The sequence below is a fragment of the Ruegeria sp. AN11 genome (assembly GCF_056536005.1).
The window spans coordinates 2,651,970-2,767,312 of record NZ_JBQFJD010000001.1; the positions used below are offsets into that span (position 1 = coordinate 2,651,970).

Sequence of the window (115,343 nt, forward strand, 5' to 3'; positions counted from 1 at the left end):
CGATCCGGTGATCTGGAAGCCGTCCGAGAAGACGCCGCTGACCGCCATGGCCTGCCAGAGGATTTTTGAGCGCGCGCTCGCCCGGTTCGGCGATGCGCCTGACGGCCTGCTGCAAACCCTGATCGGGGGCGCCGCCCTGGGTGAAGCGCTGGTGGCCAGCGAGGATGTTCCGGTGATCTCGGCAACAGGTTCGACCCGCATGGGCCGCGCGGTGGCCCCCATCGTGGCGCAACGTTTCGGCAAGTGCATTCTGGAGCTGGGCGGAAACAACGCTATGATCGTTGGCCCTTCGGCCGATCTGGAAATGGCGGTTCGTGCCATCGTGTTCTCTGCTGTTGGCACCGCCGGTCAGCGCTGCACCACCCTGCGTCGCCTGATCGCGCACAACTCGATCCACGAGGAACTAGTGAGCCGTCTGAAGAAGGCCTATGCCGGTCTGCCCATCGGCAATCCGCTGGCCGAAGGCACCTTGGTCGGCCCGCTGGTGGATGAAGCCTCGGGCGCGGCCATGACCGCAGCGTTGGAGGCCGCAAAAGCCGAGGGCGGAACTGTCTTTGGCGGTAATCGGGTGACCGAAAACGTGCCGGCCGGCGTCTACATGGAACCTGCTATCGTCGAAATGCCCGGTCAAAGCGCGGTGGTGAAGACCGAAACCTTTGCGCCGATCCTTTATGTCATGGGATATGACGACTTTGCCGAAGCGCTGGACATTCAGAATGATGTGCCGCAGGGCCTGTCATCCTGCGTGTTCACCCTGAACATGCGCGAGGCCGAGCAGTTCCTGACCGCGGCCGGATCGGATTGTGGCATTGCCAACGTCAACATCGGACCTTCCGGCGCCGAGATCGGTGGCGCGTTTGGCGGTGAAAAAGAAACCGGCGGCGGGCGCGAAAGTGGCTCGGATGCCTGGAAGGCATACATGCGCCGCCAGACCAACACCGTGAACTACTCGGCCGAACTGCCGCTGGCGCAGGGCGTCAAGTTCGACATTTAGGCTTTCGTCAATTGAGATTGGCCGATCAGCCGTTCTGACAGGTCAAAGATACAGAACTGAAATTCCCCCGGGTGCAGATGCTTGGGGGAATTTTGTTTCGAATGGGTTTTGCGAGCTTCTGCTCCAATATGCCTGTAATGCGCTTCCGCTACATTCCGGAAAGCCCCGCATTGGTGTTCAACAGAAACTGGCGAAAGATCGGACTGCTCGCCGCGCCTATGCCGCGCGCGTTTTCCCCGACCGCTGCACTTTCAACGACCGGCGGGATCAACCCCCGCTTGTCCTGGTTGGCCAGATAGCGACGCACCCTTGAAACCAGTTCTTCCCTGACCTCCGGCGGGAATGCCCCATCTATGAAGATTGCCTCGAAATCAATGACAGCACAGATCGAAAGCGCGGCTTTGGCCAATTCCTGAGCTGTTGTGCCAATCCACGGCTCAACATACCGGGAAATGCTGCTCCAATCCTGCGGCTTCTTCCAGAGAATGCCCGGATCGACGCCCGCTTCGACCAGCCTGTCCTCAAGCAAAAACAGCGAGGCTGTGTCGATCAGCTGCTGGCTTTCGCCCAGGGGGCCGGTGGTGCGCATCGCGCCCAGGGCCCCGGCGTTGCCCTGGTTGCCCTCGAACACCGTGCCATTCAAAGCGACCCCGCCGCCGATCATCGAGCCGATGAAAAAGTAGAAATAGTCGCGGTATTCCGCGCCGCGACCGTAGAGATGTTCGGCGTGACACGCTGCTGTCGCATCGTTGACGACAAAAACAGGCAAACTGCTGAACCTGGCCACCTCGCTAAAGAAGTTTACGTTCTTCCAGGACCGGAACTGTTTGGCCGCCAGCCCCGTCAGGTCGTGCCACTTCCAAAGCTCGAATGGGGTGCCAATTCCAATCCCGCAAACGCGATCCCGAAGTTTCCGGGGCTCATGCGCCAAAAGCGTTTCCAGGCCAGCCTCCAGAAATCCGAATACGGCTTCTGGCAGCGGGTAGTCATAAGTGGTGGAAAGCTGGCGGCGCGGCTTGCCTGTAAAGTCGATCAAAAGCAGGTCTGCACTGCGCCGCCCAATCTTCATGCCGACCGAAAGGATGCCTTCCGGGTTCAACTCCATCGGGACCGAAGGCTTGCCAACTTTCCCACGTAAAGGGGTTCCACGTTTGAGAATCTCATCCTTTTCAAGTTTGCGCAGGATGATTGAAACGGTCTGAGGAGAAAGGCCGGTCAACCGGGCAACATCCGCACCCGCTGCCGGTCCATGGCGTTGTAAAACCGTCAAAATCAGCCGCTCGTTATGATCGCGAACACCGCTTTGACTTACCCCGCCGGTCAGCATTTTAAGTGCTTCTTTCTCCATAATCCCGAACATAACCACCTTGTTTTCTTATGAAAAGATATCTGATCGAATTAATAAATAAACTTTATTTACTTATTGACATCGAGGCTCGAATCGCGGTTTGTTGGATACGACCTGCATTGGAGGATGGAGGTAGGTCTCGCTGGCGCGCCATGCGGGACGACGATGATTTTATGGGAGGACAACATGAGAAATTTACTCAAGCTTGCCGCATCGGCGACTGCACTCACACTGGCTGCCGCATCTGCGCAAGCGGCCGGTGAGACCGTCTGCCTGATCACCAAGACTGACACCAATCCATTTTTTGTAAAAATGAAGGAGGGTGCGACCGCGAAGGCGGAAGAGCTTGGCATGACCCTGAAGGCTTTTGCTGGCAAAATCGATGGCGACCACGAAACTCAGGTCCAGGCGATTGAAACCTGCATCCTCGATGGCGCCAAGGGAATTCTGCTGACAGCGTCTGACACAAGTTCGATTGTCCCCGCGGTTCAGCAGGCTCGGGACGCTGGTGTTCTTGTGATCGCATTGGATACGCCGCTCAGCCCGATTGACTCGGCGGACGCGACATTTGCGACAGATAACTACAAGGCAGGTCTGCTGATCGGGCAATGGGCGAAGGCCAAAATGGGTGATGCAGCAGCGGACGCCAAAATCGCGACGCTTGATCTGAATGTCAGCCAGCCGACCGTGGACGTTCTGCGCAATCAGGGCTTCCTCGACGGGTTCGGAGTGGAATTGGCGGATCCAAATGTTATCGGCGATGAAACAGATGCACGGCTGGTCGGCAGCGACGTGACCGACGGAAACGAAGAAGGTGGACGCCGGGCCATGGAAAACCTTCTGGCCAAGGATTCAACGATCAACGTGGTTCACACGATCAATGAACCGGCGGCCGCGGGTGCCTATGAGGCTCTGAAATCCATCGGGCGTGAAAACGACGTGTTGATCGTTTCGGTCGATGGCGGCTGCCCCGGCGTACAAAACGTTGAGGCCGGAGTAATCGGTGCCACAAGCCAGCAATACCCCCTGCTGATGGCGTCGCTTGGTGTTGAGGCCGTGAAGAAATGGGCCGACGAGGGCGTGAAGCCAGAAAACACACCCGGTAAAGACTTCTACGATACCGGCGTTGCGCTGATTACCGATCAGCCCGTAGATGGTGTGGAATCGATTTCGGTCGCTGAAGGCTTGGAGCTCTGCTGGGGCTAAGCGCAGGCCTGTTGGATGAGGCGCGCCGAAGCGCCTCATCATTCCTTTCACCAGCAAACCGAAACTTCCTGTACACTAATCTCGTGGGCGGCATAACGCCCACGAAAAGGGGGAGATATGTCCGAAGCAAACCAAAGCGCCCAGGGATTTGAATCCGCAGCCAGCAAAACAGAAACTGTTGCGACTTTTGAGGATCATCGCCACGGCGTTCTGGGGAAGTTGCAGCATCTTCTGCATGTTAACCCGTCCTTTGTGCCGCTAATCGTCCTGGTCGGTGCGATTTTGATTTTCGGACTGCTTTTGGGCTCAAAGTTCTTCTCGCCCTTCGCGATGACCCTGATCCTTCAGCAGGTGCAGATCGTCGGCATCGTGGCCGCAGCGCAAAGCCTGGTCATTCTGACCGCTGGCATCGATCTCAGCGTTGGCGCGATCATGGTGTTTTCTTCTGTCATCATGGGGCAGTTTTCCTTCCGATACGGCATTCCGGTGCCAATTGCCGTTATGTGCGGACTGGCCGCCGGAACCATGATCGGAGCGCTCAATGGCTGGCTTGTCAGTCGCGTCAAGCTTCCCCCCTTCATCGTCACACTTGGAATGTGGCAGATCGTTCTGGCCACGAACTTCCTCTATTCCGCGAACGAAACCATTCGCAGCCAGGACATCGAGGCAAACGCCCCCTTCCTTCAGTTCTTCGGCACCAAGTTCAGCATCGGTGGAGCAACATTCACCGTTGGCGTCATATTCATGCTCGTGCTGATCTTTGTGTTGGCCTACGCGCTCAAACACACGGCCTGGGGCCGACATGTCTACGCAGTGGGGGACGATCCAGAAGCCGCAGAACTGTCAGGGGTCAATGTCCACAGAACATTGATGTCGGTCTACATGTTGTCCGGTCTGATCTGTGCTTTCGCTGGCTGGGCTCTGATCGGGCGTATCGGATCGGTCTCGCCGACATCCGGGCAATTGGCCAACATCGAAAGCATCACCGCGGTTGTGATCGGGGGTATCTCGCTTTTCGGGGGGCGCGGTTCAATTCTGGGATCCCTGTTTGGTGCCCTGATCGTCGGCGTCTTCACGCTTGGCCTCAGGCTACTGGGAGCGGACGCACAGTGGACCTTCCTGCTTATCGGACTTCTCATCATCGCGGCGGTCGCGGTTGACCAGTGGATCAGAAAGGTATCGGGCTGATGTCAGACACAACTCCAGTCGTGCAGGGCCGCGGGATCGTAAAACGTTATGGCCATGTAACCGCCATCGACCATTCCGATTTTGAACTGCGTCAGGGCGAAATCCTAGCGGTCATCGGGGATAACGGCGCGGGCAAATCATCCATCGTCAAAGCAATCTGCGGCGCCACGATCCCGGATGAGGGCGAGATCCTGATTGAGGGGAAGAAGGTCAACTTCACCTCTCCGATTGACGCAAGGAACATGGGGATCGAGATCGTCTATCAGCAGCTTGCGATGTCCCCTGCCCTTTCGATTGCGGATAACATGTTCATGGGCCGCGAGATCCGCAAACAGGGCTTCATGGGAAAATACTTGCGTCAGCTCGACCGGCCAGCCATGGAGAAGTTCGCGCGTGACAAGCTGACCGAGCTTGGTTTGATGACCGTTCAATCGATCAATCAGGCAATCGAAACCCTGTCCGGAGGCCAGCGCCAGGGCGTGGCCGTTGCCCGTGCCGCTGCGTTTGCGACCAAGTTCATCATCATGGACGAACCAACAGCCGCACTGGGCGTGAAAGAAAGCCGCAAGGTGCTTGAACTCATCCAGGATGTTCGGGCGCGAGGCATTCCGATCATCCTGATCAGCCACAACATGCCCCATGTCTTCGAAGTCGCCGATCGTATTCACGTACACAGGTTGGGCAAACGGCTCTGCACAATCGATCCCAAGGACTACACGATGTCCGACGCTGTGGCTTTCATGACCGGCGCCAAGGAACCCCCGAAAGAGGACGCCGCGTGATCGAGCAGGACGTAAAACACGTTTGCGACCTGATCGCCGCCCGACGGCAGGCCGGTGTCCGGATGATTGTCGCAATCGCCGGCCCCCCTGCATCCGGAAAATCGACCCTGGCGGAGGCCGTCGTTCAATCGCTCAACACTGATCAGGGCTTGGAGGTTCCACAGGCAACGCTGGTGCCCATGGACGGCTATCATCTGGACAATCGCGTCTTGGAAGCACGGGACCTACTGGCCAAGAAAGGTGCCCCGGAAACCTTCGATGCGGTTGGGTTCTGTAAGGCGATCAAGGGCCTGCAGTCTGCGCAGCATGAAGTCTTTCACCCAAAGTTCGACAGACAGATGGATCTGGCGATTGCAAACGCGATTTCCGTTCATCCAGAAACTCCGATTGTCGTCGTTGAGGGGAACTACCTTCTGATGGACAGTGATCCCTGGAATGCATTGGCGGAGGTCTTTGCCCTGACGGTGTTTGTCAGCCCGACATTGGAAGAACTCGAAAGCAGGCTGCAACAACGGTGGATCAAACACGGCCTCGACCCCGTAACGGCACTGCAACGCGCAACAGGGAACGACCTGCCCAACGCCGAACTGGTTCTTGGAAAAAGTCGAAAGGCCGATCTGGTCCTAAATCAGAACTACACCGAATTCGGCGTGCGCTACGCATTCTGAACCGGTGCGATGAGTAGTTGTGCCATCCGGTGATATCACTCGCAAGAAAGCGCGCGGCTTCTCAGGAGGCATCGATTTAGTGCGTTTCCTTTTGCGTCAATCGCCTCCATCGACCAACTGTCTCCAACCTCTCTGGTCAACATCAGGAAGCCGAAATCACTGTTGTTGACCACGAGACTTGCCAGGCTTCCGGCGACTTCAACATTGGTCAAAGCACCTGTTGGCATTGGATCCAGCTGTGTCCCGCCGTTGCCGCTTATCCCCTGCACCGGCCCATCTGCCAAATCGATTGCCTGAAACGCATGAATATGGCCAGACAGGACAAGGTTCAATGGTTCTGGCATGGCCTCGCCAAACGCCGCGCGCTGTGTGTCGTCGCCATCAATCAGCTCACCGAAGGCACGCATGTTTACCCAAAGTGGGCGATGAGTGAGAAACCAGGTTTCGCCACTGATGTTTGCAAACATATCCCCGGCCATTCGACCATATTCGGGCAACAGATCGGGGCTGCTTTTTGGGGCAGGACCGGCGGACGAGTCGAATGCGATCAGATCAAACCCGTCGACAGAGGCTACCCAGGGTTCAGTCACAGCCGGACAATCATCCGGAACGAGACCAGGTGCAAAATACCGGAACCACCCTTTGTCGCCGCGCCCGCAACTTTCATGATTGCCTCTGACAAATATGAAGGGGGCAAGAGCGAACAGGGTTTCGGCCGGGTCCAACCAATCTGCAGACCAGGCCCGGAAATTGTCACCAAAAGGGGAACCACCGCACTTTTCCGGGTCTGGGCACTCACTTGACCGGTACAGGTAATCGCCAACGTGGATGATCAGATCCGGTGATCTGGATGCAATTTCTGCCGCGATCGATTCCAATGGCCAGGCAACCGGGTCATTGCAGGCCTGAGCCCTGCCGCCCCGAATGCGGCAGCCGGTATCTCCAATCACGACAATCCGCTGGACGCTTGGATTTAGAATTGGCAGCGCGTTTCCCTCAAGCATTATCTGTTGCGCCCTTTTTGGCGCGCGATGCTCGCAGACGATTTCCGGAAACTGGCTGTCTGGTATCGCCCTTTTGTTCATGGCGACCAAATGGCCATCGACTTGCAAGTTGGGGCAGTCAGGCGATGTAGAGGTTGCGCGTACAACAACTTCGTCATCGGGCCCAAGCTGGACCCAACGGTGCACTACATCAGCGACAGAAGACGCAGCGCCGAAACAAAACAAACACCATACCCAGAAAACGAGTGAACCGATCCTGACCAACACGCGGGCACCTCTTTCGAAGAATGTCACAAATCTACGATCGACCTTTCGAAAGTCCAGTGAATTGAAATCCGGTTGATGCTGGCCGGAAGGAGCAGCTGCAAAGCGGTATTAGGGTTGGTGACCAAGTCCAATAGCTGTCAACGAAGAGTTTTATTCTAATCAGGACAACTGATCTAAAGAATTGGATGACTGCCGTGTCCGCGAAGCGGGCTCTCACAATGCTTCGGTTGATGGTCGCAATGACCCCGGAATGGACTATTGGCAATGCGCCCTTTCCCGAAACTTGGAAATAACTCACTGTGCGCGTCAGGATTCAATTGGCGCATAGCTTCCGTCCTCGCGATGAACCTCCCTCCCGGTGAGGGGCGGGTTGAAGACGCAGACGAGACGGAGGTCACCGTCCAGAGCTTGTACCAGGTGTCTGTCGTTTTGATCCAAAGCGTATAGCGTGAAAGGTTCCAGCGGGTACCATGTCGTTTGGTCAAATCGCCTGATCTGACCTCTGCCTTCGATGCAGTAGCAGGCTTCCAGGTGATGGGTGTATTCAAGCTCGAGAAACGCATCCTTTTCGATGATTGTATCGGTCATCGAAAATCCCATGCCGTCGGACGCGAGCAACAGCCGTCTGCTGTTCCATCCCGGGGCGGTAACATCCCGCTCTGTCCCAACAATACCTTCGAGCGATCTTACGATCATGCCTTTACCTTCCCAAAGTCATCGAACCGCACGGTTCATCCCTCCATCCGACAGGATGTTCTGCCCGTTAATATAACGCGCTCCTTCCGAGGCAAGGAAGACACAGGCTTGGCCGATCTCGGCGAATGTTGCCGGGCGTTGCGCGGGGATGGACCGTCTTGCCAGATCGGACAGATTCACGTTCTCGCAAAAACCAGGCATCAGGTTGTTCATGTTGATGTTGTGGCGGGCAAACCGATCTCCGAACAGCTTGGCGAAACTATGCAGCGCACCGCGCAGCATGCTCATCGGGTAGGGCGCGCGCGGTTCAACCGTGTTCATGGACGAGATGTTCACGAATGAACCGCCGCCTTGTTCAATCATGATCGGGGTCACGATGCGTGCCAGTTTGACCACGTTCAGAACATACATGTCGAGACTTTCGTGCCACAACTCATCCGGCAATTCCAGCAACGGCCCGTCGAAGTCCGGATCAAAGCCAACCGTCTTGATCGCTTCCGGTACGCCGCCACCATGGCCCATGTTACTGACGACGGCATCGATCGTTCCGTACTTGTCGAGTGTGGCGTCCACCATTGCTTGCAGATCATCGGTGTCGAGGACCGAACCCTGGCGTCCAATCCCGCCCAATTCCTCTGCCAAGGCTTTGGATCGCGTCGATGGGGACATCAGCGAGACCTTGTAGCCCGCTTTCGCCATCTCGACGGCGCACCCTTTTCCAATGCCCTGGCCAGTTCCGGTCATCAGGGCCACTCTGACACCAGTCATCTCACTTTCTCCGCTATGATTATTCCGCCTTATCCTGACTAAGATATGCGGAATCTAGCCTATAATAAAAAGACTTTACGACACATAGATGTGAGATAAAATCACAGTCATGACGATCATCAGACATCTTCGAGCATTACAAGCCTTCGACGCAGCCGCATCACGCTTGAACATCAGCAAAGCAGCCGATGACCTTGGCGTGACGCATGGCGCGGTAAGCCGCCAGATCAAGCAACTTGAGCAATACCTGGATGTTAGGTTGCTGCGAAGACTGCCGGGTGGTGTCGAACTCACTGATGCAGGGTCACGTCTGCATCTGGCGACACAGGACTCATTCGCAACGTTGCAACAAGGGATTGGAGCGATTAAGCGCGCGAAAACACGGCGCTCGCTCACGGTATCGCTTTCGTCTTCCCTGGCGATCAAATGGCTTGTGCCGAGGCTTCCGGAGTTCCGCAAGCGCCACCCCGGCATCTCCATTCGTCTGGATACCGATGATCAAATCATCGATTTCTTTGACAGCGAGGTCGATGTGGCCCTGCGGTACGGCGGCTATCCGTCGAGTGGGCTTTACTGCGAGCGCCTTTGGAAGGAACGCCTCGTCGTTGTTGCCGCGCCTTCCTTGGTGGCGGAAGGTCCGGTTGCCGCTGACACCATAATTCAGCTTCCACTTTTGCATGATCAGTTTCATCCACACTGGGAAAAATGGGCGACACAGGCCGGAATACGCCACCCGGATGTTCAAGCGAAAAGTTCGGCTTTCCCAAATTCGGCCGTTTTGATTGCAGCTGCCATCGATGGGCAAGGTGCCATCCTTGTGCGCCAGATTCTGGTCGCTGACGATCTGGCGGCAGGACGGCTGGTCTACCTCAGTGATGTCAGCGTTGAAGACGAGAACGCCCTGTGCTTCGTTTGCCGGGACGGCGACCAACGGTCTCCGCCCGTCAGTACGCTACGCTCGTGGCTCACTGAGATCGGCTCGCCGCCGTGGCCAAAAAACTAAGTGGACCGGGTATTCTGAGTGGCAGCCGAAATTTCATCACCAAGACTTCTCGCACCAAGCTTTCGCGCCGCAGCCGCAAGGCGTTTTCTAAAGGATGCTGGCTTTGTTGATAACAACCAAACGCGGCTAATACTTTCGCGGGACGAGCGACAGAAACTCTGCAACGCGAATGATCACTTAAAAAGCAAATATCGGATCGGTCGATCCGCTCCGGATCGCCGGACCTCGTCCCGGGTCTGGTCGAACGTATCTTGGTCCGGCAAGTGAGGGACGGCGTGCAGATCAAGTGGGGGCGGATCGACAGTGACAATAATCTGGCTGGAAATGAACAAATCCGTCCTGAAGTGGCTCGTTTGGCGCAGAGTTCCCTACGAGAGGCTGCGAACACGCATTCGGTTTTGCCGATATGTCAGAATTTGACAGAACTCTCCCTCGATGCTTACCTGTCAGCGACATAGCGGAATGAGTTTAAATCTATTGTCTTTTCAATGTGCTGAGACGTCACAAGCAGTGCCGGCTCGAGCAGTGTAGAAGCCCAGGGGTTTGATGATGGAATTGATCACTGAACAACTACGCGCCTTTCCGATAATGGCGCTTTTTTTGTGTCTGGGTCTGGGCTACGGAGTCGGGAAATTCCGGGTCGGCAAGTTTGAGCTGGGCGGTATCGCGGGCACTTTGCTTGTGGCCGTATTTGTCGGTCAGATTGGCGGCATAAACCTGAGCGCGGATGTCCAGAACGTCTTTTTTTCATTGTTTATCTTCATGGTGGGCTACAACGGAGGCCCTCAGTTTTTCGCAGCATTGAACCGGACGGCGCTGACCAAACTATTGGCCGCCTTTATGATGACCTTGTGGGGATTGTTCTTTGTTGTCGTCGTGGCCAGACTGGCGGGGTTGGATAAAGGACTGGCTGCGGGTCTGGCGGCTGGCGGTCTGACACAATCGGCCATTATCGGAACCGCAGGAAACGCTATCGATCTGCTGGGTCTTGCCTCGGATGAAGCCGAAAAGCTAAAGACGAACATCGCTGTGGGTTACTCGGTTACCTATATCTTCGGCTCAATCGGCCCAATTCTGGCCGTCAGTGTCATCCCGATCATTATGCGCGTTGATCTGCGACAAGAAGCTATCAAGCTGGCTCAGAAACTCAGCGGTGGTGGTCACAAGCTGGAAGAAGGCGAGTTCCTTCCGATGAACCGCTTTGAAGCTCGGGCATACCAGGTGAACGCCGATGCGGCCATAGTTGGAAAACCGGTTAAGGACATTGAGAGCGGTTACCAGGGCGACCTCGTGGTCGAACGGTTGCTGCAAAACGGTGCTCCCGTCGATCCAACGCCGCAGACGTCGGTCAATGCCGGGGACGTCATCGTCGTCTCAGGCCTTGTCGCAACTCTCACTCAATTCGAAGGCACTGTCAGTGGTGAAATCGGTGAGTATCCGCCGGAACTGACAGTTGTGGAAGAGCGTCGCAACGTTGTGGTCACCAACCGCAAACTGACCGGTAGAACCCTTGCCGAACTGCGCGCGGCGCTTACAGCGGATCAGCGGCGCGGTGTCCATATCTCGAAAATCACCCGAATGGGCCATGACATACCGGTTCTGCAAAATACCGAAATCCATGCGGGCGACGAGATCAGTATCGTCGGCCACAAGGACGATCTGAATCGGGTTTCGAAGCTTGCGGGCTATGTGCCTCCGTCGGCCTCGGTCACGAATTTCGTGGCGTTGGGGATCGGTGTGGCGATCGGTTATCTGATCGGCGAGATCAGCTTTAACATCGCAGGTACCAAAGTGGCACTGGGCTCGGGGCTAGGATGCCTCGTAACGGGGCTGATCATCGGCTATTTGCGCATCAGACGACCCAAGATTGGCGGCATTAATCGGGGTGCGGCGAATTTCCTTCAAAGTTTCGGATTGGCCGTTTTTGTGGGTGTCGTCGGCCTGAATGCCGGGCAACCTGCGCTGCAAGCGATTCAGGAATACGGCATCACCCTCCTGCTTCTGGGAATCCTGGTGACGCTGATGCCGATGATCGTACAGTTCCCGATCAACTATTTTGTCCTGCGCATCAAGAACCCGGTCGAGGCCTGCGCCGTTGTAACCGGTTCACGTTCGGGAAATCCGGGTTTTGCAACGCTGCTGGAAAAGACGGGCAATGCGACCCCAACGCCCGCCTTTACAATGACCTACGCCGTGGCAAACATCTTCCTGACCCTCTGGGGACCGCTGGTCGTGGCATTTGTTCCTTAGGCTGTCCCATAGGAACACTGCCCCAAGCCCAGCGGCCCATAGGTGATGGCTAGGCTGCAAAGTATCGTCAGGCAGGGAGATGGCCAAAGCTTTGCCCGCTCAGCTTCTTGCGCCCGCACCTAGCCGTGCAACGGCAACCCTTTCGACGCGCGGTAAGCTTGCACATAGCCAACGGCCACAGCCCGGACCGCGCGACCAATCTGCCGATACGCGCTGTCGTCCAGGTTGGCAAAGGACACCCGCGCCGACCAGTTGGGGGCATCAAAACCCGATCCGTTCAGCAGAACAATCCCGTGATCCTGTGCCAGCTTGAAGGAAATATCTAGGGGGTGGACGTTGTCTTTGATCCAGGCAACCACCTCTTCGCCCACGTATTTCCGAAGCCAGAATTCGAAATCGATGATGCCGTAGTATTTGTCGAACAACGGGTTGTCGGGCACTTCAATGCCCAAGCCTTCGACCAACTCATCAAAGCGGTGTTTCAGGATACCCCAGCAGAATTTCTGATAGCCTTTCTGTTCATCCATCAGTTCGACCAGCGAGAACAGTGTCATCATCACCTGCTGTGGCAATGACAGCCCCGCTGTGTGGTTCAGCGCCACATCGCGGCTGTCGGCCACAATGCGGTCGATAAACTTGAAGGACGAAGGATCCGGGGTCAGCGTCTCATACCGCGCGTTGACCACGGCCTTTGTCTCGGCCGGCGCCTCGGCAATCATCCTGTCGAAGATGTTGTTTTCGGCCACCAGGATTGCGCCAAGACGCCAACCGGTGCAGCCGAAGTACTTTGAAAAGGAATAGACCCCGATCGTGTTCTCGGGCAGATGCCCCATCACCGACTGGAAGTTCGGAACGAAAGTACCATAAACGTCGTCCGTTAGGATGATCAGATCCGGACGACGGGTTTTGACGAATTCGACCAACCGGGCCATGACCTCGGAACTGATCGCGACCGAAGACGGGTTGCCCGGATTGACCAGAAACAGAGCCTTGACCTTCGGATCGGCCAGTTGCTCGAGGTCGTCATCGGTCAGTTGAAAGTGATCTTTCTCGGCCGAGGATACATCCACGACATTCAGCCCATAGTCCTCGAGCACTGGCATTTCCAGATAAGGCGTGAATATCGGCGTGCCCAATGCGATGGTGTCACCAGCATTCAGCAGACGCTGGTTCTTGAGCGCCTTGAAGATGTAGCACATCGCAGCCGTGCCGCCCTCGACCGCGTATATGTCGAATTTCACATCGGGCCGGTGACCGGCGCACATCGCCCACATCACGTATTCATGGACGATCGCCTCGTTATGCTGCATACACCGATCAGGCATCGGGTAGTGGTCACCGACAATGCCGTCGGTCAATTCCAATACAAAATCGTCAGGGGCAAAGCCGAACTTTTCAATCGCGAAGTCCACCACATCAACCAGAGTGTCAGCACCAGGAGGGCCATTCTTATCTATCGAATCCGCACAATACGTCTTAAGCCGGTCATAGCATCCATCCCCCTGCGGCATTCCGGCCAAACCGACCTGCTGTTCATTGCGATGGCGCTGCGCTTCGGTCATCGCGAATTGACCCAGAAGAAAAAACGCCTCGCGTGCCTGTGTTGCGATCCAGTTGGGGTTGCCACGTCCCGCATTCAGATAGGGAAGAGCCATCTGGCGCGACTCTTTCTGTGCCAGCTTGATGAGTTCGTCTTTGATTTGGAAAGGACTTAGATTTTCGTACTTATGCAGGTCCAGCGTTTCTGGCATGGCATCAAACCCTTTGTTTATAAAGTCGGAAATATTCGACCGGATCGTACGCAATGAACTGTGCCTGTGTAAACAATACTGTGAGGAGCACTACTGAAGAACACGTTGACGGCGATGATTGGTCTGGCTCGGAACGATCAATGCTGCCCTTTGGCGGCTTGTTCTTTAGAAGTGGCTGCGGGAGTAGGATTTGAGCCTCTGACCTTCAGGTTATGGCCCTGACGAGGTGACGACGTTAAGCGATTGATCCAGTGGATCAATTGTAGTCTGAACGGGCTGATCTGGGATTTTCCGACGCTGGTTGCGGGAGCAGGATTTGAACCTGCGACCTTCAGGTTATGAGCCTGACGAGCTACCGGGCTGCTCCATCCCGCGACACTTTTGATGACCTAGCGCTTACGCTACTTGAGGTCTTGTGTTGGCCTACCGCCTATTCGGCTACTTGAGACCGGGTAGTGTTTTTTCATCGTCAGAGAGAAGGGGGATTTTGCTAGGTTTGGCGGTGACCTACTCTCCCGGGGCTTAAGCCCAAGTACCATTGGCGCGGCAGTGCTTAACTTCCGGGTTCGGGATGGGACCGGGTGTTTCACTTGCGCTATGACCACCAAACCGAGGAAAATCCCCGTCGCTCTTTTTGCCAAGCAAAAAGGCGACGCGCAGGAGGCAGCGTATTCGCGAAGCGGATGCGCGTTCCTGCACAGTTGTTATGTCAATCAACACCGTGCAATCCGCTTTGCGGATTGTCACGTCATTGTCCAACTCAAGGTCGGTGTATGCTTCTGGTTTGATTTTGTCTTTCCATTACTGGATCAAATCAAGCCTATCGGGCGATTAGTACCGGTCAACTGAACGCATTACTGCGCTTACATCTCCGGCCTATTGACGTGGTGGTCTTCCACGGCCCTCAGGGAGACCTTGTTTTGAGGGGGGCTTCCCGCTTAGATGCCTTCAGCGGTTATCCTGTCCGATCATAGCTACCCAGCACTGCCGTTGGCACGACAACTGGTCCACCAGTGGATCGTTCACCCCGGTCCTCTCGTACTAGGGGCAACTCCTCTCAAGTCTCCTACACCCACGGCAGATAGGGACCGAACTGTCTCACGACGTTCTAAACCCAGCTCACGTACCTCTTTAAACGGCGAACAGCCGTACCCTTGGGACCTGCTCCAGCCCCAGGATGAGATGAGCCGACATCGAGGTGCCAAACACTGCCGTCGATATGGACTCTTGGGCAGTATCAGCCTGTTATCCCCGGCGTACCTTTTATCCGTTGAGCGATGGCCCTTCCACTCGGGACCACCGGATCACTATGGCCGTCTTTCGACTCTGCTCGACTTGTCAGTCTTGCAGTCAGGCTGGCTTCTGCCATTGCACTCAACGAGCGATTTCCGACCGCTCTGAGCCAACCTTCGCGCGCCTCCGTTACGCTTTAGGAGGCGACCGCCCCAGTCAAACTACCCGCCACGCAGGGTCCCGGATCCGGATAACGGACCGCGGTTAGACATCAAGAGTGCGAAGGGTGGTATCTCAAGGGAGGCTCCACAGGTACTTGCGTTCCTGCTTCAAAGCCTACCACCTATCCTGCACATCACAATCCTGATGCCAGTGCGAAGCTGTAGTAAAGGTGCACGGGGTCTTTCCGTCTAACCGCGGGAAGCCTGCATCTTGACAGGCAATTCAATTTCGCTGAGTCGATGTTGGAGACAGCGGGGAAGTCGTTACGCCATTCGTGCAGGTCGGAACTTACCCGACAAGGAATTTCGCTACCTTAGGACCGTTATAGTTACGGCCGCCGTTTACCTGGCTTCAATTCAAGGCTCTCACCTCTCCTTTTAACCTTCAGGCACCGGGCAGGCGTCAGACCCTATACGTCGTCTTGCGACTTCGCAGAGCCCTGTGTTTTTAATAAACAGTCGCCACCCCCTGGTTTGTGCCCCCAGCCCCTAGTTGCCTAGGAACCGGGCCTCCTTCTCGCGAACTTACGGAGGTATTTTGCCGAGTTCCTTCAACATCGTTCTCTCAAGCGCCTTGGTATGCTCTACCAGTCCACCTGTGTCGGTTTAGGGTACGGTCTGATGGAGGGCTATTTCCAGGAACCACTCAGCAGCCCAATCAATCCGATAAGATTGAACTACACCTGTGATCCGTCACATCCTCCTGGCCTAGGAATATTAACCTAGTTCCCATCGCCTACGCCTTTCGGCCTCGGCTTAGGGGCCGGCTTACCCTGCTCAGATTAGCTTTAAGCAGGAACCCTTGGACTTTCGGCGAGAGTGTCTCTCACACTCTTTGTCGCTACTCATGTCATCATTCTCACTAGTGATCTCTCCACCGGATCCCTCACAGGCCGGCTTCATCGAAAGAACTCGATCCGTCATTACACCCGCTGATATTTCACAGGTGGATGCAAATACGGATGAGTTCTATGTCACACTACGCTCTGCTACCATGCCTTACGGCATCCTAAGCTTCGGCTCATGGCTTGAGCCCCGTTACATCTTCGCCGCAGGACAACTTATTTAGACCAGTGAGCTGTTACGCTATCTTTAAAGGATGGCTGCTTCTAAGCCAACCTCCTGGTTGTTTTGGTCGTCCCACCTGCTTTCCCACTTAGCCATGAATTGGGGGCCTTAGCTGTAGGTCAGGGTTGTTTCCCTCTCCACTACGGACGTTAGCATCCGCAGTGTGTCTGCCATCTAGTACTCCCGGGTATTCGGAGTTTGGTTAGGATCAGTAAGCCTGTGGGGCCCCATTACCCATCCAGTGCTCTACCCCCCGGGGTATTCGGATGACGCTCTACCTAAATAGATTTCGCAGAGAACCAGCTATCTCCGAGTTTGATTGGCCTTTCACCCCTAGGCACAGCTCATCCCGATCCTTTTCAACGGATGTGGGTTCGGTCCTCCAGTAAGTGTTACCTTACCTTCAACCTGGCCATGCCTAGATCACTCGGTTTCGGGTCTGATCCCACGAACTCATGCGCCCTATTAAGACTCGCTTTCGCTACGCCTACACCTAACGGCTTAAGCTTGCTCGTGAGACCAAGTCGATGACCCATTATACAAAAGGTACGCCGTCAGCTCGCAAGGAGCCTCCGACTGATTGTAGGCGTTCGGTTTCAGGTACTGTTTCACTCCCCTCGTCGGGGTGCTTTTCACCTTTCCCTCACGGTACTGGTTCGCTATCGGTCAGCAAGGAGTACTTAGCCTTCGAAGGTGGTCCTCCGATCTTCAGACAGAATTTCACGTGTTCCGCCCTACTTAATACGTCCGTCAAAGCTTCGAATACGGGGCTGTCACCCGCTATGGCCATGCTTCCCAACATGTTCTTCTCACTTATCCGGCTCGGCTGGTCCCCGTTCGCTCGCCGCTACTAGGGGAGTATCAATTGATTTCCTTTCCTCCGGGTACTTAGATGTTTCAGTTCCCCGGGTTTGCTCTTAAAACCCTATGTATTCAGGTCTTAAGTACTTGGTTAAGCGACATATTGATTAGCAAAACTAACAATATGAAGCTTTCAAGTGGGTTGCCCCATTCAGAGATCCATGGATCAAAGCTTATTCTCAGCTCCCCATGGCTTATCGCAGAGTATCACGTCTTTCATCGCCTCTTGCTGCCAAGGCATTCACCAAACGCCCTTCTCGCGCTTGATTTGATCCAGAAAAAGAAAGACACGACCCTGGTCGTCCTACCGCCTATTCGGCTACTTGAGGACATGAACCCTTCCGGCCTTCGGCCTTCACAGTTCGGGGGTCGGATCAATCGAGACCGCCCAGCTGGTAACTAAAGGCAGTCATTCTTCTGAACCAAAAACATACATTTCCCGCCCCCGCCACTTGGACGAGGACAATTGAGCAACCCCATATGGTCTCCCAGCCGTGCAGCTGATCAACGCAGGTCGCTCGGGTTAGTATATTTGACTTGGACAACTCTGTTCTTTTCGATCGCGATACGCATGCCAGGCCGGCTAGACCCAGACTGCGCCGCTCATCCGAAGATGAGAACGACCGAGATCAGCGCCACACTCGGCGCGATCAAACAGTGTTGATTGATTTCTCTCTATACGATGTCAAAGCTTCCGAAGAAGCGACGTCCGATTGGACGGCAAAGAACCAAAATGGTGCTTAACGGTCAAATCGGGTGAATGGTGGAGCCTAGGAGGATCGAACTCCTGACCTCCTGAATGCAAATCAGGCGCTCTCCCAGCTGAGCTAAGGCCCCAAAAGGTCGCTCTCATTGCTTTTGTGACCAAAAGCAACTGCCGCGACAACGACTTTTTTGCTTCGCAAAAATGTCCTGGTGGGTCGAGGAGGACTTGAACCTCCGACCTCACGCTTATCAGGCGTGCGCTCTAACCACCTGAGCTACCGACCCAGCTGATTTTGCTCTGCAAAATCGGCGTCGCCCGACAGGCGCTTTCCAAAGAAAAGCTGCCGAGAGGGCCTGCTCAGGGCAAAACCACATGCGAACCGGTGGCTCGCGTATTCCTGAAGAGATATGAGGACGGCTCGGTCCATGAGTTTGATCAACTTTGTTTGTTGATCTTCTGCTAAGTGTTCCACGATCAAGAGCGAACTCAAGATGCTAGAAACATCCTTAGAAAGGAGGTGATCCAGCCGCAGGTTCCCCTACGGCTACCTTGTTACGACTTCACCCCAGTCGCTGATCCTACCGTGGTCCGCTGCCCCCAAAAGGTTAGCGCACGGCCGTCGGGTAGAACCAACTCCCATGGTGTGACGGGCGGTGTGTACAAGGCCCGGGAACGTATTCACCGCGTCATGCTGTTACGCGATTACTAGCGATTCCGACTTCATGGGGTCGAGTTGCAGACCCCAATCCGAACTGAGATAGCTTTTTGGGATTAACCCATTGTCACTACCATTGTAGCACGTGTGTAGCCCAACCCGTAAGGGCCATGAGGACTTGACGTCATCCACACCTTCCTCCCGCTTATCACGGGCAGTTTCCATAGAGTGCCCAGCCGAACTGCTGGCAACTAGGGATGTGGGTTGCGCTCGTTGCCGGACTTAACCGAACATCTCACGACACGAGCTGACGACAGCCATGCAGCACCTGTCACTAGGTCACCGAAGTGAAAGATCCATCTCTGGACCGGTCCTAGGATGTCAAGGGTTGGTAAGGTTCTGCGCGTTGCTTCGAATTAAACCACATGCTCCACCGCTTGTGCGGGCCCCCCGTCAATTCCTTTGAGTTTTAATCTTGCGACCGTACTCCCCCAGGCGGAATGCTTAATCCGTTAGGTGTGTCACCGAATAGCATGCTATCCGACGACTGGCATTCATCGTTTACGGTGTGGACTACCAGGGTATCTAATCCTGTTTGCTCCCCACACTTTCGCACCTCAGCGTCAGTATCGAGCCAGTGAGCCGCCTTCGCCACTGGTGTTCCTCCGAATATCTACGAATTTCACCTCTACACTCGGAATTCCACTCACCTCTCTCGAACTCTAGACCGATAGTTTTGGAGGCAGTTCCGGGGTTGAGCCCCGGGATTTCACCCCCAACTTTCCGATCCGCCTACGTGCGCTTTACGCCCAGTAATTCCGAACAACGCTAACCCCCTCCGTATTACCGCGGCTGCTGGCACGGAGTTAGCCGGGGTTTCTTTACCTGCTACCGTCATTATCTTCACAGGCGAAAGAGCTTTACGACCCTAAGGCCTTCATCACTCACGCGGCATGGCTGGATCAGGGTTGCCCCCATTGTCCAAGATTCCCCTGCTGCCTCCCGTAGGAGTCTGGGCCGTGTCTCAGTCCCAGTGTTGCTGATCATCCTCTAAAACCAGCTATAGATCGTAGGCTTGGTAGGCCATTACCCCACCAACTACCTAATCTAACGCGGGCTAATCCTTTGGCGATAAATCTTTCCCCCGAAGGGCTCATACGGTATTACTCTCCGTTTCCAGAGGCTATTCCGTACCAAAGGGTATATTCCCACGCGTTACTAACCCGTCCGCCGCTCACCCCGAAAGGCGCGCTCGACTTGCATGTGTTAGGCCTGCCGCCAGCGTTCGTTCTGAGCCAGGATCAAACTCTCAAGTTGAAAACCGATTACTCGGTTATCCTTGACGTTCGAACCTCTGCACATCTTTGATTGTGCTACCGCCTATCCGGCTACTTGAGCACGTGTAAGCGATCACCCCAACCGGCTAGTCAGGGTACAATCAAAGTCATCTGTTTGTCTGTGCTTCAGGTCTCCTAAGAAACCGAAAGCCGTACAAACAGTGAAGCTGACACTCTATCATCGGCGCTACCGCTTACGCTACTTGAGCGCAGGCATCGAACCTAAGAGCGCGATATACAGACATTCAATCCGTCGAAACGAACCAAACCGCCCACATATCTCTTCAGTTATCCATCAATGTCAAAGAACAAAACACCAAGAGCCAAAAACCAGACCGTTGCGCCAAAACCTCAGCGCGCCCGCCTAAATCCTTACCCCAGATGCCCCCGGTCTCTCCCGAGCGTCTCAACCGTCTTTCCAGTCCGTCAGGCCGTCTCCCCGACCCGTCAGCACCGCCTCAGCAGCGCCGGTGAAGGGGTATTTACGGATTAGGTCTGGGACCTGCAACCCCCATTTTCAAAAAACTTCACATTTCCCTGCAGAAACTGACGCGGGTTAATGAAAACAACAGGTTATCTAAATAATTCGCGCGTTTGAGCGGCTTGTGCGCTGCAGAAACCGGGAAAGAAGTCGACCTTTCGGCGGAATCGTACCCAGTGTTTGGTATGCACCTAGGTCCTAACCAAAGAAAACGCCACCCGAGTCTCCTCAGGCGGCGCAATCACAGTAATGGTCGCTGGTTTACTGCAGATCGAAACGATCCGCGTTCATCACCTTGTTCCAGGCCGAGACAAAGTCACAGACGAATTTGCCCTCGGCGTCGGCCTGACCATAGACCTCGGCCAGTGCCCGCAGCTGCGAGTTCGAACCAAAGACCAGATCAACTCGGGTGCCGGTCCATTTGACCTCTCCGCTGGACCGGTCGCGCCCTTCGTAGACGCCCTTGCCTGCGGGCTTCCATTCGGTGCTCATGTCCAGAATGTTGGTGAAGAAGTCGTTGGTCAGTGCTCCGACACGATCAGTGAAGACGCCATGCTTGCTATCGCCGAAGTTGGCGCCCAGAACGCGCAGGCCACCGACAAGTGCTGTCATCTCGGGTGCCGACAGGTTCAACAACTGCGCCCGGTCAACCAGCAACTCCTCGGGTGAGACGGTGTAGTCGGCCTTCTGGTAGTTGCGGAAACCGTCAGCGATGGGTTCCATCACCGAGAAGCTCTCGACATCGGTCTGTTCCTGCGTCGCATCGGTGCGGCCCGGGGTGAAAGGCACTTCGACGTCTTGACCACCGGCTTTGGCCGCCTGCTCGATTCCAACCGCACCCGCAAGAACGATCACATCCGCCAGCGATACTTTCTTGCCACCCGACTGTGCGCCGTTAAAAGCCTTCTGAACTCCCGACAGAGCATCCAGCGCCTTGGACAGTTTCAAAGGCTCGTTGACGTCCCAGTCTTTCTGCGGCGCAAGCCGGATACGTGCACCATTGGCACCTCCGCGTTTGTCAGATCCGCGGAAGGTCGAAGCAGAGGCCCAGGCGGTCGAAACCAGCTGAGACACCGACAATCCTGCCGCTGCAATCTTGGCCTTAAGGTCTGCCACATCCGCATCATCGACCAGATCGTGATCCACGGCCGGAACGTTGTCCTGCCAGATCAACTCTTCGGTCGGGGCTTCCGGACCAATATAGGCCGAACGCGGACCCATGTCGCGGTGGGTCAGTTTGAACCAGGCCCGTGCGAAGGCATCTGCGAACTCTTCCGGGTTCTCATGGAAACGCTTCGAGATCGGGCCGTAGATCGGGTCCATGCGCATCGCCATGTCGGCGGTTGTCATCATGGTCTTCACCTTCTTGGACGGATCATGCGCCGCCGGGGCCATGTCTTCCTCTTTCACGCCGACCGGCTCCCAGATATACGCGCCCGAGGGGCTTTTGGTCAGGTTCCAGTCATAGCCGAACAGCAGGTCAAAATAGCCGTTGTCCCATTTGATCGGGTTCGCGGTCCATGCGCCTTCGATCCCCGAGGTCGTGGTGTCATCCCCCTTGCCAGAACCAAAATTGTTGATCCAGCCAAAGCCCATTTCCTCGATCGGGGCGGCTTCTGGTTCCGGGCCTACCAGATCGGGGTCGCCCGCACCGTGCGCTTTGCCGAAAGTATGACCACCCGCAACCAGCGCAACGGTTTCCTCGTCGTTCATCGCCATCCGGCCAAAGGTATCGCGAATATCGCGGCCCGAGGCCAGAACGTTGGGTTCACCATCCGGGCCTTCCGGGTTCACGTAGATCAGGCCCATCTGCACGGCGGCCAGCGGGTTTTCCAGATCGCGCTCGCCCGAATAGCGGCTATGCGGGTTGTCTGTCGGAGCCAGCCAGTCCGTCTCGGCGCCCCAATAGATGTCTTCCTCGGGCGCCCATATATCTTCGCGGCCTCCGGCGAAACCAAAGGTCTTGCCGCCCATTGACTCGATGGCGCAGTTACCGGCCAGAATCATCAGATCGGCCCATGAGATCTGGTTGCCGTATTTCTGTTTGATCGGCCACAGAAGACGGCGGGCCTTGTCGAGGTTGCCGTTGTCCGGCCAGCTGTTCAACGGTGCGAACCGCTGGTTTCCCGTCGAGGCCCCGCCGCGGCCATCCGCCGTCCGGTACGTCCCGGCGCTGTGCCAGGCCATCCGGATAAACAGGCCACCGTAGTGACCATAGTCGGCCGGCCACCAGTCCTGCGAATCCGTCATCAGCGCATAAAGGTCTTCCTTCAGCGCTTTCATGTCCAGCTTCTTGAATTCTTCGGCATAATCAAAATCCGCACCCAGCGGATTTGATGCTGGGGTTTTCTGGTGCAGAATCGACAGGTTCAACTGGTTCGGCCACCAGTCCCGGTTCGACCGGGTACCCGCACCATGCATGACAGGGCATCCGCCTGTTTTGGGGTTATCACTTCCGTCCATATCGATCTCCAATCCTGGCTAAGTCCGGCAGGTTCGCGTGTGCAAATCTCAGATAAGTATTGTGGTTCGAACAGCACTCATCGTGCCGAGTCGTCCGCATCACTCACCGGCAGAATTAGCAAATTCAAACCATGCAAAAAAGTTTTGTTTTCCGATCAATTTCATAGCTTTTTTCTATTACTTGGAATTCACCTCAGACAGCGAAACCTGATCGGGCCGGACCAACACCCGACATGCACACCACACTCATCCCCGCAGGTCGCCTGACCCGGGGATTCAACAGTAAAAGATCCAGTCAGAAATGGCGTTTCTTAACCGCTACCGCTTCATCAGGGATTCCAGCCCGACACGATAGTCGGGATAAAGAAGCCGCACGTCCAGCTCTTCCTTGATACGGTCGTTTCTGACGCGCTTGTTCTCATTGTAGAAACTGCGCGCCATCGGAGTCATGTCAGCGTCCTCAAATGCCACGGCTGGCGGCAGCGGAAGCCCTTGAAGCTCGGCCGCGTAACCGATGACCTCCTGAGGCGGAACAGGCTCGTCATCACAAACATTGTACACAGAACCGGGATTGGGCCGTGCCATGGACGCCCGCAGTACCTGCGCAACATCGGCAACGTGAATGCGCGAGAAAACCTGCCCCGGCTTGATGATCCGCCGCAGCCCGCCGCGTTTGAGTTTGGAAAATGGTCCCCGCCCGGGACCATAGATGCCCGCCAGTCGGAAGATATGCGTCGGCAGGCCCGGAATTCCCGCCCATTCCTGTTCCGCGTGCAAGCGCCACTGGCCCCGGTCAGCCGTTGGTGCAGGCGGCGTCGATTCGTCGACCCAGTCGCCCTGATGATCGCCGTAAACCGCGGTTGTCGACAGATATCCCACCCAGGAAAACTGATTGGCCCGCGCCTCGATCTCGGCCCGCAGGGCGGCCAGAACCGGATCGCCCTTTGCCGTCGGCGCGATCGAGATCAACAAATGCGTCACCCCATCCAGTGAAGGTGCCTGACCCGGCCAGATCAGAGGGTCGGCACCTGAGGCCCGGATTGCATCGGCCCCGTCCGCATCCCGGGTTGTCCCGACAATCTGCCATCCATCATGCATCAGCAGCCGCGACAGTGCCTGCGCCGAATACCCGTGTCCAAACGAAAAAAGAGATCCAGTCATGGCCCCTTAGATGATCCGCTAAAGCGCCAGATGCAAGCACCTGCCCGAGGATACTTGATTCGAATCCCCTGATGCGCCTTTGATTGTGTCATGAGCGACAAGAACCCCGATCTGAAAGCCGCCTATGCGCTGAAAACGCCAGAGGACAACAAACGCCTCTATGCCGAATGGGCCGGAGATTACGACGAAGGCTTTGCGGCCCTCGAAGACTATCAGCTTCATGTTCACACCGCCCGCGCCTTTGTCGGTGCAGGCGGCCAAGGGCCGGTTCTGGATGTGGGTGCTGGCACCGGACTATGCGGCGCGGTGCTGGCAGGGCTCGGAGTCGGACCCATAGATGCCACCGACATCAGTAGTGAAATGCTGAGTCAGGCAATGCGAAAGGACATATACCGGGATGCGATCGAGGCCGATCTGAACCACGGAATCCCGGTTCCTCAAGACAGTTATGCCGGCATCGTTTCGTCAGGCACATTCACGCATGGCCATCTGGGGCCGGATGTTCTGCCCGCTTTGTTGCGCATTGCGCGTGCCGGGGCGCAGTTCGCGCTGTCCATCAACGCCAGACACTTTGAAAAGCTCGGCTTTGCCGAGGCGCTAAGGGAGTTGGAACAGGATCAGATCCGCAATCGGACCCTGACCGAAGTTCGCATCTACGGAGATCTTGCAGCAGGAGACAACAAGGATGACACCGCGTTGATCGCGCTGTTCGAACGCATTTGAATAGCCGCGCCGTTCAGCGCCCCTTCCAGACCGGGTCGCGTTTTTCGGCGAAAGCCCGCGCGCCTTCCAGATTATCATCAGAGCCGTACAAGGTATCGATCGTCGACAATTGGCGCCGCGTGATCCGGTTCATGATGTCCTGAAACTTCGAATCCTCGGCCTCACGCACAACTTCCTTGATTGCCGCATAGACCAGAGGCGGGCCGCTTGCCAGAAGCCGCGCAAGCTCCCATGCGCGGTCCATCAGTTGATCGGCGGGAACGATTTCATTGACCAGACCCCAGCGGTGCGCCTCGTCCGCATCAAACCAACGTCCCGTCAGCAACAGTTCCATGGCAACATGATAGGGAATACGTTTGGGCAGTTTGACGCTGGCGGCATCGGCAATCGTGCCCGAACGAATTTCGGGCAGGGCAAAGCTGGCATGATCGGCGGCAATAATGATGTCAGCGCTCAGCGCCAGTTCCAGACCACCCCCACAGGCGATTCCGTTCACGGCAGCGATCACAGGCTTGTTCATGTCGCGCAGTTCCTGAAGCCCGCCAAAACCACCAACACCATAATCGCCGTCAACCGCGTCGCCGTCAGCCGCGGCTTTCAGATCCCAGCCGGGGCAAAAAAACTTGTCCCCTCCGCCGGTCAGAATGGCCACACGCAGATCGGGGTCATCGCGGAAATCGCGAAATACGTCCCCCATGACACGGCTTGTCGCCAGATCGATGGCATTGGCCTTGGGTCGGTCCAGTGTAACTTGCAGAATTGCACCATCGCGTTTGGTTTTGACCGGATTCATGAGCTTGCCTTTCGGATCAGGGCATCCACCGCAACCGCACCTTCCTTGGTGCAGATGAGAGGATTGATTTCAACTTCGCTGACAGTTGCCGCATTGGCAATGACATACGCCTGTACGGCTTCGACCGCGTCCAGAATTGCATCGATATCCGCTGCCGGTTTGCCCCGGTATCCTGCCAGCAGCGGCGCACAGGCCAACCGGCCCAGCGCGTTCTGCACGGCCTGCCGGGACGAAGGCACGAGCATTGAGACGGTATCACGCAGAATTTCAGTCAGTACCCCGCCCGCCCCCAAAGTCAGGACAAATCCATGCGCCGGATCACGCGTGACGCCTATCAGCAACTCGGCAACACCGCCATCCGCCATTTCCTCGATCAGTATGTCGTCGGTGCCGATCTTCTCTGCCACGGCGGTCAGAGCATCGGAACTTACGCCCAGTTGAACCGCGCCATGTTCGGACTTGTGTGCCAGGCCAATGCCTTTGACCGCAAAGGGGCCACACAAATCGACTGCGGCCTCGGCCACGCTGCTTTTGCAAGCTACAACACGCCGCGGCACCTTCACGCCGTGACCTGCCAAAGCCTCTTTTGCTTGCGCTTCGGTCAGAACCTGATCCGGGTCAGAGTTTGAGGGCAACAAAACCGGTTCGGCCGGTTCAGGTACGACGCGCGCCGCCGCCTCGATTGCGGCCAGCGCCTCGTGCAGGCCGGCAAAAGGGACAACACCACCGTCGACCAGTTGTCGCGCCACGTCCTGCGGCATCAGTTCGGGCAGGGTCGCTGTTACCGCAAAGGGGCGACCCGTGTGCGCGACGCAGTTCAGCGCCGCCTGCGTGGCGCAGGCCCAGTCGGTCGCATCGGTATGGGGATAGTCGACAATCGACATCGTCAGCGCCTTGTCCGGCCCGGTCAATCCGGTCCAGGCGCGGGTCATCGCGTCGGTGTCGCGCCAGATATAGGTGTGATAGTCCAGCGGGTTTGCCAAAGCCACCATCGGCCCCAACGCGGCGCGCAAATCGGTCTTTTGCCGGTCTGTCAGCGGCGGGAAATGCAGATCGCGCCCCTCGGCCATATCCGCGCCCAGGCTCGCCTCGCCACCAGAGCAGCTGATCATGCCCAGACCGTTGCCATCCAGACTTCCGGTGACATGCAGCAGTTTCAGGCATTCCAGAAAGCTCGGAATGTCACCCAGCCGGGCAATCCCAAGGCGGTCCAGAAAAGCCTGTGCTCCGGCGTCGCCTCCTGCCAGGGACGCGGTATGCGAGATCGTCGCCGCCTGTGCATGCGCGGAACGCCCCATCTTTAGAGCGACGATCGGCACCCCGCGCACGTGCGCCTTGGTGGCCAGCGCCTCCCATTTGCGCAGATCGCCAAAGCCTTCGATATGCACGCCGATGGCGGTGATCCGGTCATCGTCCAAAAGGGCCGACGCGATATCGGCCTGATGCGTCTGAGCCTGATTCCCGCAGGTCAGGATAAAGGCCAACGGAAGGGCACGGCGCTGCATCGTCATGTTGATGGCCATATTCGAGCTTTGCGTCAGGATCGCCACACCACGATCAACAGGCTGCATTCCATGCTGATCCGGCCAGACCGCAGTTCGGTTCAGGCCATTCACAAAGCCATAGCAATTGGGCCCGAGTATCGGCATATCTCCGGCGGCAGAGACCAGTTGCGATTGCAGATCGGCAGCCTGATCGTCTTCGGCCCGCGCTTCGGTGAAGCCCGAGGCGAAGCAGACCGCTCCGCCCGCGCCGCTTGCAGAAAGGGCTGCAACCGCGGATACGGTTGCATGACGGTTGATCCCCACGAAAGCCAGATCGGGGGGGCGGGGCAGATCCTCAATCGACGCATAAGCCTGTAAACCCGCGACTTGCGCAGCCTTGGGATGAACCGGCCAGATTTCTCCCTCAAATCCGAACTTGCGGGCCTGCGAAATCACTTCGGCGCACCACGCACCGCCACCGATGACCGCCAGTGTCGAAGGGTTCAGAACGCGCGCCAAAGCACCCATCACACGAGCTCCGGCGTCATGCGCCCAGCGCCCGCAACAGATCGCGGCTGATGATGTGGCGCTGAATTTCGCTGGTGCCGTCCCAGATGCGTTCAACGCGGGCATCGCGCCAGAACCGTTCAAGCGGGTAGTCGTCCATCAGCCCCATACCACCATGAACCTGAATCGCGGCGTCGGTCACCCGCGCCAGCATCTCCGACGCATAAAGCTTGGCCGAGGCGATCTCGCGGTTGCTTGGCAAACCCTGGTCCAGCCGGTCGGCGGCGGCCAGCGTCAACAAATCGGCTGCGTCAATCTCGGTGATCATGTCGGCGATCTGGAACGAAACGCCCTGAAACTTGCCGATCTTCTGCCCGAACTGTTCGCGCGTCGCGGCATAATCCAGCGCATAATCAAAGGCACGGCGGGCGCGCCCCACGGACATGGCCGCAACGGTGATACGGGTGGCATAGAGCCATGTGTTCATGACCTCGAACCCGCCATCGACCTCACCCAGAACCTGAGCATCGGGCAGTCGACAATCGTCAAAGTCCAGAACCATGTTCTTGTAACCGCGGTGACTGACCGACTTGTAGCCGTCCCGAATCGTGAAACCCGGAGTCCCACGATCCACCAAAAACGCCGTAATCCGCTTTTTAGGGCCTTTTGGCGTCTGATCTTCGCCTGTAGCGATGAAGACGATGATAAAGTCGGCATGCTCGGCGCCCGAGATGAAATGCTTGGTCCCGTTGACAACCCAGTCACCGCCGTCACGCACAGCTGCACATTTCATGCCACGCACATCCGAACCCGCGCCGGGTTCGGTCATTGCCAGCGCATCCATCCGCTCACCGCGCACGGCAGGCATCAGGTAGCGTTCGATCTGTTCCCCTTCACAGGCCATCAGAATATTCTGCGGCCGCCCGAAGAAATGGTTCAGCGCCATCGAACCCCGCCCCAGTTCGCGCTCGACCAGGGCAAATTCCAGATGGTTCAGCCCGGCGCAACCGACACTTTCGGGAAAGTTGCAGGCATAAAAGCCCAGTTCCAGAGTCTTGCGTTTGATGTCCTCGGCGATCTCGTGCGGAACTTCACCGGTCCGTTCGACCAGTTCTTCGTGCGGGTAGATCTCGTTCTCGACAAAGCTGCGAACGGTTGAGACGATCATCTCCTGTTCGTCGGACAGGCCATATTGCATCGGTTCACTCCACATTTGGACTTTGCGCTATCCTGACGTGGCTTGAAATCACGATCATACAGAATTAGACGATTATCATGCCGAAGTGGAAAAAATCTCCTCCTGCAACGCAGCGACTGGGCGTTCTGCTGTTCGACGGGTTTTCCAACCATTGCCTTGCCAATTCGGTCGAACCGCTGCGCGCGGCGAACACCCTGTCGGGGCGAACCCTTTATGACTGGACATTCCTGTCGCTGGATCCTGGGCCCGTTACATCCTCGTCCGGCCTGCAGGTCGCACCGCATGAAACGCTGCAAAAATCTCATGGCGACATGTTGTGGGTTATGCCGTCATACGGATTTCAGGCCCATGGCGGCTGGCGTACGCTGGCCGGACTAAGATCGGCTGCAGAAAGGTTCCAAACACTGGCAGGCCTGGACACCGGTAGCTGGCTGCTGGCGCGGGCCGGCTTGCTGGACGGACATCGCGCCACCATCCACTGGGAGGAACTGACAGGTTTTACCGAACGCTTCCCCGAAGTCACGGCCCTGCGTGAGCGATATGTCATCGACCGCAACCGCATTACCTGTTCAGGCGCCATGGCAGCTTTCGATTTGGTCCTGTTTCTGATCGGGCGGGATCACGGGCAGGCCCTGGCCCTGGAAGTGTCCCAATTGTTCATGACCCGCGACTCCGCACGCTCTCATACCGGCGGGGCCGGTGCAACCAGCGGCTATGTGAACAAGGCTTTGGGCCTGATGCAGGAAAACCTGGAATCACCTTTGTTAGTGTCTGATATAGCCCGGCGCGTGGGGCGTTCCCAAAAGGCGCTTTCAATCCGAATGAACTCTGAACTCGGCGCGGGGCCGGCACAGGTTTATCGGCGGCTGCGACTTAATCTGGCGCGCAAACTGGTTTCCGAAACCGATCTGAGCATCGCCGAGATCGCCTTGCGCACGGGCTACGATGATCCCAGCGCCCTGACGCGCGCGTTCAGGGCCGAGTTCGGTGAGACACCGCGCGCCCTGCGGACGCGCGGAACCTGAAACCGCCGCCAGTCAGCCGAACATCTTTTTCTTGCGCGCCCGGGTAACTTCGGTCGCCTCGGGCGAGCCGTCATGAAAAGTTCCGAACCAGCGGTCCCAAGGCATTTCCTGATTGCCGTAGTTGCATTCGTAATACCGATGGTGGAGCTGGTGGTAGAACGTGCCCAGAGCCAGCCGTTTTCTATCCTTCACCAGCAACTCCTCGTACCCGGTATGGGTCATCGCAGCGCCCGGGCCCTGAAACACGATGTGGAAATACAGGTGGATCGGATGGGACGGAACAATCCAGTGAATGCACAGGGTCGAGAGATAAAAGAAATGCTCGACCGGATGCATCGAGAAACCTGACCAAGGGCCGATATTGACGTTTCGGTGATGCAGGCTGTGGACCTTTTTATAGAGGAACGGCTGATGCAGCAGACGGTGCACCCAGTAAAAATGAAAGGCCGACCACATTGGCAGCAGGATCAGCCAAAGGATGAACCAGACCGGATTTTCAGCAAAGGTGATGGTTGGCGTATATCCGTTGGCCATCAACCACATGGTCACGGCCTGAAACCCGGTCAGCTGCAGAACGCCCGACCCCAGAGACCAGAACATGTTGTCCAGCACCTGATCGCTGAAATTCCACAGCTTGTTGTTCTTGCCCTGCTCGCGCCGTTCGAACTTCAGCTTTTTACCCTGCGCCTTGCGCGTATAGAAGTACCAGTGCAACCCTCCGGCGACGATGAAGATCATGGCAAAATTCACCAGCCAGATCTGAAAAATCCAGCCAAACGCAAAAGTCCTGACGGTTTCGAGCGATGGGTAGAAAAACGCCCACAGCGCAACGGCCAATCCCAGCATCAGAACCCGTTCGCTAAGGGTCAGCCAGTTCCGGGCGAGCCAGCCCGCCAAATACGCCGGATCAGGTGGCCAGCGAAACACCGAAGGATTCTGCAAGGGCAGATCAGGGTGGTAATTCCACTCGCGGCTCATGTCCTGCATCTGAGAATTGTCTGTCACGTCGAAGTATCCTGTGGTTGGGATCGGCAATATTCAGGGCTCCGGCGCCGTGCAGACACGTCCGGTTGCTCTGCCCGTCAGGAGGGTCTGGTTCAGGTGGCGTAGTCCGAGCCTTCGGCGTCCAGCACGGCCTTGATTTCGCGCATATGCGCTTCGGCCTGCCCGGGATAGTCATCAAGCTCTTGCGCCGTTTTCTCGGCGATCTCGTCCGGAAGAACCCGCAACTTCTGTCCCGTTTGCAGCGCGCGTATGTAGGTTTCCGCAGCTCTTTCGAAGTAATAGAGCCTGTTGAACGCGTCCGCAGGATCGCTGCCGATCACCAGAACACCATGATTGCCCATGATCATGACTTTCTTTTTCGGGTCCGCCAGCATCGAGGCACAGCGTTCGCCTTCACTCTCAAAGGCCAGACCGCCAAATTCCTCGTCAACAACGTAACGGTTGTAAAACGTGGCGGTGTTCTGGTCGATCGCAGGCATCGTACTGTCCGCCAGCGAGGCCAGTACGGTGGCGAAGATCGAATGCACATGCATCACGCAACGCGCATGTGGGCAATGTCGATGAATCGATCCGTGCAGGCCCCACGCGGTCGGGTCCGGTGCACCGGGCTGGTCCATCACGTTCGGGTCATTTGCGTCCAGAAACAACAGATCCGAGGCCCGTATACGGGAAAAGTGCATCTGATTGGGATTCATCAGAAACTGCGTGCCGTCTTCGTTCACCGCCAGGCTGAAGTGGTTCGCGACCGCTTCGTGCATCTTCAGCCGTTCGGTCCAGCGGAATGCGGCGGCCATGTCCACACGTTCGGGCCAGTGGTCAATATTGGGGCGCAGGCTGGTAACGGTCATGTCAGAAACTCCTGTATTTCGGGTCTGCGTGGAACCGTGCCTTTTGCAAACGGGTTTGACCAACGAAAAATTCGCGGTTAATCCATTAGCTCAGCTAATGCCAGAGTTATGCAATGCAAAAACTGCTTCCACCTTTGGGCTGGCTGCGCACTTTTGAAGCGGCGGCCCGCCATCTTTCCTTTACCGGGGCCGCACGCGACCTGAACATGACGCAAAGTGCTGTCAGTCAACAAATCAAGGCGCTGGAAGGTCACCTGGGGCAGCCCCTGTTTCTGCGTCGTCACAGGGCGCTGGAGCTGACCGAGGCCGGAATAACCTATTTGCCTGTCGTTCGTGACGCTTTTCGCACCCTTGTCCGGGGCACCCAGGCCGTTACGGGTGCACAGCAGAACGCGGTGCAGGTGCAATGCAATATCACCTTTGCGGTAAACTGGCTGGCCCCCCGTCTGCCGCGGTTCCGCGCTTTGCACCCTGATGTCCAACTGAATATCTTCACCGAACTTTGGGAACCCCGGGAAATGGCCGAGGGCGCGGCGGTCGAGATCCGTTATTCCTTGCGTCCGGCAGATACCGTGAGGACCGAGTTTCTATGTTCCGACGCCTATTATCCGGTATGTGCTCCGAATTATCCGGTCACTTTGGAGACCCTGCAACAGCAGCCCCTGTTCGACTGTTCGAACCTCATGTCAAACTGGGCAAGCTGGGCGGAAGATCAGAGCCTAAATTGGGAAAACCCGCCCATTACTTATGCCACCACCTATCTGTTTGGCCTGTCCGTCGCGATGGCTGGCGGCGGGTTGTGCCTGGCCCATGACGCCATTGCCAAACATCTGATTGAGAAAGGAAGCCTGAACGCCCCCTTCGCACATCGTGCCGCGATGCCCGAGGCGTACTACCTGTTGCTGTCACCTCAGGCCGAAGAGAATTCAGGGGCAGTTGCGTTTGCTGAATGGCTGCGAAAGGAAATTGCCGAACCCGTTCCGAGCTGATCCCGGCGAGTAGATCTCCCGCCCATCGTCTATGCCCGTTGGGCATCTCCTTTGGTTGGGCCAGGCAGCGCTGCGCACTGCTGGCAGCTCAGTCCTGATTTACGTCTTTCGGGCGGCTGGGAACCCAGGCATATCCGTTTTCACAGAGGATATAGGCCTCGCGCAATCCATGCGGTTTATCCGTTGGGGCCTGCAGAACGGTGCCCCCGGCCCCTTCTGCACGGGCGGATGCATCGTCCGGGTCTGTTTCGTACAAGCGAATTTCAACACCGGCCCCGCGCGGGGGATTCTCGGGCAGCAATCCAAGCAGGGGATTTGAGTGGTATGTCCCGTCAGAGTGCAACTGAAAGACGTGCGTTCCGTAGGTGACGATCGCAAAATCTGCGGTCACTTGGTGGCTGGTCATGTTAAAAACAGCCTCTAAGAAAACGCATTCCGCCGGTACATCGCGAACCAGCAAGTTCAGACCGATCCCACTGAGGCTGCGTCCAAAACTGTCTGCATCTATTGCGTCATAATCCATGGCACCATGCAAAACCCGAACCGCGGCGCATTGCAAGTGCTCAGCCCCATCCGGCAAATTGTGATGGTTTCATGATACCCGACCGCCGGGGGTTGCACCTGACCGCGCATTCGGGAAAGTTGAGCCATGGAATACACACCTTTCCCAAGCTGGCCCGATGTCGCCCCCCGTTTGATCTCAGTTGCCGCCGGGCGCGAAGCTGCGGACATGGTCATCCGCGATGGTATCTGGGTGAACGTACACAGCCGCGAACTGCTCGCCAATCATTCCGTCGCCATAGCCGACGGGCGCTTGGCTTATGTCGGGACAGACGCGTCACACTGCATCGGCCCCGAGACGCGAATCATCGAAGCAAACGGGCGATATATCGTTCCGGGCCTGTGCGACGCGCATATGCATATCGAATCGGGGATGCTGACCCCGGCCGAATTTGCCCGGGCCGTGATTCCGCACGGCACCACCTCGATGTTCACCGACCCGCATGAGATTGCCAATGTTCTGGGTTTGGACGGCGTGCGTATGATGCATGACGAGGCGATGATGCAGCCGGTGAACATCTTTACGCAGATGCCGTCCTGCGCACCGTCCGCACCAGGGCTGGAGACCACCGGCTATGAAATCACCCCCGATGATGTAGCCGAGGCGATGTCCTGGCCAGGCATTATCGGGTTGGGTGAAATGATGAACTTTCCCGGCGTGATCCATGGCGACCCCAAGATGCTGGCTGAAATCGCCGCCACGCAGCGGGCGGGCAAAACCGTCGGCGGGCACTACGCTTCGCCCGATTTAGGGTCTGATTTTGCGGCCTATGTCGCAGGCGGCCCGGCAGATGATCATGAGGGCACATGCGAAGCGGATGCCATTGCCCGCGTGCGCCAGGGGATGCGATCCATGATGCGGCTGGGTTCAGCCTGGTATGATGTCGAAAGTCAGATCACTGCCCTGACGCAGAAAGGTCTGGACCCCCGCAATTTCATTCTGTGCACGGATGATTGCCATTCGGGCACGCTGGTCAACGACGGGCATATGAACCGCGTTGTCCGTCACGCCATTGCCTGCGGATGCGATCCGCTGATCGCGCTGCAAATGGCAACAATCAACACCGCAACCCATTTCGGGCTTGAGCGGGAAATAGGGTCCGTAACCCCCGGACGGCGGGCCGACATTATTCTGAGTTCGGATCTGACCGAATTGCCTGTCGAGATGGTCATCGCGCGCGGGCAAGTCGTGGCCGAAGCCGGTAAAGCCACAGTGGAATGCCCGCACCTTAACTGGCCGGACAAGGCCCTTAACACCGTTCACCTGGGACACACTCTGACGGATGCCGATTTTGAGATCGCAGCCCCGGCAGGCGCAAACAGGGTACGTGCCAATGTGATCGGAGTGGTCGAAAACCAGGCTCCGACCAAAGCGCTGAAGGCCGAGTTGCCAATCATCGGCGGGCTGGTCGAAGGCGAAGATGATGTCTGTCAGATCGCGCTGATCGAAAGGCACAAGGCCACTGGCGGGGTAACTAATGCCTTTGTGTCCGGGTTTGGATACCAGGGCAACATGGCAATGGCGTCGACCGTGGCCCATGACAGCCACCACATGATCGTCGTCGGCACCAGCCGCGAGCAGATGGCGCTGGCCGCCAACCGCCTGGCCGAGGTGGGCGGTGGTATCACCATTTTCCGCGAGGGCGAGGAGCTGGCACTGGTTGAGTTGCCCATCGCCGGCCTGATGTCGGACCGGCCGGCCTCGGAAGTGGCCGACAAGGCGCAAAAAATGGTCGCGGCGATGGAAGCCTGCGGCTGTAAGCTGAACAACGCGTACATGCAGCATTCACTGTTGGCCCTGGTGGTGATCCCGGAACTGCGGATTTCCGACCTTGGGCTGGTGGATGTGCGGACGTTTGAGAAAATCGACCTTTTGGAACCACTTGCATGACAATCATAAAAACACCGGATGCACCTGATCCGCAAAGCTTCACCGACCCCGAGGCCGCAGTTGCGCGGCTGGAGGAGTTGTACAATCAGGCTACAAGGTTTCTGTGCGACAGCTTTGCCAAAACCATGGGACACGGCGCTCCGACTGAGCGATTCAGAGCCTATTACCCCGAAATTCGCATCAAAACCTCCTCCTATGCACATGTCGACAGCCGCCTGAGTTTTGGTCATGTTTCGGAACCGGGTGTTCACGCCACCACGGTGACCCGTCCCGATCTGTTCCGGTCTTACCTGACACAACAGATCGCGCTGCTGATCCGAAACCATGACCAGCCTGTGACTATCGGGCCTTCGGATACGCCGATCCCGGTACACTTCGCCGTGGCCAACAACCCGGAACTGGTGGTGCCGCAGCAGGGTGCTGCCGGATTCACGCTCAGGGATGTGTTTGACGTTCCTGATCTGACCACCACCAATGACGATATCGTCAACGGGGTGCATGATCACGAAGATCTGGCAGGACCGTTGTCGCTTTTCACCGCGCAACGCGTGGACTACTCGCTGGCGCGGCTGTCCCACTATACAGCGACCGACCCCAGCCACTTTCAGAACCACGTCCTGTTTACAAACTACCAGTTCTACGTGTCCGAGTTCGAGAACTACGCGCGTGAACAACTGGCCGATCCGGAAAGCGGTTACACAAGCTTTGTCTCGACCGGCAATGTCGAGATCACCACACCGGATGCCGCCCTGGAGCAACCGCTGAAGCTGCCCCAGATGCCGACCTACCACCTGAAGCGCGCAGACGGTTCCGGCATCACTCTGGTCAATATCGGTGTCGGCCCTTCCAACGCCAAGACCGCCACCGACCACATCGCGGTTCTGCGGCCCCATGCATGGCTTATGGTCGGTCACTGCGCCGGATTGCGGAATACGCAGGCGTTGGGGGATTTCGTGCTGGCACATGCCTACCTGCGTGAGGACAAGGTGCTGGATGACGACCTCCCGGTCTGGGTGCCGATCCCGCCGCTGGCGGAAGTGCAGGTCGCGCTGGAGCGGGCTGTCGCCGAGGTCACCGAACTGGAAGGGTACGAGCTAAAGCGCATCATGCGCACCGGCACCGTTGCATCTGTCGACAACCGAAACTGGGAACTGCGCGACCAGTCCGGACCGGTTCAGCGGCTCAGCCAGTCTCGGGCCATCGCGCTGGATATGGAAAGCGCCACCATTGCCGCCAATGGCTATAGGTTCCGGGTCCCCTACGGCACTTTGCTGTGCGTGTCAGACAAACCCCTGCACGGTGAATTAAAGCTTCCCGGCATGGCTTCGGACTTCTATACAACGCAGGTAAGCCGCCATCTGGCCATTGGCATTCGTGCGATGGAGCACCTGCGCGGCATGCCATTGGAGCGTCTGCACAGCCGGAAATTGCGTTCTTTTGACGAAACGGCCTTCCTCTGACGCAAAAAAGCAACGTTTTCCCCATATTTTTAGGGTTTTCCGCGCTACTATTCGTTGTGTTCCAACACAATATCCCGTTACAGTTACGCGGTGAGGCCCAAGAGATCGGGCACGTTAAGGAGACCAAGAAATGGCAAAGCCTATGACAAAGACTCAGCTGGTTGCTGCTCTCGCTGAGGAAATGGGGACCGATAAGAAATCCGCGAACTCCGCGCTGGAGGCCATCACAGGCCTGATCACCCGCGAAGTTTCGGCCGGTGGCGCAGTAACCCTGCCCGGCGTCGGCAAAATCTACTGCCGTGAGCGCCCCGAGCGTCAGGTCCGCAACCCGGCCACTGGTGAAACATTCACCAAAGAGGCCGACAAGGTTGTGAAAATGACCATTGCGAAGGCGCTGAAGGACAGCGTGAACGGCTGATCGGATCACCGATGAAGATTCAAAGGGGTCGCGTTTTCGCGGCCCTTTTTTGTGCGTGGCACCTGTAAGCTCCCACCAGGTCCAAGACTTGTCCGGGTCTCGCATGCTCACCACCAAGCAGTCATCGGATTTGAACCGGCGCGGTATCATCGCGACCGGTGTTTTTGGCGTGGACCTCTTTGTGTGCGCAAGCACCCTCCCTATATCCCGTTTTATGAAACAAGAAATTTCTTTCACCCGGCTTACCCAGATCTCGACCCCGGAAATACTGGCTCATATGAAGAACCCGCGACTTGCGGAACACATGCCCCTGCTGACGCAGGACTGGGATGAAGAGACTGTCAATGAGTTCGTGAAGGCGAAAGAGGCCTATTGGGCGCGTGATGGGCTTGGCCATTGGGCCTTCCTGCACGGTGGCGACTATGTGGGATGGGGCGGCTTTCAAAAAGAGGGCGAAGAGTGGGATTTCGGCCTGGTCCTCATGCCCGGAGCATTTGGATTGGGGGCCAGAATAACAAGGCAAGCCATGGAGTTTGCAAAATCCGACGAACGGATAACGTCGGTGACATTCTTGCTGCCGCCCTCACGCAAGAAACTTGGCGCACTTAGAAAACTGGGCGCGTGTCCCGTAGGCGAAGTTGATTACGGTGGCGAGAAGTTCCTCAAATACCGTCTCAATATCGACGCAAGCTAGCGCTCGAAGGCGGAAAGACTTTGCCTTTACAAAAAAGGGCCCCGAAATCGGGGCCCTTATCCTGTTTGTTGTTTGAAAACCGATCAGTGAACTGTCTCAACCTTGTGGAAGTCCAGATCACGATCTTCGGGCATGGAATCGATGCTCAGCACCTCATTGCGCTTGGCGAGCAGGATATAGACCACACAGGCCAGATAGAGACCCACCACGACCGCGCCGATCCACTGGATCTGCAGCCACTGGCTCTGGAACAGCAGGGTCAGGACGAACAGCAACGCCACGTTGCCCGCCACGTAAGCCGCCTTGCCGAACCTTTCGACTGTCATGTTCAGATTGTCGGTATAGAGTCTAATCAACGAGTCCAGCGAGTTGATGACGAAGGTCACGCCCACGATCACCATCGCGATGTTGGTCACGCCTGCGGTGCTGATGCCGTTCAGGTGGTAGTAGTAGAGAACGGTGAACCAGATCGCCAGCGGGATCGACGGAAAGATCAGCAGCGCGGCCAACAGTTGCCACGTGGTCAGACCGCCGACAAAGCGCGAGGTAAACTGGCCAATCATGATCGACCATGCGAACCACCAGAACAGGTAGAAGGCGTGATAGTCGGTCAGCGGCAGGACGAACTTGTGCAGGTTAGCGAAATACGCACTGATGTTGCTGCCAGTATCAACGAACCCGGTCATACCCATACCGGCCGCCGCCCACATCCCAAGGATCAGAGCCAGGAACAGGAAGGTCGATCCCACCGACAGGATACGCACGTATTTCAAATCGGTCGACGAATAGGCCGCCGCCAGAATCACCACGAACACGATGATGTAGAAGGTGGTGACCACGGATTCGCCGTCTCCGACCTCGGGCAGGTAGCCGGGCAGGTAGATCAGGAACAGGCTGGCGGTGAAAGCACAGGTGCCGATGATGACCACGTTGTTGATCAGCTTGACCAGCGGGATCTCAAAGAACTTCACACGCGGTTCGATGACGCAGAAATAGAACGCGGTCAGGAAGTAGAACGCCCAGATCAGAAAGCCCCAGAACCCGAATTCGATCGCCAGCGGGTTGGCGAATGCATAGGCCGGGTCTTCGGCATAGCCCCCGAACTCGGTCAGAGGGAACATGATCAGGCCGACATCCAGCCCGGATGTGAACAGGATCGCGATAAACGTGAACAGGTGGACAGGCGTCACGCCGACGCAGCGCAGGTTCCACCATTTCACGACGAAGAAAGCGACCAGGCCCAAGGCCAGCAGGACGCCAAAAGACAAGATGTATTCCAGGAACACCGACAAACCTCCCTTGATTGGTCAGATTTGGCGCGAATAACTTTAATTGGCCGGTCAATCAATAAAAACGAAAGTCCAAGAATTCTTGCACGGCACATGTGGCTTTTTTGACGCTGAACCCCCGCAGCGCTTGCGGCCTGATCGGAATTCGGCAACAGTCCCGGCGTTCCGGGATGGAGGTTTCATGGATCTGCGCGCCATAGCCATGGGGCTGACATTTGCCCTGATCTGGTCGTCGGCCTTTTCCTCGGCGCGGATCATTGTTGCCGATGCTTCACCGCTGTTTTCACTGGCCCTGAGGTTCCTGCTATCCGGCATCATCGGGGTGGCGATTGCGCGATCCATGGGACAAAGCTGGCATCTGACAAGGGACCAATGGCGGGCGACCATTTTGTTCGGCGTTTGCCAAAATGCCCTTTATTTGGGTCTGAATTTCTACGCAATGCAAACGGTCGAAGCCTCGGTCGCCGCGATCATCGCCTCGACAATGCCGTTGCTGGTTGCCGTCGCGGGTTGGTTGTTCTTCCGGGAAAAACTGCGACCCATGGGATTTCTCGGGTTGCTGTCTGGTTTCTTCGGCGTCGCCCTGATCATGAGCAGCAGGATCAACGCAGGTGTCGATATGTTTGGCGTGCTGCTGTGCGGGATCGGCGCCCTTGCCCTGACCTTCGCGACACTGACGGTCCGCGGTGCGACATCGGGCGGGAACTTCATGATGGTCGTCGGGTTGCAGATGTTTGTCGGCTCAGCCGTACTGTTTGTGGCTGCGCCATTCTTTGAGACGATCTATGTCCATCCAACGCTGCCCCTGCTTCTTGCGTTCACCTACACCACCCTTGCCCCCGGGCTGCTGGCGACCTTGATCTGGTTTATGTTGCTGAACAGAATCGGTGCTGTCCGGGCCGCAACCTTTCACTTCCTGAACCCGGTGTTCGGTGTCGCAATTGCTGCACTGCTGCTTGGTGAAAAGCTCGGGCCCATGGATGCGGTCGGAGTAGGCATTACCACGCTGGGGATTTTAGCTGTTCAGCTATCCAGACAACCGGTTCAGCGCAGCAAAGCCTCGACCTGACTCAATAGTTTCCGCGAGTCAGGCCGCACATTCGACCCAAACGTGGCGACAACCTCTCCTGACGGGTCGATAAGGATCTTGTTGAAGTTCCAGCTGGGGACAAAGCCAGTTCGCGCGGCGACAGCCTTGTAGAATGGGTGCGCGTCCACTCCTTTGACTGGCGTTATGTCGGTCATGGGCAGAGTCAGGTCATAGTTCAACTCGCAGAACCGCTTTACCTCTTCCGCGGAGCCCAGTTCCTGTTTGAACGAATCCGACGGGACGGCCAGAACCACCAGCCCCCGGTCCGCGTAAGTGTCATGAATCTTTTGCAGGCCCGCATACTGCTCTGTGAACCCACATAGGGACGCGGTATTCACGATCAGAACCGGCTGGCCTCGCCAGTCTTCGATAGACAACGTGCCGCCGTCGATCGAATCAAACTCGCCGGTCAAAGGCGCAGCTTGCACGGCGCGGGCAATCAACAGCAGGGCGAATAGCAGAAGCAGTCTGAACATTGCGGCACCTCCTTTACTGAGAACTACGTGCCCGCCTGGCAACCGGATCACATGCACGAGCGCGCGAGATAGCTGAAATATGATTTTGCTTTTTGCCTCGTTATGCCCAAATAGAAGGCCAAGTCGCGTCAAAAACCGGAGGAGCCATGACCCGCTATACCAAAGATCCCGAGGCCATCGCCGCTCTGTCACCCGAAGAATACCACGTCACGCAGCGCAGCGGTACCGAACGCCCCGGCACCGGCAAGTATCTGGGCAACAAGGAGCCCGGGATTTACGTTGATATCGTCTCGGGAGAGCCATTGTTCGCTTCGACCCACAAATACGAATCCGGCTGCGGCTGGCCGAGTTTCACGAAGCCCATCATCCACGAACACGTGGAAGAGTTTCGGGACGCCACCCTTGGTATGATCCGTACCGAGGTGCGCTCGAAACACGGTGATAGCCATCTGGGGCATGTATTTCCTGACGGTCCGCGCGAACATGGCGGGCTGCGCTATTGCATAAACTCAGCCGCGCTGCGGTTCATTCATCGTGACGAGATGGAGACCGAAGGCTATGGCGAATATTTGATCCATGTGGAGGACATCTGATGACTGAAGAACGCGCCGTACTTGCCGGGGGATGTTTCTGGGGCATGCAGGATCTGATCCGCAAACTTCCCGGCGTTTCCCGCACCCGTGTCGGATATACGGGCGGTGACGTACCCAACGCCACCTACCGCAATCATGGCACCCATGCCGAAGGAATCGAAATCTGGTTCGATCCTGCACAAATATCTTACCGCACTTTGCTGGAGTTCTTTTTCAAGATCCACGATCCCACGACGGTGAACCGTCAGGGCAACGACCTCGGGATGAGCTATCGTTCGGCTATCTACTTTGCCGACGACAATCAGAAGCAGGTCGCGCAGGACACGATTGCCGATGTGAATGCCAGTGGCCTATGGCCCGGTAAAGTCGTGACCGAGGTTGAGCCCGTCGGAGATTTCTGGGAGGCCGAGCCAGAGCATCAGGACTATCTGGTCCGCATCCCGAACGGGTATACCTGCCACTTTCCGCGCCAGGACTGGGTGCTGCCCAAACGCGCGGATGCGGCCGAGTAAACGACGACCTGCCCCGACCCTCTATGAATTCGAAGGGGGGCTAGCCAGTGGCCACTCGTGGTCGGCCACTGGCTTCGACCGTCACAAGGGCTTCGACAAACACATCCTGCGCCTCGATGCGCGCGGTCTTGATGTCCCTGTCGACAATGACCCGGATATCTTCAGCCCCGGCTTCGCGGACCGCGGTTTCAGTTTCTTCCTTCAAAACAGCTTCCAACAGGGCCAAAGCCTGATCTGACGCCGCAAAATCCTGTGGCCCACTGTCCAGATGCACGCGATATCGCCCCTCGGCAGGCGAGGTTACGGTGCCCGAGCGCCGCAAAGTCAGCCGCCCGACAACCGCACCGATGGCATTTGCGACGCCGGTATGCTCGGGCAGGATCATCCGGCATCGCAACCGCTCCCCGACGGCCGGATAGTAGCTGGGCGCCGAAGCGCCAAGGCCCACGACATCGACATTCAAAGCCGTATCCAGAGACAACAGGCCACGATGCCCTGCCAGGCCGCGCCGGGTCAGTACATGACGGGCCAGCTCCTGAGGAGGAACCCCAAAATCATGCCCTTCTTCCGCAAAAGCAGTCTCTAACAAGGTCAAACTGGTCTGTTCGGTCAATTGATCCACGATCATGCCGGCCAGCTGTTCCGGAGACTTCGCCAGAACATCACCCGACCCCACCCTCTTGCGAGACACAAGTTCCAGCACCTTGCGGGCAGCACTTGAATCCCAGGCATCGACCCGGCCCAGAACATGGCTGGCATCCGAAGGCGTGACGCCCGAAACCTGAACAAGCCCGCGGTCCACCAACCGCGTCAGCGCGCCGTTGTCCATTCTGGTCCGCAACAGGCTGCTCAGCGGCAAAACCTGGTCACCAAGCCGCTCCAACACAGCATTCTCGCGCGGCCCGACATCATCAGAACGCATCCCTGAAACTCTTCGGGCAAACCGTGTATCAAACTCACCCACCGTTGTTGCCCGCAGTTGCTCGTCCAGCGCGGCATGCACGACTCCGGGCGCTTCCGACGCGATCAGAGAAACCGGCAGCACCCGCCGCGGCCCCAGGAATACGCCGCCGCCCAAGCCTTCAGTAACCACGTGAACCTGGCTGTCACCGCCCAATCCATGGGTCCGCATCGCCACCGCCTCGACCATGGTGCGGAAACCGCCCACCTGCGCCCCGGCCGGATCAATCGCAGGCTTGCCGTCCCGGATCAAAGCCACATCCGTCGTGGTCCCGCCAATATCAGAGACAAGCGCATTCTCGACCCCGGTCAGCCAGCGTGCCCCCACAATCGAAGCCGCCGGGCCGCTGAGGATCGTCTCAATCGGGCGTTCACGCGCCTGCTCCGCACTCATCAGCGCACCATCACCGCGCACCACCATCATCGGGGCCGTGATGCCCAGCTCGTGTAACCTGTCCTGTGCCCGGCCGATCAGGCGGTCGATCATGCCAATCAATCGCGCGTTCAGAACGGCGGTCACCGCCCGTTTCGGACCGTTCAGCCTAGCCGACAGGTGATGGGAACACGTGACCGGTGCCCCTGTCTTTTCCGCAATGATCCGCGCTGCTTCCAGCTCATGCGCCGGGTTGCGTGTGGCGAATTGCGAAGCAACGGCAAAGCCGGATATCCCTTTATGAGAGTCTAAAAATGCCTCAAGCGCCGCAATATCCAGCGGCGCAGCTTCGCCACCGGCATGGCTGTGGCCACCGGAAATCACAAGCGCCGGGTCGCCTTTAAGCGCATCCTTTAGCCCGTGCTTTTCCAGATCACTGTCCTTGAAGCCGATATACACAAGCGCAACACGCCCGCCCTGCCCTTCGACCAAGGCGTTCGTGGCCAGGGTGGTCGACAGCGACGCCATCGATATCTGGTCGGGTGAAACCCGCGCCTCGTCCAACACGGACGAAATCGCCCTGCCCACACCAATCGCCAGGTCCGCCCGTGTTGTCAGGGACTTGGCCGAGGCAATCACCTCTTTCTCATCCCGGATCAGCACCGCATCCGTGTAGGTTCCGCCTGTATCCACCCCCAAAGCCAACGCCATCGGGTCCTCCATCTGTTCGCTGACAAAGGGTCTAGCGGTTTGCGCCGTCACGTCCAGCCTGTTTGCGGCATTTACGACAGCCGTTTTACCGCCCAGCGCGCCGCGTCGGCCACTGCCGGATCAGGGTCGTCCGTTAGCGCCTGCGCGGCACTACACAGTTCTGCATTGCCCGAATTGCCGATGGCATACAGCACATTGCGCACAAACCGGTCGCGACCAATCCGCTTGATGGGCGAGCCGGAAAACCTCTCCCGAAACGCGGCATCATCCAGTGCCACAAGATCAGTTAACGCAGGCGCCTTAAGGTCATCCCGGGCCGCATACCGAATGTCACTGGCCGCCACCGCGAATTTGTTCCACGGACACGCCGCAAGACAATCATCGCATCCATAGATCCTGTTGCCCAATTTGCCGCGCAACTCTTCCTCGACCGGACCTTTGTGCTCGATTGTCAGATACGAGATACAGCGCCGCGAATCCAAAAGGTACGGGACAGGAAACGCGTCGGTCGGGCAACTATCCAGGCAGGCCCGGCACGACCCGCAGCGGTCAATCTCCGCTGGATCGGCCGGCAAGTCCAAAGTCGTGAAAACAGACCCTATGAAAGCCCAATTGCCCCAATCCCGACTAACCAGATTGGTGTGTTTTCCCTGCCAACCCAATCCCGCAGCCTGACCAAGTGCCTTTTCCGGCACAGGTGCTGTATCGACAAACACTTTCACTTCGCCACCGGCCTCGGCAATCAGCCAGCGCGCCAGTCGTTTCAGACGCTTCTTGACCAGATCATGATAGTCCTTGTTCTGAGCATAGACCGAGATCGCCGCTTTTTCGGGATAGTTCAGAATTTCGGTCGGATCATGCTCGGGCGCGTAGCTTTCGGCCAGCATTATCACCGACCGGGCCTCGGGCCACAAAATCGCCGGATCACCACGCCAATGGGTGCGCTCTGCCATCCATCCCATCTGCCCATGATATCCGGCCTGCAGAAACGCTTCCAACCGGCCCGGAACCTGCGGCACATCCCAGGGCCTGCAAATCCGACAGGACACAAAACCCTCGCTCAATGCCTGGGCGACCAGCTTTTCTTTCAAACCCGATCCGTTCTTCATCTGGCCAAAAATATCCTCGGGGGTGAATTGGCCCGACGGGCCAAGAGGGGGCGGAAGGCCCCCTGCGCCCCGACCCTATCAGAAATCCAGATCGGCGTAATGGGGCGGAGGCCGGAATCCCGGCACCTGATCAGCGAGGATGGACCGGAACGCCGGTCGCGATTTGATCTTGGCATACCAGTCCCTGACCGTCTGGCTGCGATTCCAGTCCACGTCCGAGATATAGTCCAGTGCCGACAGATGCGCGGCAGCGGCGAAATCCGCCAGCGTCATCTGATCCCCGGCCAGCCAGCGGCGTTGATCCAGCAACCATGTCATGTAGTCCAAATGGTACTTGATTGCGCGCGCACCTTCCTTGACGCGCTTGCTGTCCGGATAGCCTTCCCCGGTCACTTTCTTGTTGACCCGCTCGTACACCAGTTTCGATGTCACCTCGTGATGAAACTTGTCATCAAACCAGCCGACCAGACGCCTTACTTCATAGCGCGCTTCGGGCGTTTTGGGCATCAGCGCGGGTTCGGGGCGGGTTTCCTCGATATACTCGCAAATCGCCGCACTTTCCGACATCACCTGCCCGTCCAGGCGCAATACGGGAACCTTTCCTGCGGGGTTTCGACGCAGAAAATCCGGATCTTTCTCCCAGTACCGTTCCTCAACCAGTTCCACTTCGATTTTCTTCTCTGCCAGCGACAGACGAACCTTGCGGCAAAAGGGGGACAGGGGAACGTGAAACAGGCGCGCCATGAGCTTCCAATCAAAGCAGTGAATACAACCAAGCTTTAGCCTTGAGCAGCCTTGGGTTTCAATCCTCGAAACAATCCGCGCGACCATCTGCGCGGATGGTGGCCGCTCCGTCCCGTATCGCGGCGGCCCGACGGCGCGTGCGAACCGACGGATCCGCAACGGATCTGTTCCTGGGCGAGGGCAGAATTGCAGCGATCCGCGCGGCCTGAACCGGCGTCAAATTAGCGGCTGATACGTTGAAATGCATTTGCGCGGCAGCCTCGACCCCGAAAACCCCGTTCCCGGTCTCAGCTACGTTCAGATAAACCTCAAGAATGCGCTGCTTGCTCCAGAACAGTTCGACAACCGGCGTGATCGACGTTTCAAGCGCCTTGCGTACCCAACTGCGTCCTTGCCAAAGGAACACGTTCTTGACGACCTGCTGCGAAATGGTCGACGCGCCGCGTGCGCCACCATCTTCCAGCGCATCTCGGATGGCCTGGATGTCAAAGCCCCAGTGCAGGCAGAAATTCGCGTCTTCTGCAGCGACGACCGATCGCGCCATCACCGGGGAAATCTCTTCGATAGGAACCCAGTCGCGTTCAACTTTGCCCAACCGGCGCCACTCGGACCAGATTGTATGCGTGATCGGCGGGTTGACGACCGAATAGAGCAGCACAAGACCGACTACAAATGCGACACAGGCCAACAACCCACGTGTCAGCCAGCGGCGAATCCGCGATATCGACAGCTTCTTTGACTTTGTTGCCTTTGATTTCTTACCACGCGTTCCGCGCGCTGCTTTTTTTGCCATACCCTTGCTATACGACGCATGAGGCGCGTTTGGAACGGGCTAAATTTCAGCCCCTGTGCCATATGCATGCAAAGGAAAACCCTGCGCGTTTGTGGAAACACGCAGGGTTTTGACCTTGTTTAGGGTCTGTTTACTCCGCCGGAACTGCTGCGATCTCTTCGCTCAGCGGATGGCTGAGTTTATTCAGCATTTCCTTCGGGCACACCTGCAGGAAGTTGGCCTTTTCGACATCCCAGTGTTGCAGGATATCCGCGGCTTTGCGGCTTCCGGTCTCGGCTGCGTGACGTTTGATCAGCGTTTGCAACTGATCGACCCAGTGGCTCACCGTGACCGGACAGGTGACAAGTGTCTCCATGTTCATCAGAAGCTGCGCCTTACCGTCAGGATCGTACAGATAAGCCATCCCTCCGGTCATACCGGCACCAAAATTTGCACCGATGGAACCAAGGATCACGGCAACGCCGCCGGTCATGTATTCACAGCCGTTGGACCCGCACCCTTCGATGACCACCTTGGCACCCGAGTTCCGAACCGCAAACCGCTCACCCGCGCGGCCGGCCGCAAACAGGTGACCGTCGGTTGCGCCGTACAGGACAGTGTTGCCGATAATGGTGTTTTCATCCGCTTTCAGCGGGCTGATCTGCGGCGGACGCACCACGATCGTGCCGCCCGACAGACCTTTGCCTACATAGTCGTTGGCATCACCCGACACTTCCAGCTTCAGACCCGGAGCCGCAAAGGCCCCCAAGGACTGACCGGCCGATCCCTGCAATTTCACGTGAAGATGGTCCGGCTGGAAAGTGTTTCGCATCCCGAAATTCTGCACGATATGACTGGAGACACGGGTGCCCACGGTTCTGTGCGTGTTCTGGATGGCGTAGGACAGCTGCATCTTCTCGCCGTCTTTCAGGAACCGCGCCGCGTCGCGGACAATTTCGGCGTCCAGTGTATCCGGCACTGCGTTCCGATCCTTGTCGCGGTCATACACGATGTCATGCGCGCCATCGACCGTGATCAATAGCGGGTTGAGGTCCAGATCGTCCAGATGCGCCGAACCACGGCTGACCTGCGCCAGCAGATCAGCCCGGCCAATGATGTCATCCACGGACCGCGCGCCCAGGCTGGCGAGGATTTCGCGAACTTCCTGTGCGTAGAAGGTAATCAGATTCACAACCTTGTCCGCGTTGCCCGTGAATTTGGCGCGCAGGCTTTCGTCCTGTGTGCACACACCAACGGGGCAGGTATTCGACTGGCACTGACGCACCATGATACAGCCCATCGCGATCAGGGCGGCAGTGCCGATACCGTATTCCTCGGCCCCCATCATCGCGGCCATGACAATGTCGCGCCCGGTCCGAAGGCCGCCATCGGTCCGCAGGGTGACGCGGTCGCGCAGGTTGTTCATCGCCAGAACCTGATGCGCCTCGGTCAGACCCATCTCCCACGGCAGACCGGCATATTTGATGCTGGTCGCAGGTGAGGCACCCGTGCCGCCGTTGTGACCCGAAATAAGGATGATATCCGCTTTTGCCTTGGCCACACCGGCGGCAATCGTGCCAACGCCCGAGGACGCAACCAGCTTGACCGTCACCTTGCAGCGTGGGTTGATCTGTTTCAGGTCATAGATCAGCTGCGCCAGATCCTCGATCGAGTAGATGTCGTGATGCGGCGGAGGTGAGATCAGCGTCACGCCCTTGGTCGAGTGCCGCAGACGCGCGATCAGGTCAGTGACCTTCATGCCGGGTAGCTGACCACCCTCACCGGGTTTCGCACCCTGGGCGACTTTGATCTCCAATTCTTCACACTGGTTCAGATATTCGGCAGTCACGCCGAACCGCCCCGAGGCCACCTGTTTGATCTTGGCCGACGGGTTGTCGCCATTGGGCTCCGGCACGAAATGCGCCGGATCTTCGCCGCCTTCACCCGAGTCCGACTTGGCGCCAATCCGATTCATCGCCACGTTCAGCGTCTTGTGTGCCTCAGGGCTGAGTGCGCCCAGCGACATGCCCGGCGTGACAAAGCGTTTGCGGATCGAAGTGATCGATTCCACCTCTTCAATCGGGATCGGCTTGCCGAGTGGTTTGAAATCCATCAGGTCGCGCAGATGGATTGGCGGATTGGACTGCATCTTGGCCGAATACTGCTTCCACAGCTCATACGAGGCTCTGTTACAGGCCATTTGCATCATATGCATCGAGGTCGCTTCCCAAGCATGGGTCTCACCCGACTTGCGCGCCTTGTAGAAACCGCCGATTGGCAACACATCCAGACCGCTGTCCCAGCCTTTGGCGTGAATCTCCTCGGCCTTGACCCGGATACCATGCACGCCGATGCCCGAGATGCGGCTGGTCATACCGGGGAAGTATTCGGCCACCATGGCGCGGGACAGTCCCACCGCCTCGAAATTCAGACCGCCACGATACGACGACACCACGGAAATGCCCATCTTGGCCATGATCTTGAGCAGGCCCTGGTCAATTGCCTCGCGGAATCGCGCAACATTTTCGGTCAGCGTGCCATCCAGCAAGCCACGTTCGATCCGGTCGGCCAGCGAATCCTCGGCCAGATATGCATTGACCACGGTGGCGCCACATCCGATCAGCACGGCAAAATAGTGGGGGTCGATGCATTCCGCCGACCGCACATTCAGCGAGCAGAACGTCCGCAAGCCTTGACGGATCAGGTGAGAGTGCACGGCGCTGGTGGCCAGGATCATCGGCATCGCCACCTTGCCCGGACCGGAATACTGATCCGTCAGGACCAGATGCCCGGCGCCCGAGCGCACGGCTTCTTCTGCTTCGGCTCTGACACGGGCCAAAGCGTCGCCCAGCGCACCTTCGCCTGGTTCAAATGAACAGTCGATCTCGGCCAGGGTCGCATTGAAATTTTCTGCCAGCTTCTCCCATTGCGTGTTCCCGACAAAGGGGCTTTCCAGCACAATGATCTCGGTCTGGCTGCTGTCTTCGTCCAGCACGTTCTTGAGGTTGCCAAACCGCGTTTTCAGCGACATCACGCGATATTCGCGAAGCGAGTCGATGGGCGGGTTGGTCACCTGGCTGAAATTCTGGCGGAAGAAATGGCTGAGCGGGCGGTATTGCCTTGACAGCACTGCCGAGGGCGTGTCGTCCCCCATCGAGGCCAGCGCCTCTTTTCCGTCCTCGGCCATCGGTGCCAGAATCTGCTCCAGTTCCTCGACCGAATATCCGGCGGCGATCTGGCGCTTGCGCAACTCCTCGCCTTTGAACAGCGGACGCTCGGTCACACCAGCCAAGGTGGCATCCAGATCGTTGATCTTGCCGACCCACTCGCCAAACGGCAGCGCGCGGGCCAGTTTGTTCTTGATCTGAATGTCGCGGAACAGTTTGCCCTTTTTCATGTCAACGGCCAGCATCTGCCCGGGACCCAACGCACCTTTTTCGACCACGGTCGCCTCGTTGATCGGCACCATGCCGGCCTCGGACCCGGCGATGACCAGACCATCGCCCGTCACCACATAGCGCATCGGGCGCAACCCGTTCCGATCCAGACCGGCGCAGACCCAGCGGCCATCAGTCATGGCCAGTGCGGCAGGGCCGTCCCAAGGCTCCATCACCGAGTTGCAGTAGGAATACATGTCGCGCCACGCCTGCGGCAGTTCGACCGCCTGCTTGGACCAGCTTTCAGGCACCAGCATGGTTTTCGCCATCGGGGCCGAGCGGCCCGCGCGCACCAGGACCTCAAAAACAGAGTCTAATGCAGCAGAATCCGACGATCCGCCTGCAATGATCGGCTTGATGTCTTCGGCGTAGTCTCCAAAGGTGCCGCTGGCCATGCGGATCTCATGGCTTTTCATCCAGTTGATGTTGCCCTTCAGTGTGTTGATCTCGCCGTTATGGGCCAGCATGCGGAAGGGTTGGGCCAGCCACCATTGCGGGAAGGTGTTGGTGGAATAGCGCTGGTGGTAGATCGCGAACGCCGATTCAAAACGCTCGTCCATCAGATCGGGATAGAAGACTGCAACCTGTTCGGCCAGCATCATGCCCTTGTAGATGATCGAGCGGCAAGACAGCGAGGCCAGGTACAGGCCGGATATCCCTGCCGCCATTGCCGCCTTTTCGATGCGGCGACGGATCACGTACAGCTCACGCTCGAACGTCTCTTCGTCCACGCCCTTGGAATTCGAAATCAGGATCTGTTCGATCTCGGGCCGTGTCGCGTTGGCTTTGTCACCCAGACAGGTCACGTCAACCGGCACGTGACGCCAACCATAGATGTAATAGCCCATGTGCAGAACTTCGGTTTCCACGATGGTCCGGCAACGCTCCTGCGCGCCGAAATCAGTACGCGGCAGAAAGACCTGACCAACGGCGATAAGTTCGCTCAGGTTGGGCTCGTGACCGGTGCGCCGAATTTGGTCATAGAAGAATTGAACCGGGATCTGCACATGGATACCCGCGCCGTCACCCGTTTTGCCGTCGGCATCCACGGCGCCGCGGTGCCAGATCGCCTTGAGCGCATCGATTCCGGCATCCACAACCTTGCGGCTTTTCTTGCCGTCAACGGAAACAACAAGGCCGACACCGCAGGAAGAATGCTCTTCTTCCTCGGAATAGAGACCGTTTTCCGCCAGCCATTTGCGTTTGGCCTCTTCGGCCCGCACCCAATCGGCATCATATTTGGTCATTGATTGTCTCCTTCTTCCGGCTGGGCAAACATGGCTTCGACCTCGGCTGTGGTCATTTGCTTGCGCTCGCCTGCAAACGCGTACCCATCGGGCTTTTTGTCGATAAAAAGTTCCAGTTGCAGCTTGTGGCCCGTATCTTCGAACAGGCCAGCCGCCATTTGTGTATGTCCGTGCAAATCGCCCGGCAGGGTGATCCGGTACCAAAGTGCCGAACCGCAATCCGCGCAGAAGGCACGCTCGGCCCAGTCGGACGATGCATAAGTCTTTACAGGCCCCAATGCCGCGTAACCGGATTCAGCCTGAAAAGTCATCAGCATCGAACTGGTCCAACGGCGGCATTGATCGCAGTGGCATGCGCCCAGCGATTCCTTCGCCGGAGTAGCGGTCACTGTGACCGCCCCGCACATACATTGGCCTTGCAATTCGGGCATTCTGACCCTCCTGTCGCTGGGCTTTCGGGTTATTCGGCTGCGACGGCAGCCTTGCTGTTGAATCGCTCGATGATTGCGTCGGCACAGTCGCGGCCGTCACGGATCGCCCAGACCACAAGCGAGGCACCGCGTACGATGTCTCCGATGGCATAGACGCCGTCCATCTCGGTCTCACCGGTCTGGAACGCGGCCTTGACGGTGCCCCAGCGGGTTACGGGCAGGTCGGGCTGACCAAACAGTGTGGGCAGGTCTTCAGGTTCGAACCCCAGCGCCTTGATGACCAGATCGGCCTCTTCGACATAGTCTGCGCCTTCGATCACTTCGGGGGCCTGACGGCCCGAAGCATCGGGTTGACCCAGACGCATCTTCTGCACCATCACGCCAGAGACCTTGTCGTCACCAGTGAACCCTTTCGGCGCGCTCAGCCACTCGAACACCACGCCTTCTTCCTCGGCATTCTGGGTTTCACGCTGCGAGCCGGGCATGTTCGCGCGATCGCGGCGGTACAGACATTTGACCGAGGTCGCGCCCTGACGGATCGAGGTCCGAACGCAGTCCATTGCGGTATCCCCACCGCCAATGACCACGACTTTCTTGCCGTCGGCGTTCAGACGACCGTTGTCAAAATCCTCAACCGCGTCACCAAAGCTCTTGCGGTTCGAGGCAGTCAGGAAGTCGATGGCTTTCTCGATCCCGCCCAGACCACTGCCCGGCATGGAAAGATCGCGGGACTTGTAAACGCCGGTCGCGATGATCACGACGTCATGCCTGGCGCGGATTTCTTCGAATTTGTCCGCATCAACGTCACAGTTCAGCTCGAACGCGACCCCACCGTCGGCCAGCAGATCATTGCGGCGCTGAACGATGTCCTTTTCCAGCTTGAAACCCGGGATACCGTACATCAACAGGCCTCCGGCCCGGTCATAACGATCATAAACCGTCACTTGAACACCTGCACGGCGCAGCATGTCGGCTGCAGCCAAGCCACCGGGGCCACCACCAATGATTCCGACACTTTCGCTGCGCTCGGCGCCCGGCGCGACCGGCTTTACCCAGCCTTTCTCCCAGGCCGTGTCAGTGATGTATTTTTCGATCGTCCCGATGGTGACAGTTCCGTGGCCGGATTGTTCAATCACGCAATTACCTTCACACAGGCGGTCCTGCGGGCAGATTCGGCCGCAGATTTCAGGGAAGGTGTTGGTCGCCTGGCTGGTCTGATAGGCCTCTTCCAGGCGTCCGGTTGCGGTCAGGCGCAGCCAATCCGGAATATTGTTGTGCAGCGGACAATGCGACTGACAATAGGGAACACCGCACTGGCTGCAGCGACTGGCCTGCTCGACCGCCTTTTCGGCAGCAAACTCGGCATAAATCTCGGAAAAGTCTTCCTTGCGGTCATCAGCGGCACGCTTTTTGGGCATGACGCGGTCGATCTGCACAAATTTCAGCATCGGTTGCTTGGCCACGGGTCGGACTCCATGAATTGGCTAGGTCGGTTTTCTTTAAGAGATCGCAGGTCGGATGAAAAGTCAATTGTACTGACCCATTTTACGAAATTCGCACGCAGTGGTGAAAAAATTCTGGGCGTTTGTTAGATTTTAGAACCGATTCGGACCTATCTGCCTGCTTTTCTTTTCTTCATCACGCTTATACCCATTGTTCATAACGAAAACACGGCAGCGTCACGGCGGGCGGATGAGCATTTTTCAATTGATTCTTGCGGCGATTATTCAGGGAATAACCGAATTTCTGCCGGTTTCCTCTTCGGGGCACCTGATCCTGCTGCCCAGCCTTACCGGGCTGGATGATCAGGGCCTGGCCATCGATGTGGCCGTGCATGTCGGTACATTGGGCGCTGTTGTTCTGTATTTCTGGACAGATGTTATACAGGCCTTCGCCGGACTTCCCCGAGCACTAAGCGGCCGACTTGATACGCCGCAATCCAGGCTGGCCGCCGGGTTGATCATTGCGACGATCCCGACGGTCATGGTTGGCGCTGTCCTTTACCTGACCGGTCTCAGCCAAAGCCTTCGGTCCATCGCTGTGATCGGCTGGACCATGCTTGGATTTGGCCTACTGCTGTACTGGATGGACCAAAAAGGACCTCAGTCCAAACACGCCGGTGACTGGAGCCTGCGGGATGCGGCGATCATGGGCCTGTGGCAGGTGCTGGCCCTGATCCCGGGCACGTCAAGATCCGGGATCACGATCACGGGCGCACGCCACCTTGGCTACACGCGGGAGGATGGCGCGCGGATCGCCATGCTAATGTCGATCCCGACGATCCTTGCCTCGGGGACACTGCTGTCCGTAGACGTGATCCGAAACGCGGACGCGCAACTGGTCAAAGACGGCGCAATTGCGGCGGCCTTCGCGTTCTTTTCCGCGCTCCTTGCCCTCAGCCTCATGATGCGCCTTTTGCGCAGCGTCAGCTTCACGCCCTACGTCATCTATCGTGTCGTTTTGGGCGTGATACTGCTGGCAATCGCCTACAGTTGATCAGATCCGCAGGTTTCCGGCCGAATTCTGAATGTCGTCATATTGACCGGCCGGGCGGAATTTCCACAAATAATCCGGAAGAACCGACTCAAGTGTTGCAGGCTCAATCCCGAGGTCTGGGAAAGACTTCACACCATCCGAAACAACATTGTCGTGGCGCAGGTTCTTCAGCTGATCACGTGTCAGGATCGTATTTGGAAACAGCTGAAAGCTGACAAACTTCACAATATCCAGAACTCCGGCCATGATACGCGCCGCAAAGAATGGCAACCCGATAATGATGCGCTTCCGGTGGATAACCCCCAGCATCTGTTGCATCAGCTCACGGAACGATTTGACCTCGGGACCGCCAAGTTCGTAAATACCCGCGTCTGCCCGACCCAGAATGCCCAAAACAGCGGCTTTGGCCACGTCATCGACATAAACCGGCTGAAACCGTGTTTCTGCACCGGCCAGGGGTAGAAATGGCCCAAGGCGCGCCATGCCGGCAAAACGGTTGAAGAACTGATCTTCGGTCCCGAAAATAACGGATGGGCGCAATATCACGGCATCCGGCATATGGGCCAGAACGGCCGCCTCGCCTTTGGCCTTGGTTCTCGAATAGACGCTATCCGCTTCCGCATCCGCACCAATTGCCGAGATGTGAACCATCCGGGCCACACCCTGTTCCGCAGCCAGCCGCGCGATCCGTTCCGCGCCCTCAGCCTGCACTTCGTCGAACGTGTTTTTACCCAGCTCGTTCAGAACTCCAACACAGTTGACGACGGCATCGGCGCCCTTCATGGCCAGGGCCACCGAGGCATCATCGCGAATATTGCACAGGATCGGCTCGACCTGCCCCACTGCACCATACGGCTTGACGAACATCGCCTCGTTCGGGCGCCGCACCGCGACCCGAACACGCCACCCCTGAGCCGCCATACGGCGCGCAACGTAGCGACCTACGAATCCCGATCCACCATAAATCGTGACCAGTTTGGACATGAAACGGCTCCTGCTAAATGGGTCCTGATCCGATCTATCGCCCCAGAGCACTGCAAACAAGGCACAATAACGCCGCGCCCCGGCGATAAATCCATTTCAGTGCGGCACCTGTCCCGCGCCTCGGATGCGCGCATCAAAAAACTTTCAAAAAACTTCCCGAATCCTGTTGACGCCCTCCGCCAGTAGGCTTAAACGCCCCTCCACGACACCTGCCCAGGTGGCGGAATTGGTAGACGCGCTAGCTTCAGGTGCTAGTGTCCGTATGGACGTGGAGGTTCGAGTCCTCTCCTGGGCACCAAAACACAAGATAAAATGCTGTAATTTAATGTTTTTCAGAGCAGTAGCTTGTGTATCCCCTGTTTTTTTGTTGATGGATGTGAGCCCAAATTTTCTTGCCATCGTTTCCGTTGATACGCATTCTTCTAGTAAGATTGATGATAGTAAATGTTGGTATTTGTTGGAGTTAGGGCTGTGAAAATGTCCCAACTTTAACGGGCAACCCGACCTAAGTTTAATACCTAATAACGATGCTAGGCTCCGACGGCAGCTTTCATGAACAACGGACGTTTATCGAAATTGGGCGACTGACCGAGTTGCGGACTAAGCGGTCATAGGCAAATAATGCGTGAAGCGAGAAAGTAATTGACCAAAATGCAGCCCCTCCGTCGCGCTATTTTCGTCTGCACTCAGCCTAAAAACACAGAGTTCGCGGACATTACATTTGTCGCTGCCTCGGTTCACATTTTCGGTGCGGCATGTAACAGTTCAGATGTTTGTCGTCGATCATGAACCGGAGGCCGGTCCCTTGGCATTTCCCAAAAACGCCTGACGCGCTGAAAATTTCTAGGAACAGTTGGGGCAACAGGTGCTCTTCTTGGCAGTGTGAGCCTTTCGTCAAATTCTTCATTTGCCGGAACGCGGCAACTTGACGACCTGGTCGAATACGATGCAGTCGGGCTAGCGCAACTTGTAAAAACGAATGAAATCTCTGCGGTCGAACTCGTCGAGCGGGTTATCTGACCAAAGGCTTGGGTAGGCTAACTCGCGCTGCACCGCCGCAGGCAATGCCGTGATGGCACCCCCCCAGCGATTGCCAAATTCGTTTAAAGTTTCGGATCACGTGCTCGTGGTGGTTGGCATTCCGCTCTATGGCAGAAGTCCCAATTCCTTGTCGGATGCCGTGCCAGCGTACTTGTCTTTCGTTGGCCACGGGCGGGATTGCCACGCAGGCTCGAAAGCGAAGCTGGAAACTTTGCGCCCCGGCAAAAGCGTGCCGTTTCCAGCTCCGCGCGCGTAGTCGTAATAGAGTTTCACGATCTCTTCTTTGGAGACCTGATGTGTGGCGGGATGGGACATGCACGCATGCTGCCAAGCTTTCACGCGCGCATATTCATAGCTGTCCGGAAGTTCAAAATTCTCATAATAATCGAGAAACCAAAAGCGCTTGAAAATCGGAGCAAAGACGGCCTCTGCAAGTCCGAAATCTTCAAACAGATAGGTTCCGGCAGGGCTATGCTCCATCAGGAAACCGTTGAGATCCTTGTAGAGATTAAGGAGCTTGGTGTTGTGATCGATACGAGCACCGCGATCTTGGTTCATGACGTATAGGTATCCGGCCATGGTGAGCGCATTCTCGCGCGCAATCAGCATGGACTCAACCGCGTGTTCGTATGGGTCGCTTCGGCGCAAAGCCGGGCCTTCGATGATTTCGTCGAGGTATCTCAGGATGACCAGACTCTCCTTGATGATTTTTCCCTCCGGAGTCTCGATCACCGGCAATGCGGTTGTGCCGCGCGTCTTCTTCAGGAGTTCCGGGTCGCGTGGCTTTGTAATGTCGACAACCCGAAAATCGACTGTTTCCCGCCGGTCTCTCAACGCAAGGAGTATCTCCAACCGTCGGGAAAACGGGCAGACAGGGATGTGGTAGACGATGTGCTTTGCTTCCACGAGGTAAGCTCCAATGCATTATGATATTGCCCATTTCCTTCAGAAGGCCGGAGCTGCGGCGGCAATGTCGCAGCCATCCTCCCTCTGAGTTCCGCTTCAGGACGGATCCGGCATGGGTGGGATCTGGCGCAGATACAGAATGACGGCATCAAGGTCGTCTGGTGTCATCCGACTGTAATAACCATAGCCCATCGGCGGCATCATCGGAGATCCGTCTGGTCGGACGCCGGTCGTGATCATTTGAGCAAGTTCGTCGTCGCTCCAGTGTGTCAGGCCATCTTCGGCGTGCTGGGTGAGGTTTGACGAAACTGAGGTGCCCCAAGGGCCATGGAATTCGAACCCGCCTGCGCCCAATTGGTTCATCCAATCGGGCCCCTTCGGCCCCATCGGGCTGTGACACTCGATGCAATGCGCCACTGGGCCAGCTAGATACTCTCCATAGGAAACCGTAACGCCTTCATTAGGATGAGGGACTGACCCGATGGGCGGACCGTACGCCGGTGGCAGCGGGATATTGTAGACGCTCTCGCCGGGATCATTCTCGACGGGTGGTAGGCTGCGCAGATACATCACCATAGACATAACGTCATCATCCGACAGGCGACTGTATAGAGCGATGGGCATAGGGGGTCCTATGACCCGCGTGCCATCCGGTGTGATTCCTTCGCGTATGGCGCGAGCCAATTCTTCGTCGGTCCAGTCCGCAACGCGGCCCGCCGGCGTGATATTGGGCGCGATTGCTGTGAAGCCGGGTGTCTTCTCGACAAGCCTGCCGGCATGGTTCATGTCCATGATGGGGCCGTCTGGTCCGATGGGTGTATGGCAATTGCCACAAGCGGCGGGGCCCTCGACGAGATACTCGCCCCGTTCCAGTGATGGCTCTGCCAACGCGCCTGTTCCGACGAATGCCGCGATAATCGCAAATGACTGCAGTCTCATTTCTTGCTCCCCAAAGCGCTCACCACATTGTACCCAGTGTTTGTATCTCCAAAGGACAAATTGATTTCGCCAAAGCAGCAGGACAGCATTTAAACCGTTGGCAGGACTTTCGATAAAGCTGAGGCTCGAATTTCTGCTTGGCTCGCGGACAGATCGCTGGCTGTTAATCGGTCGCGAAGCAGTACAGCAGACCTGCACCACCAGTCTTTGGCAGATCGCTCTCTCCACACCCAGCCGTCCCATGGGACGAGTTCCAGGAAATCATATTTCTAGACAAGTTCAGACCGATGCGGTCGTGGTGACCGACGATAGCGGAACCCTGTCCATTGCTGGTCCAGTTGCTGCACGTCGTGTCGCCACCCGCTGTCGAAAAATGTCCGTTTGAGTCCGCTCCCGTGAGAATATCGTGTTTGTTGGGCTGACTGCCCCGCCCATTGACCTGATTGCCATTCTCATCAAGTGCAGTTTGCAGGCTGATATTCACGTTCGCGCTGTGTAGGTCATCCACATCCTTCGCGATCATAACGCCGTCTGCGTTATACCATGGACCGGAGCCGATACGGTCTCTCGCGCTTATGCCATCAGTCACCACAGGGCTACCGCTGCTTCGGTCGATAATCATGCTTGCGCTCAAGTAGGCGGCCCACGACCGTTGCGAACCCGCGGCTTGAGCAAGTTTGGTGCAATGTGCATCGGCGCCTTCGAGGCCACCAAAGTTTGCTCCATCACCGGACCCTTCACTTGTAATGAAGAAAGACATCTCTTCGCCGGTTGATTGAGCAAAACTGCTTTCAACGCTTAACGCGAGTGCCGCTGTTACTGAAAAAAAGGTCATTACGCTCTGATGGGAAACAGGGTACATTGTCGTCCTCCAATCACTTGATCAATTAAGACAGCCTAGTTCAACAAGCGAACTTGCGTCCAGTCAGTTAACTATCCTGCCGGGCTGCAGCCTCAAAGATTCAATTGCCGAAGCACGATTGCGACGCGAACGGGTCGTATTTCTTTCAGATTGAGCTGTAAAAAACACTCAAAGCAGCGCTGACAATCGGGATTTGGCTGCACAGGTCATGGCGCAAAACGAAAACTTCCAAGACATGCTGGTGGAAATTGCAAAGGTCTACGAGGCCGAGGTAGACATGCAAGGACCTCATACAGCGAACACACTTTTGGTAACGCCATCTCCTGTTGCTTTCGAACCGGTGCCACCATGCTCGTTTGATGGCGGTATGCGTGAAGTGTTGGCCAAGAGCACTCACCCTGCAGCTCGTTCGGTCTTGGCAGCACAGCATCTGTTGGACTGGGGATCAAACCCAGTTGAGGGCAATACCCAAGCGAGTATCGCCGCCTTGATAAGCGTACTGACACTGATGGGACCAGAAGGACCGATACCGGCGCCAGACGTTAGGTTGGGTTTGGTCTATATGCGGCCTGACAGCTACTATCCGTTGCACCTTCATGACGCAGACGAGACATATGCCATTATAGCTGGACAGGCCCTTTGGACGGCCGGAGATGACATTCGCATGAGAGGGGTTGGTTCAATGATCCATCATCCAAGTATGATGCCACATGCATTTCGTACAGGTGCAGAGGGTTTTCTCGCAATCTGGCGCTGGAGTGGCGACATCAACACACACTCTTACACCTTTACTGAACATCTTGAAGATGAGTTGCTTGCATAATGTACGACCAATTGCTGTGCTGCGTCGGCCAAACAGCGTAGCGTCAGCGAACTTTCAAAAGACAATCATTCGAAAAAGTTCGGATGGGTCTCATGAATAAACTCAATCGTTTCATCAAGACGCGACAGATGCGCCCGGATCGCGGTCTGAGCTGCGTCAAGATCTCTCGATGCTAAACTCTCAGCGATCGCGCGATGGTCTGCCAAAATCGACGTGGCTTCGCTGGATTTTTCGAGGCTCAAGAGGCAGAGTCGATCCACCTTTTGTTTGCATTCAAGCATGACTTCGAAGGCGGTAGGATTACCGCTGAGAACGTAAATCAACTTGTGAAAATCATAGTCCAGCGCGTGGAATGTCGTCAGATCACCGCTCTCGATAGCCTGTTCCTGCAAGCGTATGTTCTCGGCCAATTGAGCTTGGCATGATGCATCCCAAACGCCTACCGCGCGGTAAACGATCTCCAGTTCAACGGCCAGGCGCACCAATCTGGCGAGTTCCACCCGCTCCATCGAAAATCCGCGGACTTCGGTTGCTTTTTGCGGCCTGATCAACAACAGATCGTCATTGCCAAGTCGTGTGAACGCATTCCTGACGGGTTGACGCGAGACGCCAAATCGGCGCGCGACTTCGGACTCCGACAGCTTTGTGCCGGGAAGAATTTCAAGCGAGATTATTTCGTCATGCAGTTTTTCGTAAACCGCATCAGTTGTGGTTCGTCTGACTATATCTTCCACGAATTCTCTCTCGCATCCCAATGGCACAGGCAAGTCGAGGCCCGCCATAACACCTCTAAGTACTTGAAACTGCTCTAAAACAAACCCCCTTCCAAAGAGCCCAAATCAGAACCGATCTTTACCCCTATGAAAAGTCTAAAGAGGCCCTGTGTCAAGTAGTTTGGGATACTAGGTGACAAGTATTGACAAAACTTGGATACTAGTACTCGATAAAGGGGCAGTGATTCCGGCTCTGGGAGGAAGCAGGAAGCCATGCTTCTACCGACCTCCCTGACTTCGAAAAGCCAGGTCCTGTCCAAAATTCAACGGGGAGGAGAACCCATGACTTTTACGAAATCGCTCTTTGCAGCTGCCACCGCGGTTGCTCTCATCGCAACTTCGGCGTCCGCGGAGAGCTGGCGCGCTTGGAACATTCACAACGACGGCCACCCGAACACTGCGGCCATGGACAAATTCGCTGAGTTGGTCGATGCGGCCACGGGTGGCGAGATCACCATCGACGTGTTCCACGGCGGTGTTTTGGGCTCGCAGCCTGACGCGTTGGAGCAAGTTCGCATAGGCGCCATCGAGGTCGGCAACTTTAACCTTGGTCCCATTGGACCAATGGTTAAAGAGGCGAACCTGGTGTCCTTGCCGTTCATTTTCAAGAGCGTGCCGCACATGTTCCGTGTTATGGAAGGTGAAGCGGGTCAAACCGTTGCCGCCGCGATGGGTGAAGCGGGCGTGCTGCCTCTTGCCTGGTTCGACGCGGGCGCGCGTTCGTTCTACAGCCAGAAGCCAATCAACACACCGGCGGATGTGGAAGGCCTGAAGATCCGTGTGATGAACAATGATCTTTATACTTCGATGATTTCGGCGATGGGCGGCAACCCGTCCCCAATGGCATTTGCCGAAGTGCAGCAGGCGTTGAAGACAGGCGTTGTGGACGGTGCTGAGAACAACTTCCCCTCGTTCAAGAACGTCGGCCATTACGAAGTGACCACCCACTACTCACTGTCCGAGCACCTGATCATACCTGAATGCATTTGCGTGAACACCGCCAAGTTCAACGCCTTGTCTCCTGAAATGCAGGAAGCTGTCCGTGGAGCTGCACAAGAAGCAGCCCTTGTTCAGCGCGAGCTATGGGCGATTGGCTCCGAGCAGGCGCGCAAGGATGTGGAAGCCGCCGGGATCGCCGTAAACGAAATCGCTGACAAAGCGCCGTTCCAGGCGGCAATGGATGCGGTTTATGCCGATTACCTTACGGCAAACCCTGACATGCAGGCCTTAGTCGATATGGCGAAAGCCACCGAATAAGCTGGTTTGATCAGCAAAAAAACGAGCTCCCGGCTCCAACTATGGCAGCCGGGAGCTTTATCTGAAGGGGGGCAAATGAGCGAGCATAAAAAAGCACCGGCGTTTTTGCGACCTATGGACAGAGCCTTCGATTTTCTTTCTCGAGCTTGTGTTTTTATCGCGGGGATCGCTCTTGTTTGCATGACCGCAATATTCGCATGGCTGGTCTTTGGACGTTATGTGCTGAACAACACGCCCACGTGGGTCGAGCAAGTCTCGCTACTTCTGGTCATGGTCATTGCGTTTTTGGGTGCAGCCGCCGGGGTGCATAATCACACGCATCTTTCCGTGGTGATCTTTCGCAACATTGTCCCGACGCCGGTGCGCACGATCTTTGTCATAGTCTCGGACATCCTGATGGCCGGATTTGGCGCGATGATGTTCTGGTACGGGATCGAGTTGACCAAGTTCAAATGGAAAACACTCATACCCTTGATCCAGTGGTCGGAAGGTCTGCGCTCACTGCCTTTAACGATTTGCGGCGCGCTTTTGTTTCTCTTTTCCGTTGGTCACCTCATACGCCTGTTTCTCGGCAGGGATGAGCGCCAAGACAATATAGATCAAGGCTAATCATGGGACTGATGCTTCTTCTTGGGGTCTTTGCCCTTTGCGTCATAATCGGTACGCCGGTAGCCTTTGCCCTGGGCATCTCAGCTTTGGCGGCATTCTGGTACGAAGGCCTACCGCTTTTTGTCGGGTTTCAAAGGATCGTTTCCGGGGTCAACGTCTTTTCGCTGATGGCGATCCCGTTCTTCATCTTCGCGGGCGAGCTTATGTTTCATGGCGGGATCGCCATGCGATTGGTCAAATTCGCGCAGGCAGCGGTTGGTGCTGTGCGTGGCGGTCTGGGGATCGTCAATGTGTTCTCGTCAATGCTGTTTGGTGGTATCTCCGGATCGGCCATCGCGGACATCTCGGCACTTGGATCAATCCTTGTCCCGGTTATGAAAGACAAAGGGTATGATGCCGACTACGCGGTCAACGTCACGGTGACCTCCTCCATCGCCGGGATCATCATTCCGCCCAGCCACAACATGATTATCTTTGCACTGGCAACTGGTGGCGCGGTGTCGATCTCCAAGCTTTTTCTGGCGGGTGTGGTGCCAGGCGTGCTGATGTGCTGCTGCCTTGCGATTGCAGCCTATGTTGTGGCGGTTAAACGCGGCTATCAGGCCGAGCAATTTCCCGGTTGGACAGCACTAGCCATTGCCTTCGTCGGTTCGATCCCGGGATTGCTGACGGCAGTGATAATCGTTGGCGGAGTTTTGTCTGGAGTCTTTACCGTGACCGAGTCCGGTGCCTTTGGGGCAATGTATGCCTTCATCGTGACACTTATCGTCTACCGCAGTCTTAGCTGGGAGGGATTCAAGGAGGCGGTGATATCTTCAGTGCGCACAACTTCGATGGTCATGATCCTGATCGCTTGTGCGGGCGCATTCGCCTACATGCTGACCTTCAACCGCGTGCCCACCAAGACTGTCGAATTCCTGCTGGGTATAACCGAAAATCCGATCCTCATCCTGCTAATGATCAATGCAGTTCTGCTGCTTCTTGGAATGATCATGGACATGGCAGCGCTGATCCTGATCTGCACACCGATCTTTCTACCGGTGATGAACATGTTGGGGATCGACCCGGTGCAATTTGGCATGATCCTTTTGGTCAACCTCGGCCTGGGACTGTGCACGCCGCCTGTGGGCACCTGTCTTTTTGTAGGTTGCGCAGTTGGCAAGCTGCCAATGGAGAAAGCCGTGAGAACGATCTGGCCGTTTTACCTCGCGATCTTTTCAGCGCTCATGCTGATCACCTTCATACCGGCGATCTCCCTGACGTTGCCGAACCTAATAATCTCCCAATGATCGGCGGAGTGTGCAGCTCATGTTGACGATTAAGAGACTGGATATCACCGACGCCGAGAGGCTGATCGCAAGCGCACGCGCCAAAGCACGTCAGATCGGCGTGCCAATGTGCATCGCCGTGACCGATGAAAGCGGCAACCTCATCGCTTTTGAGCGTATGGACGGTGGCAAGATTACCAGCATTCAACTGGCCATTGACAAAAGTTTTACCGCAACTGGAATCCAGAAAGGCACAGGTGCCTTGGGAGAAGTAAATCAGCCTGGCATGCCTGCGCACGGAATCTCCTCCGCTTTGGGTGGGCGCATGGTTGCTGTTGCGGGCGGCTTGCCGATCATGTCGGGCGGCGTTGTCGTTGGCGGCATCGGCGTGAGTTCCGGATCGCCCGCGCAGGATCTCGAGGTGGCGCAAGCGGGCGCAGATGCATTCGATAACACGCCCACATGACAGTATGAAGGAGCGACATATGACAGCCCCAAAAATTGGATTCATTGGCCTTGGCCTGATGGGTGGCAACATGGCCGAATGCTTGCAAAACAACGGGTATGACCTGGTGGTGATGGGGCGGACGCGGAGCGCCCTAGAGCCCGCGCTTGCGCGGGGCGCGGTGGAAGCCAGCACCCCGAAAGAACTCGCTCTAGCCAGTGATATCGTCATGCTCTGCGTGACGACTTCGGAAGTCGTCGAAAGCTTGATCTACGGCGACGAAGGGATACTCGCTGGTATCAAGCCGGGGACAACCATCATTGATTTCGGCACGTCCATTCCGGCATCCACCCAAAAGATCGGAGCGGATTTAGCTGCAAAAGGGGCGGGAATGATTGATGCGCCTTTGGGACGCACGCCAGCACACGCCAAGGACGGGTTGCTTAATATCATGGCCGCAGGTGACATGGACACCTATGTCAAGGTGAAGCCCGTGCTAGACGTGCTTGGCGAAAACGTCTTTTACCTTGGTGCGCTTGGGTCAGGCCACGTGACGAAGCTGATCAATAACTTCATGGGCATGACTACCGTTTGCGCGATGAGCCAGGCTTTCGCTGTTGCCAAACGCACCGGAATTGACGTGCAGCAGCTGTTCGACATCATGTCGGCGGGCCCGTCCAATTCGCCCTTCATGCAGTTTTGCAAGAACTATGCTGTCGATGGGGTCAGTGATCTTGGCTTTTCGATTGCGAATGCTGCCAAGGACATCGGATATTTTGTACAGATGACACAAGACATGAATACCCGGGTCGAGATCGCAGAAGGTACTGCCGCTAACCTGGCTGCCGCTCTAGAGGCAGGCATGGGCCATGACAATGTCCCTGAAATCTATGATCTTTTTGTGCAACGCGGCGCATAAGCGTTTAACGACTACTGTCCAATCTATTTCGCGCCGATTTCAGCTTTGAAGGACTTCCAATGAAACTCGAAGGAAAAACCGCCATCGTCACAGGAGGGGGCCGCGACATCGGCAGAGCCGTCGCCGAGAAATTAGCCTCAGAAGGCGCAAGTATCGCTATCAACTACTTCTCAAGCTCCAAAGGAGCGGATGAGACCGTCGAGGCCATCAAGACGCAAGGTGGCCGTGCAATCGCAGTTCAGGGGGATTTGAACAACAAGGTAGATGCGGATGCGCTGGTTAAGGCGGCAGTGCAGGCCTTTGGCGGCGTCGATATCCTCGTTAACAATGCGGGCGGACTCATTGCCCGCAAGACCATCGCGGAGATGTCTTTGGAGCATTGGGAGGCCGTGATGCGCCTTAATGTCACCAGTACGTTTCTTATGACTCAGGCGTGCCTGGCGCACATGAAAAGCGGGGCGATCGTGAATCTGGCAAGTCAAGCCGGTCGCGACGGAGGCGGTCCGGGAGCCGTTGCCTACGCTGCCTCCAAGGGGGCGGTGATGACCATGACCCGAGGGCTGGCCAAGGAAGTTGGTCCAGAAATCCGTGTTAACGCGCTTTGCCCCGGCATGATCGACACGGATTTCCACAATATTCACACACCGGACGCCGGGAGACGCGGCTTCGAGGCAAACGCCCCACTCAAGCGTCAAGGGCATGTTCAAGATACGGCAAATCTTGTCCTGTTTCTTGCTTGCGACGACAGCGCTTTCATCACCGGTGCGAATATCGACATCAACGGCGGCATGCTTTTCTCGTAACACACAAGGATCACATAATGTCTGAGTATCCCATTGTCTCAACCGGACCCGATGTGACCCGGCAAGTCTTGTCGGATCATGATCAGTTGATGGTTGTTGCCTTCAGGTTTGCAGCGTCGGGAGCCATTGGAACCCTTCACAGCCATCCCCATGTGCAATCGACTTACGTAGAAAGCGGCCGATTTCGGTTTACGCTTGGCCAGGAAGAGCGCGAAGTTGGTCCTGGCGACAGTTTCGTGATCCCTTCCGACCAGACCCACGGATGTGTCTGTCTCGTGCCGGGCGTTCTAATCGACACCTTTACTCCGCGCCGTGACGATTTTCTCTGACCGCTCTGGTCCGAAACGCGTTTTGTCGATTGGCGAGTGCATGGCCGAACTCGCTCCGACAGGGGACGCGAGGACGTTTCGCTTGGGCTTTGCCGGAGATACCTTCAACACCGCTTGGTATCTCGCTCAGATTTCGACACAGGCAGAGGTCGCCTATTTCACCGCCGTTGGCGATGATGACCTGTCCAGCGAAATGTTGAAGTTTATGCGGGCCAGCAATATTTCTGACGCTCATGTTCAGTTCATACCAAACAAAACTGTTGGTCTCTATCGCATACATGTGAGTGAGGGCGAGCGCAGCTTTACCTATTGGAGAGAGGCGTCGGCTGCACGTCAACTCGCCAAGGACGCAAAGGCATTGAATGCCGCAATTGATGAAGCGGACTTGATCTATTTCTCAGGCATAACGATTGCGATCCTTGACGAACTTTCCCGTAACATCTTGTTAAAGTCTCTGAAGAAGGCACGGGCAAAGGGAAAAGCTATCGCTTTCGATCCAAATCTCCGACCCCGGCTTTGGCGGTCAAACTACGAGATGACGTTCATGGTTACGCAGGCAGCGACCCTTGCCGATTTGGTACTACCTTCGTTCAATGATGAAGCGCAGTGGTTCGGAGACAGCGACCCCGTTGCCACCCTGTATCGCTATGCTGATCTGGGCGCGTCACAAGTTGTGGTCAAGGATGGAGACAACCCGGTGATCTTTCTGTCCGACGCCGAGCATAAAGAAGTTCTGGTCCCGCCAATCGGAGTCCCAGAGGACACAACCGCTGCGGGCGACAGTTTCAATGCAGGTGTATTGAGTGGCTTGATAAAGGGGCGCGATCTACACACCAGCATTCAGGAAGGTTGCGCGCTGGCCGGGCGTGTCGTGCAGCAATCCGGTGCCTTAGTGCCCGTGGCTCGAATGATCGTTGCCGATCAGTAGATTTGGCGTTTGGACACGGCACTCCAGTCTCTTGGGAAGCAACCCTGCGTTTGACCGTAGTTGATACTCCGGTTTTCCGGTGCTGAGCTCTCAGCTGGTAACAAACTCGAACAATACTCATTTTTGCCGAACTCCAGTGAACGTCAGCTTCCCGGACAGATGCTGCGCGCAGAGCGAGTGTCTGACAAGGGCTCGGAGCGGTCATCTGAGTGTTTCTGTCGGACGACAGCTTTGCCGCGCTGAGTGATCTTTGCCGTGGTCAATTCCATTCTATGCCACATCGTGGTTCAATGTGGCAGGAGGATTGGCCGTGTGGCATTTGCCCTGGCTCGAGGCTCTGTTGCACAAAACGCGTGAGGGATTCATCTTGTGAATCCAGCGTGGTAGCTGGGATGCATTAGCAGACCTACACCCCCAACCTACAGGACCAAGAACTGGCCAGCTTATAACGAAGCGCTCAAGCGCCGGGGTTCGCTGACGATCTGGTTCGACCCTGAGATGAGCTGGGATGGCGCGCCGACAGGCAGGCGTGGCCGCCAGCAGATCTACAGCGACGCCGCTATACAGACGTGCCTTTCGATGAAGGTGCTGTTCGGGATGGCGCTCCGGCAGACAACTGGCTTCGTCGAAAGTCTGCTTCGACTGGTTGGCCTCGACTGGACGGTGTCCGACTTCAGCACGCTGTCGCGCCGTCAAAAGACGTTGGCCGTCAATATCCCGTATTGCGGCTCCAAGGGTCCGCTACACCTGCTGATCGACAGCACCGGCATCAAGGTCGAGGGCGAAGGCGAATGGCACGCCCTCAAACATGGTGGCCCGAAGCATCGCGTCTGGCGCAAGGTCCACCTCGGGATTGACGAGGAAACGCTGGAGATCCGGGCTGTTGAGATCACCGGGAGCCACATTGGTGAAGCACCGGTTTTGCCCGACCTGCTCGGCCAGATCCCGGCGGACCAGGAAATCGGCATCGTCACGGCAGATGGGGCCTACGACACACGCAATTGCCACGATGCCATCGCTGACCGCGGCGCCCACGCCGTCATCCCGCCCGGCAAGAACGCCAAGCCATGGAAGACCGTCACCGCTGGTGCCGTAGCGCGCAACGAGGCGCTGCGGGCATCGAAATACCTCGGCCGCGCCCTCTGGCGAAGATGGAGCGGTTACCACCGCCGGAGCCGCGTCGAGACCAAGATGCATTGTGTGAAACTGCTGGGACAACGGCTCATGGCGAGAGACTTCGAGCGACAGGTCGCCGAGTTCCAGGTCCGCATCGCCGTCCTGAACGGCTACACCGCGCTCGGCATACCCGTCACGGGAGCTGTGGGATAAGTCCGTTCGGGGAAAGGGGAACCTCGGCGTTCAGCCGATTTGTGCAACAGAGCCGATTGCCTCCCTGATGTCTCTTGTGGGCTGGGGCGCAACCGCAAAACAGACATCACTTCCCATCAACGCAGGAGACTCTGAAATGTCCTTCAAACCCGGCACAAACCCCGTCACCTTCAAATCCTTCGGCCTCGATCTGGTGGGCGATCTGTATCTGCCCGAGGACTTCGATCCGGCAAAGAAGTACAAGGCGATTGTTGGTGCCAGCCCCTTCCCGCAAGTCAAGGACCAGATCCCCGCGACCTACGGCCCGGAAATGGCGGCGCGCGGCTTTATTTACCTTGGTTTCGACTACATCGGCATGGGCTCTTCCCCGGCACTTCCGGGCGAGCACAAGCAGTCGCGTTACATGTTCCGCCTTATCGAAAATACCTGGGACGCGGTCTCCTACCTCGGCACCCTGCCTTTCGTGGAAGAAATCCACGGCCTGGGAGTGTGTCAGGGCGGCTCGATCATCGCCTCTGCCGCCGTGACCGACCACCGCATCAAGAAAATCGCCATGGTTTCGGGCATGATGGCAGCGGATCCGTTCCAGTGGACCGACCGCGACATGGTCAATGCTCAGATCGCGGCGGCAAACGCCTCCATGCAGAAAATGTATGAAACCGGTGAGCCCGACTACGTGAACACGATTGGCCTGGATGATAGCCAGTCCCGCGAAGAATTCGTTGGGTCCGGTGTGAACCCGATGGCTGAAGAAACCTATGACTATTACGGCCGTGACGGCGTCAAAGGCCCGGTGGCAGTTCCGACATTCACCAACGCGCATATCGGTGACCAGGGCATGCAATCGCTGATCTCCATCGGCCAGCACTATGCCGACAAGATCGTGCAGCCTTCGCTGACCGTTTACAGCAAGTCGGCTTTCACCGCGATCTGCTCGACCGCATTCGTCGAGAAGCTGACCAACGAGCACAAAGAGCTGGCCTTTGATGAGTTCAGCCACGTGGATTTCTATTACAAGCCTGAGGCAGTGAAAGCATCGACTGACGCCGTGGCTGAGTTCTTCAACGCTTAAACTTATTAGTGGAGGTCGTAGCAATATGACCTCCACCTTCTCCTACAAGTAAGCAGGCATTGGTACGACGCGCAGCATCTGTCACGCCGACCCGAAGCGGCCGTCCGCTGCACTTGGTGTGAGCGACTGCCAGGCGGACTAACCACTGGCTACGTCGTCATAAGTTTGTGGCTCAACTTCAATGATCCGCGCGCCAACCGCCGGGAGACTGCGCAGCATATTCCTGACAATTGCCGCATCTTCGTGCATGATGGAAAACAGGCACACTATTTTTGCCTTCCGGGAAGTGTTTGAATTCTCAAGAGGCGCGCAATGGAAATATTGGTCAACGGCATAAACACGGTTCTTTGGAACTACGTATTGATTTACGGACTTCTTGCGACCGGTATCTTTTTTACAATTCGTCTTGGCGCACTTCAGTTTCTCCATTTTGGGGAAATGGTGCGCGTGCTCACTTCTGCAAAGAGCACGGACAAAAGAGGTATTACTCCTTTTCAAGCCCTGACAGTGAGCCTGGCTTCACGTGTCGGTACTGGTAACCTGGCTGGCGTAGCCGTGGCCCTGACCTTGGGAGGTCCAGGCGCCATCTTTTGGATGTGGATCGTGGCATTGGTTGGAATGGCCACGGCTTATTCTGAAAGTACTTTGGCCCAACTCTATAAAGTCACATCGTCCAACGGAAGGTTCAGGGGAGGTCCCGCGTTCTACATGGCCAACGCCTTGAATGCGCCTTGGGCTGGAGTCGTTTTCTCGATCTGCCTGATTGTCAGCTTTGGTTTGGTTTTTGTCGCCGTCCAATCCAACTCGATTGCCGAGGCTTTCGAGGGCGCGTTCGGGCTGAACAAGTTGGTCGTTGGCATAGCGCTTGCTGCAGCCGCAGCGGTAGTAATATTCGGTGGAATAAGAACCATCGCAAAGTTTGCAGAGATTGTCGTACCGCTTATGGCGGGTCTCTACCTCTTGCTTGCCTGTGTTGTCGTAGTCCTGAACATTTCCGAAGTACCCGCTATGTTGTGGTCGATTGTTGCCGGGGCATTTGGCCTTCAGGAAGCTGCCGGAGGCGTGACAGGAGGTGTCATGGCTGCAGCACTTAACGGCATCAAACGGGGGCTTTTCTCAAACGAAGCGGGCATGGGTTCAGCACCAAACATTGCAGCAGTCGCCACACCTGATCCTCACCACCCTTCCAGCCAAGGATTCGTTCAGGCATTTGGGTGTTTCGTGGATACGATTTTGGTCGCAACGGCCACTGCATTGCTAATTCTTCTATCAGGCGCAATCGAAATTGATGGGCCTACCGGAATGCGACTTACTCAAGACGCGGCCGCGGTCCATCTTGGTGAAATCGGCCGCCACTTTATCGCGGTTGCTATCGTCTTTTTTGGTTTCACATCCATCCTGGGTAATTACTCATATGCCGAAAACGCGATGACGTTCCTAAAATTGGAAGGGAAGCTGCCAATTTACGTCCTGCGATTGGGCTGCCTCGCAATGGTTGTCTGGGGCGCTGTGCAAGCTGTTGCCACAGTCTTCAATTTCGCGGATGCGGCCATGGGAATAATGGCAACCATCAATTTGGTTGCGATACTGCTACTGTCCGGCACCGTCTATAAACTGACGGTAGACTATTTCTCGCAACGCCGGCAGAACCTTGAGCCTCGCTTTGTTGCCAGCAAATTTCCCGAGCTTAGTAAAGGTGTAGATCACACTGTCTGGACGGAGGAGATTCATGCCGAAACTCAAAAACACTGACAGCGAAAAGCTTCAGGAAGTCTTGGACGATATTGCAGATCGCATAGCCGGCATGTCTGACAGGGGGAAAGTCGCGCAGTATATTCCAGAACTCGCCACAGTCGATCTGAACCAATTCGGCATTGCCGTTGCACCCGTCAACGGTGCGTTAGTGTCCGCTGGAGATGCTGGCAAACTCTTTTCGATTCAGAGCATCTCAAAAATGTTCTCGCTTACAGTGGCGCTGCAACGGGTTGGCGCCACTTTGTGGCAAAGAGTTGGCCGGGAACCATCCGGCGATCCATTCAATTCCATCGTTCAGCTAGAACACGAGCGCGGAATCCCAAGGAACCCGTTTATCAACCCCGGTGCGATCGTAGTGGCCGATGTTCTGCTCGAAGACCGCTCTTCTGACGAGGCCATCAACGACCTATTGAAGTTGTGCCGAGAGCTTTCAGAGGACGAGTCGATTGAGGTCGATGCGTCAGTTGCGGAATCTGAGATGCGAACTGGATCCAGAAACCGTGCGCTTGCCCATTTTATGCAGGCGGAAGGGAATCTTAAGGCGCCGGTAGAGGATGTTCTGTCTCTGTACTTTCGCCAGTGTAGCATCGCCATGTCTTGTGAACAGCTGGCTTTGGCAGGTCGATTTCTTGCCGCAGCGGGTCAAAATCCGGCCAACGGCTCTGCAGTATTGTCCGCGCAAAGAGCAAGAAGAGTTACTGCACTGATGATGATGTGTGGATCATACGATGCTTCAGGCGAGTTCGCCTTCCGTGTTGGCCTTCCAGCGAAAAGCGGCGTAGGCGGCGGCATCTTGTGCGTTGTACCTGGTATCGCATCTGTAGTCGCATGGAGCCCTGGGCTCGATCCAAAGGGCAATTCTCATTTGGCAACCATCGCATTTCAAGAGTTGGTCCGCGCGACAGGGTGGTCTATCTTCGGACCAAGTGCGTAACCGAAGTTGGGTGAACTGGGTTCAAGTGAATTGAATTTTGCTTCAATGACCGACAATGAACACCAGGGAAGTGAAACCTGTCTCCCAATTTCCAAGTTCAATTCTGTCACGTTCTTTTCGCAGAGAAATACTGCAAGGTGGTTACACAGTCCTCGCCTAGGAACGAAACACGTCACATTTGTGCTGCTTGGATTTGTAGGTGGCGGTATTGCGTAACTAAAGGCAGGCAAATTTCAAAACGTGCCTCGGCTAAAGAAGGAAAACCCATGCGCTTGCTTTCAGTACTTTTTGTTTCGGTTCTATTCACAACCGGCGCAGTTGCTCAGACAATCGAAAGAATAACAAATAATAACGAAATCCGATTTGGTTTTCGAACAGATGCTGCTCCATTGTCTTACGTTAACGACCAAGGTCGGCCGTTTGGTCTGTCACCATTAATTTGCGATCAAGTAGCGCAGGCTGTTGCGAAGAAACTGGATCTAAAGGACTTAAACGTTCAGTTCATTCCGGTCGACTCCAAGGATCGTTTCGACAAAGTTGCCTCCGGTGAGATAGATATACTTTGCGGGGCAGCGACTATCACGCTTTCTCGTCGCGAAATTGTTGATTTCTCAATCCCTACCTTTGTTGATGGTACTTCCATATTGTTACCAATCGAGGCTGAGGGCACCATGAGCGCACTCGCGGGGAAAAAGGTTGGCATGAGAAGCAGCACAACAACTGAAGCGTCCGTACAGAATACATTTGATGCCGCGGGCATCGACGCCAGGATGGTTCGGTTTGCTTCACATCCAGACGGAATCAAGGCGCTCCGAGACGGTAAAATCGACGCGTATTTTGCAGATCAGTCGATATTGCTAGTCAACTATATTGCTGCGGGACTGAAAGGCAAATTCAAGTTATCCCAAGAAATACTGACGATAGAAAAGCAAGGGTTAGCCATCGCGAGGGGCGATGATGACTTTCGACTGATCGTTGATACTATTCTGTCCGAAATGTATGCCCGGGGCACTATGGAAGAGATTTTTCGCACCGCGTTGCCAGGGATCGAGCCCAGCGAAGCTTTAAAAGCTCTGTATATTATTGCGCCTACTAATCCTTGAAACGCATCACGTGGAACATGTTTGTTGCGATTTAATTGGCCATTGCAATGGAGGCCGGTTTGCCCGCGCAGCGGTCATTTAGGAACTACTAACGACCGGCCGATTAGGTTCGAGCGCGACTGGCACGCGAGACACCCTCATCCCTCCCGTGTCCATGTGTTCAAAACGATCGACAATGACCTGCCAGCCCGCATCTCTCAGCAGAACAGCAACGCTACGGTAACCGTAGCTGCCGTATTGCCGCGACAGTGCGATCTTGTCAGCTACGAGACGAACTTCGTCTTCCCTTGCACGTGGCTGATACCGTAGTGTCGAACGATGCTGCCCCGGCAGACAAGCCACCATGATACCGACGTCACCGTTTTCCAGGAGACACTGGGAGTTGCCAATGCGACCCTTTGCGTGTTTTCGCGCTACAGTGTGCACGTCGAAGTGTTAGAGGCGGTTAGCCTTGGTTAATCTGGTGTTAAGTAAGTCTCGTTCTTGCCATTGGTTAGCATTTGACCAAGGGCGACTAAGCTGAATTGCGCAGTAGTGGTTAGGAACGGCGGAAGACTGACATTTGCCGCGTTCTCGCAATACTGCCCTCGTCGCCTGCATCCCAGCCATTCGCAGCAAAAGGAAGCTCTAAGATCTGCTCGAACTCACGCTTTCCATTTCGGGGTCTTTGAGCTCTCGCAACATCCAATCGCGAAGCGCGGCAATATTTGGACGTCGAGAATGCGCCTCTGGATAAACAAGGTGAAATGTGGACCCGAGAGGAATTGCCAGATCAAAAAGTTCAACCACGCGCCCGGCCTGGACATCTTTTGCAGAAAGAAACCGCCAACCCAGAACAACGCCAGCGCCATCGATGGCGGCTTGCAGCCCATGATCCGGAAGGCTGAAATGCATCCCACGCGTGGCGTCCACGTCTTGCGTACCGCTGGTGTCCAGCCAAGTCTGCCAAGTTGGCGCGTTGGGATCAAAGTCCATTGAATGATTGTGCAGCAGAACATGTTTCCTCAGATCAGACGGCGTTCTGATCGCATTTGGCCCTTCCAGCAGGCGCGGGCTGCACATCGGGATCACGGATTCATCAAAAAGCTTGATGGCTTCAAGACCGGGCCATTCTCCATGCCCAAGCCGAATGGCGGCGTCAAAATCGTCGCGCTGGAAATCGACAAGACCAAGGCTCGTCGAAATCCGCACGTCGATATCGGGATGCTGAGAATAGAATTTCTGCAGCCTTGGGATCAACCACATGGCGGCAAATGTAGGCGCCACGGTCAACGCCAACGAGCCCCCCTTGTCCGCTTCTGCCACATGCTCCATCGCCTGATCGAGGTTGGCAAACACTGTTTGCAGCTCCTTGGCCAAGAGCTGCCCCGCCTCGACAAGGACCAGGCCTCGCGCTCGCCGTCGAAAAAGAGAAACACCCAGAAACCCTTCCAATTTCTTAATCTGGTGACTGATCGCGGCCGGCGTCACTGACAACTCTTCGGCTGCTGCGACAAAACTGAGATGGCGTGCGGCGGCTTCAAAGGCGCGAAGCGCGTTGAGGGGATAGTTTTTCCGGATCATATCTTTGGCTAAGTTTTTCTAATCCTGCGATAGATATAGTCGTTTGTCAAACCGCCCAGGGGCGCACAAATTTGACACTACAAACGGCCCACTCGGGCGGATCACTTAAAAAAACTAACTAACGTCCGAAAGGAAAACGCTATGGCACGAGCCTTCGCGACCATCGCCTTTACGCCCGCTGTCCGCTTTCAGCAGTCACAAATGGGTTCGGCGGAGACATACAGCAAATTCTTGGCCAACGACGTGGCATACCCCGATGAGCTCGGCCCCCAAGAGGTCCGCTTCATCGCCGAACGAGACGGGTTTTATCAGGCTTCGGTGTCCCAAACTGGGTGGCCATACGTCCAATTCCGCGGCGGCCCGACCGGCTTTCTGAAGGTGCTGTCATCACAAACGCTCGGCTACGCCGACTTCCTCGGAAACCGACAGTACATCAGCACCGGGAACCTATCGGGCAACGATCGGTTATCGATGATCCTAATGGACTACCCCAACCGCCGCCGACTGAAAATCTGGGGACGTGCTCGCCTGATTGAAGGCGCCGACAATCCCGAAGTTCTGGGTCAGTTTCACGACCAATCCTATCCGGCGCGTCCCGAGCGCGCAGTCCTTATCACCGTTGAGGCCTTCGACTGGAATTGCTCCAGCCACATACCGCGTCGCCTCACCGTTGATGAGGCACATGAAGAGATTGCGGTGTTGCGCCGTGAAAACGAGGCCCTGAGGGCCGAATCCATTGCCATGCGTGCCTTCAAAGCGCCCGGCTCTCCAACCAAACCCTGAAAGGAACTGATCAATGACAAAACGGTTGCACCCTCCCGCGCTTGCAGCGCTTCTTGCTGCTACAACACTTTTGCCAGCGGCCCTGCCCAACAATGCTATCGCGGCTGAAAGCCCATTTGCAGTCAACATGAAGTCGATGGATATCGACGGGCACACCATTGCATATCGCGAGGCCGGAGACCCCTCGAACCCTACAGTCCTGCTTCTTCACGGCTTTCCCACTTCATCGCACATGTTCCGCGAACTGATCCCGATCTTGGCCGAAGAGTACCACGTGGTTGCTCCAGACTATCTTGGCTTCGGTGCATCGGACATGCCTTCCGCCGAAAGCTATGACTATAGCTTTGCCAATGCAGCAAACACAGTCACGCGTTTGATCGACGCAAAAGGGGTCGATAGCTACGCCGTCTATCTGATGGATTACGGCGCGCCCATCGGCTACCGGATGTTTGCCGAACACCCCGAACGTGTTACCGGCTTTATCATTCAGAACGGCAATGCTTACGAAGAGGGATTGCGGGAGTTCTGGGACCCAATCAAGACATATTGGGCCGACCCAAGCGCCGAGAACGGCGATGCATTGCGCGGCTTCCTGACCCTTGACGCTACCAAATGGCAATTTACCCACGGTGTTGGCGACGTCTCGACGGTAAATCCCGACAACTTCTGGCACGTCCAGTATCTGCTTGACCGCCCAGGAAACCAAGAAATCCAGCTTGAGATGTTCTTGGACTACGGTGCCAACGTCGCGGAATACCCAAAGTGGCAGGCCCTGTTCAGAGAGCATCAGCCTCCGGCGCTGATTGTGTGGGGAAAGAACGACCACATCTTCCCGGCTGACGGTGCCCACCCCTACAAGGCTGATCTAGATGACGTGGAGTTCCATCTGCTTGATACAGGGCACTTCGCTCTCGAGGAATATGGCGATGTCATTGCCGTCGAGATGCAAGATTTCCTCGCACGCATCAATGAATGACCGTAACCGGCCCTGGCGTGTCACTACGCCGGGGTTTCAATGCGCACGAGCAGAATTGGCTTCGCGGCTCCTGGCTGACTGTTCCAAGGCTGCAACGGCAGAAAAGGACCAAGATCATGAAAGATAAAACGAACCAGCATGTTTTCCGTGTTGCGGCCTTCTCCGATGGCTCCGAAGGTGGCAATCCCGCGGGTGTCGTGGTCGGAGAATCGCTTCCCTCCGAGTCCGAGATGCAACGTCTTGCAAAGGAAATCGGTTATTCCGAAACTGTATTTGCCGCGCCCCAGAATGACGGTTGGCGGGTGCGGTTCTTCTCCCCGGAAGAAGAGGTGGCTTTTTGCGGGCATGCCACGATTGCACTAGGTAGCGTGCTGGCCGAGCACAATGGGCAGGGCTTGATACCGCTCAACATGAACGCGGGCCGCATAACCGTCGAAACAAATGCTGACGGAAGCACCACTCTGACATCGCCCGCCACCCGTAGCGCCGCGGCGGATCCGGCCCTATTGAGGGCTGCGCTTTCTCTATTCGATCTCAAAGAGACTGACCTTGACCCCGCCCTTCCTTCCGCGCTCGCCAATGCGGGAAACAACCATTTGCTAATTGCGCTTCGAGACAGGCGCACGCTTGCAAAGATGTCTTATGATTTGGCCGAGGGGGCGCGGTTGATGCGGCAGTATGATCTGACCACGATCAACCTTATTTGGTCGGAAACGCCGCGCCGTTTTCACAGCCGCAATGCATTCGCAATCGGTGGCGTGTTCGAAGATCCTGCGACAGGAGCCGCCGCCGCTGCGCTGTCGGGGTACCTTCGGGATATCGGCTGGCCTCATGACGGCGAGATCAAAATCGTGCAGGGCGAGGACATGGGAGCAAGGTCATTACTTCATTCAATCATAAGCGCCACGCCGGGTGAAGGAATTCGAGTCTCGGGGAGGACCCGGTTCTTGAAATGATAGCACAGCCCATGCCTTCAGGCCTCCCAGGGCGCTACCCTCAAACATCGCGGGCTTCCCGAAACAGCCGCCCAAGCTGATGACAAAACGGCTTTGTCCGCAGAGCGGTTGTTCGGTTAAACTTGCCCTGGGTCCGCCTTGTAGACGTAGAGGATCAAGGCACCTTGCCGCCAAATTAGATCTGGCAAAATCTAAATGGGCCATCCGACGGCATCGCGTCCGTCTTCTAAAAGTCATCCGTGGAGATTTTGAATGCCGAAAAAAGCCAGGCCTCCGGTACTTCTATTGACAGGTACAAACGCGGCCGCGTGGACGATGGAGAATGTTCGTGCGTCCTATGAGGCATCGGGATATGCCTGCCACAGCATGACCTACCGCTATCATGACCTTCCAACCGGTCCAGAGCGCGATAACAAACTGGTCGGGTTGAGTATCGCGGATTACGTAGATGACGCGAGGCAGTTCATCAAAGAAATCGGCGAGGCTCCGGTTGTCGTAGGTCACTCCCTTGGCGGCGTCGTTGCACAACTGTTGGCGGCTGAACGCGCGGTGAAAGCAGGCGTTCTTCTCAACAGCAGCGTGATGAACGGTGTTTTGGCAACGACTGACGGAGAACGTGATCTGGGAAAACTTTTCATTTCGTCCGGTGCTTTCTGGGAACACGCGCTTGGACAGGACTTAGATCTTCTTTCAAAATACGGGCTGAATACACTGCCGGACGATCTACAGCGCGACATTCACGCACGTCTTGGCACCGAGTCCGGTCGCGTGCTGTTGGAACTTGTCTTCTGGATGTTCGATGCGCGCCAGACGACCCTGATCGATCCTGAAAAGGTAACCTGTCCTTTGCTTTTTGTTTCGGGAACCGAAGACAAGGCAGTTGCAACAAGCACGGCAAGGAACATGGCTTCCCTATATGAAACTGCAGATTTTCTAGTCGCAGAGGGGGCTTGTCACTACCTACAGTTCGACGAAACATGGCCCCAGACAGCCCGGAAGACGCTGGAATGGCTTGAACGGGCTGTCTGAAGACACTGCCGTGGACGAGAAATGTCGCAGCCGTCAAGTGTGGCTCTGAGAAAGCCCCTGATGTTCTTGCGAAGAATCGAACCCGACCTCCCAGTTTTTGAATGCTCGGCACCAACAAGTTTTCGCGGAACTCAGATCTATTTTGGGTTCCGCGAAACTTCGTTTATTACGTTCCGAATTACTGTTCGATTTCGATTTTTTTGAAACGAGACCCTTTCCAGCTCACATCGGCCATCAAACCCTTTTGGCCAAAAATGAAGGATACAATATCGCTTTTGAGGTTAGTGGTATCCAAGTCGCCTCCAGCGCCGACTTTGGCGACGGCCACTGATGCATCCACACCCAATTCCCACTCGCGGTCATTGCTGGTGAACTTTGCCAACGCGTCGTCTGTATTCAGCGCCAAAATCATGGAATGAGACTGTATTCCGGCGATGAACCCTCCCTTTACGCCGAAGGTGTTGTAGTACAGCTTTTCATTGGCTCCGGTGACCAGCACACATCGACCGCCTTCGGCGCCAAAACCAAGGCCGGCTTTGGTGATGCTCGGACAAACCAAAACACCCTTGGCACTCGCCAGCACCTCGTCGGCACCTTTTGCATCGGCTTTGAACTGGGCTAAAGTTGCGTCTGCTTCAGCGTCGAGCTTTGCAGCGTCTTCTGCCGTGAATTTAGCGGATGCCGTATTCGCAAAGGCAAAGACAAACAAAAAGCTAGCAAAGACGACCATCAAACGATTGTTGAATGCGTACATTTTTTCCTCCCTAAAGGTCAGGAACCGAGAAATCGGTTTGCGCGTGCAAACTGCACAGAAGTATTAATACCAGACCCCAAATGAGTCACCTAGACAGATACTCAATACATGCGTTCCTCAGAATTCCTCCACGTCTATTAGGTTTGGATTGAGTTCAACGCGGTCGTCTGAGCGCTTCTGTCTGATGCCCAAGAAGCGGCTGAAACCGGACGCTCAATTCCAGTCAGCACTGCGGAAACCTCTGCCTTGACGTCCCACTGACCGCTATACGGAAACCGGACATAGGTTTGAACAGGTCCTACATCCGAATTGCGGGCGAACCGGCTTTTGTTCGAGGCGCGTTTGACGGTGCAACATAACAACTCAGCCACGAGATGCTCCCAACCAGCATTTCTGTCTCCAGACCTCGTGGAGCGAAACGAGATGGTTTACTGCGACAAAAACTAGGGCTCTTGGCGCCTACTGGCGCGGTGGCGTTCGATTTCCTGAGCAATAAGCTCGATGTGCAGCCGCGCGTCGTAGGCCTTCTGCCGGTAAGCGAGTGGCAAGTTCAAATTCGCGAGTGTCGCAGATACGTCATCGAGTTTCTTCGCTACAGCTTCAATCTCCTCGGCCGTCGCAGCGTCCTCGATTTCTGCTTCAAGCGATGCAATGTGTTGATAGTGTCGCCAAACTCTTCGGTTTTGAAACCACACGTAAAGGGCCGGGACGAGACGCAGCAGCGGCGCAAGGAATAAAATCGGCAAGAGAAAAAGCAACACCCGACCAAACTGGGCCGCAACCCAAAATGGAAAGATATCGTGAAGAATGTTGGGCCCAGAGTTGATCATGTGCCAGGCGACGTCATTAATTGGGGCCGGAGGGGAATTGGTGTTTGGAAACTCCTTGGCCGCTCGCAGAACGGTTCGGTCTGCGTGGATCTTGTTTGCGCTATGAACAAGCCTGTCGACAACAGCCGGGTGCAGCTCGTTTGTCGCGATCATCGATGCAGTCAAAGTCAGTATTTTGACATCATGCGCGGGTCGCGGCGGGGCCAAAGAGGTTGACCCGGCTGGAACAACAACGGAATGGCCGCTGACAAATCTGAAAGACAGGGCGTCGATCAAGGCCATTTGGATCAGATCCAACTTGGGATCGACTATGGCCTCTGTCAGGTATGGCGCATCCAGAGGCGACACAAACAACGCTGCATCCGCCTCGCCAGCACGCAACGCGTCTATGGCCTCGAATCCGCCAATTTCCTGCAATTCGATGCCCGAGTCCTGAAGGCCCGCGGCTTCTATGAGTGCCAGTGCTGCGGCACGTGTGCCTGATCCGACTTGTCCAGCAGCCAAACGAATCCCGCGCCAATCTCCGGGATATCGGCCAACTTGCGCGGCGGAACGTCTGAAAATCACCAGCGGTTCAGGGAAGAGAGCCCCGAGTGACTCTAGATTCTCTCCTCTGGGAAGAGGAATGCCGCCCTGCACAAAGGCAACGTCCACATCTCCGTCAATGAGCCTTTGAATGTTCTCGACGGAACCAGCAGTTTCCACCAGCTCTAACGATATGTCGTCCCTGGCAAGCTTGGACTGATACTCGAGGCCAATCCGCCAATACCCGCCGTCTTTTGGCCCAGTGGCAAGCCGAATGTTCTCGGGCGGAACAAGGCTACTGATAAGAAGAATAACCAAAACAACAACGAAGACGGGTACAAGTAGGATATAAAACAGTCGCATCGGTCTTCTTTGAAGTTGACGAGATCTCGACGATGATCTGTTTTGTTGCAACTGTTTGTCAATTATTGAGCGCGTGCACCCCGTATCAATCAGGCGCGTGGATCAGGCGTCGGTCATCAAATAGACATTCGACACGATTGTCGTTCACTCCGCTGCCGGCATCTTTCAGCGAAGCCGCAATCCGGCGACAACCGTGGCGGTCTTATTGTCGGGTGAGTTCGATCATGTCGGCAGCCAGCCGGTCTTAAACGGCACGGCCTCTTGGAACCGTGCGCTGCGTCGAACGGTTTTTACGCAACCCTCGACAGGCCCACGCTCTGAGTTGTGGAACTGACTTCGCACATGTTCAATGCAGGCACGACGACGCTAAGGGCTTAGTAGTTTGCCCGCTCGGCCTCCGAAAGGTTCAATTTATCCAGCGTCGGATCGGACACTGCCTGGCACAGACGCTCATTTTCCTTCTGAAGGCGCTTTAGTTCCTTCAGTTGGTCAGTTCCCATACCGCCATATTACTTCCGCCAGCGATAGTCCTTCTGCTTGGTTATTTGCACTTGGCGAATGGCATCTACACGTCGCATCCCTTGACCGCATAGCACCTCAACCTGCCGTAGTTTCCCGACGATCTCTTCCGGTGTGTGCCGCTTGATACCCATATTTGACCCTCCGTTTCCAACAATACGGGCAGACCGCTTCTGTGGCGGAGAATTACTGAAGTCCGGTACGCTACGTTCCCTTTCAAAGATAGCCATCCAGAGTATGGTGACGAAATAAATTTCAAGGACAAAAATTTTTGTCAAAAATTATTGACGCCACCGGTGCATCACCCTTAGACAGGGAGTGTGCAATAAACATCACATATAGAAATTTCTTGCACAGTTGGTGCTGAACGAACAATGCGCCGCAGTCGCAGGAGCATTCTACAGGGAGGAAACCAATGAACATCAAGAAGGCAAACAGTATTATTGCGTCCGCCGCGTTGGCGGTTGCCGGGGCTTCTGCCGCGCCAGCGCAGGCCGAAAGCATCATGTGCGAACCCGATGAGACATACATCATGAACGTGATGGTCTCGGGTCATCCCTATTGGGTGCCGGTATACCAGGGCTTCAAACAGGCTGCCGAGGCGTTTGGTTGCAAAACCGTGTTCTCAGGCACGCCGGATTACGACATCACCAAGCAGATCGCCTCGTTCGAGCAGGATCTGGTGAAGCAGCCTGCAGGTGTTCTGTTGCACCCGATGCAGTCCGATCCATTTATCGAGCCGATCAATCGCGCTGTCGACAATGGCACCGAGATCGTCACCTTTGCCGCCGACAGCCCAAGCTCAAAGCGCACCGGCTATATCACCTCGGACAACCATGCCGAGGCGAAGTTCGCGGCTGAAGAGATCGTCAAACAAGTAGGTGACAGCGCCGAATACGCGGTTCTCGAGAATCCGGGACAGTCAAACCACGATCTGCGCGTCACGTCGCTGATTGCATACATGGAAGACAATTATCCGAACATGAAACTGGTCGGACGTCAGGCCACGAACCAGGACAGCAATGCGGCCTACCGCGCGACAGCCTCGATCATTCAGGCCAATCCGAATGTGGCGGCGATCTGGATTCCCGAAGCAGGTTCTGCCGAAGGTGCTGTTGCGGCGAAGCTGGAAGCTGGCTCGGACCTTCTGATCATGCACGCGGATGTGACGCCCACCACGTTGGAACACATCCGAGCGGGCAACATCCACATGTCGCTGAACCCAAACCAGGGTGTACAGGGCTTCATGGGCTTTATGGCGGTGCATCTGGCAAACCGGTCGGACATTTTCGATCCGTTCAACGATTGGCGGACCAGCGGTTTCAACCCGGTACAGATACCGTTCGTGGACAATGGCTTTGCAGTCATCACTAAGGACAACGCGGACAGCTTTGACCTGAACGTCTACATGGAAGGTCGTGATCCGGCCTGATCCGAGAGCTCCCCGACGAGCCGCCCGCGCAGTTCCAAATCAGTTCGCGGGCGGTTCAGGACATCAATCAAAAAAGAGACACCCGAACAGGTGGTGCAATGCAAGACGATGTGATCCTTCGGATATCGAACCTCAGCAAGTCCTTTGGCCCGGTCAAAGCGCTGCGCGGGATCGACTTTGAACTCCGCAAAGGAGAAATCCACGCGATTGCAGGGGAAAACGGTGCAGGAAAATCGACACTGATGAACGTCATTGACGGGATTTTGCAACCGGACAGCGGCCAGATCGTTCTCGACGGCATGCCGGTCAAAATCTCGTCACCCACGATGGCGCAGCAACTGGGTATCGGCTTTGTCCATCAGGAGATCGCTCTGTGCCCGGATGTGTCGGTGGCAGAGAACATCTTCATGGCCAAAACCAATATCAGCCGGTCATGGCTGATGGATTACAAGAAACTGGAGCGTGATGCGGTCGATGTGTTCCGCCAACTCAGCGACATCGATCCTTCGGTTCTGGTTAAGAACCTTTCGATCTCCAACCAGCAACTGGTTGAGATTGCAAAGGCCCTGACGCTGGATTGCCGCATTCTGATCCTTGACGAGCCTACAGCCGCACTCACGGAATCCGAGGCTCGGACACTGTTCGGGATCATGCGCAATCTGGCGGATCAGGGGATTTCCATCATCTATATCTCGCATCGAATGGTTGAGATCTTTGACAACTGCGACCGGGTTTCGGTGTTCCGGGATGGCCAGCACATCGTCACGCGGAATGTGGCCGACATACAACCCGGTGACGTGGTGAATGCAATGGTCGGACGGGTGATCGATGACCTGTACCCCAAGAAACAAGGCACCCCGTCAGACGAGGTGATCCTGGACGTGCGCAACCTTACCGAGGCGACGCGGTTCCGCGATATATCGTTCACCCTGAACAAGGGTGAAATCCTGGGCATTGCAGGACTTATCGGTGCAGGCCGCAGCGAGATCGCAAAGGCAATCTGCAAGCTGGAAGGGGATGCGTCCGGACAGGTTTGGCTGAATGGCGAAGAACTCAGGTTGCGCAACTATCAGGACAGTATCGCCAAGGGGATGGTGTACCTGTCCGAGGACCGCAAAGGCGATGGGGTTTTCCTTGAATTGCCAATCGCCGCCAACGTCTCGGCCCTGAAGCTTGAACAGGTGGCCAACGGACTTGGCCTGATCCAACCCGCAGCGGAAACGGCCCAGGCCGAAGCGCTCGGGCGCACGCTGAACCTGAAATGCGGATCGTTGAGCGACCCGGTGTCCTCGCTTTCGGGCGGAAATCAGCAAAAAGTGGCGCTTGCCAAGATGCTTTCGGTCAACCCGCGTCTGATTTTTCTGGATGAACCGACCCGCGGTGTCGACGTTGGCGCAAAGTCTGAAATCCACCGCATTCTGCGTGACCTCGCGAATGAGGGCGTGGGGATCGTCGTGATTTCTTCGGAACTGCCCGAACTGATTGGTGTCTGCGACCGTGTGCTGGTTGTGCGTGAAGGGCGCATCAGCGGGCAGGTCACAGGCGACAAAATGACGGAAAAAAACATCATGCATCTGGCTTCCATTGCGGAAGTGCAGGCTTCGGTCGCATGAGCGGAGGGACGAATATGGACAACACGGTGAACCTGACCCAAGCGGGAACCGCCGAAAGCATACCGCCGCTGAAACGCCTGTTTCATATGCGCGAAACGGGGTTGATTGTCATCATTCTGGCGTTGTTTTTGATCATGTCCTTCGCCTCCCCCTATTTCCTGACTTGGGCAAATATGCGGGCGATGTCGATGGCCTTTGCGGTGGACGGACTGCTGGTGATCGGCATGACAATCCTGCTGATCTCGGGGGGGATCGACTTGTCGGTCGGTTCGGTCACGGCGCTGGCCATGGTGATCGCGGGGTGGCTTTTCCTGAGCGGGGTGAACCCGTGGGTAGCCTCGGCCATGGCGATCGCGCTGTGTACGGCCATCGGGGCCTTTATGGGGTTCTTCGTAACCCGAGTTGGGCTGCATCATTTCATCGTATCGTTGGCGATCATGGTAATTGCGCGGGGGGCTTGCCTGTTGTTCACGGGTGGACGGCCGCTGGGGCTGTATACTCTGCCGCCCGAATTCAAATTCATCGGACAGGGATCGGTCGGGCCGATCCCGATAGTGATCATCATTTTCCTTGTCTTCGTGATCGCCTTTGATTTCATGCTGCGGCGCACGACCATGTTCCGGAAGGTGTTCTATACCGGTTCCAACGAAAAGGCCGCGGCCTATTCGGGCATCCGCACGAAGAAGGTGATCTTTCTGACCACCACGTTGTGTTCAACGCTCTGTGGCGTGGCGGGTATCATCTACATGGCCCGGTTCGGCTCGGCGCAGCCGACGTTCGGGTTGGGGCTGGAACTGACCATCATCGCCGCTGCCGTGATCGGCGGGGCCAGTCTGAATGGCGGCTCGGGGTCGATCCTTGGCGCAATCCTCGGCGTCATCCTGTTGTCGCTGGTGTCCAGTTCGCTGGCGCTGCTGGACGTGTCGGTCTACTGGCAGGACATCATCCGTGGGTCGATCCTGCTGGCGGCGGTCACCATCGACCACTACCTGAACAAGAGGCGCGGGTGATGGTGGGCAAGAAGAAAGACTTCGAACTGATCCGGCAGATCCACACCGTTCTGGTTCTGCATTACCTGGAAGGTCAGAAGCAGGCCGATATTGCCCGGACGCTGAACCTGTCGAACTCGAAGGTCAATCGCCTGATCACACAGGGCCGCAATATGGGCATGGTAAAGATTGACATCGAAAGCCCGTTCGAGACGTTGATGGATATCGAACGTGATCTGGCCCGGTCGACCGGTCTGAGCGACGCCATCGTCACCCCGTCGGTCGCCGGCAGCGCCGAGACGACCCTGCAGCAGGTCGGCCGCGCTGCCGCCAATCATCTGGTTGAAACCCTGCGGGATGGGGATGTCATCGCAATCACCGGCGGCAAGGCCGTCAGTGCAACAGTCGAGGCGCTGGAACCCGAGCGTGATTTTGACGTGACCGTTGTACCGCTGACGGGGGGTATTCAGGGCAAGTACTACACGGACGTTAACCATCTGGCGACGCAGATGGCAGACCGGTTGGGCGGCAAAACCATGCTGTTGCACGCACCGCTGTTCGCCGAAAGCCGTGAACAGCGCGACATGCTGGAACAGGTCTCCTCGATCCGCGAGGTACTGGACCTGGCCCGCCGGGCAGATGTCGCTCTGGTCGGGGTCGGATCGATCGAGCCGGAAGGCTCCAGCTATTACGACCTGCACCCTGTGCCCGAGGCGGATCGCAAGATGTTGGTGGGCATGGGCGTGATCGGAGAGCTCCTGGCCCATCTCATCCATATCGACGGGTCGGTGTCGAACTATGCCCTGAACTCGCGATTGGTGTCGGTTTCACCATCCGATCTGGCGCAGTGCTCGCGCGTGATCGGGGTCAGTGCAGGGGCGCAGAAAGTGCAGCCAATCAAGGCAGTGCTGAACGGAAAGTTTCTCAACTCGCTGATCCTGGACGAAGATACAGCGACCGCAGTCATACAGGAAATGGAAGGAACACGGGATGTCGCATGAGATGCTGACACGGGAAATCGGAACGTCTGGGATCGAAGCATCGGTCATCGGGCTGGGCACATGGGCCATCGGTGGCTGGATGTGGGGCGGCACGGACGAGGCGAAGTCCATTGCGGCAATTCAGGCCTCGGTCGATGCAGGGGTGACGCTGATCGACACGGCCCCCGCATATGGTCAGGGCGTCGCTGAAGACATTGTTGGCAAGGCGCTAAAGGGGCGGCGCGACAAGGTCGTGCTGGCCACGAAATGCGGGCTGGTCTGGCATACACAGAAGGGCAACCACTTCTTCGACTATGACGGCAAGCCGGTGCATCGCTATCTGGGCAAGGACGCGATCATCCATGAGGTCGAGCAGAGCCTGACCCGCCTGGGCACCGACTATATCGACCACTACATCACCCACTGGCAGGACCCGACAACACCCATTGCCGAGACGATGGAGGCGCTGGAGACCCTGAAACAGCAAGGCAAGATCCGCTCGGTCGGGGCCAGCAACACCTCGGTCGACGAGGTACGGGCCTATGTGGCCGCGGGGCAGTTGGACGCCATCCAGGAAGAATACTCGATGGTCAAGCGCGACATCGAAGGCACTTTGCTGCCGGTGTGCCATGAGAATGGCGTATCCGTGCTCAGCTATTCCTCGCTGGCACTTGGGTTGCTCAGCGGCAAGATCGGTCCGGATCGTGAGTTTACCGGCGATGATCAACGCAAGGACAACCCGCGCTTTTCCATGGCGAACCGCCAGAAGGTAGCGGACCTGATGGCGACCATCGCACCGATTGCCGAAGGGCATGACGCGACGCTGGCACAGACTGTCATCGCATGGACGGTACAGCAGCCGGGGATCACCTTCTCACTTTGCGGTGCGCGGGATGCAGCACAGGCAGTCGAGAATGCGAAGGCAGGGCGGCTGCGCCTGACCGAAGCCGAGATCGCCGAGATCGACACCCAAGCCCGCGCGCATCTGAGCGATCTGGACAGCTGAACCATCGAAGCCTTCGCGAAAAACAGGACCATCATGTCAGAACAACGACAACAACACCTGACAAAACTGCGCGAGAACGCCGCGTTTGACGTGGTGGTGATTGGCGGGGGCGTGAACGGAATCGGTGTCTACCGCGATCTTGCCCTGCAGGGGCTTCGGGTGCTGCTGGTCGAACGCAACGATTTTGCCTCGGGCTGTAGTGCCGCGCCATCCCGGATGATCCATGGTGGCCTGCGCTATCTGGAAAACGGTGAGTTCGATTTGGTGCGGGAGTCGCTTCAGGAACGCGATGCGCTTTTGGTGAATGCTCCACACATGGTGCGGCCTTTGCCGACGGTGATCCCCGTAACCTCGGTCTTTTCCGGAATGTTCAATGCCGCGGCGAGCTTTGTCGGCCGGCATGGCAAACCCTCCAGCCGCGGGGCGGTGCCGATCAAGCTGGGTCTGTCGCTTTATGACTGGGTGACGCGCAAGCGGCGAATTCTGCCCAGGCATCATTTCAACAGCGTTGGTCGCACACGCAAGGACTGGCCCGCGCTCACACCGAAAGCCACACGTTCAGCGGTGTACTACGACGCGCAGATCACCCATCCCGAACGTTTATGCGTTGAAATGATCCGCGACGTTCAGATCGCGGTCCCGGAATGCGTTGCCCTCAACTACGCGGAGATGGCAACAGATGGCGATGGCTATTCAGTGATCGACAGGCGCAGTGGCGAGACTCTGCAACTTGATCCAAGGGTAATCGTAAACGCGACTGGCGCTTGGCTGGACGATACCGTCCAAGTTCTTGGTGGTAGCTCGGATGAGCAGATGGTCTCGGGCACCAAGGGCTCGCACCTGATAGTCGAAAACCCGGCTCTGTTTCAGGCGCTTGGTGATCATATGGTCTATTTCGAAAACACGGACGGGCGGGTGTGCATCGTGTTCCCCTATCAGGGCAAGGTGTTGGCCGGATCGACTGACATCCGCGTCGAGAAAGCCGCGCGGGTGCGCTGCGAGCCGGAGGAACTCGACTACATCCTCGGCTCACTTCGGTTGGTTTTTCCCAAGATCAAGGTCACGCCCGACCAGGTGGTGTTCAGCTTTAGCGGTATCCGTCCGTTGCCGCGCAGCGATCACGATTTCACCGGTCGAATATCGCGCGGCCATTTCACGCGACGTTTGGACGGAGATGTTCCCCAGTTCTGCATGGTCGGCGGCAAATGGACCACGTTCCGCGCTTTTGGAGAACAGACCGGGGATGAGGTTCTGGCCGAGTTGGGCAAGCCCCGGCAAACTTCGACCCTGGGGCTTGCCATTGGCGGCGGCGCGCTGTTCCCCGACGATCCGCGTACCTTGGAAAGCCGGCTGGAAGAAGAATTCCACGTTACACCTGATCGCGCACAACACCTGATCGGGCACTACGGCAGTCAAGCGGATGATGTTGCGCTGTTCTGCCAGTTGGTTGACGACACGCCTCTGGCGGAAGGCTGCTCTTACACCAGGGCCGAGATCATCTGGCTGATGCGCACCGAATTTGTCGAAACCCTGTCCGACATTGTCCTGCGCCGGACCGCGCTGGCCATCACAGGCCAGATTTCCGAAGTACTGATGGACCGGCTGGGTGGCATCTTTGTCGATGAACGTGGTCTCAGCCAACAAGAGATTACCAATCAGATCCAAGCCCTGATCCACGAATTGTCCGAGTTTCACGGCGTGTCCGCCGAGGCTCTGACCGCACGAAACAAGGAACGGAGAACAGAATGCGTGTAAGCACCAAGGCCCGGATGAACCGGATGTTCACGAACGGGGGATGTCTGGATGTGGCGATCGACCACGGCGTTTGCAACGAGCCCAGCTTTATGGTCGGGCTGGAGGATATGGCGGGTGTTATGGACACGCTGATCGGGGCCAGGCCGGACGCGATCCAATGTGCCTACGGGCAGGCCGATCTGCTGCAATCGCGCCCCGAAAAGGACAAGCCCGCGCTGGTGATGCGGATCGACATGGGCAACCCTTACAACGATCAGCGCCACCGGGTGATGTGGTCGATGCTGCAAAACGCAGACGAACCGATCATCGGCGCGCTGGAAATGGACGCCGCCGCCGTCGTTGTGAACCTGTTCATGCTGCCGGATGAGCCTGAACTGTTCCGCCAATGCGTCGAGAATATCAGCAAGGTGCGCGCAGCCTGCCACAAATACGGGATGCCGCTGATGATCGAGCCCCTGGTCATGCTGCCCAACGATGTGCGCGGAGGCTACCAGGTGGATGGCAATGCCGAGAAGATCGTGACACTGGTGCGTCTGGCCTCGGAAATGGGGGCCGACATCATCAAGGCGGACCCAACCGAGAACCCCGAGGATTTCCACCGCGTGATCGAGGCCGCCCGCGTGCCGGTTTTGGTGCGTGGTGGTGGCAAGGAAGACCTTAAGACCGTACTGATGAAGTCGGCGGCGCTGATGGCACAGGGCGCGCAGGGCATGGTCTATGGCCGCAATATCTATCAGCATGACAACCCCAAGGCAGTTGTGGCCGCTCTGATGGCGATGATCCACAATAACGCAAGCGGTGAAGAAGCGTGGGATATCTATAACAGTGGCTGAGAACGGGTATATTCTGGGGCTGGATGCAGGAAACACAGTCATCAAGGCTGTGCTTTTTGACCTGCAGGGGCGCCCTGTGGCGATGCAGGCGCTGGACGGGCAGTCCTCGACGCCGCAGCCAGGGCATGTCGAGCGTGACCTGAACGAGTTGTGGGCAAATGCCCGGCAGGTGATCGGCGGATGTATCGACAAGGCCGGGATAACCCCTGACCAGATCATCGGCGTTGGCTGTGCCGGGCATGGCAACGGGCTTTACCTGCTGGACAAGGCGGGCGCGCCGTTGATCGGCATCCAATCGCTGGACACGCGTGCCGCATCTCTGGCTCAGGAGCTTTCCGAGGTGGCCGGCGACGCCTTGCACGCGTTGTGCCTGCAAAAGCCGTGGCCGTCTCAGACCCCGGTTCTTCTGGCCTGGATCAAACGGCACCGACCCGAGCTTTATGCGCGGACCGGTACGGTTATGCTGTGCAAGGATTTCGTAACCTACAAGCTGACCAGTGAGCGGGTTAGCGAGATTTCGGACATGTCAGGTTGCGGCCTGACTCGCATGCCGGATTGCACCTATGACGACGGCCTGTTGGCACTTTACGGCCTGAGCGATGCGCGTGAGATGCTTCCGCGCCTGATCGATCCGGCGGATATTGCCGGAACCGTCAGTCAAGAGGCCGCCGTCGCAACGGGTCTGGCCGAAGGCACGCCGGTGATCGGCGGTTATTTCGATGTGGTCTCCAGCGCAATGGGTTCGGGGGTCGTGCGCGCCGGAGAGGCTTCGATCATCGCGGGCACTTGGAGCATCAATCAGGTTTTCTCGGATGCGCCAGCGGTCAATCACGATTTGTTCATGGTGTCGGGTTTTGGTCCGAACCGGTTCGTGAATATCGAGGCCAGTGCCACGTCGGCGGCCAATCTGGAATGGTATGTGCGCGAGTTCGTCGAACGCGGGGGTCATCATGACGACCCGTTCGGACACTGCAATGCCAAAGTGGCCGAGGTTGATCCCGCGCCAGACGATCCGTTTTTTCACCCCTTTCTCTACGGCTCGGGACAGGGGGCGTCTTTCCGGGGTGGGTTCTATGGTGTCGCGGGCTGGCATGGCGAAGGCCACATGCTGCGGGCCCTGTTCGAGGGCGTTTTGTTCGAGCATCGCCGCCATATCGAGGTTCTGAAAACCGCAGGCGTCGGATTCGACCAGGCGGTTCTGTCTGGCGGCGGGTCACGCAGCCCGGTCTGGCCGAAGATGTTCGCGGATTGCCTTGGCGTGCCGATCTATGTGGCCGAGGCGCAGGAAACGGGCGCTTTGGGCGCGGCCATCGGAGTAGCGGTGGCGACCGGAACTTATGAAACATACGAAGACGCGATTGGTCAGATGACCCGCCGCGACTCTGAGTTCCAGCCGAATACGGCGATGCAGCGCCATTACGACACTCGCTACGCCAAGTATCTCGGGTTGATCGAAGCGATGCGCGGGTTCTGGGACGACGCTCAAACGACATTTGAAAGGTAGAAAAATGAAAGCTGTAGGGTTTCTGAAGTCACTGCCGATTGAAGCACAGGACAGCCTGTTGGATGTCGATCTGCCGGAACCGGTCGTGCTGCCAAACGATCTTCTGGTGGAAATCAAAGCGATCTCGGTAAACCCCGCAGATGCGAAACGCCGCATCCGGACAGCCGCCGAGCAGGATCATGCGGAGCCGTTCATTCTTGGATATGACGCGGTTGGGATTGTCCGCGACATGGGCGCAGAGGTCACTGGTTTTTCCAAAGGCGACCGGGTCTGGTACGCGGGTGATGCCAATCGTCCGGGATCATATGCAGAGTTGCAGGCGGTTGATCATCGGATTGCGTCCGTGGCACCGTCCTCGGTCAGCCCCGAAGCAGCAGCGTCGCTTCCCCTGGTGTCGCTGACCGCGTGGGAAATGCTGTTTGACCGTCTGCAAGTGCCCGCCAATGAGACTCCCGCCAGTCTGCTGGTCATAGGCGGGGCCGGAGGGGTCGGATCGATCACTTTGCAACTGGCGCGCAAGCTGACTGGCCTGCACCTGATCGCAACCGCCTCGCGCCCGGAAACCACCGCGTGGTGCAAGGAAATGGGTGCGCATCAGGTGGTGAACCACCGCGATCTTGTCGCCGATTTCCGGGCCGCCGGGCATGATACCGTGGACTACATCACCCAATACGCCGATACCGGGCAGCATTGGGACGCAATGTGCGAACTGATCGCGCCACAGGGACGGATCGGGACCATCGTCGAGACGGATGAAAAGCTGGACATCTCAGCCCTGCAAGGCAAATCCGCCGCGTTGATGTGGGAGCTGATGTTCACGCGATCTCTGTTTGGCACCGCGGATATGGCGCGTCAGGGGCAGATATTGGCGCGGGTTGCCAGACTTGTTGATGACGGGATCATTCGGACAACTGAAACCAAAACGCTGCGGGGCTTGTCGGCGGGCACGCTGAAAGAAGCTCATGGGATCATTGAAACCGGCCGCATGATCGGCAAACTTGTCCTCGCGTATTAATCAGAAAGACCAGAAATTCATGACAGACGCCCGGCAACTTGATGGGGACTACGACTATATCATCGTCGGCGCAGGCACGGCCGGATGTGTTCTGGCGAACCGATTGACCGAAGACCCCAAAACACGAGTTCTGCTGCTCGAGGCAGGTGGGTCAGACAACTACCACTGGGTGCATATTCCGGTTGGCTATCTCTATTGCATCGGCAACCCGCGTACCGACTGGATGATGAAAACCGCGCCCGAACCGGGGCTGAACGGGCGTTCTCTGGCCTATCCGCGCGGTAAGGTGCTGGGGGGATGCACGTCGGTCAACGGCATGATCTACATGCGGGGCCAGGCCGCGGACTACGATCACTGGCGGCAGCTGGGAAATACTGGCTGGGGTTGGGATGACGTGCTGCCCTATTTCCTGAAATCCGAGGATCACCATGCCGGGCGGACCGACATGCATGGGCATGGCGGTGAATGGAAGGTCTCGAAACAGCGTTTGGAATGGGACATCCTTAGGGCCGTGCAGGAAGGCGCCAAGGAGTTCGGCATTCTGCCGCGCGCCGATTTCAACGATGGCAATAACGAAGGAACGGGGTTTTTCGAGGTCAATCAGCGCAAAGGTGTGCGATGGAACACGACCAAAGGCTTTCTGCGGCCGGCGATGAAACGCCCTAATTTGCGTGTTCTGACCCATGCCGAGACCGAGATGCTGTTGTTCGACGGCAAACAGGTAACGGGCGTGCGCTATCAGCATAAAGGCGAGCGATGCGAAGCTTTTGCCCAGGCCGAGGTGTTGCTGGCGGCCGGAGCGGTCAACTCGCCCAAGATTCTGGAACTGTCGGGTGTCGGGCGGGGCGATGTTCTGGCTGATCACGGAATCGCTCTACACCACGAAAGCCAAGGTGTCGGCGAGAACCTGCAGGATCATTTGCAAATCCGGACGGTGTTCAAAGTCCAGAACGCAAAAACTCTGAACACGATGGCGAATTCCCTGGTTGGAAAGGCGAAGATCGCTCTGCAATATGGTCTGACGCAATCCGGGCCGATGTCGATGGCTCCCAGCCAGTTCGGCATGTTCACCAAATCCAACCCGGACCTGGCCACGCCAGATCTGGAATACCACGTGCAGCCCCTGTCCACGGACAAGCTGGGCGACCCGTTGCACCCGTTCCCGGCGATCACCGTATCGGTCTGCAACCTGCGCCCTGAAAGCACGGGCACCTGCCATATTCAGGCGGCGGATACCAAGGCGCAGCCTGACATTCGCCTGAACTACCTGTCGACCGATAATGACAAACAGGTCGCCGTGAAATCCGTGCGGCAGGCGCGGATGATCATGACGGCGAACGCTCTGAAACCCTATCAGCCGCAAGAAATCCTGCCCGGTCCGGTGATGGAGTCCGAAGATGACTTGGTAAAAGGTGTCGGGGATATCGCCACCACAATTTTCCACCCCGTCGGTACCTGCAAGATGGGGTCGGACGCCTCAGCCGTGGTGGGCGCGGATCTCAGGGTGCATGGGCTGAAGGGATTGCGGGTGGTCGACGCGTCGATCATGCCGAAAATCGTTTCGGGAAACACCGCGTCACCTGTTGTGATGATCGCGGAAAAGGCGGCGGATATGATCCGCAAGGGAGTCTGAGAAGTGTCGGAAGTCGTGATCATCGCGCGGATCGTGCCGGAAGACGGCCAGAAGGAAACGCTGCGCGCTGCCATAGATGATCTGGCCGCTGCCAGCCGCGAAGAGGCGGGAAACAAAGGCTATGACGTGTTTGTTCCAGCCAGCCGACCGGCTGAGTTTCTGATCCATGAAATCTGGTCAGATGCCGAGGCGATTGCCAATCACGGGCGCATGCCGCACATGACAAGATTCAAGGAAATCGTGAAGGGAAAGGCCCAGATTTCGGTTCAAAAACTGGCCAAAACCTAAGGCCAAGGGATTCGTTTTTCTGATTTTTTGCTGAGTTTCCGCATAATTTTTTTCTCTGTCATAGTTCTGGTGACAGAGGGGCAATTCGCATGTGGAGTATGCAAGGCATGGGTATAAAAAATATACAATAAAAACAATAATATAAGCGAAAAGTGTACTGGCCGATCTCACGGAACATCTTAGGCGAAAGACCGCCAAAAACGTTGACTGCACACCTCAAAATGATAATAATAACAATCACTGCAATATATTTCAGCTTCAATTCCTGAGGAGGGGCATTGGCTGAGATCGCGGCTCCGGAGCGCTCTGTCCCGGATCGACCGCACTCTGGAGAAAACAAAAGGGAAGAGAAGAAAATGCAGCGGAGGAATGTATTCAAGGCCGGCCTGCTGGCAACTACACTGACGTTTGTTGGAGGCGCCGAAGCCTTTGCCGATGATAGCAAGCGGATCGCGTTCTTTGTATCTGACTTGTCGAACGTGTTTCACCAGTCTCAGGCCGCCGAGGCCGAGCGTTACGCAAAAGAAAAGTACGGCGCTGAGGTGGTGGTGTTTGATGGCCGGGCGGATTCAGCCGTCATGACTCAGAACGTTGACCAAATTGCAGCAGGTGGATTCGATGCTGCCACACTGCACATCTGGGATGCCGAGGCCGCCACACCCGGTGTCGAGGATGCTTTGGCAGATGATATCGTCATGACCTCGTTCTTCAGCCCGATCACGGATACCGGCATTCCGACCGCGCGCAGCGATGAAGCCGCAGTGTCGTTCGAGATGGGCGCGCAAATGGCCAAGGCCTGGAAAGAGGCACATCCCGATAAACCTATCGTCATGGTGCAACTGGGTTGGCCAAACCATACCGAAGTCAACTCGGGCCGGACCGCGCCATTTGCCGAAGGTGTCCTGTCGGTTGATCCCGACGCCGAAAATCTGGGCGCGCTGGATTCCAGCAAGGGCCAGGAAGCGGCCAAGCAGATCATCGTCGACCTGCTGACACAGCGCCCCGAAGTGAACCTGATCTATTCCGAAGCATCGAACCTGACCGTGGGAACGATGGCCGGGCTGGCGCAGCTGGGGCGCGGCAAGTTCGACAATGGCAAGCCGCTGACCGAGATTGTGGCCAGTGTCGACTTTGACTCGGTCGAGTTCGAACAGGTTTATGATCCTGCTTCCAGCCTAAAAGTTTCGATGGGTCTGCCGCCTGTGGAAACCGCGCAGGGCCGGATTGACCTGATCATGGATGTGCTGGACGGCAAGATCGAACGGACCTCGGACACGGCGGAAGAGTTTTTCTACAAGGCCTACACTGTTTCCTACTGGTCCATGCCGAAGGAAGAGGCCGAGCAGTGGCTGAAGGACCAGTTCGGTGGCTGATGGACGTTGACTGAACCAGGCTTTGGCAAACAGGTCCGTTGGTCGACAACGGGCCTGATCTGCCCAGCCGGTTCTTTCAATGCTGCCTGCTCAAACACCGCAAACCCGCACGGGGTTCCGGCGCTGGTGGCAACGCATCCAAACTCGGATAAGCTTGATCCAGGGACGCGGCCCTATGCGCCGGTCGGAGGCTTGCGGATTAAAAGGGGATGATCGTGCAGATTGCTTTTGCCGAAAAAGCGCTGTCCGTCAGGGATTTGACCAAGGACTACCCCGGCGTGAGGGCCGTGGACACCGTGTCATTCGACATTGATCGCAACACGGTGCATTGCCTGGTCGGAGAGAACGGTGCCGGAAAATCGACCATCGTGAAGATGTTGACCGGGGCACTGGCCCCGACCAGCGGAACGATGGCCATCCAGGGCCAGGCCTATGAGCCAAACAGCACCCAGGATGCCCGTGAAAGCGGTGTAGGGACGCTGTTTCAGGAATTGCATGTGGTTGATCAACTGACCGTCGAGGAAAACCTGACACTGGGGATGGAAGCCAGTCGCTTTGGTTTTCTGGTCAAGTCAGACCTTGAAGACCGCGTGATCAAAACTCTAGCAGCGATTGAGCCGACAATTGACCCCAAAGCGCGTGTGTCCTCGCTGAGCGTCGCGCAGAAACAAATCGTCGAGATCGCCCGTGCCGCGTCCTCGGGTGCGAGCATCATCATCATGGACGAACCGACCGCAGCGCTGTCGGAGCGTGAAGTGGAGCGCCTGTTCGGCGTGATCAGGCGGCTGCGGGACGCGGATGTGACGGTCATCTATATCTCGCACAAGCTGGATGAGATTTTTGAACTGGGTGACAATGTCACCGTCATGCGCGATGGCAAACACATCGCCACCAAACCACTGACCGAAGTAAACGGCCGCCCTGAACTGATTGAGATGATGGTGGGACGCGCGATCACTCATGATTATGAGCCGCGCGGTGAAATTGCGGATAGTCCGGTGCTGACAGTCAAAGGTCTGAGCAATCACCTGCTGAAAGACGTGTCTTTTCATGTAAATGAGGGAGAGATCGTTGGCTTTTACGGTCTGGTCGGTGCAGGCAAGACCGAGGTCGCCCGGGCGATATATGGGGCCGACAAGGCCGAAGGGCAGATAGATTTCAAGAACCGCAAACGCGCGGCCTCGCCCAAGGAAGCCATCGCGGCAGGGATCGCCCTGGTTCCCGAGGAACGGCGCACGCAGGGCCTGTTCACCGAACTTACGATCCGTCGCAATATTCCGATCATGAACATCCGCAAGCTGGCCCGGTTCGGCATCTTTCAGGATGAGCGCGAAAAAGAAGTCGCTCGCGAGTATGTCGGCAAGTTGGGGATCGCGACGAATTCCATCGAGAAATACGCCGAGAAATTATCGGGCGGAAACCAGCAAAAGGTTGTTCTGTCCAAATGCCTGTTCGCTGATGCGGATCTGTTGTTGCTGGATGAACCCACCCGCGGCGTCGACGTGGGCGCAAAATCCGAAATCTACGATCTGATCCGCGGCCTGGCGAACAACGGCCGCGCGATCTGCATCTTTTCGTCAGAACTGGAAGAGGTGCTGGGCATCTGCGACCGGGTCTTTCTGATGTATGATGGCCGCATCGAGGCCGAGATCAAAAACGGGGCAGAGGTCGACATTCCGTGTATCCTGAATGTCGTTACCGGTGGGGGCGGTGAAAACTCATGACCGATCAGGCAATTCAGGGCCGAAGGCTGGCTGAGCGGGACAACAGTCTGAGTGACGAGATGTTCATCACCTCTCTGGTAGCGGGGGCCGCCATGGCACTTTTCGCGCTCGCCTCCGTTTTGGTGCCCAACTTCTTCCAGTTTCAGAACGTCGTGAATCTGGTGACCAATAACTGGGCAGTGATTTCGCTGGGCGTTGGGGTCACGTTCTTGCTGGTTTCGGGAAACTTCGACCTGTCGGTGGGCGGTATCGTGGCGCTTTCGGGCGTATTAGCGGTGTGGTTCGCGCAGTCTACGGATGGGGCGAATGCACTTTCTTCAGGCTGGGGGATGCCGACATCGCTGGCGATGGTTTGCGCGCTGATCGGGGCAATGCTGATCGGAGCTATCAACGCGATCTTCGTGGTTGTGCTGCGCGTGCCGTCGATCATCGTCACGTTGGGCACCATGATGCTGGCGCGCGGAATTGCACAGGTGATCACCCAAGGCTCGCAACGCAACACCAACCTGCCCTCGGATTTCGGAACGTTGGGGAACATGACCATGTTCGGCACCTCGATCAAACTGCCGGTGGTGCTGATGGCGATTCTGATCCTCGTGGCCGTTTTTGTTGAGCGTAAGACGGTGTTCGGACGGCTGACCTATCTGATCGGCGCGAACCCGGTGGCCTCACGTTTGTCTGGCGTCGACAACGCGCGGCATGTGGTGAAGCTCTACCTGTTCAGCGCCTTTGTTGCCGGGGCCGTGGGGATTCTGCTGGCATCCGAGTTCAAATCGGGCTTTTCCAACCGCGGCACACTGATGGAATTCGACGCGCTTGTCATCTCTCTTCTGGGCGGGGTTGCGATTGCCGGCGGGTTCGGGTCGATTATCGGCATGTTCTTTGGGGCGATCGTTCTGGCCACCGTGACCTCGGCTGCGACGGGTTTGGTGCTGTCACCGGACTGGCAGTTCACCCTCAAGGCCATCGCGGTGTTCATCGCGATCATGGCCCAGACATGGGCTTTGGCGCGGAGGCACGCGTGATGACCGACCTTACCCAAAGCCCGAGGGTCGGAGATCGTGTGAAACGGTTCCTGAAAGACTACTACATCTATCTGGTCCTCATCCTCGTCGTCGTGCTGCTGAGCACCGCCAACCTGGACAAGTTCCCGCTGTTCGAGCGCGGCAACTTTCTGAGCGAGCGAAATATCATCAACATCCTGCGCATCTCGGCCCCGATCCTGACACTGGCAGGAGCTTTCACACTGCTGATGATCTCGGGTTATATCGACCTGTCCGTGGGCAGCGCCATGAGCCTGAGCGCGGTCGTCTACGCCCTTCTGGCCATCAACGGGATACCCTTCCTGCCCGCCTTTCTTGCGACGGTTCTGTTAGGGGTTCTGTTGGGCGCGATTAACGGGTTTCTGGTAATCCGGCTGAAGATCACACCGGTCATTGCAACGCTGATCACACTGAGCCTCTATAAGGGCATTGCGCTGCTGCTGGTCGAAGATGGCGTCTCGGCCATCAAATCCGGCGGTGGGCTGAAAATGCCGAGTTGGTTCAACGACTACGGGCGGGATGGCGTTCTGTTTGGCCTGCCCTGGGCCTTCTGGGTGGCCGTTCTGGTGACGATTGCGATGATCATTGCGCAGGATCGGATGAAGCTGGGTAAATACGCGGCGGCAACCGGAGGCAACCCAACGGCGGCGAAACTCTCGGGCATCAACACGGCCCGCACGGTGATCATCCTTTACGTTCTGGTCGGCATCTGCGCCGCACTGGCCGGGATTGCCCGGTCCAGCTTTATGTCGCTGGGTGATCCGCTGTCAGGCGACGGCATGGAATTAACCGCTATACTTGTGGTTCTGTTGGGTGGTACAGCCTTCAGCGGCGGTGAGGGGCGTGTTTTGAAATCCTTCATCGGCGCGTTGATCATCATGTCCCTGACAGTTGGCATGTTGACACTTGTGCCCGCCTATTTCCAAACTCTGGTCGTGGGCACCGTGTTGTTGCTGGCGGCCGCGTCGAACCATTTGGTGAGCAGAAAGGACAACGAGAGTTGAACGCCAGCGGACCCGATCCCGATACCCTGCGCCTGATTGCCCGCGTCCTGACCTTGCATTTTCAGGAAGGTCAGCTGCAAGCCGAGATTGCGAAGAACCTTAGGCTATCGACCGCCAAGGTGAACCGACTCATCAAGCAAGGCCGCGAGATGGGTATGGTCGAGTTTCGGATCCACAGCCCATTCCAACGGTTGTTTGATCTGGAAAACCAACTGAAGCAGCGATGGTCCGGTGTCGAATTTCTGGTCGTCGATACGGTCACCGAGAATGCGGGCACCACACTGGATCTGGTCGGCAAGGCTGCGGCCCAATACTTTCAGGAAATCGTGCAAGAAGACGACGTCATCGCAATCTCGGGCGGCAAGGCGCTGAGCGTCGTGGCCAACCACCTGCGGCCTAAGAGGTCCACATCAAACAGGGTCATTCCAATGACCGGCGGCGTTCAGGGGCAACACTATACGGATGTAAACCATATTGCGACGCGCATTGCGGACGGGCTTGGCGGTTTGGCTACCCTCATACACATCCCCCTGCACGCCGATACCAAAGAAGAGCGTGACATGCTTATGTCGGTCCGAGCGGTACGGGATGTGCTGAATCACGCGCGAAACGCAAATGTCTCGCTTTTGGGATTGGGCGCCGTGACCGGAGAGGATGCAACCTACTACCAAGCTCACCCCCTGTCAGAAGAGGAACGGATTCAGCTGTATGACAGCGGCGTCAGGGCCGAACTGCTGGGACATCTGGTCAATTCCGCAGGTGAGCTATGCAGCAGTGAACTTAATTCCAGACTGGTAAGCCTGCCGCTTTCAGATGCCAAGTTGGTTCCCATCCGTATTGGCGTGGCAAGTGGAAAAGAAAAGGTTGAGCCGATCCTGGCCGCATTGAATGGCGAACACGTCAATACCTTGGTGGTTGATGACATAACCGCTCAGTCAGTATTGGATAGTTCAGCGAAGGAATAATGTTTCTGCTTCGGTCGGAATCAGCTTGTCTATCGTCAAAAGAACTGCCCTTTTTGGCGGTTCGTTTTCGTTCCGGAAGCGCTGAGGTTCCTTCAAGTCATCAACGCCCATTCCGCCGCATTTCTTCTTCCAGCGATAACAGGTTTGCTCCACAATACTGTTTGGCCGGATCGCTTCCAGACGAGACATTCCTTAACCATCAGAAACTCAACTGTTGCTGTTGGTGACTGAAAATACGGCTGAGACGGACGCAACCAGCCGCCGTAATTCGAACCTCGCATCACACCGCCGATGCGGTCGATGTCCCCCTGAGCCCGAGCCGACCTTCTTGAGCCGGAAAGCTGCTAGTCTTCGGTAAGAGGACGCTCCATGAAATAGACATACGGCTGCCATTCGCTAGGAAATCCCTCGGAATGTGGTGCGTCCACGAAGCCGGCAGCTTCATACATTGATCGGGCGTGCGTGAGAAACTTCGCTGAAGAAAAGCGTACACGTTGATATCCGTCTTTGATCAATTGCTCGAACATGTGGCTCAATAGCTGGCGACCAATTCCAAAGCCACGACCATTGTCGTTCACGAACATGCGGTTAAACTCGGCAAGTCCGGGACGCGCCTCGTTGTACATCACGCATCCAACCGGCTGATCATCGAGCAACGCGAGAAGAATGCCGCCATGTGGTCTGGCATGTAGAGAGGGGAGATCGTCCAGTATCGCCCGAAACCGGACCGGGTCCATCGGGTTTCCTTCGGTTGGCCAGTCGGCTGGGTAGTTTTTCCAATGCCAGTCCAACCACTGTCGGCACAAGTCGCGGACTTGTTCGAATTCGGCCTCACTCGATGCCATTCGTATCAAGACTTCCATTGTTTCAGCCTGCCCACTTCAATCTGTTGGAACACGGTCAATATGATTCAGGCGTTCTCGCAAAGATCCCCTGCATCGATCAGGTGTAGGGGTTTCTGGCCGAGCGGTCTGCGGACAGGCTCTGCTGATCCCTTCGCACCAGAAGCTCAATGGCGTCAGCAAGATGTTCCTTGTCGATATGGTGATCTCCGCGAGCCACCCGGATGCGGTGCGCTTCTATCATAACGTCGGCGTGCCGGCAGCCTTCGGGTGGCTCAAATCGGTACGAGGCCAATTCGATCCGCAGCCCGAGCGGATCACGAAAGTAAATCGAATCCATGAATCCGCGATCGACAGGACCGGTATGCGCGACACCGCGCGCATCAAGCCGTGCTGGGACCTGCCAGAATGTCGCTTGGCTGACGTTCAGGGCAAGGTGGTGCAGTGACCCGGTGTCTTCGGGAACAATGGTTGGGTCAGGCTTGCGGTCCTCATTTGTGAAGACGGTAATCAATCGACCGTCACCGGGATCGAAGTAAAGATGCCCCTCATTCGGATTGTCGAGGTTCGGTTGATCGAAGACAAACGGCATACCCAACACGCCTTCCCAAAAGTCGATCGAGGTTTGCCGATCCGCTCCGACAAGTGTGATATGGTGAACTCCCTGGGTTTGGATTTTTCGCAGTTCGTCGCTCTTTTCCATTTCCGTTACCACCCTGTTTGTCTCTTGGTAGCACAGATCGGCAAAACGCGCGAACGAACCGTTGGCTTCGACTGCTTTGCGGACCATCTCACTTGGCGGATTGCCCTGGAAAAAACTCAGCAATGTCCTCCGCAAGGTCAAGTCCGAGCCTATTTGCAGAGTTATGACTCGTTGACTTTCAACGCCGTTAGATGATGGTTGCCGCGAGGGCGATGGTGGAAATGTAGACTTTCGGTTGACTGCCGGATCGGGTCGCGACGCGTCGCGTGTTATTGAGCCAGCCGAACATGGTCCGGAAACTGTTGCGCCGAGTACATCGATGCTTGTCAAGTTTCACGGCTTACTTGCCTTACTTTGGTCCAAGGATGAACCTCCGTATCCCTTGGCCTTTCAAACCTTCTTGGAACCGGCCGATTTAATGGCCTTATTTATCAAGTGGTCAGTCGATGTTGGGCGCGCTGTTCGGGAATGCCTTCGCGCAGACTTGTCCAGCGGACATGAACTGGTCGAGTGGGTGTTGCTTGCTTCTGTAAAAGGTACGTTGATCATTGCGGTTTCCACTTCGCCGGTGAATCGCGCTGTTTTACCCTTGGAATCATCGAAGGTCTTTCCACTCCAGACCCGCCTTTCACTGAAGTGAGGCATTCCATGAGATGTGGGGAAGCAATTCTTAAAATCCACGATCTTGGCACCCGCCAGACGGAATAGATCAGACATCTCCAATGCTCGTTTTGAACCGTGGATCATGAGTCAAACCGGAATCAACGGGTTTCGATTTTAATGCCCACCTTTGTCATGCCGATTGACGCGTTACTATTATTTCTATATTTCATGAAATATGATAGAAAGAATCACAGAACAGTTGTCAATCCTGGGACACCCGCAGCGGATAACCGTTTTCCGCATGTTGATGCGGCGGTTTCCCGATACTGTGCCCGCAGGAGAGCTGGCAACCGAACTGGGCATCAAGCCCAGCACGATGTCCAACTACCTCAACGCTCTGCAGCGGTCGGGCCTGGTGTCGCAGACGCGGTCCGGAACCTCTTTGCTCTATTCGGTTGAAATGACGAACGTACAGCGCATGCTCGACTTTCTGATCGTCGATTGCTGCCGTGGCCGGCCGGATATCTGCATGCCCTTCACAAAAGGAGATGGTGCCAAGACCGAACGCAAGTACAACGTATTGTTTCTGTGTGTCGGCAATTCCGCCCGCTCGATATTTGCGGAGTCGTTGCTGCGGTCCCTTGGACCGGATCGTTTCAATGTTTATTCCGCAGGAACCCAGCCCACCTCTGAACTGAATCCGTTCGCCGTTCAGGTTCTGAAGGACAAGGGACATGACGTTTCGGTTCTGCGTTCCAAACATATGTCCGAGTTCTTCGAGGCCGGCGCTCCGGAAATGGATTTTGTCTTTACCGTCTGCAATCAGGCAGCCAACGAGGAATGCCCGGCCTGGGAGGGCCAGCCGATCAGCGGCCATTGGGGCATGGTCGACCCTGTCAAGGCGCAGGGCACCGACGCGGAGAAAGCGCTGGCCTTTCAGAACGCTTACGGCGCGCTCAAACGGCGCATCGAAACCTTTATATCGTTGCCGGTCGAAAGCCTCGACCGGATCGCATTGCAATCTGCTGTCGATGACATCGGCAGGAATGTCGCCGGAGAATGAAATGACGACATATGCTGTGAACGGACTGGGCCGGATGGGAAAACTGGCGCTGAAGCCTTTGCTGGACAAGGGCGCCAGGATCGCCTGGATCAATGACGCAGTTGGCGACCCGGCGATGCATGCGCATCTGCTGGAGTTCGACACTGTGCACGGGCGCTGGGACGCAACATTTGCGCATGATGCGGACAGCGTCACGGTCAACGGGACGCGCCTGCCCTTCATCGGAACCAAAGACCTGAACGCCTTGCCACTCGACGGTGTCGATGTGGTGATCGACTGCACCGGCGTATTCAAAACCGAAGCCAAGCTGGCTCCGTATTTTGAGGCGGGCGTGAAGAAGGTCGTTGTTTCGGCCCCGGTCAAGGACGGCCCCACCGCCAATATCGTCATGGGCGTGAACGAAGACACCTATGACCCCGCCACGCATCACATCGTGACGGCGGCCTCCTGCACCACCAACTGTCTGGCGCCGGTTGTGAAGGTCATTCACGAAAACCTCGGCATCCGCCACGGGTCGATGACGACAATCCATGACGTGACCAACACACAGACCATTGTAGACCGCCCCGCCAAAGACCTGCGCCGCGCCCGGTCCGCGCTGAACTCGCTGATACCGACCACCACCGGATCGGCCACGGCGATCACACTGATCTATCCGGAACTGAAAGGGCGGCTGAATGGCCATGCAGTGCGGGTGCCGCTGCTGAACGCCTCGCTGACCGATTGCGTGTTCGAAGTGGAACGTGAAACCACCGCCGAGGAGGTCAACGCCTTCTTCAAATCTGCAGCCGAAGGTGAGCTGAAAGGTATTCTGGGTTATGAAACCCGGCCGCTGGTTTCGACCGACTACACCAATGACGAACGGTCTTCGATCATCGATGCGCCGTCGACCATGGTGGTGAACGGGACGCAGGTGAAGGTCTACGCGTGGTACGACAATGAAATGGGTTACGCACACCGTCTGGTGGACGTCGCAATGATGGTTGGAAACGCGCTGTGACCCAGCGGCCCGAAGGACTGTCGGCCTATATCGCGGTCACGGCGGCCTATTGGGCCTTTATGCTGACCGATGGAGCCTTGCGTATGCTGGTGTTGCTGCACTTTCATACCATGGGGTTCTCGCCGGTGCAGCTGGCATATCTGTTTGTCCTGTATGAAGTCGCCGGGATGGGCACGAACCTGGCGGCCGGCTGGATCGCGGCGCGGTTCGGGTTGGCATCAACGCTTTACGCGGGGCTTTGCTTGCAGGTCGCGGCGCTGCTTGCCCTGACGCAATTAGATCCTAACTGGGACATTCCGGCCAAAGTAGCCTTTGTGATGATCGTTCAGGGGGCGAGCGGGATCGCCAAGGATCTGGCCAAAATGTCTTCAAAATCCGCAGTGAAGCTGCTGGCCCTGGCCGAAGGCGACGGGCTGTTTCGTTGGGTCGCCATCCTCACCGGATCGAAGAATGCGGTGAAGGGGTTGGGTTTTCTGCTGGGGGCCGGGTTGCTGGCGACGCTAGGCTTTATGTGGGCCACGCTGGCCATGGCCATTGTGCTTGCAATCATTCTGATCGCAGTCTTCGTTCTGATGCCGCCCGGCCTGCCCAAAGGACGCAAAGGCGCAAAATTCTCCGAGGTCTTCTCGAAGTCCGCCAATGTGAACTGGCTGTCCTTGGCACGCGTCTTTCTTTTCGGCGCGCGGGACGTCTGGTTTGTGGTCGGTATCCCGATCTATTTCTATGCCGTTTTGTCGGACGGAACTGACGAAGGCAACCGCGCCGCGTTCTTCATGATCGGAACCTTCATGGCTGTGTGGGTGATCCTGTACGGGGCGGTACAGGCCAGTGCGCCGAAAATCCTGCACGCGGCGGAGCGCAGCGAGAGCGACCTGATCCAGGCCGCACGCAATTGGGCTGCGGCCCTGTTCTGCGTTCCTGCGGCTCTAACGCTGGCGGTTCTGCTGACTTCGGGTCCCGAGACATGGCTGACCGCGACGCTGGTTCTGGGCTTGCTGGCGTTCGGCGCGATCTTCGCCGTCAATTCCGCATTGCACTCCTACCTCATCCTGGCCTTCACCCAATCGGACCGGGTCACGATGGATGTGGGGTTTTATTACATGGCCAACGCGACGGGCCGCCTGATCGGCACCGTCCTGTCCGGCCTCACCTATCAGGTCGGGGGCCTGCCGCTGGTTCTGGGAACGGCGGCGGTGATGGTCGCCGCTGCTGCTCTGACATCCGGCAAACTCATCGACCAGACGTCCGAGGCCCTCTCATGACTGTTTTTGAACGCTACCTGTCCGTCTGGGTCGCCCTTGCCATGGTCGCAGGTGTTTTGATTGGCCTTGCCGCGCCTGGACTGGTCGGGCTGATTGCCTCGGCCGAGGTGGCCAGTGTCAACCTTGTGGTGGCTGTACTGATCTGGGCGATGGTTTATCCGATGATGGTCGGCGTCGATTTCGGCGCGGTGGCGGGCGTGGCACGCCAGCCCCGCGGACTGATCGTTACCCTGACGGTCAACTGGCTGATTAAACCCTTTACCATGGCGCTGCTGGCGGTCCTGTTCTTCGATTACGTTTTTGCCCCGTGGATCGAACCCGAGGATGCTGCCCAATACACAGCGGGGCTTATCCTGCTTGGCGCGGCGCCCTGCACGGCGATGGTGTTCGTCTGGTCTCAACTGACCCGGGGCGATGCGACCTATACGCTGGTTCAGGTGTCGGTAAATGACCTCATCATGGTCGTGGCTTTCGCGCCAATTGTTGCCTTTCTGCTGGGCGTAACGGACATCTCGGTGCCGTGGCAAACCCTGGTTCTGGCAACCGTGCTGTACGTGGTTCTGCCCCTGATTGCCGGGCTGATCACCCGTCGCAAACTGGGCACGCAAGCGGCGATTGACGCCTTTTCAGCGCGGGTCAAGCCGTGGTCGGTCATGGGGCTGATCGCAACGGTCGTCATCCTTTTCGGCCTGCAAGGAGAGACGATCCTCTCGAAACCGCTTGTCATCTTGCTGATCGCTGTTCCGATCCTGATTCAGAGCTATGGTATCTTCGCGCTTGCCTATGGCGCGGCCTATGCGCTGAAAGTTCCGCATCGCATCGCCGCACCCTGCGCCATGATCGGAACCTCGAATTTTTTCGAACTGGCGGTTGCCGTCGCCATCAGCCTGTTCGGCCTCAATTCCGGTGCCGCTCTGGCGACTGTGGTCGGGGTTCTGGTCGAAGTTCCGGTGATGCTGTCACTGGTTGCTTTTGCCAACAGGACGCGCGTTTCAGTTCAACAGCGCGCAGAAAGCTGAAGTCGCAGAATTGAACAGGTGCGCAAAAAAAGCGCCGGATGACAAATAATATAAGCAGGCCAGTCTTCGGACACAACGCGGTTGACCAAGTCGATGAAAGACAAGGTAATTCCTGAAAACTAGGTAGTTCCAGGGCTCTCGGATACCGGGTTCAGAACGTGCGATTCAATCCCACATCGTTTGGAGGTTCTGGACTTAACGATTTGTTCAGATATTTTTGAATCCGCAATCTTCAATTGCCATGAAAATGACAATTTGAAACTGAATTCAGCTTTGAAACGAATTTTCTTTGAGGTCCTCAGATGCTTACGTTCCCGCCGCAACCCCCGTCATCCTCTCCCCTCAGCGCAATTCAAGGTGACAGAGCTTACGGTGATGGCAACCCGGCGACCGTCACGACGATTACGTATCATTTTGGGGATTTCTACGATAAATTCGGCACTTCGTTTTGGACAGACGCATATAAAAACGAGTTCAAGCAGGCCCTTGCGGTCATAGAATCGGTCGCAAATATCCGATTCTTTGAAACCTCCAACGCCTTTGCCGCCGATCTTGTCGAGTATATCGCCCCGAGCAGTTTCTTTACTGGCCAGGGGTTTTCCCCCTATACACTGGGATATCATTACTACCCCAACTACGGCCCGTCAGAAGGTGCCTTCAACACCAACTGGTGGGCGGCCGGGCCGGGGGGCAACGGCACACCCGGGGCGTATTTTTTCACGACGATCCTACATGAAATCGGTCATGCGCTTGGTCTTGGGCATCCGCATGACACGGGGTTGTCCACAACTGTCATGAGCGGGGTGACGTCGCCCTTCAATGACTACGGCGCAAACAATCTGAATCAGGGCGTTTACACCGTCATGTCCTACAATGACGGCTGGACGCAAGTGAACGGCAATCTATCCCCATACGCGCAGTTTGGCGGATCGACCGGGTTGGGCGCGTTGGATATTGCGGCCCTGCAAGCCCTTTATGGTGCGAATACAACGCACAATTCGGGTAACACCGTTTATACTCTGCCATCAGCCAACGTCAGCGGGACAGGCTATCAGTCGATCTGGGACACAGGTGGCAACGATACGATCCAGCACCTCGGTAGCACAGGCGCGCTGATCGACCTGCGTGCAGCTACGATAGACTACTCAGCGACCGGTGGCGGGATTGTCTCCAACGTCGGTGGCGTTATGGGCGGTTTCACAATCGCTCAGGGCACCGTGATCGAAAACGCCACGGGCGGATGGGGCAACGATACGCTCATCGGGAACAGTGCGAACAATGTTCTGATTGGTACAGGCGGCAACAACACGATTATCGGCGGCGGCGGTAACGATGCTATTTTTGTCGCCTCCGGAACCGGAACAGACACCGCTCAGGGCGGCGACGGAAATGATGTGGCCATCGTCACCAGCAACAACGGCACGTTCTCAGGAGGGGCGGGTACCGATACCGTTCGATTTGTCAGCGCAACAAGCGGTTATCTGCTAATTCAGAACGGCAGCACCTACCAATTCAAAAGCGTCGCGAACGGAGCAACATTCTCTGTTTCGTCGGACGTGGAACAGTTTCAATTCTCGGATGGCGCGCAATCGTTTGACAGCGCCGGGGTTGTAGCGGCCATGGGTGTCGTGAACGTTGAAACGGTCGGCACGGTGCTTCAGCATGCAAATCAAGGGATATACGTACTGGACGGTGGATCGTCGAATGTCGCGCTGACTTACAACGGACAAGCGGTCGGCCAGAACACGCTGGGCGGCTGGCAGGCCATTCACGCCGAGGCCAGCGGTGGTGGCTATCGCGTACTTTGGCAGAACACAGACGGCAGTTACGCCGAATGGATCACCAACGGACAGGGGCATTTTCTCAATGGGTCGATAGTCAGCAACATCTACAGTCTTGAGATCGTATATGGGGCCGATATCAACGGTGATGGCACCACAGGACACGTGGCGATACCTATTGAGAGTAACGGGTCGACAACACTGTCCCTCTGGACCCAGGGCTCCTACCTTATCAATGGAAGTATCCCGGTATCCCTGAACGGCACGACAATTGCACCTGGTAGTCTGGCTGGCTGGGATGCCGTTCAGGTCGAAGCTTCTGGTGGCGGTTACAGACTTTTATGGAAAAACACCGATGGTAGTTACGCCGAATGGATCACCAACGGGCAGGGGCAATTTCTCAATGGGTCGATAGTCAGCAACATCTACAGTCTTGAGATAGTCTATGGGGCTGATATCAACGGTGATGGCACCACAGGACATGTGGCGATACCTATTGAGAGTAACGGGTCGACAACACTCTCCCTCTGGACCCAGGGCTCTTACCTTATCAATGGCAGCATCGCTGTATCGCTGCAGGACGGCACCATTGTTGCGCCTGGTAGTCTGGCTGGGTGGGATGCCGTTCAGGTCGAAGCTTCTGGTGGCGGTTACAGACTTTTATGGAAAAACACCGATGGCAGCTATGCAGAATGGTATCTGGATGGTTCAGGTCAATATGCGGGCGGTGCCCTGGTTCCTGATGTTGTCGCCGTCGAACTCTTTTATCAGTGGGATATCGATGGCAGCGGAACGGTCGGATTTGCACAACCGAAACTGGCCCACCCCGATGCTCTGGAACCTGTTGCAAACCAATTTGTCGCCAATCTGCTTCTGGCGGTCGATGAGGAAGATACGGACAATCTGATCTTTGTCGCGGAACTGGAAGACGCCGAGGAAACGGAGCCCTTCTCCGAGACAGATGGCGAACTGGCCGCACGAAACATTTCGGAAATTCAGCCAGAGCACGGTGATAGCTTTGATCACCATTCGGAAGATGAGCTGGAAGTCTTTGACCCTCTGGAAGAAGATGCATTCCTGATCTGATCAGAGATCTGATTGCAAGACAAAAGAGAATGGCCGCCGTCAAACAGATGACTGCGGCCATTTTGCAGAAAGCGTAAGAAACCCGGGATCTGGCCTAAAAACCGCCCACTGAAATCAGGCGCGTTTTTCGCCGATTGTCGCGATACCCAGCACATCCAGTACTTTTGCTTCGATATGCTCGGCATTCATTCCGGCCTCGGCATACATATCCACCGGGCTGGCCTGATCGATGAACGTGTCAGGCAAAACCATTGAGCGATACCTGAGGCCGTGGTCGAACACCCCTTCGTCCGAAAGCAGTTGCGCAACGTGGCTGCCGAACCCGCCCACTGCACCTTCTTCGATGGTTATCAGGGCCTCGTGATCCCCAGCCAGCGACAGAATCAGGTCCCGATCCAGCGGTTTGGCAAAGCGGGCATCGGCAATAGTGGGTGAAATGCCCTTGGCTGTCAAAGATTCCGCAGCCTTCTCCACCTCGGCCAGGCGCGTGCCAAATGACAGCAACGCCACGCGCGCGCCCTTCCGGATCATGCGACCCTTGCCGATTTCCAGAATTTCACCGCGTTCCGGCAGTTCTACGCCAACACCTTCGCCACGCGGATAGCGGAACGCGATGGGGCCGTCGTCATGGGCTGCGGCAGTCGCAACCATATGCATCAGTTCCGCCTCGTCAGCGGCGGCCATCACCACCATGCCCGGCAGATTGGCCAGATAAGCGATGTCAAACGAACCGGCATGCGTCGCGCCATCCGCGCCCACCAGCCCGGCGCGATCGATTGCAAATCGCACCGGCAACCGCTGGATGGCAACATCATGAACAACCTGATCATACCCACGCTGCAAAAAGGTCGAGTACATCGCGCAGAACGGTTTCATCCCGCCTGCAGCCAGTGCGGCGGCAAATGTTACCCCGTGCTGTTCGGCAATCGCCACGTCAAAACAGCGCGATGGGTAGCGTTCGGCAAACAGGTTCAGGCCCGTACCATCCGGCATTGCGGCTGTGACCGCGACGATCTTGTCGTCACGCGCAGCCTCTTCAACAAGCGTTTTGCCGAAAACCGAAGTGTAGGACGGCGCGTTGGATGGTGCCTTTTTTTGTTCGCCCGTCACCACGTCGAATTTCGCCGTCGCGTGCCCCCTGTCGCGGGCCTGTTCGGCCGGGGCGAAACCTTTGCCCTTCTTGGTCAACACATGGATCAGGATCGGCCCGGTTGCCCGCGCCTTGACGGTGCGCAGCACCGGCAGCAACTGGTCCATGTCATGCCCGTCGATCGGTCCCACATAGGAAAAGCCCAGTTCTTCGAACAGCGTGCCCCCTACGGCCATCCCCTTCAGCATCTCCTTGGCGCGCTTTGCGCCTTCACGGAACGGTTCCGGCAGCAGCGAGACCGCGCCTTTGGCGGCAGCTTTCAGATCGTGGAACGGTTCTTCGGCGTAAATTCGCGACAGATAGTTGGAGAGCGCACCAACCGGTGGCGCAATGCTCATCTCATTGTCGTTCAGAATGACGATCAGGCGTTTCTTCAGATGGCCGGCGTTGTTCATCGCCTCAAAGGCCATGCCCGCAGACATCGAACCGTCGCCGATCACGGCAATCGCGTCACCCAGACCTTCGGGTGTTACTCCGCCCAGATCGCGCGCCACGGCAAAGCCCAGCGCCGCACTGATCGATGTACTGGAATGCGCCGCGCCAAAGGGGTCATATGGGCTTTCGCTGCGCTTGGTGAACCCGCTCAGGCCATCTTTCTGGCGCAGGGTCCGGATTCGGTCGCGGCGTTCGGTCAAAATCTTGTGCGGATAGCACTGATGGCCGACGTCCCAGATGATCTTGTCGCGCGGTGTTTCGAAAACCGCATGCAACGCCGTGGTCAGTTCGACCACGCCCAATCCCGCACCCAGATGCCCGCCGGTGACGGAAACCGCCGAAATCGTCTCGGCCCGCAGCTCCTGCGCCACCTGATGCAACTGCGCGTCCGAGAACCGCCTGAGGTCCGCAGGGCGGTTCACAAGGTCCAGCAGGGGCGTATTCGGGCGGTCAGACATTTGGCGCGTTCCTGGCTTAGCTGTCCCGGGCAATAACGAAGCGGGCGGCGTCCTTCAAGGTTTCTGCCTGCGGACCATACCCATCCAGCGCGGCACAGGCCTGATTTGCCAGGTCCACGGCACGAGCCTTGGCCGCGTCCAGACCCAGCAGCGAGACAAAGGTCGCCTTTCCGGCCGCCGCATCCTTTTGCAAACGCTTGCCGGCTTTTTCGGCGTCACCTTCTACATCCAAGATGTCATCAGCAATCTGGAAGGCAAGTCCAAGGGCACGGGCATATTGGCGCATCGGCTCTGGGTCGATCTGCGCCAGGCGCGCACCCGCACAGGCGGACCATTCGATCAGTGCGCCGGTTTTGCCCGCCTGCAGGCGCGTGATTTCATCCAGTGTCAGCGGGGTTTCCGCCGTTTCCGCCGCAATATCCATTGCCTGACCCAGAACCATCCCCTGCGCGCCACTCGCCTTGGCCAATGTCACGGCAAGTTCCGCGCGCACCTCGGCGGTTCCAACCTCGGGCCGGGTGCACAATTCAAAGGCCAGTGTCTGCAGGGAATCGCCGGTCAAAAGGGCAGTGCCTTCGTCCCATTTCAAGTGCACTGTCGGGCGACCTCGGCGCATATCATCGTCGTCCATGCAGGGCAGATCGTCATGGACGAGTGAATAAGCATGCAACGCCTCGATCCCGGTTGCGGGCCAGATCGCCTGCGCGGCGTCAATTCCATGTAACCGTGCGCTTTCCAGTACCAGGAACCCGCGCAGGCGCTTTCCGCCCTCGGTGGCATAGGCCATCGCCCGGGTCACATCCAGATCGTCCAGCGCCCCCAGCACCAGATCGAACTGGTGCTGAATCCGCGCGGCATCCTGCGCCAGAATGTCCTGAAACATCTACAAACCTTCGACAGAGGTCGTCCCGGTCGGCTGCCCGTCGGCGTCCAGAGTGATCGCAGCCACCTTTTCCTCGGCCCGCTTCAGCTCGTCCTCGCAGCGCTTCTTCAGCTGCGCGCCACGCTCATACAGCGCGATGGATTGGTCCAGCGCCACGTCGCCGCGCTCCAGCTGGCCGACCACGGCCTCAAGCTCTTTCATCGCCTGTTCGAAAGTCATCTGCTCAACTGGGGTATCGGTCATCGTGCTGCCTTCATCAGTTCTTCCACATGGGCGCGTGTCGCCTCGGCCAGTGCGTTCAGATCATATCCGCCTTCCAGAGTCGAGACGATGCGGCCGCCGCAAACCTCATCGGCGATCCTGCACAGTTCGGCCGTGATCCAGGCGAAGTCGCCGGTCGACCAATTGAGATTGGCCAGGGGATCGTTCTGATGCGCGTCGAACCCGGCCGAGATAATGATCAGTTCCGGCTTGAATGCACGCAAACGCGGAAAGGCCTGCGTTTCGTAGGCCCTGCGCATTTCAGGGCCACCCGTACCGGGCGCCAGCGGAATATTCAGGATTGTCTCGAAGGCGCCGGTCTCATCCGGACGACCCGATCCGGGCCACAATGGCATCTGTTGGCTGGTGATCAGCAACGCGCGCCGCTCGTCCCAAAGCAAATCCTGCGTACCGTTGCCGTGATGTACATCAAAATCCACCACCGCCACCCGGCCAAGACCATGATGGTCCAGCGCATGTTTGGCCGCCAGCGCAGCGTTGCCGAACAGGCAGAACCCCATGGCCGTGTCAGTTTCGGCATGATGCCCGGGAGGTCGGATGGCGCAGAAGGCATTGCCGGCGTCTCCCTCCAAAACCATGTCCACGGCCCGAACAACCGCACCGGCGGCGCGATAGGCAGCGTCGATCGAACCCGGAGACAGAAACGTGTCCCCGTCAATCTGGGCAAACCCGTCGACGGGGCGCATTTTGCGCAGGTCGCTGATGTAGCTTTGCGGGTGTATGCGCAAAAGATCGTCATCCGCCGCCAAGGGGGCGGTCACCCGATTCAGGTCCAGGGGTTCAAGCGCATGCAGAATATGCTCCAGCCGTGCGACACGTTCGGGGTGCCCGTCGGGTGTTACATGCCCAAGGCAATCCGCGTGGGTCAAAAGGGCTGTTTTCATGGGGATCCCTTCTTCATCTGGCTAAAAATATCCTCGCCGAAGGCTTCAAGTCGCCGCGCAGCGGCACCTCTCAGTCCGGCGCCAGCATGTACCCGGCCCCGCGCACTGTCTGAAGATAGCGCGGTTGCTTCGGGTCCTGTTCGATCTTGCGGCGCAGGCGGGTGATCTGCACATCCACCGCCCGCTCCTGTGCCTGGCCTTTGTCCCGGCCCAAATCCTCGACAAGTTTGGCGCGGCTGATCGGTTCACCCGGCTGGGCCGAAAAAATCTTCATCAACTGGCTTTCCGTCGCCGTCAGCCGTACCGGGTTCTCGCCCTGCCACATCTCTCCGCGCTCAATATCGTACCGAATGGGTCCAAGTTGCAAAATCTTGGCTGCGCTGTCCTGTGCAGGCGTGTCTGGCATCCGTCTCAGGATCGCATTGATCCGCAGCAGCAGTTCCTTGGGCTCAAAGGGTTTGGACAGGTAGTCGTCCGCGCCCGCTTCCAGCCCGGAAATCCGATGCTCGGTCTCACCCTTTGCCGTCAACAGCAGGATTGGTGTCGCATGAGTTTCGCGCAGGGACCGCGTCAGGCTGACGCCGTCCTCGCCGGGCATCATCACATCCAGAACGATCAGGTCAAAGTCCAGTCCGGACAGCACCCGCCGGGCGTGCGCCGCATCCCGGGCCGCCGTGACCAGAAATCCGTTACGCATCAGGAATTTCTTGAGGAGATCACGAATGCGCTCGTCATCATCGACGATCAGCAGATGGGCGTCCATTTCGCTCATGAAGTCGTATCCCGCAATTTCGTATATGCATGACGCATATCAGCATCCATCATCGCTTCAAGCACTTTGCGAAAGCCCGAGACCGCCTCGGGTCCGGCTTCCTTGTAAGCCGCGCGCATCCGAACGCGCTGCGCCTCGGACAGCGTCGCCTCCAGTGCCCTGCCATTCTCTGTCAGAAATAGGTGTCGTTCCCGTTTGTCCACTGTTCCGACCCGGCTTTCCACCAAACCGTCTTCGATCAAAGTGCGTAAGACCCTGTTCAGAGACTGTTTTGTCACCCCCAGAATGGCCAGCAGATTATTGACCGTTGTCCCCGGCGCGCGGTTGATGAAATGGATGGCCCTGTGATGCGCACGGCCATAGGCCATCTGCGCCAGAATGCGATCCGGATCGGCGGTAAAGCCGCGATACGCAAAGAACATCGCCTCGATCCCCTGCCGCAACTGCTCGTCAGTCAGAAACAGCAGGCTTTCTCCACCAAAGACCTGAGTCGGGCGGGTGTCGGACATATTGCGCCTCATTCGTTACTCGGGTTGACTTTATGTCAGTGATATTGACATTCCAAGTGCACACAGGAATCGATTCCCAGTTTTTGCGCAATTTCATGTCCATTTCAGGCAAAACTTGCGCAACAATCGG

General features: G+C 56.8%; 97 protein-coding genes, 4 tRNA genes, 3 rRNA genes and 2 pseudogenes (1 of these 106 only partly in view). 59 read left to right on the forward strand and 47 right to left on the reverse strand.

What is annotated here, in order from left to right:
* Positions 1–994 carry the 3' portion of an L-piperidine-6-carboxylate dehydrogenase gene (amaB, locus tag ACR3EQ_RS13105; protein ID WP_170615749.1) on the forward strand. It extends 503 nt beyond the left edge of the window, so the window shows 994 of its 1,497 coding nt (coding positions 504–1,497); its start codon lies beyond the left edge, outside the window; the stop codon is at positions 992–994.
* Between the two features lie 148 nt (positions 995–1,142).
* Here the strand turns inward: amaB and ACR3EQ_RS13110 are convergent, their stop codons facing one another.
* On the reverse strand, positions 1,143–2,342 hold the full coding sequence (locus tag ACR3EQ_RS13110) for an ROK family transcriptional regulator (RefSeq protein ID WP_170615779.1): 1,200 nt from the start codon (positions 2,340–2,342) through the stop codon (positions 1,143–1,145).
* A 186-nt stretch (positions 2,343–2,528) separates the two neighbouring features.
* Between ACR3EQ_RS13110 and ACR3EQ_RS13115 the strand changes: the two genes are divergently transcribed.
* The 4 genes from ACR3EQ_RS13115 to ACR3EQ_RS13130 all read left to right on the forward strand — a co-directional run bounded on the left by ACR3EQ_RS13115 (position 2,529) and on the right by ACR3EQ_RS13130 (position 6,186).
* The gene (locus ACR3EQ_RS13115) at positions 2,529–3,548 is read left to right on the forward strand and encodes a sugar ABC transporter substrate-binding protein (RefSeq protein WP_170615751.1); all 1,020 of its coding nucleotides are present in this window, start codon (positions 2,529–2,531) and stop codon (positions 3,546–3,548) included.
* A gap of 117 nt (positions 3,549–3,665) precedes the next feature.
* Complete coding sequence (locus ACR3EQ_RS13120; protein ID WP_170615753.1) at positions 3,666–4,736, forward strand: ABC transporter permease; 1,071 nt, start codon at positions 3,666–3,668, stop codon at positions 4,734–4,736.
* The gene (locus tag ACR3EQ_RS13125; protein ID WP_170615755.1) at positions 4,736–5,518 is read left to right on the forward strand and encodes an ATP-binding cassette domain-containing protein; all 783 of its coding nucleotides are present in this window, start codon (positions 4,736–4,738) and stop codon (positions 5,516–5,518) included. Before ACR3EQ_RS13120 ends, ACR3EQ_RS13125 begins: the two co-directional genes overlap by 1 nt.
* The gene (locus ACR3EQ_RS13130; RefSeq protein WP_480490872.1) at positions 5,515–6,186 is read left to right on the forward strand and encodes a nucleoside triphosphate hydrolase; all 672 of its coding nucleotides are present in this window, start codon (positions 5,515–5,517) and stop codon (positions 6,184–6,186) included. Before ACR3EQ_RS13125 ends, ACR3EQ_RS13130 begins: the two co-directional genes overlap by 4 nt.
* A 35-nt stretch (positions 6,187–6,221) precedes the next feature.
* On the opposite strand, the gene ACR3EQ_RS13135 is transcribed toward ACR3EQ_RS13130, so the two are convergent.
* From ACR3EQ_RS13135 to ACR3EQ_RS13145, 3 genes are all read right to left on the reverse strand, one after another.
* Complete coding sequence (locus tag ACR3EQ_RS13135; RefSeq protein ID WP_170615757.1) at positions 6,222–7,190, reverse strand: metallophosphoesterase; 969 nt, start codon at positions 7,188–7,190, stop codon at positions 6,222–6,224.
* Positions 7,191–7,763: 573 nt separating this feature from the next.
* A complete protein-coding gene (locus tag ACR3EQ_RS13140) occupies positions 7,764–8,153 on the reverse strand; it encodes an ectoine synthase (protein ID WP_170615759.1) in 390 nt (129 codons plus the stop codon).
* Between the two features lie 18 nt (positions 8,154–8,171).
* Entirely contained in the window at positions 8,172–8,921 is a 750-nt protein-coding gene (locus tag ACR3EQ_RS13145; protein WP_480490874.1) for an SDR family oxidoreductase, read from the reverse strand.
* Positions 8,922–9,030: 109 nt separating this feature from the next.
* On the opposite strand from ACR3EQ_RS13145, the gene ACR3EQ_RS13150 reads away from it, so the two are divergent.
* On the forward strand, positions 9,031–9,924 hold the full coding sequence (locus tag ACR3EQ_RS13150; protein WP_480490876.1) for a LysR substrate-binding domain-containing protein: 894 nt from the start codon (positions 9,031–9,033) through the stop codon (positions 9,922–9,924).
* Between the two features lie 546 nt (positions 9,925–10,470).
* Positions 10,471–12,174: an aspartate-alanine antiporter gene (aspT, locus tag ACR3EQ_RS13155; RefSeq protein ID WP_480490877.1), complete on the forward strand. Its 1,704-nt coding sequence runs from the start codon at positions 10,471–10,473 to the stop codon at positions 12,172–12,174.
* A gap of 119 nt (positions 12,175–12,293) precedes the next feature.
* On the opposite strand, the gene ACR3EQ_RS13160 is transcribed toward aspT, so the two are convergent.
* From ACR3EQ_RS13160 to ACR3EQ_RS13200, 9 genes are all read right to left on the reverse strand, one after another.
* Positions 12,294–13,925 carry a bifunctional aspartate transaminase/aspartate 4-decarboxylase gene (locus ACR3EQ_RS13160; RefSeq protein WP_170619568.1) on the reverse strand — a complete coding sequence of 544 codons (1,632 nt, stop codon included), beginning with the start codon at positions 13,923–13,925 and terminating at the stop codon, positions 12,294–12,296.
* A gap of 298 nt (positions 13,926–14,223) precedes the next feature.
* Positions 14,224–14,300 (reverse strand) — tRNA-Met (locus ACR3EQ_RS13165).
* A 119-nt stretch (positions 14,301–14,419) separates the two neighbouring features.
* Positions 14,420–14,534 (reverse strand): 5S ribosomal RNA (gene rrf, locus ACR3EQ_RS13170).
* Between the two features lie 201 nt (positions 14,535–14,735).
* A 23S ribosomal RNA gene (locus ACR3EQ_RS13175) occupies positions 14,736–17,577 on the reverse strand.
* A 492-nt stretch (positions 17,578–18,069) separates the two neighbouring features.
* Positions 18,070–18,145, reverse strand: a tRNA-Ala gene (locus tag ACR3EQ_RS13180).
* A gap of 76 nt (positions 18,146–18,221) precedes the next feature.
* A tRNA-Ile gene (locus ACR3EQ_RS13185) sits at positions 18,222–18,298 on the reverse strand.
* A 226-nt stretch (positions 18,299–18,524) separates the two neighbouring features.
* Positions 18,525–19,986 (reverse strand): 16S ribosomal RNA (locus ACR3EQ_RS13190).
* Together the 16S, 23S and 5S rRNA genes with 3 tRNA genes alongside form the textbook arrangement of a ribosomal RNA operon.
* Positions 19,987–20,748: 762 nt before the next feature.
* Positions 20,749–22,950 (reverse strand): catalase/peroxidase HPI, encoded by a 2,202-nt coding sequence (gene katG, locus ACR3EQ_RS13195; protein ID WP_480490879.1) that lies wholly within the window; start codon positions 22,948–22,950, stop codon positions 20,749–20,751.
* Between the two features lie 318 nt (positions 22,951–23,268).
* Positions 23,269–24,111, reverse strand: coding sequence for an SDR family oxidoreductase (locus ACR3EQ_RS13200; protein ID WP_480490881.1), 843 nt, complete (start codon positions 24,109–24,111; stop codon positions 23,269–23,271).
* A gap of 90 nt (positions 24,112–24,201) precedes the next feature.
* Here ACR3EQ_RS13200 and ACR3EQ_RS13205 point away from each other — a divergent pair, with 90 nt between their 5' ends.
* A complete protein-coding gene (locus ACR3EQ_RS13205; RefSeq protein ID WP_480490882.1) occupies positions 24,202–24,834 on the forward strand; it encodes a class I SAM-dependent DNA methyltransferase in 633 nt (210 codons plus the stop codon).
* Positions 24,835–24,847: 13 nt separating this feature from the next.
* Here the strand turns inward: ACR3EQ_RS13205 and ACR3EQ_RS13210 are convergent, their stop codons facing one another.
* From ACR3EQ_RS13210 to ACR3EQ_RS13220, 3 genes are read right to left on the reverse strand one after another with little or no spacing between them, the layout of a single operon-like run.
* On the reverse strand, positions 24,848–25,627 hold the full coding sequence (locus tag ACR3EQ_RS13210) for a carnitinyl-CoA dehydratase (RefSeq protein WP_170682602.1): 780 nt from the start codon (positions 25,625–25,627) through the stop codon (positions 24,848–24,850).
* On the reverse strand, positions 25,624–27,639 hold the full coding sequence (locus ACR3EQ_RS13215; protein ID WP_170617371.1) for an acetate--CoA ligase family protein: 2,016 nt from the start codon (positions 27,637–27,639) through the stop codon (positions 25,624–25,626). The genes ACR3EQ_RS13210 and ACR3EQ_RS13215 overlap by 4 nt, the downstream gene beginning before the upstream one ends.
* A gap of 16 nt (positions 27,640–27,655) precedes the next feature.
* Positions 27,656–28,816 (reverse strand): acyl-CoA dehydrogenase family protein, encoded by a 1,161-nt coding sequence (locus tag ACR3EQ_RS13220; protein ID WP_170617369.1) that lies wholly within the window; start codon positions 28,814–28,816, stop codon positions 27,656–27,658.
* Between the two features lie 77 nt (positions 28,817–28,893).
* On the opposite strand from ACR3EQ_RS13220, the gene ACR3EQ_RS13225 reads away from it, so the two are divergent.
* Positions 28,894–29,841 carry a GlxA family transcriptional regulator gene (locus ACR3EQ_RS13225; protein WP_170619856.1) on the forward strand — a complete coding sequence of 316 codons (948 nt, stop codon included), beginning with the start codon at positions 28,894–28,896 and terminating at the stop codon, positions 29,839–29,841.
* A gap of 12 nt (positions 29,842–29,853) precedes the next feature.
* On the opposite strand, the gene ACR3EQ_RS13230 is transcribed toward ACR3EQ_RS13225, so the two are convergent.
* On the reverse strand, positions 29,854–30,846 hold the full coding sequence (locus ACR3EQ_RS13230) for a sterol desaturase family protein (RefSeq protein ID WP_480490884.1): 993 nt from the start codon (positions 30,844–30,846) through the stop codon (positions 29,854–29,856).
* A gap of 92 nt (positions 30,847–30,938) precedes the next feature.
* Positions 30,939–31,694 carry a class II aldolase and adducin N-terminal domain-containing protein gene (locus ACR3EQ_RS13235; RefSeq protein ID WP_480490886.1) on the reverse strand — a complete coding sequence of 252 codons (756 nt, stop codon included), beginning with the start codon at positions 31,692–31,694 and terminating at the stop codon, positions 30,939–30,941.
* Positions 31,695–31,807: 113 nt separating this feature from the next.
* Between ACR3EQ_RS13235 and ACR3EQ_RS13240 the strand changes: the two genes are divergently transcribed.
* Positions 31,808–32,683 (forward strand): LysR family transcriptional regulator, encoded by an 876-nt coding sequence (locus ACR3EQ_RS13240; RefSeq protein WP_480490888.1) that lies wholly within the window; start codon positions 31,808–31,810, stop codon positions 32,681–32,683.
* 88 nt (positions 32,684–32,771) lie between these two features.
* Here the strand turns inward: ACR3EQ_RS13240 and ACR3EQ_RS13245 are convergent, their stop codons facing one another.
* The gene (locus ACR3EQ_RS13245) at positions 32,772–33,206 is read right to left on the reverse strand and encodes a VOC family protein (RefSeq protein WP_480490890.1); all 435 of its coding nucleotides are present in this window, start codon (positions 33,204–33,206) and stop codon (positions 32,772–32,774) included.
* A 126-nt stretch (positions 33,207–33,332) separates the two neighbouring features.
* Between ACR3EQ_RS13245 and ade the strand changes: the two genes are divergently transcribed.
* The 4 genes from ade to ACR3EQ_RS13265 all read left to right on the forward strand — a co-directional run bounded on the left by ade (position 33,333) and on the right by ACR3EQ_RS13265 (position 37,707).
* Positions 33,333–35,135: an adenine deaminase gene (ade, locus tag ACR3EQ_RS13250; RefSeq protein ID WP_480490892.1), complete on the forward strand. Its 1,803-nt coding sequence runs from the start codon at positions 33,333–33,335 to the stop codon at positions 35,133–35,135.
* Positions 35,132–36,595: an AMP nucleosidase gene (locus ACR3EQ_RS13255; RefSeq protein WP_170617357.1), complete on the forward strand. Its 1,464-nt coding sequence runs from the start codon at positions 35,132–35,134 to the stop codon at positions 36,593–36,595. Before ade ends, ACR3EQ_RS13255 begins: the two co-directional genes overlap by 4 nt.
* Positions 36,596–36,725: 130 nt before the next feature.
* Positions 36,726–37,013, forward strand: a complete 288-nt coding sequence (locus ACR3EQ_RS13260; RefSeq protein WP_117871130.1) for an HU family DNA-binding protein — start codon at positions 36,726–36,728, stop codon at positions 37,011–37,013.
* A gap of 214 nt (positions 37,014–37,227) precedes the next feature.
* A complete protein-coding gene (locus ACR3EQ_RS13265; RefSeq protein WP_170617355.1) occupies positions 37,228–37,707 on the forward strand; it encodes a GNAT family N-acetyltransferase in 480 nt (159 codons plus the stop codon).
* A gap of 83 nt (positions 37,708–37,790) precedes the next feature.
* Here the strand turns inward: ACR3EQ_RS13265 and ACR3EQ_RS13270 are convergent, their stop codons facing one another.
* Positions 37,791–38,987 (reverse strand): BCCT family transporter, encoded by a 1,197-nt coding sequence (locus tag ACR3EQ_RS13270; protein ID WP_170617383.1) that lies wholly within the window; start codon positions 38,985–38,987, stop codon positions 37,791–37,793.
* A 190-nt stretch (positions 38,988–39,177) separates the two neighbouring features.
* On the opposite strand from ACR3EQ_RS13270, the gene ACR3EQ_RS13275 reads away from it, so the two are divergent.
* Entirely contained in the window at positions 39,178–40,065 is an 888-nt protein-coding gene (locus ACR3EQ_RS13275; protein ID WP_170617354.1) for a DMT family transporter, read from the forward strand.
* Here the strand turns inward: ACR3EQ_RS13275 and ACR3EQ_RS13280 are convergent.
* Positions 40,041–40,562, reverse strand: coding sequence for a glutathione peroxidase (locus tag ACR3EQ_RS13280; protein WP_480490894.1), 522 nt, complete (start codon positions 40,560–40,562; stop codon positions 40,041–40,043). The genes ACR3EQ_RS13275 and ACR3EQ_RS13280 overlap by 25 nt on opposite strands.
* 146 nt (positions 40,563–40,708) lie before the next feature.
* Here ACR3EQ_RS13280 and msrB point away from each other — a divergent pair, with 146 nt between their 5' ends.
* On the forward strand, positions 40,709–41,155 hold the full coding sequence (msrB, locus tag ACR3EQ_RS13285; protein ID WP_170617350.1) for a peptide-methionine (R)-S-oxide reductase MsrB: 447 nt from the start codon (positions 40,709–40,711) through the stop codon (positions 41,153–41,155).
* Complete coding sequence (msrA, locus tag ACR3EQ_RS13290; RefSeq protein WP_170617348.1) at positions 41,155–41,667, forward strand: peptide-methionine (S)-S-oxide reductase MsrA; 513 nt, start codon at positions 41,155–41,157, stop codon at positions 41,665–41,667. The genes msrB and msrA overlap by 1 nt, the downstream gene beginning before the upstream one ends.
* 40 nt (positions 41,668–41,707) lie before the next feature.
* Here msrA and ACR3EQ_RS13295 read toward each other — a convergent pair whose 3' ends face one another.
* The 7 genes from ACR3EQ_RS13295 to ACR3EQ_RS13325 all read right to left on the reverse strand — a co-directional run bounded on the left by ACR3EQ_RS13295 (position 41,708) and on the right by ACR3EQ_RS13325 (position 52,914).
* Positions 41,708–43,711 carry a hydantoinase/oxoprolinase family protein gene (locus ACR3EQ_RS13295; RefSeq protein ID WP_480491783.1) on the reverse strand — a complete coding sequence of 668 codons (2,004 nt, stop codon included), beginning with the start codon at positions 43,709–43,711 and terminating at the stop codon, positions 41,708–41,710.
* A gap of 71 nt (positions 43,712–43,782) precedes the next feature.
* A complete protein-coding gene (queG, locus tag ACR3EQ_RS13300) occupies positions 43,783–44,820 on the reverse strand; it encodes a tRNA epoxyqueuosine(34) reductase QueG (RefSeq protein ID WP_480490896.1) in 1,038 nt (345 codons plus the stop codon).
* A gap of 78 nt (positions 44,821–44,898) precedes the next feature.
* Positions 44,899–45,564 carry an FtsZ-binding protein FzlA gene (gene fzlA, locus ACR3EQ_RS13305; RefSeq protein WP_170617344.1) on the reverse strand — a complete coding sequence of 222 codons (666 nt, stop codon included), beginning with the start codon at positions 45,562–45,564 and terminating at the stop codon, positions 44,899–44,901.
* A gap of 58 nt (positions 45,565–45,622) precedes the next feature.
* A complete protein-coding gene (gene mtgA / locus ACR3EQ_RS13310; protein WP_170617342.1) occupies positions 45,623–46,357 on the reverse strand; it encodes a monofunctional biosynthetic peptidoglycan transglycosylase in 735 nt (244 codons plus the stop codon).
* A 130-nt stretch (positions 46,358–46,487) separates the two neighbouring features.
* Complete coding sequence (gltB, locus tag ACR3EQ_RS13315; protein WP_170619854.1) at positions 46,488–51,020, reverse strand: glutamate synthase large subunit; 4,533 nt, start codon at positions 51,018–51,020, stop codon at positions 46,488–46,490.
* The gene (locus ACR3EQ_RS13320; RefSeq protein WP_170617338.1) at positions 51,017–51,451 is read right to left on the reverse strand and encodes a GFA family protein; all 435 of its coding nucleotides are present in this window, start codon (positions 51,449–51,451) and stop codon (positions 51,017–51,019) included. The genes gltB and ACR3EQ_RS13320 overlap by 4 nt, the downstream gene beginning before the upstream one ends.
* A 29-nt stretch (positions 51,452–51,480) precedes the next feature.
* On the reverse strand, positions 51,481–52,914 hold the full coding sequence (locus ACR3EQ_RS13325) for an NAD(P)-dependent oxidoreductase (protein ID WP_170617336.1): 1,434 nt from the start codon (positions 52,912–52,914) through the stop codon (positions 51,481–51,483).
* 229 nt (positions 52,915–53,143) lie between these two features.
* Here ACR3EQ_RS13325 and ACR3EQ_RS13330 point away from each other — a divergent pair, with 229 nt between their 5' ends.
* Positions 53,144–53,947 carry an undecaprenyl-diphosphate phosphatase gene (locus ACR3EQ_RS13330; RefSeq protein ID WP_170617334.1) on the forward strand — a complete coding sequence of 268 codons (804 nt, stop codon included), beginning with the start codon at positions 53,144–53,146 and terminating at the stop codon, positions 53,945–53,947.
* Here the strand turns inward: ACR3EQ_RS13330 and ACR3EQ_RS13335 are convergent, their stop codons facing one another.
* Positions 53,948–54,931, reverse strand: coding sequence for a complex I NDUFA9 subunit family protein (locus ACR3EQ_RS13335; protein ID WP_170617332.1), 984 nt, complete (start codon positions 54,929–54,931; stop codon positions 53,948–53,950).
* A 211-nt stretch (positions 54,932–55,142) separates the two neighbouring features.
* On the opposite strand from ACR3EQ_RS13335, the gene ACR3EQ_RS13340 reads away from it, so the two are divergent.
* Positions 55,143–55,229, forward strand: a tRNA-Leu gene (locus ACR3EQ_RS13340).
* Between the two features lie 848 nt (positions 55,230–56,077).
* Here ACR3EQ_RS13340 and ACR3EQ_RS13345 read toward each other — a convergent pair.
* From ACR3EQ_RS13345 to ACR3EQ_RS13355, 3 genes are all read right to left on the reverse strand, one after another.
* The gene (locus ACR3EQ_RS13345; protein WP_170611020.1) at positions 56,078–56,878 is read right to left on the reverse strand and encodes a glutathione S-transferase family protein; all 801 of its coding nucleotides are present in this window, start codon (positions 56,876–56,878) and stop codon (positions 56,078–56,080) included.
* A 96-nt stretch (positions 56,879–56,974) separates the two neighbouring features.
* Positions 56,975–57,817 (reverse strand): c-type cytochrome, encoded by an 843-nt coding sequence (locus ACR3EQ_RS13350; protein WP_480490899.1) that lies wholly within the window; start codon positions 57,815–57,817, stop codon positions 56,975–56,977.
* A gap of 163 nt (positions 57,818–57,980) precedes the next feature.
* Complete coding sequence (locus ACR3EQ_RS13355) at positions 57,981–58,679, reverse strand: hypothetical protein (RefSeq protein WP_480490901.1); 699 nt, start codon at positions 58,677–58,679, stop codon at positions 57,981–57,983.
* A gap of 193 nt (positions 58,680–58,872) precedes the next feature.
* On the opposite strand from ACR3EQ_RS13355, the gene ACR3EQ_RS13360 reads away from it, so the two are divergent.
* Positions 58,873–59,502: a dimethylsulfonioproprionate lyase family protein gene (locus ACR3EQ_RS13360; protein ID WP_170611029.1), complete on the forward strand. Its 630-nt coding sequence runs from the start codon at positions 58,873–58,875 to the stop codon at positions 59,500–59,502.
* Between the two features lie 65 nt (positions 59,503–59,567).
* Here the strand turns inward: ACR3EQ_RS13360 and ACR3EQ_RS13365 are convergent, their stop codons facing one another.
* Complete coding sequence (locus ACR3EQ_RS13365) at positions 59,568–60,236, reverse strand: GntR family transcriptional regulator (RefSeq protein WP_480490903.1); 669 nt, start codon at positions 60,234–60,236, stop codon at positions 59,568–59,570.
* 321 nt (positions 60,237–60,557) lie between these two features.
* Between ACR3EQ_RS13365 and ACR3EQ_RS13370 the strand changes: the two genes are divergently transcribed.
* The 13 genes from ACR3EQ_RS13370 to ACR3EQ_RS13430 all read left to right on the forward strand — a co-directional run bounded on the left by ACR3EQ_RS13370 (position 60,558) and on the right by ACR3EQ_RS13430 (position 73,026).
* The gene (locus ACR3EQ_RS13370; RefSeq protein ID WP_170611035.1) at positions 60,558–61,532 is read left to right on the forward strand and encodes a TRAP transporter substrate-binding protein; all 975 of its coding nucleotides are present in this window, start codon (positions 60,558–60,560) and stop codon (positions 61,530–61,532) included.
* Positions 61,533–61,712: 180 nt separating this feature from the next.
* The gene (locus ACR3EQ_RS13375) at positions 61,713–62,141 is read left to right on the forward strand and encodes a TRAP transporter small permease (RefSeq protein ID WP_480490904.1); all 429 of its coding nucleotides are present in this window, start codon (positions 61,713–61,715) and stop codon (positions 62,139–62,141) included.
* Positions 62,142–62,143: 2 nt separating this feature from the next.
* Complete coding sequence (locus ACR3EQ_RS13380; RefSeq protein ID WP_170611038.1) at positions 62,144–63,430, forward strand: TRAP transporter large permease; 1,287 nt, start codon at positions 62,144–62,146, stop codon at positions 63,428–63,430.
* A 19-nt stretch (positions 63,431–63,449) separates the two neighbouring features.
* Entirely contained in the window at positions 63,450–63,875 is a 426-nt protein-coding gene (locus ACR3EQ_RS13385) for a heme-binding protein (protein ID WP_170611041.1), read from the forward strand.
* Positions 63,850–64,773: an NAD(P)-dependent oxidoreductase gene (locus tag ACR3EQ_RS13390; RefSeq protein WP_480490907.1), complete on the forward strand. Its 924-nt coding sequence runs from the start codon at positions 63,850–63,852 to the stop codon at positions 64,771–64,773. The genes ACR3EQ_RS13385 and ACR3EQ_RS13390 overlap by 26 nt, the downstream gene beginning before the upstream one ends.
* A 59-nt stretch (positions 64,774–64,832) precedes the next feature.
* Complete coding sequence (locus ACR3EQ_RS13395; RefSeq protein ID WP_170611047.1) at positions 64,833–65,576, forward strand: 3-oxoacyl-ACP reductase family protein; 744 nt, start codon at positions 64,833–64,835, stop codon at positions 65,574–65,576.
* A 17-nt stretch (positions 65,577–65,593) separates the two neighbouring features.
* Positions 65,594–65,905 carry a cupin domain-containing protein gene (locus ACR3EQ_RS13400; RefSeq protein WP_170611050.1) on the forward strand — a complete coding sequence of 104 codons (312 nt, stop codon included), beginning with the start codon at positions 65,594–65,596 and terminating at the stop codon, positions 65,903–65,905.
* On the forward strand, positions 65,889–66,833 hold the full coding sequence (locus ACR3EQ_RS13405; protein WP_480490909.1) for a sugar kinase: 945 nt from the start codon (positions 65,889–65,891) through the stop codon (positions 66,831–66,833). The genes ACR3EQ_RS13400 and ACR3EQ_RS13405 overlap by 17 nt, the downstream gene beginning before the upstream one ends.
* 396 nt (positions 66,834–67,229) lie before the next feature.
* The gene (locus ACR3EQ_RS13410) at positions 67,230–68,162 is read left to right on the forward strand and encodes an IS5 family transposase (RefSeq protein WP_170619095.1); all 933 of its coding nucleotides are present in this window, start codon (positions 67,230–67,232) and stop codon (positions 68,160–68,162) included.
* Between the two features lie 136 nt (positions 68,163–68,298).
* Positions 68,299–69,234: an alpha/beta hydrolase gene (locus tag ACR3EQ_RS13415; protein WP_480442131.1), complete on the forward strand. Its 936-nt coding sequence runs from the start codon at positions 68,299–68,301 to the stop codon at positions 69,232–69,234.
* Between the two features lie 312 nt (positions 69,235–69,546).
* A complete protein-coding gene (locus ACR3EQ_RS13420; protein WP_480490911.1) occupies positions 69,547–70,986 on the forward strand; it encodes an alanine/glycine:cation symporter family protein in 1,440 nt (479 codons plus the stop codon).
* On the forward strand, positions 70,964–71,923 hold the full coding sequence (locus ACR3EQ_RS13425) for a glutaminase (protein WP_170612470.1): 960 nt from the start codon (positions 70,964–70,966) through the stop codon (positions 71,921–71,923). The genes ACR3EQ_RS13420 and ACR3EQ_RS13425 overlap by 23 nt, the downstream gene beginning before the upstream one ends.
* Positions 71,924–72,189: 266 nt before the next feature.
* A complete protein-coding gene (locus tag ACR3EQ_RS13430; protein ID WP_480490913.1) occupies positions 72,190–73,026 on the forward strand; it encodes an amino acid ABC transporter substrate-binding protein in 837 nt (278 codons plus the stop codon).
* Positions 73,027–73,166: 140 nt separating this feature from the next.
* Here the strand turns inward: ACR3EQ_RS13430 and ACR3EQ_RS13435 are convergent.
* Both ACR3EQ_RS13435 and gcvA read right to left on the reverse strand, forming a co-directional pair.
* Positions 73,167–73,353 (reverse strand): annotated as a pseudogene (locus tag ACR3EQ_RS13435) (IS3 family transposase); the annotation flags it as partial.
* A gap of 300 nt (positions 73,354–73,653) precedes the next feature.
* Positions 73,654–74,589, reverse strand: a complete 936-nt coding sequence (gcvA, locus tag ACR3EQ_RS13440; RefSeq protein WP_170612474.1) for a transcriptional regulator GcvA — start codon at positions 74,587–74,589, stop codon at positions 73,654–73,656.
* Between the two features lie 141 nt (positions 74,590–74,730).
* Between gcvA and ACR3EQ_RS13445 the strand changes: the two genes are divergently transcribed.
* From ACR3EQ_RS13445 to ACR3EQ_RS13460, 4 genes are all read left to right on the forward strand, one after another.
* A complete protein-coding gene (locus ACR3EQ_RS13445; RefSeq protein ID WP_170612476.1) occupies positions 74,731–75,372 on the forward strand; it encodes a PNPOx family protein in 642 nt (213 codons plus the stop codon).
* Positions 75,373–75,385: 13 nt separating this feature from the next.
* On the forward strand, positions 75,386–76,348 hold the full coding sequence (locus ACR3EQ_RS13450) for an alpha/beta hydrolase (protein ID WP_170612478.1): 963 nt from the start codon (positions 75,386–75,388) through the stop codon (positions 76,346–76,348).
* 116 nt (positions 76,349–76,464) lie between these two features.
* Positions 76,465–77,304 (forward strand): PhzF family phenazine biosynthesis protein, encoded by an 840-nt coding sequence (locus ACR3EQ_RS13455; RefSeq protein WP_170612480.1) that lies wholly within the window; start codon positions 76,465–76,467, stop codon positions 77,302–77,304.
* A 252-nt stretch (positions 77,305–77,556) separates the two neighbouring features.
* Positions 77,557–78,333 carry an alpha/beta hydrolase gene (locus ACR3EQ_RS13460; RefSeq protein WP_480490915.1) on the forward strand — a complete coding sequence of 259 codons (777 nt, stop codon included), beginning with the start codon at positions 77,557–77,559 and terminating at the stop codon, positions 78,331–78,333.
* A 178-nt stretch (positions 78,334–78,511) separates the two neighbouring features.
* Here the strand turns inward: ACR3EQ_RS13460 and ACR3EQ_RS13465 are convergent, their stop codons facing one another.
* The 3 genes and pseudogenes from ACR3EQ_RS13465 to ACR3EQ_RS13475 form a co-directional block, all read right to left on the reverse strand.
* Positions 78,512–79,087: a lipid-binding SYLF domain-containing protein gene (locus ACR3EQ_RS13465; protein ID WP_170612484.1), complete on the reverse strand. Its 576-nt coding sequence runs from the start codon at positions 79,085–79,087 to the stop codon at positions 78,512–78,514.
* Between the two features lie 443 nt (positions 79,088–79,530).
* Positions 79,531–80,856, reverse strand: a complete 1,326-nt coding sequence (locus ACR3EQ_RS13470; RefSeq protein WP_170612486.1) for a TAXI family TRAP transporter solute-binding subunit — start codon at positions 80,854–80,856, stop codon at positions 79,531–79,533.
* A gap of 67 nt (positions 80,857–80,923) precedes the next feature.
* Positions 80,924–81,458, reverse strand: a pseudogene (locus tag ACR3EQ_RS13475) (transposase); the annotation flags it as partial.
* Positions 81,459–81,739: 281 nt separating this feature from the next.
* On the opposite strand from ACR3EQ_RS13475, the gene ACR3EQ_RS13480 reads away from it, so the two are divergent.
* From ACR3EQ_RS13480 to ACR3EQ_RS13555, 16 genes are all read left to right on the forward strand, one after another.
* Positions 81,740–82,756 carry a substrate-binding domain-containing protein gene (locus tag ACR3EQ_RS13480; RefSeq protein ID WP_170612488.1) on the forward strand — a complete coding sequence of 339 codons (1,017 nt, stop codon included), beginning with the start codon at positions 81,740–81,742 and terminating at the stop codon, positions 82,754–82,756.
* A 98-nt stretch (positions 82,757–82,854) separates the two neighbouring features.
* Positions 82,855–84,369, forward strand: a complete 1,515-nt coding sequence (locus ACR3EQ_RS13485; RefSeq protein ID WP_170619046.1) for a sugar ABC transporter ATP-binding protein — start codon at positions 82,855–82,857, stop codon at positions 84,367–84,369.
* 14 nt (positions 84,370–84,383) lie between these two features.
* Entirely contained in the window at positions 84,384–85,379 is a 996-nt protein-coding gene (locus ACR3EQ_RS13490) for an ABC transporter permease (RefSeq protein WP_170612492.1), read from the forward strand.
* Positions 85,379–86,359 (forward strand): sugar-binding transcriptional regulator, encoded by a 981-nt coding sequence (locus ACR3EQ_RS13495; protein ID WP_170612494.1) that lies wholly within the window; start codon positions 85,379–85,381, stop codon positions 86,357–86,359. Before ACR3EQ_RS13490 ends, ACR3EQ_RS13495 begins: the two co-directional genes overlap by 1 nt.
* Positions 86,349–87,344 (forward strand): aldo/keto reductase, encoded by a 996-nt coding sequence (locus ACR3EQ_RS13500; protein ID WP_480490918.1) that lies wholly within the window; start codon positions 86,349–86,351, stop codon positions 87,342–87,344. The genes ACR3EQ_RS13495 and ACR3EQ_RS13500 overlap by 11 nt, the downstream gene beginning before the upstream one ends.
* A 33-nt stretch (positions 87,345–87,377) precedes the next feature.
* Entirely contained in the window at positions 87,378–89,099 is a 1,722-nt protein-coding gene (locus ACR3EQ_RS13505) for a glycerol-3-phosphate dehydrogenase/oxidase (RefSeq protein WP_170612498.1), read from the forward strand.
* Positions 89,090–89,932 carry a class I fructose-bisphosphate aldolase gene (locus tag ACR3EQ_RS13510; RefSeq protein WP_170816877.1) on the forward strand — a complete coding sequence of 281 codons (843 nt, stop codon included), beginning with the start codon at positions 89,090–89,092 and terminating at the stop codon, positions 89,930–89,932. The genes ACR3EQ_RS13505 and ACR3EQ_RS13510 overlap by 10 nt, the downstream gene beginning before the upstream one ends.
* Positions 89,925–91,436, forward strand: coding sequence for an FGGY-family carbohydrate kinase (locus ACR3EQ_RS13515; protein WP_170612501.1), 1,512 nt, complete (start codon positions 89,925–89,927; stop codon positions 91,434–91,436). Before ACR3EQ_RS13510 ends, ACR3EQ_RS13515 begins: the two co-directional genes overlap by 8 nt.
* Positions 91,437–91,440: 4 nt before the next feature.
* Entirely contained in the window at positions 91,441–92,451 is a 1,011-nt protein-coding gene (locus ACR3EQ_RS13520; protein WP_170612503.1) for a zinc-binding alcohol dehydrogenase family protein, read from the forward strand.
* 19 nt (positions 92,452–92,470) lie between these two features.
* Positions 92,471–94,084 (forward strand): GMC family oxidoreductase N-terminal domain-containing protein, encoded by a 1,614-nt coding sequence (locus ACR3EQ_RS13525; RefSeq protein ID WP_170816875.1) that lies wholly within the window; start codon positions 92,471–92,473, stop codon positions 94,082–94,084.
* Between the two features lie 3 nt (positions 94,085–94,087).
* Complete coding sequence (locus tag ACR3EQ_RS13530; RefSeq protein WP_170612507.1) at positions 94,088–94,372, forward strand: putative quinol monooxygenase; 285 nt, start codon at positions 94,088–94,090, stop codon at positions 94,370–94,372.
* Between the two features lie 356 nt (positions 94,373–94,728).
* Positions 94,729–95,745, forward strand: a complete 1,017-nt coding sequence (locus ACR3EQ_RS13535; protein WP_170612509.1) for a substrate-binding domain-containing protein — start codon at positions 94,729–94,731, stop codon at positions 95,743–95,745.
* A 215-nt stretch (positions 95,746–95,960) separates the two neighbouring features.
* Positions 95,961–97,469, forward strand: a complete 1,509-nt coding sequence (locus ACR3EQ_RS13540) for a sugar ABC transporter ATP-binding protein (protein WP_480490920.1) — start codon at positions 95,961–95,963, stop codon at positions 97,467–97,469.
* Positions 97,466–98,494, forward strand: coding sequence for an ABC transporter permease (locus ACR3EQ_RS13545; protein WP_170612513.1), 1,029 nt, complete (start codon positions 97,466–97,468; stop codon positions 98,492–98,494). The genes ACR3EQ_RS13540 and ACR3EQ_RS13545 overlap by 4 nt, the downstream gene beginning before the upstream one ends.
* The gene (locus ACR3EQ_RS13550; protein ID WP_170612515.1) at positions 98,494–99,516 is read left to right on the forward strand and encodes an ABC transporter permease; all 1,023 of its coding nucleotides are present in this window, start codon (positions 98,494–98,496) and stop codon (positions 99,514–99,516) included. Before ACR3EQ_RS13545 ends, ACR3EQ_RS13550 begins: the two co-directional genes overlap by 1 nt.
* Positions 99,513–100,481 (forward strand): sugar-binding transcriptional regulator, encoded by a 969-nt coding sequence (locus tag ACR3EQ_RS13555; RefSeq protein ID WP_170612517.1) that lies wholly within the window; start codon positions 99,513–99,515, stop codon positions 100,479–100,481. Before ACR3EQ_RS13550 ends, ACR3EQ_RS13555 begins: the two co-directional genes overlap by 4 nt.
* Here the strand turns inward: ACR3EQ_RS13555 and ACR3EQ_RS13560 are convergent.
* The 3 genes from ACR3EQ_RS13560 to ACR3EQ_RS13570 form a co-directional block, all read right to left on the reverse strand.
* The gene (locus ACR3EQ_RS13560) at positions 100,467–100,670 is read right to left on the reverse strand and encodes a hypothetical protein (protein WP_170612519.1); all 204 of its coding nucleotides are present in this window, start codon (positions 100,668–100,670) and stop codon (positions 100,467–100,469) included. The genes ACR3EQ_RS13555 and ACR3EQ_RS13560 overlap by 15 nt on opposite strands.
* A gap of 155 nt (positions 100,671–100,825) precedes the next feature.
* Complete coding sequence (locus ACR3EQ_RS13565) at positions 100,826–101,344, reverse strand: GNAT family N-acetyltransferase (RefSeq protein ID WP_480490922.1); 519 nt, start codon at positions 101,342–101,344, stop codon at positions 100,826–100,828.
* A 79-nt stretch (positions 101,345–101,423) separates the two neighbouring features.
* A complete protein-coding gene (locus ACR3EQ_RS13570) occupies positions 101,424–102,008 on the reverse strand; it encodes a VOC family protein (RefSeq protein WP_170613137.1) in 585 nt (194 codons plus the stop codon).
* Positions 102,009–102,345: 337 nt separating this feature from the next.
* Here ACR3EQ_RS13570 and ACR3EQ_RS13575 point away from each other — a divergent pair, with 337 nt between their 5' ends.
* From ACR3EQ_RS13575 to ACR3EQ_RS13600, 6 genes are all read left to right on the forward strand, one after another.
* Entirely contained in the window at positions 102,346–102,666 is a 321-nt protein-coding gene (locus tag ACR3EQ_RS13575; protein WP_170612523.1) for a hypothetical protein, read from the forward strand.
* Positions 102,667–102,864: 198 nt separating this feature from the next.
* Complete coding sequence (locus ACR3EQ_RS13580; protein ID WP_170612525.1) at positions 102,865–103,692, forward strand: arsenate reductase/protein-tyrosine-phosphatase family protein; 828 nt, start codon at positions 102,865–102,867, stop codon at positions 103,690–103,692.
* 1 nt (position 103,693) lies between these two features.
* Positions 103,694–104,692 (forward strand): ArsJ-associated glyceraldehyde-3-phosphate dehydrogenase, encoded by a 999-nt coding sequence (locus tag ACR3EQ_RS13585; RefSeq protein WP_170612527.1) that lies wholly within the window; start codon positions 103,694–103,696, stop codon positions 104,690–104,692.
* A complete protein-coding gene (arsJ, locus tag ACR3EQ_RS13590; RefSeq protein ID WP_480490924.1) occupies positions 104,689–105,954 on the forward strand; it encodes an organoarsenical effux MFS transporter ArsJ in 1,266 nt (421 codons plus the stop codon). The genes ACR3EQ_RS13585 and arsJ overlap by 4 nt, the downstream gene beginning before the upstream one ends.
* Positions 105,951–106,973 (forward strand): ACR3 family arsenite efflux transporter, encoded by a 1,023-nt coding sequence (gene arsB / locus ACR3EQ_RS13595; protein WP_170612531.1) that lies wholly within the window; start codon positions 105,951–105,953, stop codon positions 106,971–106,973. Before arsJ ends, arsB begins: the two co-directional genes overlap by 4 nt.
* Before the next feature lie 302 nt (positions 106,974–107,275).
* Entirely contained in the window at positions 107,276–109,840 is a 2,565-nt protein-coding gene (locus ACR3EQ_RS13600) for a M10 family metallopeptidase C-terminal domain-containing protein (RefSeq protein ID WP_480490926.1), read from the forward strand.
* A 114-nt stretch (positions 109,841–109,954) separates the two neighbouring features.
* On the opposite strand, the gene dxs is transcribed toward ACR3EQ_RS13600, so the two are convergent.
* The 6 genes from dxs to ACR3EQ_RS13630 form a co-directional block, all read right to left on the reverse strand.
* Positions 109,955–111,883, reverse strand: a complete 1,929-nt coding sequence (dxs, locus tag ACR3EQ_RS13605) for a 1-deoxy-D-xylulose-5-phosphate synthase (protein WP_170612535.1) — start codon at positions 111,881–111,883, stop codon at positions 109,955–109,957.
* A gap of 16 nt (positions 111,884–111,899) precedes the next feature.
* Entirely contained in the window at positions 111,900–112,766 is an 867-nt protein-coding gene (locus tag ACR3EQ_RS13610) for a polyprenyl synthetase family protein (RefSeq protein ID WP_480490928.1), read from the reverse strand.
* A complete protein-coding gene (locus ACR3EQ_RS13615; protein ID WP_170612539.1) occupies positions 112,767–113,009 on the reverse strand; it encodes an exodeoxyribonuclease VII small subunit in 243 nt (80 codons plus the stop codon).
* Positions 113,006–113,932, reverse strand: a complete 927-nt coding sequence (locus ACR3EQ_RS13620; RefSeq protein ID WP_170612540.1) for a histone deacetylase family protein — start codon at positions 113,930–113,932, stop codon at positions 113,006–113,008. Before ACR3EQ_RS13620 ends, ACR3EQ_RS13615 begins: the two co-directional genes overlap by 4 nt.
* A gap of 70 nt (positions 113,933–114,002) precedes the next feature.
* Positions 114,003–114,704 carry a response regulator gene (locus ACR3EQ_RS13625; RefSeq protein WP_170612542.1) on the reverse strand — a complete coding sequence of 234 codons (702 nt, stop codon included), beginning with the start codon at positions 114,702–114,704 and terminating at the stop codon, positions 114,003–114,005.
* Positions 114,701–115,213, reverse strand: coding sequence for a MarR family transcriptional regulator (locus tag ACR3EQ_RS13630; protein WP_170612544.1), 513 nt, complete (start codon positions 115,211–115,213; stop codon positions 114,701–114,703). The genes ACR3EQ_RS13625 and ACR3EQ_RS13630 overlap by 4 nt, the downstream gene beginning before the upstream one ends.
* Positions 115,214–115,343: the final 130 nt, after the last annotated feature.

What these genes read in the sequence shown, in the direction of transcription:
- ACR3EQ_RS13110 (WP_170615779.1), bottom strand. Translation starts at nt 2,342, where the DNA reads ATGGAGAAAGAAGCACTTAAAATGCTGACCGGCGGGGTAAGTCAAAGC.
- ACR3EQ_RS13115 (WP_170615751.1), top strand. Translation starts at nt 2,529, where the DNA reads ATGAGAAATTTACTCAAGCTTGCCGCATCGGCGACTGCACTCACACTG.
- ACR3EQ_RS13120 (WP_170615753.1), top strand. Translation starts at nt 3,666, where the DNA reads ATGTCCGAAGCAAACCAAAGCGCCCAGGGATTTGAATCCGCAGCCAGC.
- ACR3EQ_RS13125 (WP_170615755.1), top strand. Translation starts at nt 4,736, where the DNA reads ATGTCAGACACAACTCCAGTCGTGCAGGGCCGCGGGATCGTAAAACGT.
- ACR3EQ_RS13135 (WP_170615757.1), bottom strand. Translation starts at nt 7,190, where the DNA reads ATGCTTGAGGGAAACGCGCTGCCAATTCTAAATCCAAGCGTCCAGCGG.
- ACR3EQ_RS13140 (WP_170615759.1), bottom strand. Translation starts at nt 8,153, where the DNA reads ATGATCGTAAGATCGCTCGAAGGTATTGTTGGGACAGAGCGGGATGTT.
- ACR3EQ_RS13145 (WP_480490874.1), bottom strand. Translation starts at nt 8,921, where the DNA reads ATGACTGGTGTCAGAGTGGCCCTGATGACCGGAACTGGCCAGGGCATT.
- ACR3EQ_RS13150 (WP_480490876.1), top strand. Translation starts at nt 9,031, where the DNA reads ATGACGATCATCAGACATCTTCGAGCATTACAAGCCTTCGACGCAGCC.
- aspT (WP_480490877.1), top strand. Translation starts at nt 10,471, where the DNA reads ATGATGGAATTGATCACTGAACAACTACGCGCCTTTCCGATAATGGCG.
- ACR3EQ_RS13160 (WP_170619568.1), bottom strand. Translation starts at nt 13,925, where the DNA reads ATGCCAGAAACGCTGGACCTGCATAAGTACGAAAATCTAAGTCCTTTC.
- katG (WP_480490879.1), bottom strand. Translation starts at nt 22,950, where the DNA reads ATGGACGGAAGTGATAACCCCAAAACAGGCGGATGCCCTGTCATGCAT.
- ACR3EQ_RS13200 (WP_480490881.1), bottom strand. Translation starts at nt 24,111, where the DNA reads ATGACTGGATCTCTTTTTTCGTTTGGACACGGGTATTCGGCGCAGGCA.
- ACR3EQ_RS13205 (WP_480490882.1), top strand. Translation starts at nt 24,202, where the DNA reads ATGAGCGACAAGAACCCCGATCTGAAAGCCGCCTATGCGCTGAAAACG.
- ACR3EQ_RS13210 (WP_170682602.1), bottom strand. Translation starts at nt 25,627, where the DNA reads ATGAATCCGGTCAAAACCAAACGCGATGGTGCAATTCTGCAAGTTACA.
- ACR3EQ_RS13215 (WP_170617371.1), bottom strand. Translation starts at nt 27,639, where the DNA reads ATGGGTGCTTTGGCGCGCGTTCTGAACCCTTCGACACTGGCGGTCATC.
- ACR3EQ_RS13220 (WP_170617369.1), bottom strand. Translation starts at nt 28,816, where the DNA reads ATGCAATATGGCCTGTCCGACGAACAGGAGATGATCGTCTCAACCGTT.
- ACR3EQ_RS13225 (WP_170619856.1), top strand. Translation starts at nt 28,894, where the DNA reads ATGCCGAAGTGGAAAAAATCTCCTCCTGCAACGCAGCGACTGGGCGTT.
- ACR3EQ_RS13235 (WP_480490886.1), bottom strand. Translation starts at nt 31,694, where the DNA reads ATGACCGTTACCAGCCTGCGCCCCAATATTGACCACTGGCCCGAACGT.
- ACR3EQ_RS13240 (WP_480490888.1), top strand. Translation starts at nt 31,808, where the DNA reads ATGCAAAAACTGCTTCCACCTTTGGGCTGGCTGCGCACTTTTGAAGCG.
- ACR3EQ_RS13245 (WP_480490890.1), bottom strand. Translation starts at nt 33,206, where the DNA reads ATGGATTATGACGCAATAGATGCAGACAGTTTTGGACGCAGCCTCAGT.
- ade (WP_480490892.1), top strand. Translation starts at nt 33,333, where the DNA reads ATGGAATACACACCTTTCCCAAGCTGGCCCGATGTCGCCCCCCGTTTG.
- ACR3EQ_RS13255 (WP_170617357.1), top strand. Translation starts at nt 35,132, where the DNA reads ATGACAATCATAAAAACACCGGATGCACCTGATCCGCAAAGCTTCACC.
- ACR3EQ_RS13260 (WP_117871130.1), top strand. Translation starts at nt 36,726, where the DNA reads ATGGCAAAGCCTATGACAAAGACTCAGCTGGTTGCTGCTCTCGCTGAG.
- ACR3EQ_RS13265 (WP_170617355.1), top strand. Translation starts at nt 37,228, where the DNA reads ATGAAACAAGAAATTTCTTTCACCCGGCTTACCCAGATCTCGACCCCG.
- ACR3EQ_RS13275 (WP_170617354.1), top strand. Translation starts at nt 39,178, where the DNA reads ATGGATCTGCGCGCCATAGCCATGGGGCTGACATTTGCCCTGATCTGG.
- ACR3EQ_RS13280 (WP_480490894.1), bottom strand. Translation starts at nt 40,562, where the DNA reads ATGTTCAGACTGCTTCTGCTATTCGCCCTGCTGTTGATTGCCCGCGCC.
- msrB (WP_170617350.1), top strand. Translation starts at nt 40,709, where the DNA reads ATGACCCGCTATACCAAAGATCCCGAGGCCATCGCCGCTCTGTCACCC.
- msrA (WP_170617348.1), top strand. Translation starts at nt 41,155, where the DNA reads ATGACTGAAGAACGCGCCGTACTTGCCGGGGGATGTTTCTGGGGCATG.
- ACR3EQ_RS13295 (WP_480491783.1), bottom strand. Translation starts at nt 43,711, where the DNA reads ATGGCGTTGGCTTTGGGGGTGGATACAGGCGGAACCTACACGGATGCG.
- queG (WP_480490896.1), bottom strand. Translation starts at nt 44,820, where the DNA reads ATGAAGAACGGATCGGGTTTGAAAGAAAAGCTGGTCGCCCAGGCATTG.
- fzlA (WP_170617344.1), bottom strand. Translation starts at nt 45,564, where the DNA reads ATGGCGCGCCTGTTTCACGTTCCCCTGTCCCCCTTTTGCCGCAAGGTT.
- mtgA (WP_170617342.1), bottom strand. Translation starts at nt 46,357, where the DNA reads ATGGCAAAAAAAGCAGCGCGCGGAACGCGTGGTAAGAAATCAAAGGCA.
- gltB (WP_170619854.1), bottom strand. Translation starts at nt 51,020, where the DNA reads ATGACCAAATATGATGCCGATTGGGTGCGGGCCGAAGAGGCCAAACGC.
- ACR3EQ_RS13320 (WP_170617338.1), bottom strand. Translation starts at nt 51,451, where the DNA reads ATGCCCGAATTGCAAGGCCAATGTATGTGCGGGGCGGTCACAGTGACC.
- ACR3EQ_RS13330 (WP_170617334.1), top strand. Translation starts at nt 53,144, where the DNA reads ATGAGCATTTTTCAATTGATTCTTGCGGCGATTATTCAGGGAATAACC.
- ACR3EQ_RS13335 (WP_170617332.1), bottom strand. Translation starts at nt 54,931, where the DNA reads ATGTCCAAACTGGTCACGATTTATGGTGGATCGGGATTCGTAGGTCGC.
- ACR3EQ_RS13350 (WP_480490899.1), bottom strand. Translation starts at nt 57,817, where the DNA reads ATGAGACTGCAGTCATTTGCGATTATCGCGGCATTCGTCGGAACAGGC.
- ACR3EQ_RS13355 (WP_480490901.1), bottom strand. Translation starts at nt 58,679, where the DNA reads ATGTACCCTGTTTCCCATCAGAGCGTAATGACCTTTTTTTCAGTAACA.
- ACR3EQ_RS13370 (WP_170611035.1), top strand. Translation starts at nt 60,558, where the DNA reads ATGACTTTTACGAAATCGCTCTTTGCAGCTGCCACCGCGGTTGCTCTC.
- ACR3EQ_RS13375 (WP_480490904.1), top strand. Translation starts at nt 61,713, where the DNA reads ATGACCGCAATATTCGCATGGCTGGTCTTTGGACGTTATGTGCTGAAC.
- ACR3EQ_RS13380 (WP_170611038.1), top strand. Translation starts at nt 62,144, where the DNA reads ATGGGACTGATGCTTCTTCTTGGGGTCTTTGCCCTTTGCGTCATAATC.
- ACR3EQ_RS13385 (WP_170611041.1), top strand. Translation starts at nt 63,450, where the DNA reads ATGTTGACGATTAAGAGACTGGATATCACCGACGCCGAGAGGCTGATC.
- ACR3EQ_RS13390 (WP_480490907.1), top strand. Translation starts at nt 63,850, where the DNA reads ATGCATTCGATAACACGCCCACATGACAGTATGAAGGAGCGACATATG.
- ACR3EQ_RS13395 (WP_170611047.1), top strand. Translation starts at nt 64,833, where the DNA reads ATGAAACTCGAAGGAAAAACCGCCATCGTCACAGGAGGGGGCCGCGAC.
- ACR3EQ_RS13400 (WP_170611050.1), top strand. Translation starts at nt 65,594, where the DNA reads ATGTCTGAGTATCCCATTGTCTCAACCGGACCCGATGTGACCCGGCAA.
- ACR3EQ_RS13415 (WP_480442131.1), top strand. Translation starts at nt 68,299, where the DNA reads ATGTCCTTCAAACCCGGCACAAACCCCGTCACCTTCAAATCCTTCGGC.
- ACR3EQ_RS13420 (WP_480490911.1), top strand. Translation starts at nt 69,547, where the DNA reads ATGGAAATATTGGTCAACGGCATAAACACGGTTCTTTGGAACTACGTA.
- ACR3EQ_RS13425 (WP_170612470.1), top strand. Translation starts at nt 70,964, where the DNA reads ATGCCGAAACTCAAAAACACTGACAGCGAAAAGCTTCAGGAAGTCTTG.
- ACR3EQ_RS13430 (WP_480490913.1), top strand. Translation starts at nt 72,190, where the DNA reads ATGCGCTTGCTTTCAGTACTTTTTGTTTCGGTTCTATTCACAACCGGC.
- gcvA (WP_170612474.1), bottom strand. Translation starts at nt 74,589, where the DNA reads ATGATCCGGAAAAACTATCCCCTCAACGCGCTTCGCGCCTTTGAAGCC.
- ACR3EQ_RS13445 (WP_170612476.1), top strand. Translation starts at nt 74,731, where the DNA reads ATGGCACGAGCCTTCGCGACCATCGCCTTTACGCCCGCTGTCCGCTTT.
- ACR3EQ_RS13450 (WP_170612478.1), top strand. Translation starts at nt 75,386, where the DNA reads ATGACAAAACGGTTGCACCCTCCCGCGCTTGCAGCGCTTCTTGCTGCT.
- ACR3EQ_RS13455 (WP_170612480.1), top strand. Translation starts at nt 76,465, where the DNA reads ATGAAAGATAAAACGAACCAGCATGTTTTCCGTGTTGCGGCCTTCTCC.
- ACR3EQ_RS13460 (WP_480490915.1), top strand. Translation starts at nt 77,557, where the DNA reads ATGCCGAAAAAAGCCAGGCCTCCGGTACTTCTATTGACAGGTACAAAC.
- ACR3EQ_RS13465 (WP_170612484.1), bottom strand. Translation starts at nt 79,087, where the DNA reads ATGTACGCATTCAACAATCGTTTGATGGTCGTCTTTGCTAGCTTTTTG.
- ACR3EQ_RS13480 (WP_170612488.1), top strand. Translation starts at nt 81,740, where the DNA reads ATGAACATCAAGAAGGCAAACAGTATTATTGCGTCCGCCGCGTTGGCG.
- ACR3EQ_RS13485 (WP_170619046.1), top strand. Translation starts at nt 82,855, where the DNA reads ATGCAAGACGATGTGATCCTTCGGATATCGAACCTCAGCAAGTCCTTT.
- ACR3EQ_RS13490 (WP_170612492.1), top strand. Translation starts at nt 84,384, where the DNA reads ATGGACAACACGGTGAACCTGACCCAAGCGGGAACCGCCGAAAGCATA.
- ACR3EQ_RS13495 (WP_170612494.1), top strand. Translation starts at nt 85,379, where the DNA reads ATGGTGGGCAAGAAGAAAGACTTCGAACTGATCCGGCAGATCCACACC.
- ACR3EQ_RS13500 (WP_480490918.1), top strand. Translation starts at nt 86,349, where the DNA reads ATGTCGCATGAGATGCTGACACGGGAAATCGGAACGTCTGGGATCGAA.
- ACR3EQ_RS13505 (WP_170612498.1), top strand. Translation starts at nt 87,378, where the DNA reads ATGTCAGAACAACGACAACAACACCTGACAAAACTGCGCGAGAACGCC.
- ACR3EQ_RS13510 (WP_170816877.1), top strand. Translation starts at nt 89,090, where the DNA reads ATGCGTGTAAGCACCAAGGCCCGGATGAACCGGATGTTCACGAACGGG.
- ACR3EQ_RS13520 (WP_170612503.1), top strand. Translation starts at nt 91,441, where the DNA reads ATGAAAGCTGTAGGGTTTCTGAAGTCACTGCCGATTGAAGCACAGGAC.
- ACR3EQ_RS13525 (WP_170816875.1), top strand. Translation starts at nt 92,471, where the DNA reads ATGACAGACGCCCGGCAACTTGATGGGGACTACGACTATATCATCGTC.
- ACR3EQ_RS13535 (WP_170612509.1), top strand. Translation starts at nt 94,729, where the DNA reads ATGCAGCGGAGGAATGTATTCAAGGCCGGCCTGCTGGCAACTACACTG.
- ACR3EQ_RS13545 (WP_170612513.1), top strand. Translation starts at nt 97,466, where the DNA reads ATGACCGATCAGGCAATTCAGGGCCGAAGGCTGGCTGAGCGGGACAAC.
- ACR3EQ_RS13550 (WP_170612515.1), top strand. Translation starts at nt 98,494, where the DNA reads ATGACCGACCTTACCCAAAGCCCGAGGGTCGGAGATCGTGTGAAACGG.
- ACR3EQ_RS13560 (WP_170612519.1), bottom strand. Translation starts at nt 100,670, where the DNA reads ATGTCTCGTCTGGAAGCGATCCGGCCAAACAGTATTGTGGAGCAAACC.
- ACR3EQ_RS13565 (WP_480490922.1), bottom strand. Translation starts at nt 101,344, where the DNA reads ATGGAAGTCTTGATACGAATGGCATCGAGTGAGGCCGAATTCGAACAA.
- ACR3EQ_RS13575 (WP_170612523.1), top strand. Translation starts at nt 102,346, where the DNA reads ATGCTTGTCAAGTTTCACGGCTTACTTGCCTTACTTTGGTCCAAGGAT.
- ACR3EQ_RS13580 (WP_170612525.1), top strand. Translation starts at nt 102,865, where the DNA reads ATGATAGAAAGAATCACAGAACAGTTGTCAATCCTGGGACACCCGCAG.
- ACR3EQ_RS13585 (WP_170612527.1), top strand. Translation starts at nt 103,694, where the DNA reads ATGACGACATATGCTGTGAACGGACTGGGCCGGATGGGAAAACTGGCG.
- arsB (WP_170612531.1), top strand. Translation starts at nt 105,951, where the DNA reads ATGACTGTTTTTGAACGCTACCTGTCCGTCTGGGTCGCCCTTGCCATG.
- ACR3EQ_RS13600 (WP_480490926.1), top strand. Translation starts at nt 107,276, where the DNA reads ATGCTTACGTTCCCGCCGCAACCCCCGTCATCCTCTCCCCTCAGCGCA.
- dxs (WP_170612535.1), bottom strand. Translation starts at nt 111,883, where the DNA reads ATGTCTGACCGCCCGAATACGCCCCTGCTGGACCTTGTGAACCGCCCT.
- ACR3EQ_RS13610 (WP_480490928.1), bottom strand. Translation starts at nt 112,766, where the DNA reads ATGTTTCAGGACATTCTGGCGCAGGATGCCGCGCGGATTCAGCACCAG.
- ACR3EQ_RS13615 (WP_170612539.1), bottom strand. Translation starts at nt 113,009, where the DNA reads ATGACCGATACCCCAGTTGAGCAGATGACTTTCGAACAGGCGATGAAA.
- ACR3EQ_RS13620 (WP_170612540.1), bottom strand. Translation starts at nt 113,932, where the DNA reads ATGAAAACAGCCCTTTTGACCCACGCGGATTGCCTTGGGCATGTAACA.
- ACR3EQ_RS13625 (WP_170612542.1), bottom strand. Translation starts at nt 114,704, where the DNA reads ATGAGCGAAATGGACGCCCATCTGCTGATCGTCGATGATGACGAGCGC.
- ACR3EQ_RS13630 (WP_170612544.1), bottom strand. Translation starts at nt 115,213, where the DNA reads ATGTCCGACACCCGCCCGACTCAGGTCTTTGGTGGAGAAAGCCTGCTG.